Here is a 112,054-nt window from a genome sequence, read left to right on the forward strand (position 1 = left end):
GGAGCGCGCCAGATCGGCCGCGCCGCCCGCGAGCACACGGCCCTCCGCGATCACTTCGTCCAGCCCCTCGCGCGTGAGGATTACCAGATCGGCGGCCTCGCCGTCGCGCAAGCGCTTCAACAGCGCCAGCGTCGGCGCGAAGTCGGCGTCGACATGGATGCCTGTTTCGGCCTCGAAGGCGGAGGACAGGCTGCGCATCGCGCCCATCAGGCCGAGCGTCGAAAGCATACGAATTTCTTCCATGAGCGCTTCCCGTCGCGATCAGGCGCGATGCATCAGCTTGAGCGCGGCGGTCAGGCGCAGGCTGCGCTTGCCGGCAAGCGCAGTCGCCTCCAGCACCGCCTGTTCCGCGTCGTAGCGGCCGGAGAAGCCGATGCCGACTTCGTGGCCGCCGAAAATCGGATCGTCTTTGGCCGGCGTATGCTCCTGGTTGAGAATCTGGCCCTTCCAGCGGCCGTTGGCGGCAGTGTAGCTGCCGAGATAGTAGAACGATGCATCGCCGCCGAGGATGCGGCCCTGGTTGAGCAGCATCACGCCGGTGAGACCGCCGTCGAGGCCGTCGAGCATCCGCAGATGGATGGAGTAGAGACCATCGGTGATGCCGGCTTCGCCGATGCCGCCGGCGATCGGCACCTCGTCCTCCGTAATCGGCGTCATCACCGACTGAAAGGGCACGCCAGGCACCTCCTTGAGCTCGCCCTTGAAGCGATAGAGATCCCCATCGGCCCAGCCCTTCGCAATCAAGGTCGCATCGTCGGTGCCGGCCATGGCCCGGTAATTCAGATCCGGGTTGTGACGGACGGTCTTGATCACGACGTCGACGCCTGCTTCGGTCTTGTCGTAGCTGCCGATATGGGCAAAGGCCGAATTGCCGCCGAGCATCTTGCCATTGCCGGCATGCATCACGCTCCGGCCGACGGCGTCGCCGAGCTGAAATCTCACCTTGTAGAAGCCTTCAAACACCAGCCGCGTCCCCGGCCCAGCGCGCATCCCAAGACACTCTATCCCGCTTTCGGCAGCAATGAACAAGTTTCGAGGGCAGCCGAGCTCGGCAGCCCCGGGAACGGCTGTCATCCAAATGCAAAAATCCGCCGGAGCCTTGCAGCTCCGGCGGATTGTGAGCCAACCCGGGCCAGCCCCCAGCCCGGGCCGGGATGATCTTAGGCCGCGGCCTTCTTGTCGGTCGGCACGGACGCGATCGTCTTCAGGATCTGCGAAGCGATCTGGTATGGGTCGCCCTGCGAGTTCGGACGGCGGTCTTCCAGATAGCCCTTGTAGCCGTTGTTGACGAAGGAGTGCGGAACGCGGATCGAGGCGCCGCGGTCGGCAACGCCGTAGCTGAACTTGTTCCACGGCGCGGTCTCGTGCTTGCCGGTCAGACGCTTGTCGTTGTCCGGGCCGTAGACGGCGATGTGGTCCATCAGGTTCTTGTCGAAGGCAGCCATCAGCGCCTCGAAATACTCCTTGCCGCCGACCGAGCGCATGTACTCGGTCGAGAAGTTGGCGTGCATGCCGGAGCCGTTCCAGTCGGTGTCGCCGAGCGGCTTGCAGTGGAATTCGATGTCGATGCCGTACTTCTCGGTGAGGCGCAGCATCAGGTAGCGAGCCATCCACATCTGGTCGGCAGCGGTCTTGGAGCCCTTGCCGAAGATCTGGAATTCCCACTGGCCCTTGGCGACTTCCGCGTTGATGCCTTCATGGTTGATGCCGGCAGCCAGGCAGAGGTCGAGATGCTCTTCGACGATCTTGCGGGCGACGTCGCCGACGTTCGAATAGCCGACGCCGGTGTAGTACGGACCCTGCGGCGCCGGATAACCCGAGGCCGGGAAGCCGAGCGGACGGCCGTCCTTGTAAAAGAAGTATTCCTGCTCGAAGCCGAACCAGGCGCCGGCGTCGTCGAGAATGGTGGCGCGCTTGTTGGAAGCGTGCGGGGTCTTGCCGTCGGGCATCATGACTTCGCACATCACGAGCACGCCGTTGGTGCGCGTGGCGTCCGGGAAGACGGCAACCGGCTTCAGCACGCAATCGGAGCTGTGGCCTTCGGCCTGCTGGGTGGAGGAGCCATCGAAGCCCCAGAGCGGAAGCTGCTCGAGCGTCGGGAACGACGCGAATTCCTTGATCTGAGTTTTGCCGCGCAAATTCGGAGTCGGCGTATATCCGTCGAGCCAGATGTACTCGAGCTTATACTTGGTCATTGAGCCTCTCTGTAGATGATGCGAAAGGTTGGGGGCCCGGGGGCCCCCGAACGTTTTGTACCCGGCCACCATCGGCCGGCCCTTTACAAGCATTTGTCGTGCCAAAAGGCCGCACTCCTGGAGGTTTTCCACCGCGGCCAGGGTCTCCTTGCCGCGCGCAAACCGCCTCCTGCGATATGCGTCATAGCCGCGCACCTTCGCGTGTAGCTGCAGCGCAAAAACCCCGGAAAATCGCCCGATTCTGAAGCAGCCGACGTGGCGCCGGAAGTTGCCGATGAAACGCGCATCAACGTCCGGCAATTTTCGCAAAGTCGCTCGCCCCTGCCCAGCAACCTTTGCAATGGCCCAGGCATTGGTCACCAACAGCGTGCCTTAGGGGATGCAGACCTCGGCCTGCCTACAAATTGGGCGGCAACTGATTTCCTTTTCAGCACTTCCCAATCCGGGGGACGCGGCCGATATGGGGATTCCGGTAACCACAATCGAACGAGTCGGGCGCACCATGGAGGCCAAGGCGCTTCGACCAAGGAGAATCGCAATGATGAACAATGGTCTGAGTCATGGATCGGCAACGATCTATCAATTCCCAGTCGGGGGCCGCGCAGCTCTCGCCGGACGCCGCTATGGCGAGACCCGCCTTCCTGCCGATCACGCGTCGCTTCCCGCGAACGCCTCCATCTGCAGCGACAGCTGGTACCACCAGGACGCGGTCGACGAGGCCAAGCCGAAATGGGATCGCTGATGCCCGTGCCTGGTTTGAAACCGCCGCGCTCGCGCAAGTGCCCGGCGGCAGCTCAAAAAGGGTCGAAACAACGATGTTTCGGCCCTTTTTGATTCTCGCTCGGACGGCGCCGTTCAGATCACCGCGCAGGCCGTCGCCGGCCGCTTCAGATGCTTGACCGTGGTGGTCCCGGCCTTGCCAATGGTCAACGTGATACCAGCCCCCGAATAGCGCATGCCGGAGACCGTCAGCCGCTTGGCGAGCGCAACCGGCTCGCCGTCGATCTGAACAAAAGCGCGCTTGTCGTAATCATAGAACCCAACGATGAACTGCGTCCCGTCGGTGCAACGATAGGTCTGGAACGTCTGCGCTCCAGCCTGCCGCGCGCCGGAAATCCCAGCTGCCAGCATGGTGATCCCCAAAAGAATGGCCTTGTGCCGGACCATGATCGCCCCGTGTAATGGACCTCAAGGACGCCGCCTCGTGCGTCCAATGGAACCATAGCCGAAGCCGATCCCATGCAAGATTCTTCTCTGAGAGACTCCCCTGCCCGTCACCTCGCCCTGCAAGGCGCCAGCAATTTTCGCGATCTCGGCGGCTATCCGACGTCCGATGGCCGCACCACGCGCTGGCGACACATCTTCCGCTCCAACCATCTCGGCCAGCTCACCGCCGCCGATGTCGAGATCGTCCGCGCGCTGGGCGTGCGAAGCGCGTTCGATTTCCGCGGGATTGAGGAGCGCGCGACCGGCGTCTGCGTCGTCAGCGAAATCACCGTGCACTCGCTGCCGATCGAGCCGAGCGTCGTTGCTGCGCTACGCGCCGAACTCGCGAGGGGCACGCTGACCGCGCCGGTCGCCCTCGAGCTCATGCGCGAATCCTATCGCAACTATGTCCGCCACCACACGCACAGCTTTCGCAAACTGTTTGGCCATCTCCTGGAGGATCGTGCGCCGCTGGTGATTCACTGCACCGCCGGCAAGGACCGCACCGGCTTTGCCAGCGCGCTGATCCTGCATGCGCTCGGCGTGCCTGATGACGTCATCGCCGAGGACTACCTGCTCACCAACCAGCACTACAAGCGCGATGCGACGGCGGCCACCGACCTGCCGGAAGACGTGCGCAATGCCATCGGCAGCGTCGAAGCCTCTTACCTCGCCGCGGCTTTCGAGGCCGTTGGCAGTGAATATGGCGATCTCGAAAGCTATTTGCGCGACGGGCTCAAGCTTGGCCCCGCCGAGCGGACGGCGCTGAGGGAGCACTATCTGCAGGCTTGATCCGCGGGGGCTGTCTCAAGCCATGGGCCCGACGGACTTGATGATGGTGCTCTTGAGCGCCAAGGCGATTTGCTGGGTGCTCCAATCATTCTGATGCAGCTTGTCAGGATCACCCGTGTCGATCAATTGTTCGAGCGAGACGTTGTTTTGCACGTGCCAATGCCGCATCAGCGCCCAGCGCTGGAACAGATTCACCTCGGCCTCATTGGCAGCATCGCGGATCAGCCGGACAATCTTGTCCGAGAGTTCAGCCCGGTCGTCCCAAAGCATCTTCGTCACTGGGGATCAATCACCAGAACCTCGAAGCCGCGGGCGCGTAATTGTGCCAGACCCTTCCTGATGTCCCCGGCCACGACGTCCACGTCGTACTTGTCGTTGTGAAAGACCGCGTTCGTTCCAACCTGCCAGATGACCAGTGCCGGATCATCATGAAAAATATCGGCCTCGAAGCGTCCGAGCTCTTCGGTTGCTTCTTCTCCGCCCTTGCCCCGGTTCAGCACGTCGATTCGGATGTCCGGCCGCTGGACAACGTCCTTGAGGTGTTGCCGCAGGTACATCTCCAGCCGATAGGGATATGGAACGACATCGCCTCGTCCGGCGGTTGACGACGAGCCCATGGCGACGATGCGCACCGGCCCCTTTCCGTCCAATGCCTGCCGAAGCCGCACCAGCGGGTATTTCAGGTCGACGATCGCAGCGGGAAACTCGATGGTTGGCAAATTGTCAGACATGAAACCTCCTCAACGACCTAAAGTTGCATCTATAGCCCAGCCTTGAAGCTGCCGCCATTGCAAGTCCAATTCGCTCGACGCAAAAGTCGCGGTGAAGCGAAACGGCGGAGAGCATGGTGCAGGGAAAAATCATTGTCGTGACCGGCGCACTCGGTGCGCTCGGCAAGGTCGTTGCCGAGACCGCGCAGTCACGCGGCGCACGCGTGGCCGGCATCGACCACGCGCCTTCGCAAGCGCCCGCGACGCCTGAAAGCATCGAGATCGGCGGCGTCGATCTGTCCGACGCAGCAAAGGCGAAGACGGCGGTCGGCGCGGCGGCAAGGCATTTCGGCCGGATCGATGCGCTGATCAACATCGCCGGCGGCTTCGCCTTCGAGACCGTCGGCGACGGCGACATCAAGACCTGGCACCGCATGTACGCACTGAATGTCCTGACCGCGCTCAACGCCTCGCGCGCGGCGCTGCCGCACCTCGCGGCGTCCAAGGCCGGCCGCATCGTCAATATCGGCGCCATGAGCGCGCTCCAGGCCGGCAGCGGCATGGGGTCCTATGCGGCCTCGAAGGCAGGCGTGCACCGCCTCACCGAAGCACTTGCCAGCGAGTGGAAGGGTAAGGTCACGGTGAACGCGGTGCTGCCGTCGATCATCGACACCAGGGCCAACCGCGCCGACATGCCGAAGGCGGACTTCTCCAGATGGGTGACGCCGCAGGAACTCACCGAAGTCATCCTGTTCCTTGCCAGCGACGCCGCAAGCGGCGTCACCGGTGCGCTGATCCCGGTCGGCGGGCGGGTGTGATCAATCGGGCACCAACAGCCGAAGATTGCCTTTGAATCGGATGCTCTGTTTGCCGGCGAGCGCGATGCCTTCGCCATAGGCGGTCTCGTCGGTGTAGGTGCCGCTGAAGCCGATGGTCACGATTTTGCGGCCCCACACAGGGCGCTCGTCGAACGAGGGCGAGTGCTCCTCGTTGGTCAGCTCGCCCTTCCACTTGCCGTCAGCCGAGGTGTAGCTGCCATAGGCGAAGAAGAATGAATCGCCGCCCCGCATGGTGCCGTCGCGCAGCACCATGACGCCCTGATTGCCGCCCTGCACAGCATCCAGCATCTGGATGCGGATGTGATAGAGCCCGTTCCTGATCGTCATCTTGGTCAAGCACCCGGCGGTCCCGCCGATAGGATAACCGCACCACAGGTTCCCGATCAAATGGCGCAGAGTCCCAAATCCGATCCGGGCTAGACTGCTCGCGACTGATTCTCCGATCGGACGCTCCCTTGGAAACCGCACTCTACCTGCCCGTCAAACGCTTCCTCGAGGAGCTCGGCTTCACCGTGAAGGGCGAGATCGGCGGCTGCGATCTCGTGGGCCTCAGCGCCGGCGATCCGCCGGTGGTGGTGATCGGCGAGCTCAAGCTCGCCTTCAATCTCGAGCTGATCCTGCAGGCGGTCGATCGCGCGCCGGCCGGTGACGAGGTCTGGATCGCGGCGAAGATGTCGATCCGGGGCAAGGGACGTGAGAGCGACGCGCGCTATCGCAATCTGTGCCGGCGCCTCGGCTTCGGCATGCTCGGCGTCACCGATCGCGGCCAGGTCGAGGTGCTGGTGAAGCCGCCGACGGCGGCGCCGCGCCGCGAGCCGAAGGTCCGTTCGCGCCTCGTCGCCGAGCATCAGCGCCGCCAGGGCGATCCCGTGCTTGGCGGCGGCACCCGCGCGCCGATCATGACGGCCTACCGGCAGCAGGCGCTGGCCTGCGCCTTCGCGCTCGCTGACGGGCCGCGGCGGGTGCGCGAATTGCGCGAACGCTGTCCTGATGCTGGCAAAATCTTGCTTAACAACGTGTATGGGTGGTTCGAACGGGCCGACCGGGGAATCTACGGGCTCACCGAGGCCGGACACGCCGCCCTGAAACGCTGGCCACAGCAGCGGGTTGAGGTCGATGCCGGTGTGGCGCCACTGCCATGACACCCGACCGGTGCATAGCTGAGATGCCACACCAATTTCATATTGCAATGCAACATTGGTGGCACTAGGTATCCCGGCATCAAAACGAGGCCGTTATGAGCGCAGACTGGAATACCAAATATGGCACGCGGCGCGTCCGCCATGATCCGCCCACCCTGGACGAGGCGATCTTCGCCGCCATCGGCATCACCGACGATCAGGAGCAGCAGGCCGAGATCGCCGCGGCCTTGATGGGAATGCCGCTCGATGTCGTGCAGGCCGAGGTGAAGAAGCAGGCGCGCACCAACAGCCGCATCACTGCGACGCGCGTGATCGCCGGCGAACAGGGTGCCCAGCGCTCCGTCGTGGTCGAGCGCCGCGTCGTTCGCCGTTTCGGCAACGACAAGCGCACCGGCACCTAGGCGTTCATTTCACGCCCCGCTGAATACGAAAGCGGACCGGCGATGCCGGTCCGCTTTTTGATTCAGTCCGCCATTCGAGGTCAGGCGGCGCGATTGCCGTACATGCTGGAGATGATCTTCCAGCAGGTCGCATTGAAGCTGAGAAGAGCGCGCCCTGCGGTGAAGGGCGAAGCTGCGAGATCGGCGAGCTCGGCTTCCGGCGTCTTGGCGAGATCAATGGTGCCGGTCGATTCGCCATGGCGGAACGCCAGATGGGCACCGAACTTCCTGGCGAGCGCCCGCATCGCGTGATTTTCGGCACCGGTTGTGATGCGCAGACGCTTGTAGCCCTTCCAGCGCGCCTCCGCGATCAGGCGGCGGAACAGCACGGTGCCGACGCCCTGGCGCCGCGCGGAGGCTTCCACGCTGAAGGCCACTTCAGGCAAGGTCTCATCTTCCGGCGGATGCAGCTCGGCCGCACCGCGGACAACGCCGTCGACGATATAGGCAACGATCACGGTGCCGTCCTCGGCGCAGCGGGCGGCGTAGCGCTCGATGAAGCTGTCGTCGAGAAAGCCGTTGAAACGGTCGTGCCGGCTTGCGGCATCGAGCCTCAGCAGATGATCGCGCAGGAGCGGCAATTCTTCCTGCTGGCTCAAGGTCCGCACATAGCCCGGAGCGGTGCGGACGGTCTCTTCAAGTACCACGTCAAAACTCCTCTTGGTGTCCCTCGAGGAGGCGTTCGAATCCCTAGGCCACATATATTGTGCAACGCACCATGATTTTCAAGACGAGGACCTGCCCAAGTTGGAGGCAGTGGGAACGACCAATTCGTTAATAAAATCAAAGCCCCGTAATCTTACAGGATCAGCTGCGTCTGGGTCACCATGGCGACCAGCTTGCCGTCGTCGGTCTCCAGCCGGGTCGTCCAGACCTGGGTCCGCCGGCCCCGGTGAACCGGGGTGGCGGTCGCGATGACCGTGGTTCCCTCCTTGGCCCCACCGATGAAGTTGGTCTTGCTCTCCAGCGTGGTTGTGCCCTTGGCGTCGTCAGGCAGGTTGATCACGGTCGCGGCTGCACCAACGGAATCGGCCAACGCCATCAAGGCCCCGCCATGGATGGTGTGGTGAAGCGTGCAGAGATCGGGCCGGACCGTCATCCGCGCGACCACGTGGTCCTTCTCAGCCTCGATGAACTCGACGCCCTTGAGCTCGGCGAACGGCATCTTCATCGCTTTAAGTTTCTCGAGCGGCGTCATTAGATCTCCTCCCAATTCCTTGTTACCTCAGCGTGAATTGCTTCGCGCGGCAAAGCAATGACGCCCGAGGTAATGGCTTGTGCATGGGCTCCTCTAAGTTCCGTCATTCTGGTGATGGATTTTTTCACGTCACCGCATGCACGACTTGGTACTCCGGCCGTCGCCACACCTCGCCTGAAATCACCTCCTCGATGATCTCGGCAGCCCGCAGGATCTCGCTCTCACCAATGTATAGCGGCGTGATCCCGAACCTCATGATGTCAGGCGCGCGAAAATCGCCGATGACGCCGCGGGCGATCAGCGCCTGCATCGCGGCGTAACCGCCGTCGAAGGCGAAGGAGATTTGCGAGCCGCGGCGCTCATGGGCGCGTGGGGTGACGAGCTTCAAAGACGGGCAGCGCCGTTCGACTTCGGCGATCAGTAAGTCGCCGAGCGCCAGCGATCGCGCGCGCACCTCCGCGATTTCGACACGGTCCCAGATGTCGAGCGAGGCCTCCAGGGCCGCCATCGCCAGCACCGGTGGCGTGCCGACGCGCATGCGCTCGACGCCGCCGGCGGCCGCATAGGCAAGCTCGAATGCGAAGGGTTTGGCATGGCCCATCCATCCCGACAGCGCGGCGCGCGCACTGTCGGCGCGACGCGGTGCGACGTAGAGGAAGGCCGGCGCGCCGGGGCCGGCGTTGAGATATTTGTAGGTGCACCCCGCCGCGAAATCCGCGCCGCTTCCAGCGAGATCGACCGGCAGTGCGCCAGCGGAATGCGCGAGATCCCAGACCGTGACGATACCGAGCGCATGCGCTTTCGCAGTCAGATGCACCATGTCATGGCGGCGGCCGGTGCGGTAGTCGACCTCGGTGATGTAGAGCACCGCGATCTCCTCCGACAGCGCGGATTCGATCTCCTCCGGCGCGACCAGACGCAATTGATGGCCGCGCCCGAGCGTGGCGATCAGGCCTTCGGCCATGTAGAGGTCGGTCGGGAAGTTGCCGGTGTCCGACAGGACGACCCTGCGGGACGCATTCATGTCGAGCGCGGCGGCGAGCGCCTGATAGACCTTGAGCGACAGCGTGTCTCCGACCATCACCGAGCCGGCTTCCGCACCGATCAGCCGCGCGATGCGATCGCCGAGTTGGCGCGGCTGGACGTACCAGCCCGCGGTGTTCCAGGCGCGGATCAGCTCAACGCCCCACTCGGTGGTGATGACGCGGTTGACGCGCTCGGCAACCCCCAGCGGCAGCGCACCGAGCGAATTGCCGTCGAGATAGATCACGCCGTCAGGCAGATGGAACAGAGCTTTGGTGTCGTCATAGACGCGATATCTGGTCATGGGCATCTCTACAGAATCGTTCGGACGCGCCAGAGTTCGGGGAACAGCTCCACCTCCAGCATGCGCTTGAGATAGCTGACGCCGCCGGTGCCGCCGGTACCGCGCTTGAAGCCGATGACACGCTCGACCGTGGTCACGTGGTTGAAGCGCCAGCGGCGGAAATAATCCTCGAAGTCGACCAGTTTTTCGGCGAGCTCATAGAGCATCCAATGGGTCTCCGGCGCCTCGTAGACGATGCGCCAGGCCTGCAGCACGCCTTCATTGAAGCTGTGCGTCTCGCTGACATCGCGCGTCAGCACCGCGGCCGGCATCGTGAGCCCGTTGCGGTCGGCGAGCCGCAGTACCTCATCATAGAGGCTGGGCGTCGCGAGCTCGGCTTCCAGCAGCTTCGTCGTCTCCACATCGTGCGCGTGCGGCTTCAGCATGGCGTGATTGCGGTTGCCGAGCAGGAATTCGATCAGCCGGTATTGCCGCGACTGGAAGCCCGAGGACTGTCCGAGCTGCGAGCGGAAGCGCGTATACTCGCTCGGCGTCATGGTGCGCAGCACGTCCCAGGCGTTGTTGAGCTGCTCGAAGATGCGCGACATCCGCGCCAGCATCTTCATGGCAGGCTGCACCTCGTCCCCGGCGATGGCGCGGCGCGCAGCGCTGAGCTCGTGGATGGCGAGGCGCATCCACAGCTCGGTAGTCTGATGCTGGATGATGAACAGCATCTCGTCATGCGCTTCCGAGAGCGGATGCTGCGCGCCGAGGATTGCATCCAGCGCCAAATAGTCGCCATAGGACATGCGCCGGGCAAAATCGGTCTCGGCGCCTTCGCTGGTGGGATCGTAATCGCTGGACGTCATGGGCAGGCCCTTTCGATCGATCGTCCCCGGCTTTGCTCAGTCGAGGCCGATCAGGCGCGCGGTGATCGGGGACGACGGATCCTTCAGTCCGTCGATCACGGTAAAATGGTTCAGCCCGGGATCGACGACGAGACGGGTCGGCACGTCGAAACCGGTCCAGATGTTGGCCATCAGATCGGACTGGCGGATGAATTCGGGGCGCTCGCCGCCGCCGACCCAGGCCGTGACCGGTGACTGCCCGCGCGGCAGATGCAGCGCCGGGCTCTCCAGCGCCGCTTCCTCCATGGTCATGCGCAGCGTTTCGTTCATCTTCGTCTTCAGCAGCGGACGAAGGTCGTGCAGGCCGCTGATCGAGAGCGTGCCCGCGATACGGTTGAAGACGGCGGGCTCGAGCCGGCTGTCGTCGCACAGCATGCGCGAGACGAGGTGGCCGCCGGCGGAATGGCCGGCAAGCCGGATCGGCCCTACGACGAGCGAAGCGGCCTTGGCAATCGCGGCGGTGATTTCGGCAGTGATGTCGGAGATGCGCGCGGCCGGTGTCAACGTGTAGCTCGGTAGCGCCACGGCCCAGCCGTGATGGCGCGCGCCTTCGGCGAGATCGGTCCATGTCGACTTGTCGAACCGCATCCAGTAACCGCCATGCACGAAGACGACGAGGCCCTTGCTGTCGCCGTCGGGCAAGATCAGGTCGAGCTTCTGGCGCTCGCCGGCGCCATAGGCGATGTCGGCGCGAAACTCTTTCAATCCGGCGCGGTACGCCGCCGCCCGCTCCGCCCATTGCGCAGGCATCTTGTCCGAACCCGGGATATGGGCCGAATTGGCGTACGCATCATCCCAATCGCGCATTCTGACTCCCGAAGACTTGTCCAGCGAACCGGCCGCCAGTCTGCCACCGTCGCGGCCGGCATCCTAGTCTTTATTTTAAGCTTAAAGGATCTTGAGAACGCCGATGGGTTTGCGCAGCGGGCGCTTCGGCCGAGGTTCCGTAGGGTGGGCAAAGCGGCTTGTCCGCCGTAGCTCGAAGCGCGAGCGCGGAAGCGTGCCCACGATCTTGGTCATGTCGGAGAAGATAGGTGGGCACGTCGCTTCGCGCCTTTGCCCACCCTACGAGATCTCGCTCGCTACGCCCTCTCCACCCCGCACCATTCCGCGATGAACAGCGCCATTGCCTTGGTGGTCTTCTTCAGCGACTCCAGTTCGACATATTCGTTGAAGCCGTGCATCTCGCCGCCGCTGGCACCGAAGCACAGGCTCGGGATGCCCTCGTTGAGGCCGTAGAAGCGGGTGTCGGTGAGCGCGGTGAAGACGAGATCCTCCGGCATGCCGCCATAGACCTTGCCGAACGCCTTGGCGAACGCGGCTTCGGGCTCGGCGGCGTCGGTGAGTTCATAGCCTTCCGACAAGAAGCCCGACCATTCGATCTCCGGCGGATTGTTGGCGAGGAAGCGGTGGTTGCGCGCCGCGGCCGCGACGCAGGCCATGATCTCCTTCTGGTGATCGGCGATCGACCAGCCCGGCAGCACCGCGATCCGGCAATCGACGTCGCACCAGGCGGGAACGCTGGAGGCCCAGTCGCCACCTTTGATGATGCCGGGGTTGAAGTTGATCGGGTGGTTCAGCGTCTTGAAGTGCCTGTCAGCCTTGGCGCGCTCGTTCCACTCGATCTCCAGTTTTTGCAGCGCCTGGATCAAATGATAGGCCGCCATGATGGCGTTGGCGCCGGAGCCGGCGAACGCCACGTGCGTCGGGTGCCCCTTCACGCGCAGGCGGAACCAGATCACGCCGACCTGTGAGCGCACCATCTTGCCGCCGGTCGGCTCCGGAATGAAGCAGGCGTCCGCACGATAGCCGCGCTGCAGCGTCGAGAGCGCGCCGACACCGGTGCTCTCCTCCTCGATCACGGATTGAAAATGGATCCGCGCCGTCGGCTTGAGGCCCGCGGCCTTGATCGCATCCAGTGCATAGAGCGCGCCGATGGTGCCGGACTTCATGTCGCAGGCACCGCGGCCGAACATCTTGCCGTCCTTGATGACGGGCGAGAACGGCGGCGTGTCCCACAATTCCAGGGGACCGGCGGGCACCACATCGCAGTGGCCCTGAAGGATCAGCGATTTGCCGCCGTTCGTCTGCGGACGGTAGGTCCCCACCACCGAACGCGCCTTGGAGAAATCATGCGCGATCGGGCCGAAACCGCGCAGATCCCTGAGGTCGTCGACATTGATGTGCCAGTCGTCGACCTCGTAGCCACGTTCGCGCAGGAGGTCGCCGATCATGTCCTGGCACGGCCCCTCCGCCCCGCGGGTCGAAGGGATCGCGACGAAATCGCGTGTGGTGGCAAGCTGGGTCTCGAAGCCAGCATCGACGGCGTCGAGAATCCTCTGCTGCGTTTCGGCATTCATCAGGCAACTCCAGGCATTCCAATGGTCCCAAGGAGTGTGCAAGCTAGCCGATTTCAGCCGTCCGGGTACTCCACAAAATAAGCATCCCGCAATGCATCTTCGAGCAGCCGCCCTTCCGAATAGCCATTCAACGTCGCAGGGCGCGTAACCCCGTCGAGCAGGCGCGGGCACGGTTCCGGCGCGCCGATCACGGTGCGTACCGGGATGCGCTCGGCATAGATCGGCAAGGCATAGTCCTCGTCATCGTCAGCGACGCCCTTGGCGCGGATCTTGGCCGAGGCTTCCTCGATCTCCATGGCGATGAAGGAGGTCGCCTTGATTTCCTGCGCGTTGCTGGCCCGAAGGCTCGCGGTACGATCCGGGAAGAAGCGGTCGACCATCGCGATCACCGCGCGCTCCTTTTCCTCGGGATCGGTGACGAGATAGGCGGTGCCGAACGCCATCACCGCGCGATAGTCCGCGGAGTGGTTGAAGCCGCAGCGCGCCAGCACGAGGCTGTCGAGATGGGCGACCGTGAGACACACGCGCTCGCCCTTGGTCTGATTGCGCAGCATCCGGCTTGCGCTCGAGCCGTGCCAGTAGAGCCTGGTGCCCTCGCGCCAGAAGAAGGTCGGCGTGCAATAGGGCTGGCCGTCGATCACGTAGGAGACGTGGCAGAGCATCGAGGAATCCAGGATGCGATGCACCGTGTCGTGATCATAGAAGCCGCGGTCGTGCCGGCGCTTCACCTGGTTGCGCGCCGAAGTCGGATAGGAATTTGAGGTCTCGGTCTGGCTCACGGCCGCTCCTGATCGGATTGGAAGACTATGCGAGCAGTTGTAGCGGCGCATTTGGTCTGCGATAGTTCCAATTCCATGCAAAAAATTCCGACCAATTCGCTCCCCCCACCGGCCAAGACCGAGCTGCCGCTCGACCTCGCCGGTCCGCACGTCACGCCAGGCGCCTCCGCCGCGCACCGACTCTATCAGGCGCTGTGCGAGATGATCGTCTCCGGCCTCGTCAAGCCCGGCGAGGCGCTGCCGCCGTCGCGCACGCTGGCCAAGCAGACCGGCTTTCGGCGCAACGCCGTCGTCACCGCCTATGAGCGCCTGATCGCCGACGGCTTTGCCGAAGCCACAATCGGCTCCGGAACGTTCGTCGCCGCGCGTATCCCCGCGCGCGCGGCCGAAACGAACAAGCCGAAGGTCATCGTCGAAACGCCCGGGCAAGGCGCGTTCGCGCTCGGTTGCACGCATGTCGACGAACGCGCGGTGCAGCGCTTCCGTGCCTTCGTCGGCCGCCGCATGCGTTCCTTCGGCGCCGAGCACCTTCACTATGGCGATCCGCGCGGCAGCCGCGAGCTGCGCGCGGCAATCGCCGATCATCTGTTGTCGGCGCGCGGGCTGCGCTGCGATCCCGATCAGATCATGCTGACGTCAGGCACCCTGCACGCCCTGCGCATCGTGCTCAGCGCGATCCTCAAAGCAGGCGACCAGGTCTGGTGCGAGGACCCCGGCTATCCCGCCGCGCGCAAGACCATTGCGCATTGCGGCTATCGCGCCGTGCCCGTTCCCGTCGACGCGCACGGCATGCGGATCGCCAAGGGCCGCGCCGCGGCGCCGTCCGCGCGCGCGGCCTATGTCACGCCGTCGCACCAGTTTCCGCTGGGCGTGCAGATGTCGATGCCGCGGCGGCTCGAGCTTCTGGACTGGGCCAAGCACGCCGGCGCTTTCGTGCTGGAGGACGACTACGACAGCGAGTTTCGCTATGACGGCGCACCGCTGATGTCGCTCGCCGGCATTGATCGTCTCCAGCGCGTGATCTACCTCGGCACCTTTGCCAAGACGCTGTTTCCAGGCCTGCGCATCGGCTATTGCGCCCTGCCCGAACGCCTGATCGCGGACGTGACGGCTGCGCGCGCCGCCCTCGACCGCTTCCCCGGCACGCTGATGGAAGGCGCGGTGGCCGACATGCTCAACTCGGGCGCATTCGCTGCAAACCTCAAGCGGGTGCGAAAGCTCTATCGCGAGGCGCGCGATGTGCTGGCCGAGACGCTCGAAGCCGCATCCGATGGCGCACTGTCGGTGCCGGTGCCGTCACAAGGCCTGCATCTGGTCGCCCGGTTCGATCCCTCGGTCGACCTGTCGGTGGCCGCACAAGCCAAGCAGGCGGCCGGCGCGGAAGGTTGGCTATTGGCCGACACCTATTCGCGCGCGCGCCCTCTGCCCGGCTTCGTGTTGGGATTTTCAGGGCATGCGGTTCCACAACTCGTGGCATCCGCCGAACGGCTCGCGCGGGAATCACGGTCAGCCTTGCGCGCGACAAGCAGGTCGGTTCGGCGGGCATAACCAGGCTTCACTATCAGAATCGCTGACCGCTCCCTACATTGCGTCATCGATTCCGGGAGCCTTCATGATGTCACTGCGCCACGCGACCTGCCTCTCGCTCCTGATCTCCCTCTCGCTTGCCTCGACGGCACGCGCTGCCACCATCGGGCGCGAGCAGGACATCGTGGATCTGAAGCTCGGTCAGCGCGTGCTGGTGGATGACGGAACCTGCCCTGCCGGACAGGTCAAGGAAGTGCGCGGCGCAAAGATGACTAACAAGGGCGTCTCACGCACGAGCTCTTGCGTGCCGCGGCACGGCCCGAAAACAAAATGATGGCCCCAGAAGCTATTTCGCCGGATCGAACATGCACTGCAAGGTCGGCTTGGCGATCTTGGTGAAGGTCGGGCCGATCTCGGCCTGCTTGGAGGCCGGAACCCAGTCAGTCTCGATGGTGGGCACGCCGGTCTCGCTGATGCCGCGCAACAGCGCTTCGCGCAAATCGCGGTCCTCGACGGCGGCCGCGGCGTGATCGTGCAGGCAGCCGCAGACTTCCTCCGGATGCTCCCAGCGCCCGATCATGCGCGGTGCGCACTGGCGCACGAACTCGCTGCGGGGATCCGGTAGTCTCGTGGGCGCGCGCACCTGCGCCTGAGCGGCATTGATCGTCAGAGCAAACACGAACGCAGCGGCGCAAAATCGGACGAGCATGATGGCCTTTACCGGCTGATTTTCTTGTTTATCGATCAGAAGCGCGCGGCAACCACGATCGGCTGCGAGGTCGCGGTGATGACCGGCGAGCCGCTGTACTGGAAGGTGCCGATACCGGGCAGACTGCCGTCCGGCGAGCCCGCGAACGAGGAGCCGGCAACCACGAAAGCGAAAGCAAGGATGAAGCTGAGCGCGCGCATGGTCTTGTCTCCGAATTTCCGTGGCCGGCGGTGCGCCGTTCGTCGTTGTGAAGTTGATAACCATGGGCGGTTTCGCCCGTGATGCGCCAAAAGCGGAAAATGGTTTCATTTTCCGTGAGAATTGTTTCGTCCGGTCCGGGACGACGACACAATTCGCCGAAAACGCCAATCATTTCAGATGGGTCTCGCCGGAGCTCAACGCGGCCTGCCAAGTTCCGGCTCCAGTGCGCGGACGTACCCAACGCAGCCGTCGTCACGCTCCCGCCTCACCCGCTTCACATGCATTTTACGTTTTTCTGCTGAAGAGAACGGCAAACGAAGGCTGGGTCCTGTCGAACCGGGGGCGCGTCGGCTGCGACCCAAGCCATCGAAACCTGGACGCTCGGGATCACCGGGCGCGTTCACTCGAGGGATGGCCATTATGGTGGCGCAAGATCGCGCAACGCCGCGCGAGGCGGACCAACGGACGGACGGCGGAGATCGGCGACCCAGTCGCGTCGCCTCAGCCGGCGCGATGTCGCTGCAGTCTGGCCGCGGCTTTGAGGCCGCGCCACAAGCATTCGCGCGGCTGACCGGCTCGCATCTCGTCAAACCGCAGGCCAGCCACGCTTTGTCACCGAGTGAGCGCGTCACTCAGTGAAACGCGAGCGCGTCAGTGAGTGAAGAACTCGCCGCACTTCTGGATGTTTGCGTCTGCCGGTCCCCACGGCATGATCGGCACGGTCGAGGTTGAATTCTTCGGCGAGCCCTCGATCAGCCTGTCCGAATAGACCATGTAGACCAGCACGTTGCGCTTGGCGTCACAACCGCGCACGATCTGCATCTTCTTGAAGAACAGCGAGCGGCGTTGGCGGAACATGTCGTCGCCCTGCTCCATCTTGTTCTTGAACTTGATCGGACCGACCTGGCGACAGGCCAGCGAGATGTCCGAGACCTCCTCGGCAAGGCCGAGCCAGCCCTTGAAGCCGCCCTTCTCCGGCACCGTGAAATGACAGGCGACGCCCTCGACTTCAGGATCGTCGAGGCCATAGGTCGCGAGCTTGTCGTTCGGGCTCATCCATTTGAACACGGTGGAGCGGCGGAAGATCAGATCCGGCTCGTCGGCGGCTTGGACGGACGCCGCCGGCACAGCCAGGGCCAGGAGGAATAAGGCGAGGCCTTTCAAGCGGATGCCGGCAAGACCAGGGAAACGGGATGACATGAAGTTCTCCGGTAACAAGTCCCCGCAATGTAGGAACGCGTCAGCCCGACAGGAAGACGACAGGCGGCCAGAGGTGGCCGCCGTTTACCGCTCTGTGAGGCTTTTTTGCTACGTCTTGGACAAAAGTCGCTGATGGCAGAACCGCCCTGCTAGTGAACGCGTATTCCCTTTGCGAGACTAACGTCTGATTTGGATTATGGATTCGAGGATGAACAGCGTGAACGGGTCGGGTTTTTCTGCCAAGCCGGCGCGGCTGTGGCAGGTCGCCATTTTGACGGCGGCGGGTGCGATCGGCGCGACCAGCCAGGCAGACGCAGCATTTTATTATTGGACGGATTATTCCGACGGATCCTATTACGCCCGACAGAACCGGCATCCCGAGATACCGCGCCAGAAGCCGCAGAAGCGCAGCGCGACCGGCAAGAAAGAGGGTGTCGCCGAGAAGGAAGCCGGCACCAAGCCACAGGGGCCGCTCGTCATCGTCGTCTCGATCGACCGGCAGAAGGTCACGGTCTACGACACCAATGGCGTGTTCGCGGAATCTCCGGTGTCGACAGGCATGAAGGGCCACTCGACGCCGATGGGTGTGTTCAGCGTCATCCAGAAGCACAAATTCCACCATTCCAACATCTATAGCGGCGCGCCGATGCCATACATGCAGCGGATCACCTGGTCCGGCGTCGCCATGCATGCCGGCGTGCTGCCGGGCTATCCGGCCTCGCATGGCTGCATCCGCATGCCGATGTCGTTCGCGATGAAGATGTGGAATTGGACCAGGATGGGCGCGCGCGTCATCGTCTCGCCCGGCGAAATGACGCCGCACAGCTTCTCCCATCCCCTGCTCGCCTCGATGCGCGTGCCGCCGCAGCCCGCCGCCAGCCTCGAGCCGCAGACCAATGTCGGCGACAAGGCAGACAAGGGCGCAGCGCCGGCCAAAGCCGCCGAGACCAAGCCTGTCGAAACCAAGACCGCCAGCGCCGATGGCGTGCTCGAGCTGCGCACCTCCGTCGGCCATGCCGTGATGTCCGATGTGACCACGGGCAAGGCGCCGGCCCACGAGGAAACCGCCGCACCGGCCGATAAGGCCAGCACGGCCGAGGCAACCGACGCGGCCAAGCCGCAGTCAGACGATGCCGCCACACCGGCCAACGAGGATAAGCCCGCCGACAAGGTCGAGGCCGTCAAAGCCGAGCCGGTCAAGACGGAAGCAGCGCCCCCCGCAAAGACGGCCGATGCACCAACACCTGCGCCCGCCCCCTCGCCCGACGCGAAGAAGGACGAGAGCCGCGTTGCCGAACCGGCGCCGGCCGCAAAGCCGGAAGCCCCCAAGCGGGCCGGCCAGATCGCTGTCTTCATCAGCCGCAAGGATTCCAGGCTCTACGTGCGGCAGAATTTTGCGCCGCTGTTCGAGGTGCCGGTCACGATCGCCACGAGCGACCGGCCGCTCGGCACGCATATCTTCACCGCCGAGTTCGACAAGACCGATACCAATGCGCTGCGTTGGTCGGTGGTGTCGCTGCCGGTCACGGCGCGCTCTGCCGCACGCGAGGACGATGGCCGCCTCACGCGCCGCCAGCGCGACGCTGCCGTGATCCCCGTCGCCGCCAAGCCCGTGACTGCCAAGCCCGTGGTCACGCCGGACAGCCCGGCCGCGGCCCTCGGCCGCATCTCGATCCCCGCCGACACCATGGCGAAGATCAACGAAATGCTGACCACTGGCGGCTCGATCATCATCTCCGACCAGGGCATCAACCAGGGCGAGACCGGCGAAGGCACCGACTTCATCGTCCGCCTGTACTAGTCTGTCACCGCGCCCGATAACGCGGTGTTGACGAGGCGGATCGCAGCGGCGGAGTAACATGCGCCCGGATCATTTCGGGATGCCGTCATGATGGATCGCAGGACCATGCTCACCATGGCGCTGGCTGGCACGCTGATGCCGGTCACGCGTGCTTTCGCCGATGGCGGCATGAGCCGGATCTCGGCCTATGCGTTCTCCTTCCCCGCTTTGTCCGGCGACGACATCCGGCTGGCCGCTTTCACCGGCAAGCCGCTGCTGGTGGTCAACACCGCCTCGCTCTGTGGCTACACGCCGCAATATGCCGGCCTGCAGGAGCTCTGGACCGAGTTTCGCGCCCGTGGGCTCACCGTGATCGGCGTGCCCTCGAATGATTTTGGCGGTCAGGAGCCTGGCGGCAGCAGCGAGATCACGGAGACCGCGCATCACCAATATGGTGTTACCTTCCCGGTCACGGCCAAGGCCGTCGTAGCAGGCGCAAAGGCGCATCCATTCTACAAATGGGCCGCCGAGGCGCGACCTCGCGAGGTTCCGCGCTGGAACTTCCACAAATATCTGATCGGCCGCGACGGCTATATCGCCGACGTCTTTCCATCCACGGTCGAGCCGGCCGACACGCGGATCAAGACAGCCATTGCAAGGGTGCTGGCCGACAGTTGACGCGAGTTGCGCCCGATCCGGTTGGGCACAATTACGGCGGGATGCCAAACAGCCGTTGCAATGGCGATGGCCCACCATCTAGGCTAGGATTGTTTGGGCAGGATGGTTTTGCCGGAGGCGAAAAGCCGCGGCGGAACAACGGGATCAATCTTGAGGACAACACCATGCGCGTGGCGGCAGGACTGATTTTGGCAAGCGCGATATCTCTGGCCATGACCGGCGCTGCATGGTCGCAGACCCCGGCCGCAAAGCCCGCAGCTGCGACGCAAGCTGCGCCGGCGGCAACGCCGGCTGCGGCAGCACCCGCTGCGGCTCCGGCCGCCGCCCCCGCAGCAGCCACCGCGCCCGCGGGCTTCGTCAATCCGCCCCCGCCCAAGCAGGCGGCGCAGCCGGCGCGCGCCGCTTGCAACACGCCGGGCGCGCTCGGTGTCGCCCGCACCGTCGAGATCGACACCACGGGCGGCCCCGGCTTCGGCTTCGAGCATTTCAAGGACCTCGACTTCCTGCGCGACAAGGAGGTGGTGCTGACCTTCGACGACGGCCCCTGGCCCAAGAACACGCCCGCGGTGCTGAAGGCGCTCGCCGACGAATGCACCACCGGCATCTTCTTCTCCATCGGCAAGCACGCGACCTATGAGCCGGAGATCCTGAAGCAGGTCTATGCGGCCGGCCACACTGTGGGCAGCCACACCTGGTCGCACGCCAATCTCAACAACAAGAAGCTCACCGAAGCGCAGCGCAAGGAAGAGATCGAGAAGGGCCTGTCCGCGGTGAAGTGGGCGCTCGGCGGCATCTCGCCCTCGCCGTTCTTCCGCTTCCCGGCGCTCCAGCATCCGCCGGAGATGGTCACCTATCTCGGCAACCGCAACATGGCGATCTTCTCCTGCGACATCGACTCCTTCGACTTCAAGGCCTCGAAACCCGAGAAGGTGGTCGAGACCGTGATGAAGAAGCTCGACACCAAGGGCAAGGGCATCGTCCTGATGCACGACTTCCAGAATCACACCGCGGAAGCCCTGCCCGAGCTGCTCAAGCGCCTGAAGGCGGGCGGTTACAAGGTGGTGGCGATGCGCGCCAAATTCCCGGCATCGTCGCTGCCCGAATTCGACCAGGAGCTGCTCAAGGACGCCAAGCTGCCGACCGTGAGCCAGCGCCCGGTCAACTCGGTGGTGACGACAGTTTCCGAATAGACGGCCATTGTCTTTCCGGATCGAAGGCTACGTCATCGTCTCAGCGGACGGCATGCTTGCCGACGCCGGACATGTCATGCCCGACAGCCTGAAGTTCGAGGGCGACAAGCTGTTCTTCGAGCAGGCACTCGATCGCGCCACGCTGATCGTGCACGGCCGCAACTCGCATGAGCAGCAGCCGAACTCGCCGAAGCGCAAGCGGCTGATCCTGACTCGCAAGATCAAGGCGCTCACCGTCGATCCGGAGATGCCGAACGCGACTCTGTGGAATCCGGAACACGCGAGCTTCGAGGAGGCCTGCGCCTTTGCGAATGTCGCCTCAGGCATGGTCGCCATCATCGGCGGCCCCGCCGTGTTCGACCTGTTCATGGACCGTTACGACACGTTCTGGCTGTCGGAAGCCCCGCAGGTGCGCCTGCCCGGCGGCGAAGGCTGTTTCGTCGGCGTGCCCCAGCGGACGCCGCACGAGGTGCTGACGTCCCACGGGATGCAGCCGGGCGCGCCCTATCTGCTCGATGCGGCGCATGACGTCACCGTCACGCCGTGGCGTAGGGCGTAGGCGCTATACGTCCCCGTAAGCCGCTTCGGCCGGGCGCGTGGTGCGGCCGTAGCCCATGATCATGAACAATGCGCCTATGATCGACAGGTTCTTGAGCGCGTCGACCACCATCTTCGCATTGTCGGGCGGCGCCTGGTTCCAGAAGTCATCGAACAGCACCGTAGCAACGGCAACGTAGATGATCAGCAACATCGCGAAGAACCGCGCGCCGAAATTCAGCGCGATCATCAGGCCTGCGATGATCTCGAGCCCTCCGACCGCAATCGCCAGCAGTTGCGGCGTGGTCATGGCGGTCGCCGTCTCGACCTGCTTGGCGTAGGGCGCGACGATTTCCGGCACCACGACCTTGGTGGCGATGAAGTCGGCCGTCGCCTGGATGGCAAAAAGCTTGGTCGCGCCCGTGTAGATGAACAGCACGGCGAACAGGATCCGCCCGAAAGTCACGAACGCTGGCATGATCGGCCTCTTGGCAAGCTCAAAGCGCGGGGATGCTCGGCAGGATTATGAAGAGTCGTGCGCCGGTTTACAAACGGGGAAATGGAGAACTGTTTTGAAAAGATTGAGACCGTGCGGATCGGGAAGTGCGCCCCCTCGCCCCGTTCTTACGGGGCCGCGACGAGCTTCGCTCGCGCTGAGAGGGTTGGGGTGAGGGGCTGCTTCCCCAATCAAGGTGAGAGTTGGACTCGCGGAGAGTCCCCCTCACCCGGAATTTGCTTTCGCAAATTCCGGCCTCTCCCCGCACGCGGCATGGCTATCGCACATGACTTGTGGCGACAGCCTGCGCGCACGCCTCGTCCTTCGAGACGGCGCTTACGCGCCTCCTCAGGATGAGGCTAATCGGCAACAGTGCCCGTTGAAACTGACGCCGCACACTCCGTCCTCATCCTGAGGAGCCCGCCTAAGCGGGCGTCTCGAAGGATGGGCCGCAGGGAAGAGCTCTCAAATGCGATAGCCCTGCCGCACGCGGGGAGAGGCGAAGACGCGCAGCAGCTCGCCCCTACGTAAACATCGTCGGCTGCTGCCGCGCCGCACGCTCCTGCGCTTCCACCACGGCAACCGCCGTCATGTTGAGAATGCCGCGCGCGGTGACCGACGGGGTGAGGATATGCGCCGGGCGCGCCGGGCCGACCAGGATCGGGCCGACGGGAAGCGCGTCTGCCAGCGACTTGATCATCTGATAGGCGACGTTGGCGGTGTCCAGCGTCGGCATGATCAGGATGTTGGCCTCGCCCTCCAGCTGGGAGTGCGGCAGCACCAATTTTCGCGCAGCAGCGGAGAGCGCGGTGTCGCCCTGCATCTCGCCGTCGGCCTCGATCTCCGGATGCTTGTCCTTCAACAACTGCGTCGCCCGCCGCATCTTGCGCGAGGAGTCGGTGTCGTAGCTGCCGAAATCCGAGTGCGAGACGAAGGCGATCTTCGGCTTGATGTTGAAGCGCTGGACGTGGACCGCGGCGAGCGATGCGATCTCGGCCAGCTCTTCCGCGCTGGGATTGGGCCGCACCTGCGTATCGGCGATGAAGAAGGCGCCCTTGCTGGTGATCAGCAGCGCCAGCGCCGCGTAGTCGCTGATTCCAGCCGAGAAGCCGACGATCTCGCGCACATGGCGCAGATGGCTCATGTAGCGGCCCTCGACGCCGCAAAGCATCGCGTCCGCCTCGCCGCGCGTGACCGCGAGCGCGGCGATCACCGTGTTGTTGGTGCGCACCACAGTGCGCGCCGCATCCGGTGTCACGCCGCGGCGGCCGGCGACCTCGACATAGGACTGCACGTAGGAGCGGTAGCGCGGATCGTCCTCGGGATTGATGAGGTCGAAATCCTTGCCCGCCTTGATCGACAGGCCGAAGCGCTGGATGCGCGCCTCGACCACCGAGGGACGGCCGACGAGAATGGGGCGCGCCAGCTTTTCCTCCAGCACCACCTGCGTGGCGCGCAGCACGCGCTCGTCCTCGCCTTCGGCGTAGATCACGCGCACCGGCTGGGTCTTGGCCTTGGCGAACATCGGCTTCATGACGAGGCCGGAGCGGAAGGCGAAGCGCATGAGCAGCGCCGTGTATTCGTCGAAATTGGTGATGGGACGCGTCGCGACGCCCGACTCCATCGCAGCCTTCGCAACCGCCGGCGCCACGCGCAGGATCAGCCGCGGATCGAACGGGCTCGGAATGAGCGAGCCCGGACCGAAGCCACCCGCCTCGTTGGTTTCGACTCCCAGCGCCACCGCATCCGACGGCGCCTCGCGCGCGAGCTGGGCGATGGCCTCGACGGCGGCGTGCTTCATCTCCTCGTTGATGGCGCTGGCGCCGACGTCGAGCGCACCGCGGAAGATGAAGGGAAAGCACAGGACGTTGTTGACCTGGTTCGGATAGTCGGAGCGCCCGGTGCAGATCATGGCATCGGGGCGCACCTTGCGCGCCTCCTCCGGCATGATCTCCGGCACCGGATTGGCGAGCGCCATGATCAAGGGCTTGTCGCCCATCGCCTTGGCCATCTCCGGCTTGAGCACGCCAGGTGCCGAGAGGCCGATGAAGATGTCGGCGCCGCCGATGACGTCGCCGAGCGTGCGCTTGTCGGTCTTCTGCGCGTAGACCGCCTTCCAGCGGTCCATCGTGGTGTTGCGCCCCTCGTGCACGAGACCATCGATGTCGCAGACCCAGATGTTCTTGCGCTGCGCGCCCATCGACACCAGGAGATTAAGCGTCGCGATCGCGGCGGCCCCTGCCCCCGAGGCCACGATCTTGACGTCGGACAGCTTCTTGCCGTTCAGCCTGAGACCATTGGTGATGGCGGCGGCAACGATGATGGCGGTGCCGTGCTGATCGTCATGAAAGACCGGGATCTTCATGCGCTCCTTCAGCTGCGTCTCGATCTCGAAGCACTCCGGTCCGCGGATGTCCTCGAGATTGATGCCGCCGAAGGTCGGCTCGAGCGCGGCCACGGTCTCGACCACGCGGTCGATGGTGTCGGCGGCGATCTCGATGTCGAACACGTCGATGCCGGCGAATTTCTTGAACAGGACGGCCTTGCCCTCCATCACCGGCTTGGAGGCCAGCGGGCCGATATTGCCGAGGCCGAGCACGGCGGTCCCGTTGGAGACCACGGCAACCAGATTGGCGCGGGTGGTGAGCGTGGCGGCCTCGGCCGGGTTCTTGGCGATCTCGGTGCAGGCCGCGGCGACGCCCGGCGAATAGGCCAGCGCGAGGTCGCGCTGGTTGGCAAGCGGCTTGCTTGCCTGGATCTCGAGCTTACCGGGGCGCGGCAGACGGTGATAGGCGAGCGCCGCCTGGTGGAGATCATCAGAATAAGACGACATGCGGTGTCTCGCCTCGCGTTACCGGCCTCAAAATGCACGATCCGAAAGCGGCTGTCCAAGCCGACCGAATTTCCGGGTCATGGAAACGGGATGAAGCACGCCGGGCGCCCCGGTGGCAACATCCGATTGCGCGCCCATCAACAGGGCGCGCGGTCAAATATTTGAAAACCATAGCTTTCTCTGGACCGCATGACGTTTCCCGAATATGGCAGGTTGCGCGGCGCAAAACGAGCAACTGGAGCAAACGAAATGAAGCGAATCCTGATCGGCCTGGTCGCACTCGTCGTGCTCGGCGCGGGCGGATGGTTCGGCTTCAACCTCTACCTTCAGCATCGCGCCACCGCCGAGGTCGAGGCCGCGTTCGAACGGATCCGTTCGAATGGGGGCAAGGCGAGCCATGGCAAGATCGGGTTCGAGCTCGCGACCCGGACGCTGACGATCGAGGATATCGCGGTCGAGCCCGCCCAGCCGCAGCTCACCAAAGTCAAGGTCGCAAAGGTCACGGCCGTCGGCGTTAGCCAGCCAGACGAGGCCCACTTTTCGGCCGACAGCATTGAAGCGTCAGGGGTCGAGGTCGCCTTCACATCCACCGAGCGGGCGAAGCTGAAGGCGAACTACAAGATCCCACAGATCAGCGCGCGCGACTTTTCCGGCCCGACCCGTGCAGACGGTCCGCCGCTGTCCGGCTCGATCATCGACATGTATCGTTTCATGCTGGCGCAATACGCGACCGTCTCGGCGTCCTCGATCGCGGTGCCGACCCTCGCGGTCAGCGTCGATGCGGGCGCCGGCAATGCCGGCAGCGGTGATTATGTCTATTCGGGTCTGTCGGTCCAGAACCTCAAGGGCGGCCAGATCGAGACGGCGAAGACGGACCGCGTCAGCTTTACGCTCGACCTGGCCCAGCCGGGCAAGTCCGCGAAGATGACCGGCGAGATGTCAGGTCTGGCCATCTACGATTTCGACGCGACTGCTGTGAAGGCTGCGCTCGATCAGCAAGGATCGAGCGACGACAATTTCCGCAGGATCTATCGACGCATCTCGGCCAATTCATACGTGGTCACGATGGCACCTGGCGCGCGCGTGCAGATCGACGGCATCAGCTTCGACGACATTGCGATCCGGCCTTCGAAATTCCGCCCGGCCGAGATCATCGCGCTGGTGCCGGCTGACGGCTCGATCCCGACGCCGGCGCAGTCGCGCGACATGATCGCGAAGGTGGCCGATTTCTTCGAAGGCTTTCAGATCGGCAAGGCGGAAATCGGCAAGCAAACGGTCGAGACGCCGCAAGGGACGGGGCGGCTCAACGCGGTCAAATATGATCAGGACAAGATCGCGCTGGAAGGCCTCGACATGCCGCTGCCGCAGGGCCAGCTCAAGATGGAGCGCTTCACGCTGAAGGCCTTCCGCGTGGCAAATCTGATGCGCTGGGCGGCGAGCCTCCAAACGTCCGGGCAGCCGCCCTCGCCCGATCAGATGCTGGGCCTGTTCCGCGTGCTCGAAGGCGCCGAGGTCAAGGGCGTGGTGGCACCCCACAAGAACTCGCGCCAGCTCATCACCATCGACACGCTCAGCCTGGACTGGGGTCAGTTGGTCGGATCGATCCCGAGCAAGGCCAATCTGGTGGTGAAGATGGTCACGCCCACCGATCCCGCCAACCCGGCGCTGCGGCCGCTGATCATGGCGGGCGTCGACAAGCTCGCGATCAACCTCGATCTCGGCGCCGCCTGGACCGAGTCATCAGGCGCGTTCGCGCTCGCGCCCGCCACGATCGACCTCGGCAATCTCGCCAGGGCGCAGGCCCGCCTCGCACTCGCCAACGTTCCGCGCGGGGTATTCACGACCGATCCGGTGCAGGCTATTAGCGATGCCGAAAAGATCGAGACCGGCGCAATCGAGCTCTCGTTGCGGGACAGCGGCGCCGTCGATCTCGTCGTGGCACAGTTCTCGCGCATCCAGAACGTCAGCCGCGATGCCGCCCGCCGTGCCATCGTCGAGATGATCCGCGCGCAGGGCGAGAAGCTCGCGGCGTCCAATCTCGATGTTCGGGCTGCGGCGGACGCGCTCGCCGACTTCGTCTCGACGTCAGGACAGACGCTGGCCATCAAGCTGACCCCGCTCGGCAGGCTGCCGGTGCTTCAGCTCATGGATGTCCTCAACAACGAGCCGATCATCGCGCTGGCGCAGTTCCGGATCGAGGCGTCGACGGGGCTGTAGGGGCATCGAGCGAAAGTGGTGGCAGCTGGCCTGCCGAAATCCCTCCCCGTCATTGCGAGGAGCCCTTGCGACGAAGCAATCCAGGCTGCCTATGCGGAGGCGGTCTGGATTGCTTCGCTACGCTCGCAATGACGGTATGGAAAGAGCGGAAGCCACATCGGATGTAGTGTGGGCAAAGCGAAGCGTGCCCACCATCTCTCGCGATCATACGGAGATCGTGGGCACGGCGCTATGCGCCTTTGCCCACCCTACGGGACCGAGTCCGAGGCACGCGTACGAAACCGCCGCCCCTCACTTCTGCGGCAGGTTGACCCGCACATGCAGCTCGCGAAGCTGCTTCGTGGTGGCGTCCGAGGGCGCGCCCATCAAGAGGTCCATGGCCTGCTGGTTCATCGGGAATAGCGAAATCTCGCGCAGATTGTTGGTGCCGCACAACAGCATCACGATGCGGTCGACGCCGGCGGCCATGCCGCCATGCGGCGGCGCGCCGTACTGGAAGGCACGGTACATGCCGCCGAAGCGGTCGACCACTTCCTGCTCGCCGTAGCCCGCGATCTCGAACGCCTTCACCATCGCTTCCGGCACGTGGTTGCGAATGCCGCCCGAGGCGATCTCGTAGCCGTTGCAGGTGATGTCGTACTGGAACGCCTTGATGGTCAGCGGATCCTGGCCCTTCAGCGCCTCGAGGCCGCCCTGCGGCATCGAGAAAGGGTTGTGCGAGAAATCGACTTTCTTGTCTTCCTCGTTGTACTCGTACATCGGGAAGTCGACGATCCAGGCGAGCTCGAACCGCTCCTTGTCGGTGAGGTTCAGCTCCTCGCCGACCTTGTTGCGGGCCAGCCCCGAGAACTTCCAGAACTTGTCGGGATCGCCGGCGACAAAGAAGGCGGCATCGCCCTCCTTCACACCGATCTGCGCACGGATCGCGGCAGTGCGCTCCGGCCCGATGTTATTCGCAAGGGGACCTGCGCCCTCGCCGCCCTCGCGCCACATGATGTAGCCAAGACCGGGCTGGCCCTCGCCTTGCGCCCACGAATTCATGCGGTCGCAGAACGCACGGCTGCCGCCGCCCGGCGCCGGAATCGCCCAGACCTGGTTCTTAGGATCTTCGAGCATGCGCGCGAACACCTTGAACCCGGAGCCGCGGAAGTGCTCGGAGACGTCCTGCATCTCGATGGGGTTGCGCAGGTCCGGCTTGTCGCTGCCGTATTTGCGCAAGGCTTCGGCGAACGGAATCCGGCGCCAGCCCTTCGTCACCGGCTTTCCTCTCGCGAACTCCTCGAACACGCCGGTGATGACCGGCTCCATCGCCGCGAACACGTCGTCCTGCGTGACAAAGCTCATCTCGACGTCGAGCTGGTAGAACTCGCCGGGCAGACGGTCGGCGCGCGGGTCCTCGTCGCGGAAGCAGGGCGCGATCTGGAAGTAGCGGTCGAAGCCCGACATCATCAGGAGCTGCTTGTACTGCTGCGGTGCCTGCGGCAGCGCGTAGAACTTGCCGGGATGGATGCGCGAAGGCACCAGGAAGTCGCGCGCGCCTTCCGGCGAGGACGCGGTCAGGATCGGGGTGTTGAACTCGAAGAAGCCCTGCCCCTCCATCCGCCTGCGCATCGACTTGATGATCTCGACGCGCGTCATGATGTTCTGGTGCAGTTTTTCGCGACGCAGATCCAGGAAGCGATATTTGAGCCTGATGTCTTCAGGGTATTCCTGGTCTCCGAACACCGGCAGCGGCAGGTCGCCGGCCGGGCCCAGCACCTCGATCTCGGTGACGTAGATCTCGATCTTGCCGGTCGGCAGGTCGTCATTGTCGGTGCCCTCGGGGCGGCGGCGGGCCTTGCCGTCCATGCGCACCACGAATTCCGAGCGCAGCTTTTCAGCCAGCGAGAACGCCGGCGAGTCCGGATCGACCACGCACTGGGTCAGGCCGTAATGGTCGCGCAGGTCGATGAACAGCACGCCGCCATGGTCGCGAACGCGATGGACCCAGCCTGACAGGCGGACCGTCTCGCCGATGTTGCTCTCGCGGAGCGCGCCGCATGTATGTGACCGGTAGCGATGCATGGTCGTCCCAAAATCAATGTCTGAGGAAGCGAATCGAACGGCCTGTCATGGCCGATCCGAGATTGCGGCAGGGTTTACCCGACGAGGCCCAAGGCGGCAACCAAGGGAACGGCCTGTTTTGGGCCGGAAGCGCCCATTTTTGGCATATCAGAGCCCGAGCCTTTGCCATCAGCCGTTCCAGCCCTATCTTGAGGCCATGACGGTTCATTTCCCCTTCCAGAACTCCTATTCGGCGCTGCCGGACAGCTTCTTTGCCCGCGTCGCACCGACCCCGGTCGCCGCTCCCCGGCTGATCAAGCTGAACCGGCCGCTGGCGGCCCAGCTCGGGCTCGATCCGGACGTGCTGGAGACTGCGGAAGGCGCGGCGATCCTGGCCGGCAAGACGGTTCCCGAGGGCGCCGATCCCATCGCCATGGCCTATGCCGGCCACCAGTTCGGACAGTTCGTGCCCCAGCTCGGCGACGGCCGCGCCATCCTGCTCGGCGAGGTCATCGACAAGGACGGCATCCGCCGCGACATCCAGCTCAAGGGATCCGGCCCCACCCCGTTCTCCCGCCGCGGCGACGGCCGGGCTGCGCTCGGTCCGGTCTTGCGCGAGTACATCGTCAGCGAAGCCATGTACGCGCTGGGCATCCCGACCACGCGCTCGCTTGCCGCCGTCGTCACCGGCGAGCACGTCATCCGCGAGACTGCGCTGCCCGGAGCCGTGCTGACGCGGATCGCCTCCAGCCATATCCGCGTCGGCACCTTCCAGTTCTTTGCTGTCCGCCGCGACACCGAGGCGATCCGCCGGCTCGCCGACCACGTCATTGCCCGTCATTACCCGGAGCTGATGCAGGCCGAGCGGCCCTATCACGCGCTGCTCGCCGGCGTCGTCGCGCGCCAGGCCGAGCTCGTCGCACGCTGGCTGCTGGTCGGCTTCATCCATGGCGTGATGAACACCGACAACAGCTCCATCTCCGGCGAGACCATCGACTACGGCCCCTGCGCCTTCATGGATGCCTACAACCCCGCGCAGGTGTTTTCCTCGATCGACGAGATGGGCCGCTACGCCTATGCCAACCAGCCGCGCATCGCTTTGTGGAATCTGACACGCCTCGCCGAATGCCTGCTGCCGCTGTTCTCCGACGAGCAGGAGAAGGCGGTCACTGAGGCCCAGGACATTCTTGGCGCGTTCTCGGACCAGTTCAGCGAGGCCTATCAGGCGGGCCTGCGCCAGAAGGTCGGCCTGTTCACGATGCGCGACGGCGACGATGCGCTGATCCAGGACCTCCTGGATGCCATGGCCAAGAACCAGGCCGATTTCACCCTCACCTTCCGCAAGCTTGGCGACGCCGCGGCTGATGAAGGCGCCGACGTGCGCGCCCAGTTCATGGAGCCCGCAGCCTTCGACGAATGGGCCGGCCGCTGGCGCGCGCGCATCGCGCTGGAGCAGCAGAGCGTCGCCGAACGGCAAGCCGCCATGCACGCCGTCAATCCCATGTTCATCCCGCGCAATCACCGCGTCGAGGCCGTGATCCAGGCCGCCGTCAACGACGACAATTACGCGCCGTTCGAGGAACTGGTGAAAGTGCTGGCGAAGCCGTACGAAGACCAGCCGGACTACGCCGCCTACGCCGATCCGCCACTGCCGGACCAGCGTGTGCTGCAGACGTTCTGCGGGACGTGAGGCAAGCTTCGAAGGGGCCGCTCAAATGAACCGGAACGGTCCAATGACCAGCGACGAGATCGAGGTAATCAAGGCGCGCTGCGAGCAGGCCACCGCGGGTCCCTGGAAATCGTTCATCGAGAAACGCGATAAATTCAGCGGCTCAGACTTCATCCAGACCGGAGGCGAAGACTTCTACCTCACCGGCGCGACGCTCGCCGATCAGGAATTCATCGCCCACGCGCGACAGGATATTCCAAAACTGATCGCCGAGATCGAACGCCTGCGCGCGCTTGTTCGCTAGAGCGCCCTCTCCCGCACGCTTCTTCCCTGTGGAAGCTACCTGCCACGGGAACCGCTGTCATCAAACTGAAACACACGCGCTCTAACCGCCTGTCAGGGTCGTCTTGCCGGAGGCGCCCGTCCTCCAACCGTCCCGACACAGCGCGCCATGCCCTTCAAATTCATCCACCTCACCGACACGCATCTGGCGAATCCCGGATTGACGCTCTATGGGCTCGACCCGCGCGCCCGGCTGGACGCGGCGATTGCCGACATCAACCGGCATCAGTCCGATGCCGCCTTCGCGGTGGTGACCGGCGATCTCACCCATTGGGGCGAGGCAGAGTCCTACGCCAATTTCGGCGAGGCGATGTCGGCGCTGAAGATCCCGTACATCGCCATGGTCGGCAATCACGACAAGCGCGTGGCTTGCCTCGACGGCCTGAAGGCTGCCCCGCGCGATTCCAACGGCTTCGTGCAGGGCACGCGCACCACCGAGCACGGCCTGTTCGTCTTCCTCGACACGCTGGACGAAACCAGCCACGCTGGCGAGATGTGCGCCAAGCGCTTCGAATGGCTTGCCAAGACGCTCGCCGCGGCGCCCGCTGACCAGCAATTCGTCGTCTTCATGCATCATCCGCCCTTCCCGGTCGGCGTGCACGCGATGGACCAGATCGGGCTGAAGCAGAGCGCGGAATTTTCGGAAGTCATCGCGCCCTATCGCGCGCGCATCCGCCACCTCTTCTTCGGCCATGTGCACCGGCCGATCTTCGGCAGCTACGGCAAGATCCCGTTCTCGACGCTGCGCGGCACCAACCACCAGGTCTGGTTCGAGCTTGACGCTGCGGCCACCGAGCATCTCGCCAGCCACGAGCCGCCGGCCTATGGCATCGTGCTGATCGACGACGAGAATCTCGTCGTGCACAGCCACGACTTCCTCGACACCAGTCTGCGCTTCCCCTTCGAGCCCCCGGCGGGAGTGGACGGCCGCGACTATGCGCTCAATTTCCCGGCGCGGTAAGATGAGCCTCGCTGAACCCGCGGCTCTCCCGGTCGCGACCTCGGCGGCGCCGCGCCTGGATGTTATGAAGCGCTTCACCACCCGCTTCAAAGCCTCGCTGCCGGCCTATCTGCTGCTGCTGCCTTCGCTGATCTTCCTCGCGCTGTTCACCTATGGCGCGATGGGACGCGTGTTCGTCGATGCGCTCTATCAGCGTACGACGCCCAAGGCGCCGGTCCGCTTCGTCGGTCTCGACAATATCAGCGCCGTGCTGGCCGACCCCGCCTTCACCGGCGCCGTCGTCAACAACCTGATCTACGCCGTCGGCACCGCGGTCCCGAGCATCGCCCTGGCGCTGTTGTTCGCACTGGCGCTGTCGCGCACCAACGTTGTCAGCAGCGCGCTGCGCGCCGCGCTGTTCCTGCCGGTGCTGATCCCGATGGTCGCGGCCTCCGCGCTGTTCATGTTCGTTTTCCTGCCCAATGTCGGCCTGCTCGACTACTACATCGGCCGCCTGCTTCCGGTGCTGCCGAACTGGCTCGGCGATGGCGACATCGCGCTTTATGCGATCATGGTCATCACCGTCTGGAAGAACGCCGGCTATTACATGCTGTTCTTCCTCGCCGGCCTGCAGGCCGTGCCCGAGGACGTGATGGAGGCCGCCCATCTCGACGGCGCCGGGCCTTACATGCGCCTGCGCCACATCATCCTGCCGGAGCTGAAGCCCACCTTCCTGTTCGTCACCGTCATCGCAATCCTCAACGCGGTGACGCAGGTCGACCACGTCTTCGTCATGACCCAGGGCGGCCCGTCGAATTCGACCAATCTCGTGCTGTTCTACATCTACCAGCAGGCGGTCGAGCATTACGACGTCGGCAAGGCCTCGGCGGCAACGCTGCTGACACTCGCCGCGCTGATGAGCCTCACCGCGCTCTCGTTCCGCACTATGGCCAACCGCGAGGGCGGGCCATGACGCTGTTCAGCCGTCTGTTCGGGGACGCCCCACTCGCCACAAGGGGCGAGATCACGCCGAAGCTCGGCTTCGCGCTGACCGTGCTGCTCGCGATCGTCTGGCTCATCCCCTTTCTATGGATGGTCGTGGCGACGCTGCGCCCGGCCTCCAACGGCATCAACGCCATGGCCGAGCTGATGCCGAGCCTGAAGCCGACGCTCGACAACGTCAGGGATGCCTGGGAGATCGGCGATTTCCCGCGCTACACGCTCAACACCACCATCATCTGCGCCGGCATTTTGCTGGTGCAATTCGTCACGGTCACGCTGGCGGGCTTTGCCTTTGCGCGCCTCGCCTTCGTCGGCAAGACGGTGATCTTCTATCTGTTCCTGATGCAGCTGATGCTGGTGCCGGTGCTGCTGATCGTGCCGAACCTGTCGCTGGTGGCCCAGCTCGGCCTCTACGACACGCTCACCGGCGTGATGATGCCGTTCTTCGCCTCGGCCTTCGGCACCTTCCTGATGCGCCAGGCTTTTGAGGCCATTCCGACCGAGCTGGAAGACGCCGCCCTGATCGACGGCGCCAGCCTGCTCCAGCGCATCCGCCACATCTACGTGCCGCTGTCGATGCCGAGCTTCTCGGCCTTCGCCATCATCTCCGTGACCAGCCACTGGAACGACTTCCTGTGGCCGCTGATGGTGATCAATTCTCCGGACAAGCGGCCGCTCACGGTCGGCCTCTCCGTCTTCACCAAGACCGCCGAAGGCACCCAGGCCTGGGGCACCATCGCCGCCGGCACGCTGATGGTGATCGCCCCGCTGCTCGTCACCTTCCTGATCTTCCAGAAGCGCTTCATCAGCTCTTTCGTCACCTCAGGCATCAAATAGGAGATTTTCCGATGCTGTTCTCCCGCAGGCTCATACTCGGCCTTGCTATGGCAGGCACACTGGCAGGCGCCCTCGCCTTTCCGGCTCTCGCCGGCGAAGGCCCGACCGAGATCGATTTGTTCTTTCCCGTCCCCGTCGACGGCAAGCTCGCCCGCGACATGGGCACAATGATCAAGGAGTTCAACGAGACCCATCCTGACGTCAAGGCAACGGCCGTCTACACCGGCTCCTACGACGACACGCTGATCAAGACGCGCGCCGCGATCAAGGCCGGCAAGCCGCCGTCCGCCGTGATCATGTCGGCCAACTTCCTGCTCGACATGCAGATCGAGAACGAGCTCACCAATCTCGATGCCCTGATCAAGGCCGACGGCACCACCAAGGAGCAGTTCCTCGGCCAGTTCTTCCCGGCCCTGCAAGGCAACGCGGTGATCAACCGCTCGGTCTACGGCGTGCCGTTCCACAATTCGACGCCGCTGCTCTACGTCAATGCCGACAAGGCCAAGGAGGCGGGCCTCGATCCGGACAAGCCGCCGCAGACCTGGGCCGAGCTCACCGACTGGGCCAAGAAGCTCACCAGGCGCGAGGGCGACAAGGTGACCCAATGGGGCCTCGCGATCCCCTGCGCTTACGACTATTGCGGCTGGATGATGGAAACGCTCACCATGAGCAATGGCGGGCGCTACTACAACGAGGAGTTCGGCGGCGAGGTCTATTACGACACCCCCTCGATGTTAGGGGCGCTCTCCTGGTGGAACGACCTCATCGCCAAGCACAAGGTGCATCCGCCCGGCGCGACGCCTGGACCTGCCGTGAGCACGTCCTTCATCTCCGGCAACGCCGCGATGATCATGCTGTCGACGGGCTCGCTCACTTACGTGCGCGACAATGCCAAGTTCGCCTACAAGGTCGCCTTCATCCCGCGCAACGTCCGCAACGCCGTGCCGATCGGCGGCGCCTCGCTGATCATTCCGGCCGGTCTCGAAGCCGACAGGCAGAAGGCTGCCTGGACGCTGATCAAGTGGATGACCTCGCCGGAGAAGAGCGGGTGGTGGAGCCGTGCCACCGGCTATTTCGCGCCCAACATGGCGGCGTACAAGACGCCTGACATGGTCGAATTCCTGAACAAGAACCCGGACGCCAAGACCGCCGTCGAGCAGCTCGACGTCGCAAAGCCCTGGTTCGCGACCTACAAGACCGTCCCTGTCCGCAAGAACCTCGAGGACGAGGTGATGCTGGTCCTCAACGGCAAGAAGCAGCCGAAGGAAGCCCTCGCCGCCGCCCAGAAGGCTGCTGACGAGACGCTCAAGCCGTACAATGCGGAGACCTCGCTGAAGCTGCCGTGAGGCCGCTTGTAGGGTGGATTAGCCTGCGGCTGCGCAAAGCGCAGTCGCGGGCGTAATCCACCTTCTTCGCCCCCGCGGATACGAACAGTGGTGGGTTACGCCTTCGGCTAACTAACCCACCCTACAGATCCTCAGACCGTCACCACGATCTTGCCGAACTGCGTGTTCGACTCCAGGAAGCGATGGGCCGCAACGATCTCCTCGAACCGGAACGTCCTGGCGATGATCGGCTTCAACGCGCCGTCCGCCAACCCCTCGAGGATAAATGATTTGGCCCGCGCCAAGCGCACGGGATCGCGGATGATCTCGTGGACGAGGTAGCCGCGCATGATCAGGCTCTTGGTCAGCACGTTGAAGAGCGGAAACGGCGTCGGCTCGGGGCTTAGCCCGCCATATTCGATCAGGATGCCGCCCGTGGACATCGCCGCGGTCAGCGGCTCGAAAGCCGGCCCGCCGACCGCATCGAACACCACGCGGACGCCGTTTGAACCGGCGATCGCCGCCAGCCGCGCTCCGATGTCCTCTTCGTCCGAGGCGATGACATGGGCGGCACCGGCATCGCGCAAGGCGCGCCGCTTGGCGGAGGTCCGCGTCAACGCGATCGGGGTTGCACCGATCCGGTTGGCGATCTGAATGGCCGCTAGTCCAACACTGCTCGATGCCGCCGTGATCGCGACGACGTCCCCTCGCCCAAGCCCGGCGATGTCGACCAGCGCGCCGTAAGCCGTCAGATATTGCATCCACACCGCGGCCGCCGTCTCGAACCCAAGCTCTGGCGGATGCTTCACGACGATCTCGGCAGGAAAATTCGCAAGCTCGGCATAGGCCGGCCATCGCACCATCGACAGAGGCGGCACGATGCTGACGGCATCGCCCGGCGCAAAGCCGGCGACATCCTCGCCAACAGAAGTGACGATGCCCGCCGCCTCCAGCCCAAGACCGGACGGAAACGTCGCGGTCTCGATATAAGTCCCCCTCCGCAACAGGGCTTCCGCACGGTTGAGGCCCAGCGCCTTGACTCTGATCTGCACCTCGGCCCGTGCCGGCGGTGCGACCTCGACGGTCTCGATCTGCAGCACTTCGGGGCCGCCATGCCGATGAAAGCGAACGACGCGGGCCATTGGATCCACTCCAAAACAATTGAACTGAATGGAGCTATGCCGCGCTGGCGGAAGCGGATAAATCACCTCACAGAACGAACAGTCGAAACCAAGAGTTTCTAATCATGGACCGCCTTACCAGCATGGCCGTGTTCGTCAGGGCCGTCGATCTCGGCTCGTTCGCAGCTGCGGCCGACGCCCTCGAAATGTCCGGGCCGATGGTCGGCAAGCATGTGCGCTTCCTCGAAGAGCGTCTTGGCGTCCGCCTCCTCAACCGCACCACGCGGCGCCAGAGCCTGACCGAGGCTGGCCAGGCCTATTACGAGCGCTGCCGCGCAGTGCTGAGCGAGGCCGAAGCCGCCGACGCCGTCGTGGCCGACGAACTCTCCGAGCCGCGCGGCAGGCTGCGCGTCACCATGCCCGCCTTGCTGGGACGGCACTGCATCGCTCCCTTGCTGATGAAGCTCGCGCGAAAATATCCGCATCTCGAGCTCGACCTCTCGTTCGGCGACCCGATCGCCGACATCATCGAGGCCGGCTACGATCTTGCGATCCGGACCGGCGAACTCGACGACCAGTCAGGCCTGATCACGCGGCGCATCGCAAGCCAGCGCATGGTGGTGTGCGGCGCCCGTTCGTATCTGCGCGCCAACGGCAGGCCGAAGACACTCGACGATCTCGCCGCACACCAGGCGATCATCTATCGCCGCTCCGGGCGCGTTCGGCCGTGGCTGTTTCCGCTGGGCAGCCAGCCTCCACGCGAGATCATGCCGTCAGGCAGGCTGAGGCTCGATGATCTCGAGGCGATTGCCGATGCCGCTACGCAGGGCATGGGGCTCGCCTGGTTGCCCTATTGGCTGGTCCGCGAACGCCTCGGCACCGGCGCGCTGGTCGATCTGTTCAAAGGCCAGCCGGAATTCCTGTACGACTGCCACGCGCTATGGCCACGGTCGCCCCGGATGCCGCCAAAGCTTCGCGCCGCGGTCGACGTGCTCGCAGCCGCCCTGCCGAAGCTCATGACCTGATGGCGGCCTCGATCCGCGTTAACCCCCCATCCACCATCCGGCGGCCCGCACCGCCGGTAACCATTGGAATTAACAGACCCTCAACGCACCCCCGACAAATCTATCAATGTTTCTGGAGATTTCGCCGTGGATCTGTTGGTTTTCGAGTTCCTGGGATTGGCATTGGTCGCCATGTGCGTGGTCGTGGTGGCGCTGCCCTGCGCCCGCAAATCCTCGCACCGGGTCCGCTACGAATAGGAATTTCGTCGGAAAAGGGCGATTCCGGCCCAAATACAAGGCCCGAATTCGCATCGAGCCCCTTGACATCACAGCACTTTCGGCAGAACGGCTGATGGCAAGTGTCATGGGCCGTTCATGGATTTGATTACCACCACCGCTGACCTCGCGGCTGCCTGCAGCCGGCTAGCCAAGCACCCCGTCATAACAGTCGATACCGAGTTCCTGCGCGAGACCACCTACTACCCGCTGCTGTGCGTGGTGCAGATGGCCAGCGCCGAGGAAGCCATCGTCATCGACACCCTGGCCGCAGGCATCGACCTCAAGCCGTTCTTCGAGCTGATGGCCAATGAGAGCGTGCTGAAGGTCTTCCACGCCGCCCGCCAGGACATCGAGATCATCTGGCACCAGGCCAATATCATCCCGCATCCGGTGTTCGACACCCAGGTTGCCGCGATGGTGCTCGGCTACGGCGACAGCATCGCCTACGACGCGCTGGTCGAGAAGGTCGCCGGCCACCGTCCGGACAAGACCCACCGCTTCACCGACTGGTCGCGCCGGCCGCTGACCAAGGAGCAGATGCACTACGCGGTGTCCGACGTCACGCATTTGCGCGACGTGTTCGCCGCGCTCGACGCCGACCTCAAGAAGCGCCGCCGCAGCGAATGGGTGTCCATCGAGATGGAGGTCCTCACCTCCCCCAGGACCTACGACTTCCACCCCGAGCGCGCCTGGGAGCGGCTGAAGACGCGGGTGCGCAAGCCGAAGGATCTCGCGGTGCTGATGGAGGTCGCGGCCTGGCGCGAGCAGGAAGCCCAGAGCCGTGACGTGCCGCGCGGCCGGGTGCTGCGCGACGAGGCAATCAGCGACATCGCGACCCACGCACCGACCACGCTGGAAAAGCTCGCCCATCTGCGCTCGGTGCCGAAGGGGTTCGAGAAGTCCAAATGGGGCGCGGACATCGTCGCCGCGGTCGAGCGCGGGCTGGCGCGGGATTTCTCGACACTGCCGAAGCTGGAGAAGCCGCGCAACAACAACAACGGCGCCGCCATCGTCGAGCTGTTGAAGGTGCTGCTGCGCATGACCGCCGAGCGCCACGCGGTCGCCAGCAAGGTGATCGCGACGGTCGACGATCTCGAAGAGATCGCAGCCGACGACGAGGCCGACGTCCCCGCGCTGCGCGGCTGGCGCCGCGAGCTGTTCGGCGATGCCGCCTTGAAGCTGAAGCGCGGCGAGCTGGCGCTGGCGATCGAGAAAGGCCGCGTGATCGGGGTTCAGCGGGCGTAGGCCACGCTGCTTCCACAGCGTCATTGCGAGGAGCCCGCGACAAAATTGCGAAGCAATTTTGCGCTGGTGCGACGAAGCAATCCAGCGTCTTTCCGCGGAGACGGTCTGGATTGCTTCGCTACGCTCGCAATGACGGAATTTGACGCGCCAGCCCCCTATGCCGGCGTCAGCTTCGCGACTTCGCCCTTCATATCCTCCAGCACGCCCGAGATCGCGGCGACCAGATCGTCGATCTGGGCCTTGGTTGTAATCAGCGGCGGGCAGATGGCGATGGCGTCGAGCATGTTGCGCGAGATCACGCCGCGCTCCTGGAGCATGCGGCTGGCAATGCCGCCGACCGCGCCGGGCGTCGCGGCCGCGCTCTTGCGGCCCTTGTCGAGCACGAGTTCGATCGCCGCGATCATGCCGACGCCGCGGACCTCGCCGACCAGCGGATGGCTGGTGAGCTCGCGCAAGCGGGCCTGCATGTAGCCGCCGAGCTCGGCGGCATGCGCGACCAGGCCGCGCTCTTCGATGATCTTGAGGTTTTCCAGCGCAATCGCCGAGCCGACCGGATGGCCGCCCGCGGTGAAGCCGTGACCAAGCACGCCGATCTTGTTGCTCTCGTCCGCGATCGGCTCGAACATGCGCTCGTTCAGCAGGATCGCCGACAGCGGGAAATAGCTCGAGGTGATCTGCTTGGAGACCACGATCGCATCGGGCTTGATGCCGTAGGTCTCGCAGCCGAACATCTTGCCGGTGCGGCCGAAGCCGCAGATCACTTCGTCGGCGACCAGCAGGATGTCGTACTTGTTCAAGACCTTCTGGATCTTGTCCCAATAGGTCGCCGGCGGCACGATGACGCCGCCCGCCCCCATCACCGGCTCGCCGAAGAACGCCGCGATCGTGTCGGGCCCTTCCTTCTGGATCAGGGCGTCGAGCTCCTCCGCCCGGCGTGTCGCAAACGCCTCCTCGCTCTCGCCGGGGGCGCCGTCCTTGTAGAAATGCGGCGAGCCCGTGTGCAGGATGTTCGGCAGCGGCAGGTCGAACGAGCGATGGTTGTTCGGCAGGCCCGTGAGGCTGGCCGAGGCAATGGTGACGCCGTGATAGGCGCGCATGCGGCTGATCACCTTCTTGCGCTGCGGCTGGCCGAGCGCGTTGGAGCGATAAGCGATCAGCTTCAACACGGTGTCGTTGGCTTCCGAGCCGGAATTGGTGAAGAACACCTTGCTCATCGGCACAGGCGCGAGCGCGACCAGCTTCTCGGCAAGGTCGATCGAAGGCCCGTGCGATTTGGCGGAGAACGTGTGATAGAACGGCAGCGCCTGCATCTGCCTGTGCGCGGCCTCGACCAGCCGCTTCTCGTTGAAGCCGAGCCCGACGCTCCATAAGCCCGCCATCGCCTCGAAATAGCGCTTGCCCGACGCATCGAAGACGTAAGGACCTTCACCGCGCTCGATCACCAGGGGACCCGCCTGCTGATGCGCGCGCGCGTTGGTGTAGGGATGGAGCTGATAGGCCACATCCCGGGCCTCTTGCGAATTGGGCAGCATGGACATTTGCGAAGATCCTTGAAAGCGTCACGTCGCAGGCAGAGCCGGCGTCATCACTCGATGATCAAGCACCTTGGCTATTGCGACAGCGCGAAGCTTGCAACGGCAATTCGTCGGCAGCAAGCGCCGAGCAGCGTTGCGCAAAGCCGCATGTCGGGATTGCGCAGCTCTCACGCCGCGTCGTCGTCATGCCCATCGTCGGCACCGGCAGCGGCTTCCCTCACCTCCACCAGCGCCATCGAGAGCAGATAGACCGTCGTCGGCAGACCCAGCCTGCGCGCCGTCTCGGCGGCATGCGATAGGTCGCTCGCCAGCTCCTTGAGTTCGTCTCCCCGTGACAATCTCTCACCCCATCCGCCGGTCGCGGCCGCCTACACCGCAACGGCGCCGCTGGTTCTGATCAGTTCGGCGCTGGACTGGATTGTAGCAAAGTTCCCGATCACATTCACTACCGCATGCTTGTAGGCGGCGGCATCGCCTGCGCCTGGCTGCCGGCAAGCCACGGCGTCAGTAACCAGTTGATAGCGATGGCTGCGGTGAAACCCCTCCACGGCGGTGGCCAGAATGGTCTCGTCCAGGGAAAACCCGATCAGAATGCAGCGCATGGTGCGGATATTGGACATGTAGTCCACAAACCGCGCCGAGCTGTAGGCGGACGGCAGCGGGTGCTCGAACGTCATCTCTCCCGGCTGCGGCTTGGTCTCTTCGATCCAATCGGTCAGCCTGGATGCCGGATTGAACCAGGCGGCCTGCGCGATGCGCTTCAGATGCATCACCGGCCACAGATGGCCGCGCCACAGCGTCAGCAGGTCCAGGCAGCGCGCCGTGGCGGCATCGCCATCGAGAATGACGTGGCAGCGCCCGGGGGTCAGGTATTCGACCTGGAGATCCGCGCAGACCAGGATCGGCGGATCATCGTGGATGGAAGCCGGCATCGTGTTGCGCAGGGCTGCACCAATTTCAGCGGTCGGCGAGCGCGAGGTGCCGCAGCGGTGAGGTCACCGCCCGCCCCGCCGAGGCGTCGAGCACGCCTGGCCGATCCCAATCGCCCTCGGGGCGGATGATCACATAGGGATCGCTGTCGAGCGTGATCGCGTCCGGGCCCGGCTCGATCTCCAGCAGCATCTCCGTGTAGGAAAAATCCGAGAAGGTGATCTTGCGATTGTGACCGAGCGGCTTGGCGCCGAAATGGGCCCAGAAATCGACCAGCCTGTCCTGCGCCTGACCGTAGATCTTGCGAAAGCCCTTGCGCTTCACGTAGTCGACGCTGGCCTGCACCAGCTTGAACGAGACGCGCGAGCGCCGGTATTGGTGACGCACCGCGAGCCGCTCCACCTTGGCGAAATCGCCGAAGAAGCGCACCCGCAGGCAGCCCGCGGGCTCGTTGCCGACGAAGCCGATGAAGTGCGCAGCGACCATGTCGTTGCCGTCGAACTCCTCCTCGAACGGACAATCCTGCTCGGCGAGATAGACCGCCGAGCGGATGGCGGTGACCAGCATGAGATCGTTTGGATCGCGCGCAAGGCGGATGGTGATGGTGCGGGAACAGGGCTTGGCGAGGGGAATCCTAGTACCGTGCATCTGCAAAACTCCTTGCTTGGATGATCGCGCCCTGCATGCGCATCGGCTGCCGATGCCAGGGCCGCTCGTAGCACCAGAGGTCGGGCTGGAAGCTCGGAACCGGCGCAAAGCCCGTGGCCTTCATGATGTCGCGTCCGGCCACGGTTGACGGCTGCGCATAGCAATCCGCAGCGCGAAACCTTAGCTGTCGCAGATGCGCCGCGGCCTTGCCGAGACCGGCGATGCCGCGTCCCGTCGCCGCGATCGCCCAAATGTAGATGGCAGCAACGTCTTCCCCAGCGGAAGCGAGATAGTGTGTCTCGGGCGCCGTGAGGCAGATCTCGTCGAGCAGCAGTGCATCATGCCCGCGGTCATTGAGAAACAGGAAGGCCATGCCGCCGACGAGATGGCCGTTCCGGCTGAACGTCAGGATGCTCTCGGGATCGAACGTGAAGTATCGCGCAAGCTCGGCTGCCCCGATCCGCACGCCCGGCACCAATCGGTGCGCCATCTGCGCAAGCGCGGCAATTTCGGAAAATTGCGCGCAGCGGACATCGACATCCGGGCTCAGCGGCAAGGCATCGAAATCATGCCTTGCGGCAAACGAGCCCCTTTCCATACCCATATCGCGCCTCTATCGTTCAAGGCTTTCGTGCCCCGCTATGCCGACGAGCTTAGCGGCTGGAGATCAGGAGTATGCAGCAGTTATTGCACCGGGGTGCTGCGATGATGCAGCACCGTGAAGAAGCCCTGGGCGCGTCCTGGGACGATTTGAAACTGTTTTTAGCGTGCGCAAAATATAAAAGTTTTCGCAATGCCGCCGAGGAGCTCGGGCTCACCTCCACCACGCTGATGCGCCGGATCGACCGACTCGAAGAGAGCATCGGCTGCAAGCTGTTCCTGCGCGACCAGAGCGGGCTCACGCTCAGCGACGAAGGCACCGCGATGATCGCCGACGTCGCGCATATGGAGCGTCACGCCTTCAACGTCTTCCGCCGCGCCTCGCGATCGTCGAACGACACCTCGGGGACCGTGCGCGTCGCGGTGACGGAAGGCCCGGGCAATTTCTGGATCCTGCCGCGACTGATCGACTTCCAGAAGACCTACCGCAGGATCACCGTCGATTTGCGCTGTGCGATGGAGCAGGCCGACGTCGCGCGGCTTGAATCGGACATCGCGATCCAGCTGGAGCCGCCGACCAATCCCGACCTGATCGTCGCCAAGCTTGGGCGCCTCCACATCTATCCCTTCGTCTCCAAGGAGTACGAGAACCTCTACGGTGTGCCGGCGACCCTGGCCGAGCTGAAAGACCACCGCATCGTCAAGCAGAGCGCGCCGCAGGTGGACGACGGCGCCTACGCCCGCGTGCTCGGACTGAAGTCGCTCGAAGGCATCGTCGGGATCAAGACCAACTCCTCCGTCGGCGTGCTCTATGCCGTCGAGCGCGGTGCCGGCATCGGCTTCCTGCCGACGGTATCGATCGCGCTCGGCGCGCCGCTGATCGCGGTCGATCTCGGCGTCAGCCACCATGCCGATCTCTGGCTCACGTATCACAAGGAATTCCGCACCTCCGAGCGCCATAAGATCGTGGTCGACTGGCTGAAGAAGGTCTTCGATCCCAAGACCTATCCTTGCTTCCGCGACGAGTTCATCCATCCGAACGCACTGGTGCCGATGATGACCGCCGCGCGCGAGGGGTTTGGGCTGACGGGATATGTCGCGGCGACGCCGACCTAGAGCGTTTTCGAGCGAAGTGGATACCGGTTCGCGTAAAGAAAACGGGTCAAAACAAAAATCTAGAGTCCGGTTCGGATTCCATCGAAACGGGCAAGGCTCTAGACACAGGCGAGCTTCACTCACCATCTGTATTCGAAGCCGACCGTACCCTGGTGCGACGTCAGCTCGTTGCGGAACTTGCCGTCGTAATTGACGTAGAGCCGCGCCACGCTGGTCAGGCTGAGCGAAGCCGAGGCGCCGGCATCCGCGCCGTAGCGACTCTCGCCGATGCCGGGAACGACGATGCTCTGGGTTCCCAGGCTGACCTGGATCGACCCAAGATCCTGGTGGAAATTGTCGACGAACTTGCCGTAAGCGGACAGGTCGAGGATTTTCTGATCGATGACGAAGTAGCGGCCGATCTCGGCCCCGATCATCACGCGCGCGCGTGAGAGCGCGGTCGAGCCGACGTTGAGCGGGTCGAGGCCGCCGGCCTCCTGGAACGCCGCACTGGTGGCGCGCACATATTCCAGCGCGCCCTTGGGCACGATGCGCATCTGGTCCTTGGTCCAGTAATAGCTGATCTCGGTCAGCGCGCCGTCGATCGCGGCGCGATAGCCTGCGCTCGCAAGGCCAAGGCCCGTGTCGCGGCTGGAACGGACCTTGCCGAAGCCGTGCACCACCGCGAACGCCCACGTCCACGGGCCTTTGTCGACCGAGCCGCTGAAGCCGATTTGTGTCAGGTCGAGCGTTGCCGACTGCAGCGCCAGCGGCACGTCGATGTCGGTGTGGCTCTGGTCGACGGAGAAGCCGAGATTGACGCCCGGCGCGACGCGCGCGCCGAAACCGGCGACGCCGCCAACCGTCTTGCGCTTGTCGCCGACGAAGTCGCCTTGCGCGTCGGTGCGGACCGAGATGCCGTAGCCCTCGAACCAGGTGCGGTAGCGCGGATCTTCCGCAGCCGCCGACGCCCCGCCGCCGCCGGGATTGGTGCGGAACGCCCGGTTGACGCCGCCGGATGCCTGGTTGCCGAGCCGCTCCAGGAAGTTGGAGCCGAGATTGAGCGCGCTGTTGCCGACCGACTGGTCGTAATTGGTCGATGTCGGCGACGGGATCGGGGTCGGTGATGGCGTGGGCGTCGGGGTCGGGGTCGGCGCCGGGCTTTGCGCGAAGACTGACGACGTGGCCGACGTCATCACCACGATCGCAAACGCCATCGCTGCCGCGGCCCGACGAACGCGGTCCAGCCCGATCGTCTGCCGTGTCCTTGAGAGCTGCGAGGCGCAGCACATGACGACTATTCCCGAAGCAAAGGGCGATCCGCAAAAATGCAACAGGAGCGGCTCGCACATGCGGCGATTTGTGCCGAACTGCCACGGAGGGTCAACCGGTTGGCGCGTTCTCACTGAGCCTATTGCCCTCGATTGTGGTTCCGCGGCCACAGGTTGCAAATAGCAGACGATGGTCCCCGCCCCCATCTTGAAAATGACGCGCAGCTTGCTAACGGGCGATTTTCATGTTGCAATGTTGGACACAATCGGAATTGGCCGTGCGGCTGTGCGTTTTGCGACATTGAGCCTCAAGACTCGAACAGACTTCCGGAAGCCCGTTTGTGGCGTGGCACGCGAAAAGCGGCCGCGTCTTTTTTATATCTAGTGGAGGAGACTACGATGCCGCAAAAGGGCACCGTCAAATGGTTCAACCCGACCAAGGGCTATGGGTTCATCAAGCCGAACGGCAGCGACAAGGATGTGTTCGTCCACATCTCCGCCGTCGAGCGTGCCGGACTCTCCACCCTCAACGAGAACCAGGTGGTTGAATACGACCTCGTGGAGAACCGCGGCAAAGCATCCGCGGAGAACCTCAAGGTCTCCTGAATTTCTCTCAAAGCTGAAACGCGAGAGATCGTGACGTTGCCCCCCGGCTTTGCCGGGGGATTTTGTTTTGGGATGAGCGTGCGATCTAGCTCAAGACTTTCGAAGTTGTTCGAGGCTTTCTTCCCAAGGCATCGAGGTTGGAAGGTGGCGAATGCGCCCGCCTCGATCGACAAAGATGGGGCCGTTTCCTGCCATCCGGCAACTCGGATTGCCGGTCTCGACGAATTCGCGGGTGTTGTAGAAAAAGACCCACCCTTCATCGATCTCGATCGCCTGCCCCGACAGCATCAGGTCTTCCCCGCAAGCCTTGCCGGCCGTCACTACCTCGGCCTCAGCGAGTGCCAAAGCCTCCACGGGCGACATCAGCCGCTCACCACCGGCGAAACCAGGAAATTCTCGGACGGCCCGCTGCCCGCCGTCTTGCAGACATCGCCCTCGATCCGGACCTTGCCGGTCGCAAGCAAGCGCAGCGCTTCGGGATAGATGCGGTGCTCGACTTCGAGGATACGCTCCGACAGCGTCTCCCCCGTGTCGTGATCGCTGACGGGTACCGCCCCCTGCATCACGATCGGGCCGGCATCGGTCTCGGGGATCACGAAGTGCACCGTCGCACCGGACAGTTTGACGCCGGCGCGCAAAGCCTGGCCGTGCGGGTCGAGGCCGGGGAAGGACGGCAGCAGCGAGGGATGGATGTTGAGCATCCGCCCGTGCCAGGCTTTTGTGAACTCGGCCGTGAACAGGCGCATGAAGCCGCCGAGACAAATCAGCTCGATGCCGTGCTGATCGAGCGCCGCCTGCAGCACCTTCTCGAAGCCGGCGCGGTCCTTGCCGAACGGCTTGCTCTCGATCACCAGCGTGTTGACGCCGCTCGCCTTGGCCCGCTCGAGGCCGACCGCATCGGCCTTGTTCGAAATGACGAGCGAGATCTCGGCCGGGAAATCGGCTGCGCTTGCGGCCTTGATCAGCGCGGCCATGTTGGAGCCGCGGCCGGAGATCAGGATGGCGACGCGGCGCTTCATCACAGCGCCAGTCATTACAGTGCCATGTCGAGGTGGCCGTTGTAGACGACGCGGTGCTCGCCCTCGGCCGGGATCACGGTTCCGAGCTGCGCCACCGTCTCGCCGGCATCGGTGAAGACCTCGATCACCTTGTCGACCTTATCAGGTTCGACGATCGCGATCATGCCGATGCCGCAATTGAACGTGCGCAGCATTTCAAGCTCGGCGATGCCGGCTTGCGCCGCCAGCCATTTGAACACCGGCAGCACCGGCAGGCGTGCCAGATCGATGCCGACGCCGAGGTTCTTCGGCAGCACGCGCGGAATGTTGTCGGTGAAGCCGCCGCCGGTGATGTGGGCGAGGCCCTTCACCGCGCCGGTCTCGCGGATCGCGCGCAGGCAGGATTTGACATAGAGCTTCGTCGGCGTCAGCAGCGCACCGCCGAGCGTCATCACCGGCGCGAACGGCGCCTGCGCCTCGAAGCCGAGGCCGGATTGTTCCACGATCTTGCGCACGAGGGAGAAGCCGTTGGAATGCACGCCCGACGAGGCAAGGCCGATCACGGCATCGCCTGCGGCGATATCCTTGCGCGGCAGCAGCGTACCGCGTTCGGCGGCGCCGACGGCAAAGCCACCGAGATCGTAATCGCCGTCCTTGTACAGGCCGGGCATCTCGGCGGTCTCGCCGCCGATCAGAGCACAGCCGGATTCGCGGCAGCCCTCCGCGACGCCCGCGACGATCGCGGCCGTGGCCTCGGGGTCGAGCTTGCCGCAGGCGAAATAGTCCAGGAAGAACAGCGGCTCGGCGCCCTGCACCACGAGGTCGTTGACGCTCATGGCGACGAGGTCGGTGCCGATCCCGCCGTGCAGCCCGGTCTCGATCGCGATCTTGACCTTGGTGCCGACGCCGTCGGTCGCGGCCACGAGGACGGGATCCTTGAAACCGGCCGCCTTGAGGTCGAACAGGCCGCCGAAACCGCCGATCTCGGCGTCGGCGCCGGGGCGTGCGGTGGCGCGCACCATCGGCTTGATCAGGTCGACCAGGCGGTTGCCCGCATCGATATCGACGCCTGAATCGGCGTAAGTGAGGCCGTTTTTGCGGTCGGTCATGCCCGATTTCCAGTGGGTTTGCGGCTGGTTACGTCGAATTCCGGGGACACGCAATGGCTCGCATGGCGCACCGCCGTATACTATGTAGAGATATCAACCGGTTCAGCCTCCCGGGGAGCCGGATTTGAGGTCAGACCGGGTGCCGGGAAGCGCTTTCGTGAGTATTCCGAACATCATTACCCTGGGCCGCATCATGCTGGTCCCAATCATCGTCTGGGCCATCGTGTCGAGCCAAATGGAGGTGGCGTTCGCCGTCTTCCTCATTGCCGGTGTCAGTGATGCCGTGGACGGCTTCCTGGCCAAGCGCTTCAACATGACCAGCGAACTCGGCGCCCTGCTCGATCCGCTCGCGGACAAGGCGCTGCTGGTCTCGATCTACATGGCCTTGGGAATCTGGGGCGCGATTCCGCGCTGGATCGTAATCCTGGTGGTCTCGCGCGACATCATGATCGTCGCCGCCGTGATCGTATCGTGGCTGTTCGACCGGCCCGTCGAGATGAAGCCGTCGAAGGTGTCCAAGCTCAACACGGTGGCACAAGTGGCGTTCGCCGCCCTGGTGCTGGCGGCGCTTGCCTTCGGCTTCAAGCCGGCCCCTTATGATATCATCCTGATGGGTCTCGTCACGGTCTTCACGCTCTCCTCGGTGTCGCTCTATCTGGTCGAGTGGCTGCGGCACATGAGCACGATCGAGGCCAAATGAGAGGGGATGCGGCCCCGCAAAGGGCCAACTCCCGCTCGATGAAGGCGAATCTCTTCCAACAAGCCGGCGCGCCGGCATGGAGCAAGACAAGCGTGGCAGGCCGCGTCCATCCCCGACAATTGGCATTTTCGCTTCCGCACGCGGAGAGCCTCAGCCGGGACAACTTCCTTGAAGGCCCCGCCAACGTGGCCGGTCTGGCCCTGATCGAGCGCTGGCCGGAATGGCCGAACCGGATCATGTGGCTCGCCGGTCCGGAAGGAAGCGGCAAGAGCCATCTTGCCGCGATCTGGGCCGAGATCTCAGGCGCCCGCGCGACCGCGGCCAACGCACTGACCGCCACAGGCGTTCCGGGCACGCTCGCCACCGGGGCGCTGGTGGTCGAGGATCTCAAGGTTGGGGAATTCGACGAACGCGCCCTCTTCCACCTGATGAATCTTGCGCGCGAGGACGGCGCCTACGTGCTCTTCACCGGACGCGAGGTGCCAGCCTCGCTGGAGATCGAGCTTCGCGACCTGCGCTCGCGTCTGCGCGCCGTGCCGGTGGTCACGCTGCTGCCGCCCGACGATCAGCTCTTTCGCGGCCTGATCGTCAAGTTCTGCGCCGATCGCCAGCTCGCCGTGGACGAGAGCGTGGTGGGCTACCTCGCCACCCGTCTGGAGCGGTCCTCGGCCGCAGCCCGACACGCCGTGGAACTGCTCGACAGCGAAGCCCTGCGGCTCGGCCGCCCTGTCACAAGGGCGCTGGCCGCCGAGCTATTGCGGGACGCCTGACCTCGCGGCCGTCCAGAGCCGCTTGACGCGGCAGAGCGGCGGAACATCAATGTCATCGAAACGTCATCGCTCTAACACATGCTCCGGCCGGTTTTGCGCGTAAGTCGCAAGGTAAGGCGAGACAGGATGGACCGACTTCTGATGGACTCTGCGCAAGCCGTTGAAATTAAAGAAAAAGCCCCGGAGACCGAGGGTCTGCCGGCGATCGCGTCCAGCCCCGAGCGATTCATCAATCGCGAACTTTCCTGGCTGCATTTCAATCGCCGCGTCCTGGAGGAATCGGTCAATCCCAGCCATCCCATGCTGGAGCGGGTGCGATTCCTGTCGATTTCCGCGAATAACCTCGACGAATTCTTCATGGTCCGCGTCGCCGGCATCAAGGCCCAGGTGCGTGAGGGCATTGCCGAACGCAGCCCCGACGGCCTGACGCCATCCGAACAGCTCGCGCTGATCAACCGCACCGTCTCCGAACTTGCCTCCGACCAGCAGGCGATCTGGCGCGATCTGCGCGGCACGCTCGCCGATGTCGGCATCGTGCTGGTTGAGGGCAAAGAAGTCACGAAGGCGGAACGGACCTGGATCGAGGACTATTTCCTCAGCAACGTGTTCCCGCTGCTGACGCCGCTGGCGATCGACCCGGCCCACCCCTTCCCGTTCATTCCGAGCCTCGGCTTCACCATCGCGCTCCAGCTCACGCGCGCCGCCGACGGCAAGCAGATGAACGCGCTGATCCGCATGCCCGGCAAGATCGACCGCTTCATCCGCCTGCCGGCCGAAGGCAAGGCCGTCCGGTTGATCTCGCTGGAACAGGCGACCGCCCTGTTCATCAACCGCCTGTTCCCCGGCTACAATCTGCACGGCCAGGGCGCGTTCCGGATCATCCGCGACTCCGAGCTCGAAATCGAGGAAGAGGCGGAAGACCTCGTCCGCCTGTTCGAGACCGCGCTGAAGCGCCGTCGCCGCGGATCGGTGATCCGGCTCGAAATCGACGCCAAGATGCCGGAGGAGCTGCGCAGCTTCGTTCAGCACGCGCTGTCGGCCGCCGACGACGAGGTGTTCCTGGTCGACGGCGTGCAGGCGATGAACGAGCTCTCGCAGCTCACACGCCTCGACCGGCCCGACCTCGAATTCACCCCTTATGTGCCGCGCCATCCCGAACGCGTGCGTGAACATGGCGGCGACATCTTCGCCGCGATCCGGCAGAAGGACCTCGTCGTCCACCATCCTTACGAATCCTTCGACGTGGTGGTGCAGTTCCTGCAGCAAGCGACGCGCGATCCTGATGTCGTCGCAATCAAGCAGACGCTCTACCGCACCTCCAACAACTCACCGATCGTGCGTGCGCTCGCGGAAGCCGCCGAGGCCGGCAAATCCGTCACGGCGTTGATCGAGCTGAAGGCGCGCTTCGACGAGGAAGCCAACATCCGCTGGGCGCGCGACCTCGAACGCGCCGGCGTGCAGGTCGTCTACGGCTTCCTCGAACTCAAAACGCACGCAAAGCTCTCGATGGTGGTACGCCGCGAAGGCGGCAGCCTCACCACCTATGTTCATACCGGCACCGGCAATTATCACCCGGTCACCGCGCGCATCTACACCGACCTCTCCTATTTCACCTCCGATCCGACCATCGGCCGCGACGCCGCTCGCGTGTTCAATTTCATCACCGGTTATGCCGCACCGAGCGATCTGGAAAAGATGGCGGTGTCGCCGTTGACCTTGCGCAAGCGCATCATCGAGCACATCCAGGGCGAGACCGCGCATGCGCGGCACGGCCGGCACGGCGCGGTCTGGATGAAGATGAATGCGCTGGTCGACCCCGACATCATCGACGCGCTCTACGAGGCCTCCCAGGCCGGCGTGCAGGTCGAGCTCGTGGTGCGCGGTATCTGTTGCCTGCGCCCCGGCATTCCCGGCCTGTCGGAGAACATCCGCGTCAAGTCGATCATCGGACGCTTCCTGGAACACGGCCGAATCTACTGCTTCGGCATGGGCCAGGGCCTGCCGAGCGCCAAAGCGGCTGTGTATATCTCCTCCGCCGACATGATGCCGCGCAACCTCGACCGCCGCGTCGAGGTGCTGTGTCCGCTGCAAAATCCGACGGTGCATCAGCAGGTTCTCGAACAGATCATGGTCGCGAATCTCAAGGACAATGAGCAAAGCTGGCAATTGTTGCCGGATGGGTCGTCAACGCGTATGAAGACCGCGAAGGGCGAGGAGCCTTTCAACGTCCACAACTACTTCATGACAAATCCGAGTCTGTCTGGCCGTGGAAAGTCGCTCAAGGAATCCTCGCCGCGTCGTCTCACGCGCCGGAACGAACGCCATCAACCCTGATCGGGGATTTCCGACGTGAAGCGGCCGCGCAAGCGCGGCTCGAGCGTCGCCGTCATCGACATCGGTTCCAACTCGGTCCGTCTCGTCGTCTACGAGGCGCTGGCGCGCAGCCTCATTCCGATCTTCAACGAGAAGACGCTGTGCGGCCTCGGGCGCGAGGTGCAGAGCACGGGCCTGCTCGCCCCCGACGCGGTCGACAAGGCGCTGACCTCGCTGAAGCGATTCCGCGCCCTGTGCCGTGTGATGCAGGTCGGGCGCGTGTTCGCGATCGCCACAGCGGCCTGCCGCGACGCCTCCAACGGCGCCGATTTCATCGCCAAGGCCGAACGCATCTGCGCCGTGAAGATCGAGATCCTGTCGGGCCCGCGCGAGGCGCGGCTGTCGGCGCTAGGTGTGATCTCCGGCATCCATCATCCCGACGGCATCGTCGGCGACCTCGGTGGCGGCTCGCTCGAATTGATCGACGTGCGCCGGAACAGCGTGCGCAGCGGCGTGACGCTGCCGCTCGGCGGGCTCGCGCTCCAGGATCTCGCGCACAAATCGCTCAAGCGCGCCGACCGCATCGTGCGCGAGGCGCTCGACGAGGTGCCGCAGCTCACCGCGGGCCGCGGCCGCACCTTCTACGCGGTCGGCGGCACCTGGCGCGCGCTCGCGCGCATTCACATCATCCAGAGCGGCTATCCGCTCCAGGTGATGCATGGCTATTCGTTGTCCGCGGCCGAAGCGCTCGACTTCGCGCGCCGCCTGCGCCGGCTTGCGGCCGCCGATATGCTCGCCGACATCGAGATCGTTGCCGATGCGCGCCGCCCGCTCCTCACCTATGCGGCGTTGGTGCTCGAGCACATCATCCGCATTGCGAAGCCGAAGACCATCGTGTTCTCCACCTTCGGCGTGCGCGAGGGCCTGCTGCACGAGAAGCTGTCGGAGGTAGAACGCAACAAGGACGGCCTAATCTGCGCCGCCGAAGAGCTGAACCAGCTGCTGTCACGCTCGGCCAAGCACGCCCACGAGCTGATCGCCTGGACCGACCGCCTCGCGCGCGTGGTGAAGCTGCGCGAGACCGAGGAGGACCGCCGGCTGCGCCACACCGCGTGCCTGCTATCCGACATCGGCTGGCGCGTGCATCCCGATCACCGCGGCGAGCAGACGCTGAGCCTCGTCGTCAACGGCAATTTCGGCGCGATCACCCACACCGAGCGCGCCTTCGTCGGCCTGTCGGTGTTCTATCGCTATGCGGGCCTGAGCGAGGAAAACCAGCCGCCGGTCACCATGCAGGAGCTGCTGACCCCTGCGCAGCTCGAACGTGCGCGCCTCCTGGGCGCCGCGTTCCGCGTCGCGCATCTGATCTCGGCGGCGCGGCCGGGCGTGTTGCCGGCCACGCATTTCCGCAGCCAGGGACGCAAGCTGATGCTGGTGTTCGAGCACCGCCTCGGCGACCTCGTCGCTGACCGCGTCGGCAGCCGCTTCCGTCAGCTCGCCCGCCTGATTGGCCGCGCCGGCTCGATCGTCAGGCGTTAAAAATTACTTCGCCGACGCCCTGGCGTGCCGCTCGGATGATTCCAGTGCGGCGACGCTCAGGCTGCGACGGCGCCAGATGGTGCCGGCAACAAGCACGACGACGACGCCGAGAGCTGCGCAGAAATATTCGCCACCGGCGCCGCCATGGCCGAACTGCGGCGGGATACGCAAGGCCCCCAGCATCGTGTCGAGCGAGGCACCGAACGGGCCCTCGAACAGTGTATGCAGCTTGGGCGCGACGCCAGGATCGGTCGCGATCACCTCGCCCGCGATCCAGCCGAGCAGTGCAGCACCAGCCCAGACCAGCACTGGCAGTTTCTCGAGCAGCGCCATGATCAGCGCCGCACCGGCGACGATCAGCGGCACGCTGATGGCAAGGCCGAGGATCAGGAGCGGTACGCTGCCATTGGCCGCGGCGGCCACCGCAATGACGTTGTCGAGAGACATGACGATATCGGCAACCACGACGATCTGGATGGCCTGCCACAGATGCGAAGCGGACTCGACGTCGTCCTCGTCCTCGTTTTCCGGCACCAGCAGCTTGGCCGCGATCACGATCAGTGCGAGACCGCCGACGAGCTTGAGATACGGCAGCTCCATCAGGGTCGCAACGATGCCGGTGAAGATGATCCGCAGCATCACCGCAGCGCCGGCACCGAAGATCATGCCCCACAGCCGGTGCCGCGGCGAGAGACCGCGGCAGGCGAGCGCGATCACCAGCGCGTTGTCGCCGGAGAGCAGGATGTTGATCCAGATGATCTTGCCGACCGCGATCCAGAAGGTCGGTTCGGCCATCTCGTTGCGAAACTGGGTGAAGAACGCCCCGATCGTCGCGGGATCGAAGATCTGCCAGAGCCAGTTCACAATGAGTCCTTTCGCCCGTGTCGGCCTAACTTATCGGCTGATGGATCAGCCGACGATCTCGTTGCCCGAGAAGAACTGCGCGATCTCGATCGCGGCGGTCTCCGGCGCATCCGAGCCGTGCGCGGAATTCTCGCCGATCGACTTGGCGTAGAGCTTGCGGATGGTGCCGTCGGCGGCCTTGGACGGATCGGTCGCGCCCATCGCGTCGCGGTACTTGGCGATGGCGTTCTCGCCTTCCAGAACCTGGACCACGACCGGGCCCGAGGTCATGAACTCGACGAGCTCGCCGAAGAACGGCCGCGCCTTGTGAACGGCATAGAAGGTCTCGGCCTGTTCCTTGGTCATGCGGATGCGCTTCTGCGCGACGATGCGCAGGCCGGCCTTTTCGATCACGGCGTTGACGGCGCCGGTCAGGTTACGCGCGGTCGCGTCGGGCTTGATGATCGAGAAAGTGCGTTCGATGGCCATAATCTTGTCCTTGGGAAGAAAGCGGTGGTTGCCGGGTTGCGGGGCTTATATCGGCGCCTTTGCGATCCGGCAAGCGATCGCCGGCATGACGTCACAGGCGCATCGCCGCAGGACCGGGCCCGGCGATTTCCTCTTGGATTACGACAATTTCACCCAGATGAACCCAATCTGAAGCCTCCATTCAGGCTTTGGTTCAGTCGGCCGGCTTAAGCTCCTTCCATCGAAACCAAAGCCTGACCTTCAGGCGAACTGTTTCGGCGGCCTTTCCATCGACGCGGATTGCCCCCGCGCCGGCAGTTTTGAGGAGATCACCATGTTGAGGAAACTTTCGCTTGCCGCTGTCGCCGCGGTTGCGCTGGGTGCCGCGTTGGCGCCGACCTCGGCTTCCGCCCATTGGCACGGTGGCTGGCACGGCGGCGGTTGGCACGGGCACGGCGGCGGCTGGCACCGCGGCTATGGCTGGGGTGGCCCGCGCTTCTATGCCCCCGTCTCCTACGGTTATGGCGGCTGCTACGTGCGCCGGCTGGTCCCGACCCCCTGGGGACCCCGCTGGCGGATGATCAACCGCTGCTACTGAGCCCGGCAGCACCTTCCCAAAGACCCGACAGGTATCTGCGCCCCACAGGTACCTTCCAAGAGGAGCCCCGGCGATCCCCCCGCCGGGGCTCCGCATTTTGGGCGGATATGGCGAGATTCATGCAATTTTGACGTGAATGCCGGCGATCCCAAAGAGTGGCGAAACCATTTTGGGGGTCAATGACTTGGTACCGTGACTTTACTTTAAACACACGGAACCGCGCGATGGCTGGGCCTATTGCCAATGAGAGCGAACAGATCGACCGGCGCACCAGCCGCTCGATTTGCGATGCCGTGGGCGAGCGACTCCAGCAGAGCCTGCGGCCCGAGCCCCGGCTCCCCACGCATCTCGAGCAGCTCCTGCATGAGCTGGAACGGCGCGACCGGGACCCGCATTAAGTTGCGGCTTGCCTTTAATCTCGCCTGCGGTGACAAGGCCGCATGCTGTCCATTACCGACCTCTCCATCCGCCTCGCCGGACGCCTTTTGATTGACCAGAGTTCCGTGCAGATCACGCCCGGATCGCGCGTCGGCATGGTCGGACGCAACGGCACCGGCAAGTCGACGCTGTTCAAGGTGATCCGCGGCGAGCTCGCGGCCGAGCACGGTTCGGTGACCTTGCCGCCGCGTTGGCGAATCGGCAGCCTGGCCCAGGAAGCCCCGAACGGCCCGGAGAGCCTGATCTCCGTCGTGCTCAAGGCCGATCTCGAGCGCGATGCGCTGCTCACTGAAGCCGAGAGCGCGACCGATCCGCACCGGATCGCCGAGATCCAGACCCGCCTTGTCGACATCGACGCGCATTCGGCGCCGAGCCGCGCCGCCGCGATCCTCTCCGGCCTCGGCTTTTCCGCCGCCGAGCAGCTCCGCCCCTGCGCCGAATTCTCCGGCGGCTGGCGCATGCGCGTCGCGCTCGCCGCGACGCTGTTCGCGGCCCCCGACCTCTTGCTGCTCGACGAGCCCACCAACTATCTCGACCTCGAGGGCACGCTGTGGCTGGAGGATCACCTCGCGCATTATCCGCGCACCGTGATCGTGATCAGCCACGACCGCGACCTCCTGGAGAGCTCGGTCGACCAGATTCTGCATCTGGAGCGCGGCAAGCTCACGCTCTACAAGGGCACCTATTCCTCGTTCGAGGAGCAACGCGCCGCGCGCGAGCTGCTCGATGCGAAGGCGGTCAAGCGCCAGGAAGCCGAACGCGCCCGGCTGCAGGCCTTCGTCGATCGCTTCAAGGCCAAGGCCTCGAAAGCGCGGCAGGCACAGTCGCGCGTCAAGATGCTGGAGCGGCTGAAGCCGATCACGGCGCTGGTCACCGAGGACGTGCGCGAGATCAGCTTCCCGGCGCCGGAGAAGATCCTGTCGCCGCCGATCATCGCGGCGGACAACGCCGTGGTCGGCTACGATCCGGCGAGCCCGGTGCTCAATCGCGTCACCTTGCGCATCGACAATGACGACCGCATCGCGCTGTTAGGGGCCAACGGCAACGGCAAGTCGACCCTCGTCAAGCTGCTCGCCGGACGGCTGGCGCCTTTCTCGGGAAAGGTGACGCGCGCGGACAAGCTGTCGATCGCCTATTTCGCGCAGCACCAGCTCGACGAGCTCAACGAGGACGCGTCCGCCTACGACCACGTCCGCAAGCTGATGGGCGATGCACCCGAGGCAAAAGTGCGGGCGCGCGCCGGCGCGATCGGCTTCTCCGGCAAGGCCGCCGATACCAAGGCCGGCAAATTGTCGGGCGGCGAGAAGGCGCGGCTCTTGCTGGGGCTAGCGACCTTCTTCGGCCCCAACATGATCATCCTGGACGAGCCGACCAACCATCTCGACATCGACAGCCGCGCTGCGCTTGCCGAGGCGATCAATGAATTTCCCGGCGCCGTCATCATGGTCTCGCACGATCGCTATCTGATCGAGGCCTGCGCCGACCGACTCTGGATCGTCGCCGACCGCACCGTCACCAATTACGACGGCGACCTCGACGAGTACCGGCGCCTGGTGCTGTCCGCGCGCAACGGCGAGCCCGCCCCGCGCGAGCGCAGCGCCGCCAGCGAGAAGCCGCAGCGCGCGAGGTCGGACAATCGCGGCTCGCTGAAGAAGCGTATCGCCGATGCCGAAGCCGAGATCGCCCGCGTCAGCGAGATCATCACCAAGATCGACACCGCCCTCTCCCTACCCGACATCTTTACCCGCGATCCCAAGCAGGCCGCACAGCTGTCAAAGGCGCGCGCGAATGCAGCGGACGCACTGGCGCGCGCGGAGGAGCAATGGCTCGAGGCCAGCACGCAGTTTGACGAAGCGGCGGGCTGACCTCCCGATCAAATTCGGAAAAACAACCCCATGCACAGTACCGGTGCTTTAGCACCGGCACCTAAGCACTTGAATTGGCTGTCCTCTCCCTCCTCGCCGCGATCGCCCGCCGCGGGGCAATTGCGCGCCGGAACGACTCAGTCCGCGTACTGCCCGGCCGCCTTGATGATCGGCGCCCAACGGTCGATTTCACTGGTCAGCATCGCGCCCAGCGCCTCGGGCGTCGCCTTGTCCTGTGGGACCGGCTCGGTGTTGATGTCGTTGAAGCGAGCGATCAGCGTCGGATCCTTCAGCGCCGTCTGCAGCGCCGCCGTCAGCTTCTGGACGACCGCCGGCGGTGTGCCCTTGGGCGCATAGATGCCGTGCCAGACGCCGAGCTCGAAACCCTTGAGGCCGGCCTCGTCGGCCGTCGGCAGATCGGGCAGGCTCTTCAGCCGCTCCTTGGTGGTGATTGCGTAAGCCTTGACCTGCTTGGCCGTGATCGGCCCCGTGGTGTTCGTCGCCTGGTCGCAGGTGAGATCGATCTGCTTGCCGAGCAGATCATTCATGATCGGGCCGTTGCCCTTGTAGGGCACCGTGGTGAGCTGCTTCTGGATCGCCGTCATGAACAGCATGCCGCAGAGATGCGATGCCGCCCCTAACCCGGCATTGGCGTAGGTCAGCTTGTCGCCCTGCTGCTGGGCGTAGGCGACCAGGTCCTTCAGCGTGTCGGCCGGAAAATCCGGACGCGCGATGATGGTCATCGGCGCGTTGGTCACGAGCCCGATCGGCGCAAACGCCGTCTTCGTGTCATAGCTCAAATTGCGGTACAGCGTCGCGGCGGTCGAGATGCCGACATGATGGATCAGCAGCGTGTAGCCGTCGGCTTGCGCGCGCGCGGCGCGGGTCGTGCCGATGGTGCCGCCGGCGCCGGTTGCGTTCTCGACGATGACCTGCTGTCCCAGGGATTTCGCCATGCCCGCGGCGGTCAGGCGCGCGATGGTGTCGGTCGGCCCGCCTGCCGCGAACGGCACCAGCATGGTGATGGTCCTCGTTGGGTAATCCTGGGCAATGGCCGCACCGAGCGGCAGAAGCAGAGCCGATACGAGGGCAATGAACCGCATAGTTTCCTCCAGTTTTCTTGTGGCTCCATATGAGCGCATTCTGAGCCGCGCGGCCATCACGAAAGTGACGCCATCGGGAGTGTTGCGCGAGCTCTCACTGGCGCGATCCGTACAATTCGGACGGACGTCAGCCTCGTCCCCGAGCTACGCCCGATCTTCAATTTCGTCACTGCTCTCGAGCTTCTTGCGGAGCGCCGTGACGACGCGGTGAACGGTTTGCAGGTCCTTGACCGGAAGCCCCTCCGCAAGGCCGTTGACCCACGGCGCCTGCAAAGCCATGGCGGCATCGAAAGCGCGCCGCCCCTTGTCAGTCAGGACGACAAGCTGGGCCCGCCGGTGATGGGGATTGACCGCCAATGTCACAAGCCCTTCGGAATGAAGATCGTTGACGATCCGCTGCACGTTTTGGCGATTGGCACCGAGATCGCGGGCAAGCCAGGCCACTGGCTGCGGGCGCTCCGCGTTCACGATGGCGCCGAGGATTTGCCAGCGCGCGCTCGTGAGCCCGAGCCGCGTCACCAGGCGGTCCCCTGCAGTCAAGAGCAGGCTGTTCAGCCGGAACAAGTCGAGCATGAGGTTGGTCAGGGCATCACCGGGCGGTGTTCGCAGGGATTTCGGCATCCGTCACCATAAACTGTTATTGACATCATGATGTCAAATCGCTAGATCCGTATGGTACCATATTGACATCATAAGACCAAATTGAACGGAACCTGCCATGGCGCAGCTACGCCCACTGGACCCTAACTTTCCCATCGAACGTCAGCTTGGCATCGACACCAGCCCTGTGGTGCTGGTGAACGTGTTCACCCTCGAGGAGGCCGACGAACAAAGCTTCCTCCAGGTCTGGCAGGAGGATGCCGCCTTCATGAAGCGGCAGCCGGGCTTCATTGCCACTCAGCTTCACCGTGCGATCGGCGATAGCCCGACATATCTCAACTATGCCGTCTGGGAATCGACTGCCCACTTCCGGGCCGCATTCACGCACCCTGAGTTCAGATCGAAGATCTCAGCCTATCCCGCGTCCGCCGTCGCCTCTCCGCACCTGTTCGAGAAGGTCGCGGTGCCCGGCATCTGCGTCGCGTAGCTCGCTTCGAAAACGGCAGGTACCGATGACCAGGATCATCCACCCATTGGCGGGCACGGCCGCATTGACGATGATTGCGGCCTTCTGGCTTTCCACTGTTGTCACCGAGCTGTTTGCGTCACACGCGAGCGTCACCCTGGTCAAGACCGCCATCCCTTGGGGCTTCCTGCTGCTGGTTCCGGCGCTGGCGGTGACGGGGGGTTCAGGATTCTTCCTGGCAAGGGGACGACGCACTGGCCTGATCGGCGCGAAGATCAAGCGTATGCCGTTCATCGCCGGCAACGGCATCCTGGTTCTCATCCCCGCAGCCTTGTTTCTTGCCACGAAGGCAAACGCCGCGGAGTTCGACACCACGTTCTATGCAGTGCAGACTCTCGAATTGCTAGCCGGCGCGACGAACATCGTTCTTCTTGGCCTCAATATGCGTGACGGCTTCAAGATGAACGGCCGCTTCCGCGTTCGCCAATCTGATCGCCTCAACACCGAGCCGATGTTCTGAGCATCGCTCGAGAACCCGGCTTTCGATCGGATCTTCCCTCACGTCCTCGATCGCAAAACTCGAGCGCGACGCCTCCCGAACCGCGTCGCGCTTTTCCGCATCCTGCTCTAGGTTGGTCAGTTGTGAGATTCAAGACAACCTGGGCAACGAATCGACATGCGAATTCAGCGGCATTTGCACCTATTGGGAGCGGCCCTGCTTGCGGCGTTCGCCGCGACCATTGCCTTCGTCATCCCATCTCTCATGCAGATCCAAGAGTCGATCAACATCGTCGTCGTCACGCAAGCCCTGAACCTGACGATGACGACGTTCCTGGTCGCAACTGCCCACGCCGTGCTCTTCGGTCTTCCCCTCTTTGCTCTCGTCCGCCGTAAGCGATCGCACGTCGGAATTGCAGCCTCTGCTCTCGGAGGCTTCGCGGTCGGGGCAACGCCATTCGGAGTTCTGTTATTGCTGTCCATGATCGGTGGCGGCAACCCAACCTTTATCAATGACGCACCGCCCCCGTTTGGGTGGATTGAATATATCCAAACCGTGGGGCTGGCAGGTTCGCTGGGCTTTGTTGGCGGCCTCACCTTTGGAACTGCCATGCGGTTGTCCGGATCCGGCCGGCAATCGTGGAGTGTCGTGTCTGCCGCCGCCGTACTGTCGTGCGGCGTTTTCATCCTGCCGGTCATCGTAAGAGACAGGAGCTGCCACAATCTCTTCAGATACGGAACCAAGTCCGTCGCACCGCAAATTTACGCAAATTTGAAGGTGCCGCCCGAAGACTGGAGAAAACTCGAGCAGACGTTCGCTGACTTTGGTCACGTGCAAGCGCTGTCGATCCGGCGCGACGAACATACCCGGGACGGACGCATCATGTGGCGCAGCATGGACCTGTGTAACGATGTCGGACTCAGCATCAGCGTGGGCGACGAGCCATGGCTCGCTCGTCTACATCCGCCTCGTGCGGATGAAGGCATGACCCTCAGCATCTATTCGCTAAAGCCGGGCTGGGACTGGAAGCCGCTCGCCCGCCATCTGCTCAGCGAGATTGAGAAGATTTGGCCCGAGAAAACCACATTCCGGGGACCGAGCGGTCAGATTCTATCGTTCGAAGATGCAATGAAGGGACGGCCGTAGCCGCCTCGCTTACGCGTGCTTCTTCTTCGGCTTGGTCGCCCTCGGCACCGGCTGCGGATCGGGATTGCCCTCGATCGAGGACAGGCGGCCGGAGGTGAAGGTGTAGATGCCCGCGCGCGGGCCGGTGGCCCAAGTCACCACGGCGACGCGCCTGCCTGCGGCATCGTTGGAGAGATTGACGTTCGAGGGTGCGCCGATGCCGCGCACCACGTCGCATTCGGTGTGACCGAGCGCGACCGTGCCGCCCATCGGCGCCGGTGCCGTGCTCGACGCATTGGCATCGGCCGGCCCGGGAGGCGGTGTCATGCCGGGACAGGCGCCGTCGGCGCTGACGAGATCTTCAGCTCCGACCGGCTTGTCGGGGGTCAGCGGCGGCGACTCGATCGAGATGTTCTTGATGAAGAGACGGCCGGGCTTCTGGAACCATTCGGCGTCCTTCGACAACAGGTCGGTCCCGCCCGAACAGCCCGCGACCAGCGGTGCTACGGCAGCCAACGCAACTATGAGCGACTTGGGAAGCTTTTGATGTCGCACGATAAACCAAATTCCCCGCGTGAAGGACCAGCCCTAAGCAATTGTCCCAACATCACTTTGCGGCACGAAGGTGACCAAAGCCAGCATGCCGCCGAAAGTGCAAATTATCATTAATGGCGATCGGCGCTAATTCCGACGCTGCCACCGGCCCCGCTCGTCGGCCTGCCAATAGGTGACATCAAATCCCCGCGCCTTGCAATCCGTCCAGGTGCTGCGGGCGAGCGCGAGCGCGTCCGGATCGTCGCCGTTGAACAGCAGCACCATGCGCGCATAGTCCTGCGCGTCCTGCGGGAGGGCGGCGTTGTCGACCAGGAAGCGGACATGGGCGCCGTTGGGATTGCCCTCCTCGATCGCCAACACGATCGGCTGATCGGCGGCATCGCTCACGCGCCATGTCGCGTGCGGCAGGAAGGAATCGTCGCGATAGGTCCATAAGTGCGCGTCGAGCGCATCGGCGCGCTCTTCCGCGGTCGACTGCACCACGACGCGCCAGCCGCGCTCGAGCGATTTCTCGAGAAGCGGCGGCAACACGTTCTCCACCGTCATGTTTTGCAGATGATAGAACAGGACTTCAGTCATCTCGGATCATTTGCGCTCGTAATGGTCGGCGACCAGACGGTCGAGCAGGCGGACACCATAGCCGCTGCCCCAACTCTGGTTGATGTCGGTCTTCGGCGCGCCCATGGCGGTGCCGGCGATGTCGAGATGAGCCCAGGGCGTACCGTCGACGAAACGCTGCAGGAACTGCGCCGCGGTGATCGAGCCGCCATGACGGCCGCCGGTGTTCTTCATGTCGGCGAACTGGGAATCGATCAGCTTGTCGTATTCGGGGCCGAGCGGCATGCGCCAGACCTTGTCCCCGGTCTCCACGCCGGCCGCCAGCAGGCGTTCGGCAAGCTCGTCATTGTTGGAGAACATGCCGGCATGCTCGGTGCCGAGCGCGACCACGATCGCGCCGGTCAGCGTCGCCAGATCCACCATGAATTTCGGCTTCACCTTCTTGGCGACGTACCAGAGCACGTCGGCCAGCACGAGGCGGCCTTCCGCATCGGTGTTGATGATCTCGATGGTCTGGCCCGACATCGAGGTGACGATGTCGCCCGGCCGCTGCGCATTGCCGTCGGGCATGTTCTCGACGAGGCCGATGGCGCCGACCACATTGGCCTTGGCCTTGCGTGCCGCCAGCGCATGCATCAGGCCGACGACGCAGGCAGCTCCCCCCATGTCGCCCTTCATGTCCTCCATGCTGCCGGCCGGCTTGATCGAGATGCCGCCGGTGTCGAAGCAGACGCCCTTGCCGATGAAGCTGACCGGCGCCTCGCCTTTCTTGCCGCCGTCCCAGCGCATGATCACGGTACGGCTCGGCCGTGCCGAGCCCTGGCCGACGCCGAGCAGCGCGCCCATGCCGAGCTTCTGCATCGCCTTGACGTCGAGCACCTCGACCTTGACGCCGAGCTTGCGGAGCTGACTGGCGCGGCGCGCGAATTCTTCCGGGAAGAGCACGTTCGGCGGCTCGTTGACGAGGTCGCGCGCAATGACCACGCCGTCGACGACGTGGCCGGCCGCGGTAAACGCCTTTTTCGCGGCACCGGCATCGCCGACCGCCAGCGAGATGTCGGCGCGCGAACCGCCCTCCTCGCCGTCCTTCTTCTTCGTCTTGTAGCGGTCGAACTTGTAGCCGCGTAAGCGCAGGCCCGAGGCGATCGCAACCGCCTGCTCGCTCGTCATGGCGCCATCGGGCAGCTCCGCCATGATGGTCATGGTGGCAGTCCCGGCGGGAAGCTTGCTCGCCGCCACACCGCCGAATTTGAGGAAATCGTTCGCCTTCAGGCCGGCTGCCTTGCCGGCGCCGATCACGAGCAGACGGGTGGCTTTCACCCCTTGCGGCGCCAGGATGTCCAGCGCGACCCCGCTTTTACCCCTGAAGGCGGCGGCGGAGGCCGCGCGCTTCACGAGTTCGACAGCGCCGCCCAGCGCCTTGGCGGTCGCCGGACCGACCTTCAGACTGTCGTCGCAGAACACGACCAGGATGCCACGGGCGGCTGACGACAATGGGACGAAGCCGACCTTGATGGCATCGGACATGGGTAACTCCTTCAAAAATCTTGGTCTTTCCGTCATTCACGGTCTGAGGCCGCGGCCGCACCTGAACGACGATTCACTGGGGCTTCCCGCACTATGGGCCAGCGGCCCGCCGGATGCCAAGCACCCCCGTGGCCGGCAGGCCACAACGAGCGAAATATTAACCATATATTGAGGGTGCCACGGGGCAGCCATTTTGTTGACAGATCAAAGGGATGGTAGTGAGAGAGTGAGCTGGCGGAACAGGCGCTGGCCAACCTTGGGGATCCCCCTGATCGGGGATTGGTTGGATAGCGGAATTCGGCCGACGTTTGGGGACTTGGTGGGATTCGTGCGGTAGCGCATGGGGTCGATCGATAGGTATATCTTCCGCACGACGCTGGCGTCGTTTGCGCTGGTCCTGGTCAGCCTCACCGGCGTGATCTGGATTACGCAGGCGTTGCGCGGCATCGACCTGATGACGAGCCAGGGTCAGACCATTCTCACCTTCCTCGGCATCACCAGCCTCGTCGTGCCGGCCCTGGTTCTGATCATCTCGCCGATCGCGCTGATGATCGCGATCTCGCACACGCTGAACAAGCTCGCGACCGATTCCGAGATCATCGTGATGAATGCCGCCGGCTTCTCGCCGTTCCGGCTGTTCTTTCCGTTCTTCTACGCCACCTGCGTTGTGGCGCTGCTGGTCGCCTTCATCGCGGCCTATCTCGCCCCCGACGGCATGCGGCGGATCAAGCAGTGGGATGCCGAGATCACCGCGGATGTGCTCACCAACATCCTGCAGCCCGGCCGCTTCGCCCGGCTCGACGAGAACCTCACGATCCGGATTCGCGAACGCCAGCCCGGCGGCATCCTTGCCGGCATCTTCATCGACGACCGCCGCGACCCGAACGAGCGCGTCTCGATCGTCGCCGAACGCGGCGAGGTCGTGAAGAACGACACCGGCTCGTTCCTGGTGCTGGAGACCGGCAATCTGCAGCGCTTCGAGGCGGGCAAGCGCGATCCGGCGCTGGTGGCTTTCGGCCGCTACGGCTTCGACATGTCGAAATTCTCCAAGGGCCGCGACGTCACCCTGGGCATTCGCGAGCGCTATCTCTGGGAGCTGTTGGCCCCGTCCGAGAACGATCCCGTCTACAAGCAGATTCCCGGACAGTTCCGCTCGGCCCTGCATGACAGCCTGCTCGCGCCGATCTATCCCTTCGCCTTCGCGGTGCTGACCTTCGCGTTCCTCGGGGCGCCGCGCACCACCCGCCAGAGCCGTAACTTCTCGATCGGCGCATCGATCATCGCCGTGTTCGGCCTGCGCATGGCGGGCTTTGCCTGCTCGGTAATGGCGGTGAAATCGCCGGGCCCGGTGCTGCTGCAATACGCCATGGTTTTCAGCGCCATCGGCGTCGGGCTATGGATGATCATCGGCGGCATCGTAGTCGAGGCGCCCCCTGGCCTGATGGACGCCATCAACAGGTCGAACGCGCGCATCGCGCGGCTGTTCGGACGTCTGGCCAGCGCATGAGCATGCTCACCAACACGCTCGGGCGCTATTTCGCCGGCCGCTTCGTGGTCGCCGCCCTCGGCGTGTTCGCGAGCATTTTCCTGCTGCTGGTGCTGGTCGACTACATCGAGATGGTGCGCAAGACCTCGGGGCTGGCATCCGCCTCGGCGCTCATGGTGGCCGAGACCTCGCTGTTCCGGGTGCCGCAGCTTCTGGAGAAGCTGACGCCGTTCTGCATGCTGATCGGCGCCATGACCTGCTATCTCGCCCTCTCCCGCCGGCTCGAGCTCGTGGTGGCGCGCGCCGCCGGCATCTCCGCATGGCAGTTCATCTCGCCGGCGCTCGGCAGCGCGCTCCTGATCGGGGTGATCGCCACCGTCGCTTACAATCCGATGTCGGCCAATTTGCGCGAAGCTTCCAAGCGCATGGAGGCCGAGCTGTTCGGCTCGGCGCCCGGCGGCGGCATTCAGGACGCCTCCGGCTTCTGGCTCAACCAGGTGACCAGCGACGGCCAGACCATCATCAATGCGGCGCGCAGCGAGCAGCAGGGTGTCCGGCTCACGGGGCTCACGCTGTTCCGGTTCGATCCCGATCAGCACTTCAAGGAGCGGGTCGAGGCGCGCGAGGCGACGCTCGAGACCGGCCGCTGGCTGTTCAAGGGGGTCCGCCGCTTCTCGTTGGACTCCCCGCCGGTCGACCAGGCTAGCCTGGAGATTCCGACCACCCTAACCGAGGCGCAGGTCCGCAACAGCTTTTCCACCCCCGAGACTGTGTCCTTTTGGCAACTACCGAGCTACATCCGCTCATCCGAGAGCTCAGGCTTCGCGACAGCCGGATACCGACTCCAGTATCAGAAGCTTCTGGCGCAGCCGTTTTTGCTGGCTGCAATGGTGATGCTCGCGGCCTCCGTGTCGTTGCGCTTCTTCCGGATGGGCGGCGTGCAAAAGATGGTTTTGAGTGGCGTGGGCGCAGGCTTTCTGCTCTACGTTCTGTCGAAAGTGACTGAAGACTTGAGCAAGGCTGAGTTGATGCATCCGATCGCTGCGGCGTGGTTGCCTGCGGTGGTGGGCGGCCTCACCGGCTTTTTGGCCTTGTTGTACCAGGAGGACGGTTAGTGACTGCCGTCCATCGCGGACTCGTGTCTGGTTTGACGCGGCGCACCGTAGTGCGCGCGAGCGGGCGCGGCTTGTCCGTCCGCAGGCTGTTGCTGGCCGTCGCCGCCGTGGCCTCGCTCGGCGGGCTGATCGAAGTCGCCGCCGTGGCCCCCGCCTCCGCCCAGAGCTTCACCTACAATCCGCTGCCGCCGCGTCCGAAGCCGCCCAAGGCGCCCAACGACAACCAGATGCTGGTGCAGGCGACCGAGGTCGACTACGACTACAACAATTCGCGCGTCTCGGCGGTCGGTAACGTCCAGCTGTTCTACAACGGCACCAGCGTCGAAGCCGACAGGGTCATCTACGACCAGAAGACCAAGCGGCTGCATGCCGAAGGCAACATCCGCATGACGGATGCCGACGGCAAGATCACCTATGCCGAGATCATGGATCTCTCCGACGATTACCGCGACGGTTTCGTCGATTCGCTGCGCGTGGACACCGCCGACCAGACCCGCATGGCCGCGAGCCGCGCCGACCGCTCCAGCGGCAATTACACGGTGTTCGAGAACGGCGTCTACACGGCCTGCGCGCCATGTAAGGACGATCCGAAGAAGCCGCCGCTATGGCAGGTCAAGGGTGCGCGCATCATCCACGACCAGCAGGAGAAGATGCTGTATTTCGAGACGGCACAGGTCGAGTTCTTCGGCGTGCCGCTCGCCTACATGCCCTATTTCTCGACGCCCGACCCGACCGTGAAGCGCAAGAGCGGCTTCCTGATGCCGAGCTATGTTTCCGGCACAACAAACACGGGCTATGGCGTCGAGGTTCCCTATTATTGGGCGATCGCGCCCGACATGGACGCAACCATCAACCCGCGCTTCTTGTCGCGACAAGGCGTGCTGCTGCAGGGTGAATTCCGTCAGCGCCTGATCGACGGCGCCTACCAGATCCGCGCCTATGGCATCGACCAGCTCGATCCCGGCGCCTTTGCCGGGCAGCCCGGCGACCGCCAGTTCCGCGGCGCCGTCGACACCAAGGGTCAGTTCGCGCTGAACGACAAATGGGTCTGGGGTTGGGACGGCGTCCTGATGTCCGACTATTATTTCTTCTCGGACTACCGCCTCTATCAGTACCGCGATCCGCTCGGCTCGTTCCTGCTGCTGCCGACGGAAGCGCTGTCGCAGCTCTATCTGACCGGCGTTGGCAACCGTAGCTTCTTCGACGCGCGCACGATGTACTGGCTGAGCTACTCGGGTAACCAGAGCCAGGTGCCGATCGTCTATCCGGTGATCGACTATTCCAACGTGCTCAACTATCCGGTCTTCGGCGGCGAGTTCAGCTACAAGACCAATTTCGTGAACATGTCGCGTGACGAGGCGGTGTTCGATCCGATCACCACGATCGCCAACACCAACGGCCTGTGCACAACGGCGTCGGCCGATCCGCTGGCCCGCATGCCCTCGCAGTGCCTGCTGCGCGGCTTCCCCGGCACCTATACCCGCCTCTCGGCCGAAGCGCAGTGGCGCAAGTCGTTCACCGATCCGTTCGGCCAGATCTGGACGCCGTTCGCCAGCCTGCGCGCCGACGCCATCAACTCCTCGGTCTCCAACCAGCCGGGCGTGTCGAACTATCTTCCCGTCGGCGACACCCAGGCGCTCCGCCTGATGCCAACCGTGGGCCTGGAATACCGTTATCCCTTCATCAACGTTCAGCCCTGGGGCTCGACCACCGTCGAGCCGATCGCGCAGATCATCATCCGGCCGAACGAGACCTATGCCGGCAGGCTCCCGAACGAGGACGCCCAGAGCATGGTGTTCGACGCCTCGAACCTGTTCAACGTCGACAAATTCTCCGGCTACGACCGCGTCGAGGGCGGCGGCCGCGCCAATGTCGGCGTGCAGTCCACCACGCAGTTCGACAAGGGCGGCGCTGTCAAGGTGCTGTTCGGCCAGTCCTACCAGCTGTTCGGCATGAATTCCTTCGCGGTCCACGACGCTATCAATACCGGCCTCGATTCCGGCCTGGACAAGCCGCGCTCCGATTATGTCGCGAGCGCCAGCTACTCGCCCAACAGCACCTACACGTTCAGTGTCCGCTCCCGCATGGATGAGGAGACCTGGAACGTCCAGCGCTTCGAGGCGGAAGGCCGCGCCAATTTCAATCGCTGGTCGGTCGCCGTGCTGTACGGCAATTACGCGCCGCAGCCGGAACTCGGCTATCTGACCCGCCGCGAGGGCATCCTGACCTCGGGCTCGATCAAGATCGCAACCAACTGGGTGGTGTCGGGTTCGGCGCGGTGGGACCTCGAGGCCAACAAGATCAACCAATATGTGCTCGGCGCCGGCTACGTCGACGATTGCTTCGTGCTGGCGGCGAACTATGTAACTTCGTATAGCTATTCTGCGGGCACCGCGCCGCCCGTGCTGAGCCATGCGTTCATGTTCCAGATCGGCCTGCGCACGCTGGCGACCTCGTCGACGAGCAGCAGTTCCGCCGGCCTCCAGTGAACGGTTTGAAGTGCCGGCCGCGCTTGCCCCCATCACAGGCTCGACGCGGCTGACATGCGAGCGACAATCATGACGATCCCATTGCCCGTCTTCCGCCTCCTGCTCGCCATCAGTGCCGGGCTGATCCTGACCGGACTGCCCTCGCCGTCGCGCGCGCAGAACATCGTCGTCATGGTCAACGGCGATCCGATCACCGATTTCGACATCGACCAGCGCTCCAAGCTCGACCAGCTGACGACGCAGAAGACCCCGAGCCGGCAGGATGTCATCAACGAGCTGATCGACGACAAGGTGAAGCTCAAGGAAGGCAAGAAATACGGGGTCGATCCCGGCGTCTCCGACATCAACCAGTCCTACGAGGGCACGGCGCAGCGCATGCGCATCACGCCGGATCAGCTCACCAAGTCGCTCGAATCCAAAGGTATCCGCCCCGAAACGCTGAAGAGCCGCATGAAGTCCGAGATGGTCTGGGGCAGCCTGGTGCGCGGCCGCTTCAAGGAGAAGCTGCTCGTCGGCGAGCGCGACGTCGCGCAAGCCGTGCAGGCCCAGACCGGCGACAAACTTCAGGTCGAAGGCACCGAGTACAAGATGCAGCCGATCGTGCTGATCGTGCCGCGCGGCTCGTCGGCGGCGTTCCTCGATACCCGCAAGAAGGAAGCCGAGAGCTACCGCTCCCGCGTCGGAAGCTGCGAGGAAGCCAATTCGCTGTTCCGCTCGACGCCGAACGCCACCATCCGCGACAGCGTCACCAAGACCACCGCGGAACTGCCTGAGGCGCTGCGCAAGGTGCTCGATGATACGCCGATCGGCCATTTGACCGCCCCCGAGCTGACCAAGAACGGCATCGAGATGGTGGTGCTGTGCTCGCGCAAGCCGACCATGATCGACACGCCGAAGAAGCGCGAGGTGCGCGAGAAGATGTATCAGGAGAAGTACGAGAAGACCCAGAAGGCCTATCTCGACGAGCTCCGCAAGGCGGCGATGATCGAATATCGCAACCGCTGATGGCCGTTTCCGCAGCAAAGCCCCTTCCCCTTGCCCTGACCCTGGGAGAGCCAGCCGGCATCGGCCCCGACATCACGATCGCAGCCTGGCTGCGGCGCCGTGAGCTGAACCTGCCCGCCTTCTACCTGCTCGGCGACGAGGCGCTGATCGCCCGACGCGCCAAAGCGCTGGGCGCCGATATCAGGGTCGCGGCCGTGAGCCCCGGCGAAGCCGATTCCGCTTTCGCTGACGCCCTCCCTGTGGTTGCCACCGGCGAGCGCGCGACCGCCGAACCCGGCAAGCCCGACGCATCGAGCGCACCGGCCGCGCTCGCCTCGATCCGGCAGGCGGTCACGGACGTCCGCGAGGGCCGCGCCAGGGCCGTCGTCACCAACCCGATCGCCAAGAGCGTGCTCTACCGCGCAGGCTTCCGCCATCCCGGCCACACCGAATTCCTCGCCGAGCTTGCAGCAAAGGACGGCCGCGTGCCGCAGCCGGTGATGATGCTGTGGTCGCCGCAGCTCGCCGTGGTGCCCGTCACCATCCACGTCTCGATGCGCGATGCGCTGGCAGAGCTCAACAGCGAGCTGATCGTCTCGACCGTTCGCATCGTCGCGGCCGAGCTGGCATCCCGCTTCGGCATCGACAGGCCGCGCATCGCGGTCTCCGGCCTCAATCCGCATGCCGGCGAGGACGGCTCGCTCGGCCACGAGGAGCAGACGGTGATCGCGCCGGCGTTGAAAACGCTGCGGAGCGAAGGGATCGAGGCCAGAGGCCCGCTGCCCGCCGACACCATGTTCCACGAGGCCGCGCGTGCTACCTACGATTGCGCCGTCTGCATGTATCACGACCAGGCGCTGATCCCGATCAAGACCGTCGCCTTCGACGACGCGGTCAACGTCACGCTCGGCCTGCCCTTCATCCGCACCTCGCCCGATCATGGCACCGCCTTCGACATCGCCGGCACCGGCAAGGCCAATCCCGCCAGCCTGATCGCAGCGCTTCAGCTTGCGAGCCGCATGGCGGCTACGATCACCTGATGGGCGCGATCGACGACCTCCCGCCGCTGCGCGAGGTCATTCGCCAGCACGCGCTGTCGGCGCGCAAATCGCTCGGCCAGAACTTTCTGCTCGACCTCAATCTCACCGCGCGCATCGCGCGCGCGGCCGCGCCGCTGGACGACTCCACCATCGTCGAGATCGGCCCGGGCCCGGGCGGGCTGACGCGCGCGCTGCTCGCGCTCGGCGCCAAGCGCGTCATCGCCATCGAGCATGACGAGCGCGCGATCCCGGCGCTACAAGATATCTCCGCGCGCTATCCTGACAGGCTCGAGATCGTGCATGGCGATGCCATGACCTTCGATCCGCGTCCGCTGCTCGATGGCGAACGCGCGAAAATCGTAGCCAACCTGCCCTACAACATCGCGACCCAGCTCTTGATCAACTGGCTCACCAGCGAGCCCTGGCCGCCCTGGTACGAGATGATGGTGTTGATGTTCCAGCGCGAGGTCGGCGAGCGCATCGTCGCGCGCGAGGACGAGGAGGCCTATGGCCGGCTCGGCGTGCTCGCCAACTGGCGCTGCGAGACCAAGATCCTGTTCGACATTGCGCCGTCCGCCTTCGTGCCGCCGCCGAAGGTCACCTCCTCCGTCGTGCGCCTCAAACCGCGCCCAGAGCCTTTGCCTTGCGATCGCAAGCTGCTCGAGCAGGTCGCAGCTAGCGCTTTCGGTCAGCGTCGAAAAATGCTGCGGCAAAGTTTGAAGTCGCTCGGCGTCGATCCGGCGCGGCTTGCACAAGCCGCCGGTGTCGAAGCGACGCGGCGCGCCGAGACCATTCCCATTTCCGGCTTTGTTGCCATGGCCTGTGAATTGGCCAATATACGGGGCGAAGCAGAGCGATAATTTCGGAGGAAGAAATATGGCGCTGATGCGCAGGCAGTCCCTGGTCAAGTTCGACGCGCCCTTGTGCGAGACCATCGTCGACACGCCGAAGCCGCAAGGACGTGAGGTGCTGGTGCGCATCGAGCGCTGCGGCCTCTGCCACTCCGACCTCCACATCCAGGACGGCTATGCCGATCTCGGCGGCGGCAAGAAGCTCGACACCACGCGCGGCATGACGCTGCCCTTCACGCTCGGCCATGAGATCGCCGGCGTGGTCGACGAGGTCGGCCCGGACGTCGCCGCCGGTCTGGTCGGCACCAAGAAAGCCGTCTTCCCCTGGATCGGCTGCGGCCAGTGCCGCGACTGCGCCAATGGCGACGAGAACCTCTGCGTCAAGCAGCGCTTCCTCGGCGTCTCCATCGACGGCGGCTTCGCCACCCACGTGCTGGTGCCCGACGCCAAATATCTGCTCGACTACGATCCCCTGCCCGTCAACCAGGCCGCGACCTTGATGTGCTCGGGCGTGACCGCCTATGGCGCGCTCAAGCGCCTGGTCGACCGTCCGCGCCAGCGCAACCTGCTGCTGATCGGCCTCGGCGGCGTCGGCATGATGGGCCTGTCGTTCGCGCAGGCGATGTTCAAGCAGCCGATCACGGTCGCCGACCTCTCACCGGCCGCGCGCGACACCGCGCTGAAGAACGGCGCCGCGCTCGCCTATGACCCGTCCGAGCCCGACGTGATCAAGCGCATCCTGAAGGAGACCGAAGGCGGCTTCGACGAGATCGTCGATTTCGCCGGCAACGAGAAGTCGATGGCCTTTGCGGTCGCCGTCGCCGCGCGCGGCGGCAAGATCGTGGTCTCCGGCCTGATGGGCGGGCAGTTCACGCTGCCGATGGTACAGTGGGTCTACAAGCGCATGACCATCGAGGGTTTCATGGTCGGAACGCTGGCTGAGGCCCACGAGCTGATGGCGCTGGCGCGCGCCGGCAAGATCAAGCCGACGCCGATGCGCGAGGAGCCGATGGGCGACGTCCAGAAATGGATCGACGAGCTTCGTGCCGGCAAGGTCGTCGGCCGCATCGTGCTGAAGAACTGACCGATCGCGCGCGGCGGGCCCGGCGCAAGTCGCGCCCGCCGCACGGAACGCCTTCCGCCCCGCTGCGTTGGCAGCGCATGACCATTCGTTGCACCGTCGAAAGCGCATTCTTCATCGCCTGGAGCTGCCTGGAGCAGAGCGGCGAGCTCGGCCCGCCCGACGAGAGCGCCAACATCATTCTCGACGCGATCGAAGCCCAGCTCAGGACCGGCGAACGCCGGCAGCTGATGCTCGCCAACAAGGCGATCGACGCCTACCGCGCGCATGCCGCGCAACGCCGATTCTCGGAGGACCGCGAAGCCCGCTTCGGGTGATGATCATCGCCGCCCCTCGGGCGACGACTGCCGTTTCTGGTGCAGATAGGCCGGGCTGAAATCGCCGAGCCGCTGCAGATCGCGCCATCTCAGCACGATCAGCTCGCCCTCGCGCAGATCCATGGCTCCGCTGCGCCTGAGCTCGGCCAGTGTCCGGTTCACCGTCGCGATCGCCATGCCCAGCGTCTCGCCGAGCTGCGCCAGGCTGATCGGCATGCGGCAGCGATTGCCGCGGACGAGCTGCGCGGCGCGGGCGCGGTAGAACAGCTCGCAGAACAAATGTGCCATGCGCGCCTGCATCGGCCGGGCGCTGTTGTTGGTGATGGCCTCGCGAAAGATCGCGGCATCGAGCAGCGTCTCGCGCCAGACCGCCAGCCCGAAGCTTGGCCGCCGCCGGAACGCGATGAACAATTCGCGATGCGGGATGAAGGCGACCGAGGCCGGCCCCAGCGCGCTCAATCCGTGGTCCATCTGGTCGATGAACAGGCCCTGCGCATCCGGCAGGTCGCCGGTGAGATGGAACGCGAGATATTGCCGTCCGCCGCCGCCGAGCAGATGGTAGCGCGCCACCATACCCGAGACGACCAGCACCGAATGTTTGGGTTCGTCGCCCTGACGGATGAAATCCTGATTGGGCTCCAAATCGCGCAGCGTGAAGGTGAGCGCCCGGATCTCCGCAAGATCCTCCTCGGCGAGCGCGGTGTGCTCGCTCAGGTTCCGGATCAGCACCTCGTGGGCTTTGTCCATGGGGCTGCCAAAAGTGGCGCCGGTACGATCAAATGATACGTCCGGCTTGGGTTCAGCGAACTAGAACGCGGGCCGGAAGCACAGGTTGCTAACCGGTTTTGCGACCGTACCGTCCACGTCAATCGCACCATCCAGGAATCGAGGCATCGTCGATTGGTCGCTTGGGAGAGGCAGCGAGATCGAGCTGCCGCCATCCGACGAGCTGTGCATGCGTGCGGATTTCACGCCGGACGATCTGACGTGAGTGCGGTGGACAGAAAGGTCGCGGCGCGCCGGATCAGCTACTTCTTCTTGTCGCCTGTCCTGCGTTGTCCGGACACGCCTTTTGTTTCAGGCTGGTTTGCCCGATTGGCATTCATGCCCGTGGTGTCCATCGTCCCTCGCTCCGTGGCACCGTTGGTATTTTCGGGCCTTTCCATGCCGGTCTGCGGAGCCGGCCCCGTATTCTGGGCAATGACCGGACCGGACAGGGCTGCAAATGCGACCGCGGCAATGAGCGCTTTCATGGGCATCTCCCTTGTCTGATGACAAGACGTGGCCGCAGGCGGGTTGTTCCCGGTGTTCCGCCCTCGCGCGCGGCTGCAGCGAAGCATTGCTTCACGATCGCGACCGCACCGTCCGCCATGATTTGAGCAGCGGGCCGCCGGGTCCGACCACCGGATCCGTCTTCGGCTTGCGGGCCTTGGCGATACGCTTGACGGCGTCGGGACGCTCTCGCGTATCGGTGCACTGGTCATAAGTCCCGTTCTGCGGGTACGCGCCGACCACGAGAAAGTCCCGGCTGGACTCGATGAGGCGGTGTCCCGTGCCTGCGGGAAGGACCAGAACATCGCCGGCCTTCACGCTCAGGATCCGCCCCTTGATCCCGCCGCACTCGATTCTGGCTGTGCCGCGTGCCACGCCCATCACTTCATGAACCTGCGAATGATAATGAACGAAGTCGTACACGGTGTCGCGCCACGACCGCCCCCAGCCATTCGTATCGAACAGCGTGTCGATGATGACATCAGGAGGAAAACGCCGGTTCTTCAGGTTCACCGCGCCGCGATAGAGCAGCACTGGAAATTTCGGATTGTTCGGAACGATGCCATCGTCGCGAAAATGCAGGGCTGCCGGTCTACGGGCCCGCACCAGCGCACGCAAAGTTGCCGCATCGGGATGGCGCTCCACCAGCTTCTTGGCGAAATTCTTGACCTGATCCTTGATCGGCATGGCGTCTCCTCAGCCAAGATTCAACGACCGCAGAGGCGAGAAGTTTCCAGGGATGGACGCAGGGCCATCGCATATGGCAGCGATCTCGCCCGTGGCCATCCTTCGAGACGCCCGCCTTTGGCGGGCCCTCAGGATGAGGACCGAGTGCGCGGCACTCGTTTCAACGAGCACTCATGCTGCTCAGCCTCATCCTGAGGAGACCGCGAAGCGGTCGTCTCGAAGGACGAGGCGCGCGCTCAGCTCGTGAAAAATGCCATATGCGATACCCCACCCCCGAACGGACCTTGGCGACGCTCTGCGCCCCGTGGCAAAACCGCAAGATCGGTCGAGCACGTGATGTCCGCGTGCGCTTTAGCTGGTGCTGCCACGGGGAATGAAAACGATGACGGCGGCGCTTCAAAACTACCATGCCCGGATGCAGCGGGTGCTGGATCACATCGACCGGCATCTGGACGACGATCTGGACCTGGATAGGCTGAGCAGTGTTGCCGCCTTCTCGAAATTTCATTTCCACCGGCAGTTTGCGGCGGCCTTCGGGCTGTCGGTGCATCGCTATATCCAGCTGGCCCGTATGAAGCGCGCTTCCTATCGGCTGGCTTACGTCGACGCTCAAAGCATCACGGAGATCGCGATGGATGCCGGCTACGATGCACCGGACGCCTTCGCCCGCGCCTTTCGGCAACGGTTCGGGCAATCGCCGTCGTCATTCCGGAAATCTCCCGACTGGGAGCCGTGGCTTGCGGCCTTCGGGCCTCTCGACAACGCGAGGAGCAAGCTCATGAAGATTTTTACCGCTGACGACGTGACGATACGCGATGTGCCCACCACAAAGGTGGCAATCATGGAGCATCGGGGCGACCCGGCGACGCTCGGCGCCACCATCCAGCGGTTCATCGCGTGGCGCAAGGGCGCCGGCCTGCACCCCAGGACAAATCCGACGTTCAATGTCTGGCGTCCCGGGCGGAATCCTGCGTCTACTGCCGATTACAGCACAGATCTATGTGTCGGGACCGACCAGCCGATCGAGGCGAACGGCGAAGAAATCAAGGCCGGCGAGATCCCCGGCGGACGCTGCGCCGTGCTGCGAATCGTCGGCTACACCGACAATCTCGAGCCCGCTGCGCTCTACCTTTATCGCGACTGGCTTCCCACCAGCGGCGAGGAAGCACGCGACTTCCCGATCTACTGCCAGCGGCTGAGCTTCTTCCCGGAAGTGCCGGAGCATGAGACAGTCGCGGAGCTGTTCTTGCCGCTGAAATGAACTCCCTGCGTCATTCCGCAGGGATCGCATATGGCTTCTTCACGAGCTGAGCGCGCGCCTCGTCCTTCGAGACGACCGCGTCGCGGTCTCCTCAGGATGAGGCTAAGCATCCAGGAGTCCATCCGGCCGCATACGCACAATGGATTCCGAGTTCGCGCTGACGCGCGCCCGGAATGACGAGCGGGATTATGGCTGCCCGCGCGAGGCGTCGGGCAAAACAGGCGGACACCCCGTCAAGCCCTCCTCGCAAAAATATTCCGCTTTCCCGAATTTCGGATTTGTGGCATATAGCCACCATCCCGGCCCTTGCCAAAGGGGCGCTTCGCGATCGTCACGAGATGCGGGCCGGGGTGCGGTGGACGCGGTAGCGCCGGCGCGATTTGCGTGAGGACAGGGCGGGCAACCGTGAGTCCCGGCGCGACGCGCATACGACACGGCGCGGTCACAGCGGTCTCGTTGATGCCTTGGGGGCGAGCACACGCAAGCCTCCAGGCAGTTCGGCGGGATCGTCCGCGGACGGAGAAGTCGTGTGGTCCTGACGCCCGGGGTTCTGGCGTCAAGTCTCAGCGGTGATGCAGCGGCCAACCGGCACGCGCATCGATCATCCGCAAGGCGACGGGGGCAATAGTGCATCGCTCCCCGGGGAGAGCACGAAGGACACCGTTAAAACCATCCGCGCAGGGAAGGCCGGGCGACCGGCATCACCTGTGATCCAACCCGTGTGCGTTTTTCGATGCACGCGGACCGCGGGTGCCGCCGGCGCCCGGCCTTCCCTGCGCCCTTTGGTCTTCATCGGGTGCAAACGACAGCAAGCCTCGGGCGAAACGCGCCGCGAGATTGCGAAGGCGCGTCTGCGAGTCGAGCTGAAAGTTGGCGGATTCCGACGATCCACCTTGCTCCGTCATTGCGAGGAGCCCTTGCGACGAAGCAATCCAGGCTGCTTCCGCGGAGAGATTCCTGGATTGCTTCGCTACGCTCGCAATGACGTGGAGGGAGAATGACTCGATCTCCTCTCGTGCCCCGAATGCAGCGCAGCGCCCTCTTGGCGGTGCGCTGCAGAGCCGGGGCCCATGCCTCAACGGAGTCCGGAGCGCTGGGTCCCGACTGCGCAGCAGCGTAAAAACGCTGCTGCGCGTCCGGGACACGCGCATGAGCTACGCCGCTCCCTCCTCTCACACCGCTTTTCGCCCGGCTGCCGAACTGTTAGACTGGCGTCATTGTTTTGGGGAATTTTGATGCGCGCGAGGATTTTCAATCGCGTTTTGGGGCTGGCGGCGCTGGCCCTGCTCGTCGTCGTTGCGGAGCCGGCGGCGGCCGAGAAGCGCATCGCGCTCGTGGTCGGCAACTCCGCCTACAAGAACATCACGCCGCTCGACAATCCGTCGAAGGATGCGAGCCTGATGGCGGAGACGCTCAGTGCGCTCGGCTTCACACTGGTCGGCGGACGCGCCCAGCTCGACCTCGACAAGGGCGCAATGGACGTCGCGGTGCAGAGCTTTGGCCGGCAGGTCCAGGGCGCCGACGTCGCGCTGTTCTATTATGCCGGCCACGGCGTGCAGGTCGCTGGCTCCAACTATCTCGTGCCTGTGAGCGCCAATCCGACGCGCGAGGCCGACGTCGACTTCCAGATGACCGACGTCAATCTCGTGCTGCGCCAGATGCAGGGCTCCGGCACCCGCCTCAACCTCGTCATCCTCGATGCCTGCCGCAACAACCCGTTCGGCTCACGCGGCCTTCGTTCCTCCGACGGCGGCCTTGCGCAGATGCGCGCGCCCGAGGGCACGCTAATCTCCTATGCGACCCAGCCCGGCAATGTCGCGCAAGACGGCAGCGACGGTCACAGCCCTTATACCAAGGCGCTGGCGACGACGATCCGAACTGCGGGCCTCGACGTGTTCCAGACCTTCAACCAGGTCGGTCTCGCCGTGAAGCGCGCCACCGCGGGCGCGCAGCAGCCCTGGGTGTCGTCTTCGCCGATCGACGGCACATTCTATTTCGTGCCGCCGACGCAAACCGCCCCGCCTCAGATCGCGGCGATGCAGCCCGATCCCCTGCCGGCGGAGCGTCTGCGCGCCGATCCCGACCGCGTCCCCTTGCGCGATGCGGCGCTGCTCAGCGAGCTCAGCGAACGGCTCTACGAGCTCAATTTCGACCCTGACACTCCCGACGGCCTGACGCGCGCCATCACGAAGCTGCAGCAGCGGATCGCGATGGCGCCGAATGGGGAAGCGACCGAAGGCCTGCTGCTGCGGATGCGCAAGATGGAAGATCTCAAGCCCTGGGGCTCGATCGTCTACGGGCCTGACAGCAGCAAATGGGGCATCTCGTGGAACCACGCCTCGCGGCGCGCCGCGGTGGCGGATGCGCGCGGCAATTGCGCCGGCGCCAAATGCTCGATCGAGCTCTCGTTCTACGGCCGAAGCTGCGGCGCTTTCGCGATCTCGGACAAGTCCTGGTCGCTGGTCCAGCGCGAGGGCGTGCAGCGCGCCAGGGACGCCGCGCTTGACGAATGCGGCAAGGCTGGCAAAGCTTGCCGCATTATTGGATCCGTCTGTGCGGACGGCTCCGGCCGCTGATGCCTTTTTGATTTTGGGTGCTTGCTCATGCCCATTGCCGTCGTCCGTCCGACAGCCCTCGCTTTCCTTCTCACGGCCGCTCTGGCCTCGCCTGCCGCCTTCGCGCAATCCGGCAGCGCCGGGGGCTCGATCGGCAATGACGAGAAGTCGCTGTCCGGCTCGCGCCAGGATCGTTCCTCCGACCGCTCGACCGAACCCGCACCCTCGGCGCGCCGAAGCAAGCCGGCGGCTGAAGAATCGCGCTCGTCGTCGCGGCGAAGCGGCGGCGGAGGTGGCGGCGGTGGCTTTGACGGCGCCTGGGCGGTCACCAGCATCGGCTGCGGCGGCTCTACGAGCGGCGCGGTCGTGGTCTCCTCGGGCAAGGTCATCGGCCAGGGCGTCACTGGCACCGTCAGCTCGAGCGGCGCCGTCAGCACTTTCGGTCACGGCGACGGCGGCGTGACCTTCACCAGTTCGGGACGTCTCGGCGCTCGCAGCGGTTCCGGAACCTGGCGCCGCTCCGACGGCTGCGGCGGAACCTGGAGTTCCGCGAAACAGTAACGCCGGAAGATCCCCGATTTCGCCGCGGAACGAACGCCCCGCAGGCCCGATTCAAGCCACATCCTCTCCGGATTTGCGGCTCATTGCCACCCAAGTCTTTGATGACAAAGGGGTGGTTAAGAGTTGCGTCATGCGTAACCGGGAGACCAGGATGGGCAACCGCACCGCAAAATTCGTATCCGCGCTGGTCGGCAGCATCATCGCTGGCCTGCCACTGGCCGCCGTGTCGCAGAACGCGCCGGACACATCGAGCACGGCCAATGCGGCCGCCGACTGTCTCGCCTCGCCGAAAGGCGCCGCTCCGCAGGGGCAGCATTGGTACTATCGCGTCGAACGCACGACCAAGCGACAGTGCTGGTATCTGCGCGCCGCCGGCGCCAAAGCCTCCCAAACCGCGCAGGCGACGACCGATGCACAAGATACTGATTCAACGGCGCCGCAATCCCTGCAGAATGCGCGAGCCCAATACGTTGCCCCGCAAGGTGTCGCGCCGGGTGCGCCGAACATGACCGCGCCTGCGCCGGCCGCAGCGAGTACGCCACCAGTCGCGCAACAGCCGGCGGCCACCAACAACGACACCGCGCAGCCTGCCGTCGCGACGCGCTGGCCCGATGCTGCCATGCCGACCGCCTCCCCCGCACCACAGCCGCAGCCTGCTCCCGTCGCAGCCGCCGCGCCACCGAGCGCCAAGCCGGCAAAGCCTGCGCCGGCGACCCCCGCCGCGGCCGACAGCGCCGACAAACCGACTGGCTCGGTCCAAATGCTGCTGCTCGTGATCGGTGGCGCGCTGGCGCTCGCCGGCATCCTCGCCAGCCTGATCTACCGCTTCGCCGGCGGACGCGGACGCGTCCAGGCCGCCGACCGCCGCGGGCATTGGAACGATTGGACGCCGCAGGACCACGACGGAAGCCGCGCGCCCTGGCTCGGTGCGACGGCGGCCGACTCGCCGCGCGCACAGCTGCGTCCGGTCGACTTCGATGAAGCTCCTCGACAAGCGACCAAGCGAGTGACGAAGCTTGCCGCGATCGGCCGCGAGATCGAGCAGATCGACGCGCGGAAGACGCGCGCCGCAGCGCCCAACGAGACCAGACGCGACGAGGTCGAGATCAAGATGTTCGACCGGGAATTCCAAATCGAGGCTGCTGCTCCCAAGCTCGCCGCCAGCGAGAGCGGCGAGGATCGCGATCACGCGCCTGCAGACCGCGACCGGGAGGATGCGGTCGACGTCGATGTCATCACGACGATGCTAGAACAGCTCGCGAAGCAAGGCCCACGCCTCTCGCGGCCTAACCTTGAAGCTGAGCTTGCAAACTTCGAACGAAGCCTGCGAGGCCGATCCGCCGTTCGCGCTTGAGGCGTTCGGCCTTCAGGATCGACTGCACCTCGGCGAAGGCCTCGTCGACCTCGTGGTTGATCACGATGTAATCGTACTCCGCCCAGTGGCTCATCTCGTGGCTGGCGCGGCTCATCCGCTTGCGGATCACCTCGTCTGAATCCTGCGCGCGTGAGTGCAGGCGCGTTTCGAGATCGGCCGCCGAGGGCGGCAGGATGAAGACACGAACCACATCAACGCTTGCTTTCTCATGCAGTTGCTGTGTGCCCTGCCAGTCGATGTCGAACAGCACATCCTGTCCGACTGAGAGTGCCGCCTCCACCGGAGCACGTGGGGTCCCGTAGAGATTGTCGAACACGGTCGCCCATTCGAGCAATTCGGCGTGCTCCACCATGGTCTCGAACCTGGGCTTGCTGACAAAGAAATAATCGCGCCCCTCGACCTCACCCGGTCGCATCGGACGCGTGGTCGCCGACACCGACATTTTGAGGCCGGGCTCCCGTTCGAGCAACATCCGCGACAGCGTCGTCTTGCCCGCGCCCGAGGGCGAGGACAACACGAACATCAATCCGCGCCGCTCGACACCGTCAGTTCCGTGGCCGCCCGTCGTCATCGATCACTCCAGATTCTGGACTTGCTCGCGGAACTGCTCGACCACGTTTTTCATGGCCAGCCCCGTATTGGTCAGCTCGATGTCGTTCGATTTCGAGCAGCAGGTGTTGACCTCGCGGTGAAATTCCTGCGCCAGGAAGTCGAGCTTGCGGCCGATCGGACCGCCCTTGCCGATCAGCTCGCGCGCCTGCGCGATATGGGAGGCGATGCGGTCGAGCTCCTCGCGGATGTCGGCCTTGGTGGCGATCAGGATCGCCTCCTGCATCAGGCGGTCGGAATCGAAGCGGTCGGAGGTGTCCAGCAGCGCGGCGATCTGCTCAGTGAGCCTGGCCTTGATCGCCTCCGGCTTGCGGCCGGGCGCGGCTTCCGCTTTCTTCGCCAGCTGCTCGACCTCGTCCACCCGCTGGGTCAGGATCTGCCCCAGCGACGTGCCCTCGCGCTTGCGCATCGCGACGAGCTCGTCGAGGGCCTTGTCGAAGGCCTCGGCGGCCGCGGCACGCGCCGCCTTGTCCTCGTCCTCATCGCCCTCAGGCTCGGCGACCTCGACGACGCCCTTGATGGCGAGCAGGCCGTCGATGCTCGGGGCCACCGCGTCGACCTTGCCGGCGATCACGGCGGCAGCTTTCAGGACGGCGTTGAGCACGTCCTCGTTGACGCGAACCGTGGCGGCGGCGTTGGCGCGCTTGACAGTGAGATTGGCGTAGACGGTGCCGCGCGAGAGCAGCTCGCCGGCGCGTTTCTTGGCGTGGGCCTCGAGCTCGTCGAACCCCTGCGGCAGCCGCACCCTGAGGTCAAAGCCCTTGGCGTTGACCGACTTCAATTCCCATTCGAACGTGTACGGCCCGCTTGCGCCGTGGCTTCGAGCAAAGCCGGTCATGGACGACAGCGCCATCAGGTCAATTTCTCCGGAAACATGGGATTCGCGAGGCATCAAGCCACGCGAATCTTAAGACTATTTTGCAGGAAAGTGGAATCCGCAAAGTCCCGCAGGCAGGTCTGCAACGCGCCTAGCGCTGTACCACCGGCGGCGAGGGTTGCACCGCGCCCTGCCGCGCCGGCGCTGGATTGGTTGGATTGGCAGGCCGTGTCGGTTGCTTTTTCTGCTGGTTGGGCCGTGCCGGCGGCGTGGTCGCCGTCGGCGTGTCGGCGGCGCCGGGCGCGGTGGCGGCGGGCGGCGGCGCATCCTCGGCCGGCTCCACCGTGTCGTTCTGGATCTGCTTTTCCATCGCACGCAGCTTGGCCACGTTCTTCTGATGCGCGTCGTAGGTCTCGGTAAAAGCATGCCCGCCGCTGCCGTCGGCAACGAAATAGAGGTCGCGGGTGCGGGCCGGGTTGGCGGTGGCCTCCAGCGAGGCGCGGCCGGGATTGGAGATCGGGCCCGGCGGCAGGCCCTCGATCACATAGGTATTGTACGGCGACGGCTGCGTGATCTCGCTGCGCTTGATCGGCCGGCCCAACGTGCCCTTACCGCCGACGAGGCCGTAGATGATGGTCGGATCGGACTGCAGCTTGATGCGCTGCTTGAGGCGGTTGACGAACACCGCGGCGACACGGCTGCGCTCGTCCGGCTTGCCGGTCTCCTTTTCCACGATGGACGCGAGCGTCACCAGCTGCTCCGGCGTCTTGACCGGGATGTCCTGATTGCGGCGCTCCCAGATCTCGGCGAGCACGCGCTTGTGCGCCTGCTGCATGCGCTGGACCACCTGCTCGCGCGGGGTGCCGCGCGGGAATTTGTAGGTCTCCGGCAGCAGCGTGCCCTCGCGCGGCAGCTCGCGCACACTGCCGGTGAAGATGTCGTTGTCGGACAGACGCGCCACGATCTGCTCGGAGGTCAGGCCCTCCGGAATCGTGACCGCATGCTGCACCACCTTGCCCTCGACGATGGTGGCGATGACGTCGCGCAAGGACGCGTTCTTCTGGAACGAATATTCACCGGGCTTGAGGTCCGAGCTCGCCTTCAGCGCGGCGACGCTGGCGATGAACACCCACGGATTGATGTCGGTGACGCCTTCCCGGTTCAGCGTCTCGGCGATGTCGCGTTTGCCGGCGCGCTGCGGGATGTTGACGATCTTGTCGTCCCTCAGTGGTCCGGGCGCCTCCAGCACCTGCCGGCCGTAATAATACACACCGCCGGCGCCGAGCATGGCGATCAGCAGAAGGGTGATGATGGCGTTGCCGACGACCACGAACGGATTGCGCGCACGCTCCGATCGCTTCGGCGGCGGCGGGAGTTGCTCGGGCTCGAGCGCTGCCCGCGGACTCCGGGGCGAAATGGGCGGCCTTTCACTCATCGAAACAACCTGAATCCTGCCGGTTCAATCGCGACCTGACAATCGCTTGCCCTGCCAAATGCACGCGCCCACTTCTATGACTATCGCCGAATACGGCAAAACGGTGGATTTGTCTCAAACGCAAACTAACTGGCCAAACGCCGGACGATCACCGACGCATTGGTGCCGCCAAAACCAAACGAGTTTGACAAGGCGACATTGACCTCACGCTGCTTCGCCTTGTGCGGCACGAGATCGATCGCCGTCTCCACCGACGGGTTGTCGAGGTTGATCGTCGGCGGCACGACATTATCGCGAATCGCGAGAATGGCGAAGATCGCTTCGATCGCACCGGCGGCGCCGAGGAGATGTCCTGTCGACGACTTGGTCGACGACATCGCAACCTTGGAGGCGGCATTGCCGAGCAGACGCTCGACGGCCCCGAGCTCGATCTCGTCGCCGAGCGGCGTCGAGGTGCCGTGTGCGTTGATGTAGTCGAGATCGGACGCCGTGAGGCCCGCGCGCTTGAGCGCGGCCGACATGCTGCGGAAGCCGCCATCGCCATCGGGCGACGGCGAGGTGATGTGGTAGGCATCGCCCGAAAGGCCGTAGCCGATCACCTCGGCATAGATCTTCGCGCCGCGGCGCCTGGCGTGCTCGAGCTCTTCCAGCACGAGGACGCCGGCGCCCTCGCCCATGACGAAACCGTCGCGGTCCTTGTCGTAGGGACGCGAGGCCTTCTCGGGCGTTTCGTTGAAACCGGTCGAAAGTGCACGCGCGGCGTTGAAGCCGGCAATGCCGATGCGGCTGATCGGCGACTCGGCGCCGCCGGCGACCATCACGTCGGCATCGCCGAGCGCAATCAGACGGGCGGCATCGCCGACGGCGTGTGCGCCGGTCGAGCAGGCTGTGACCACCGAATGGTTCGGTCCCTTCAGCCCGTGTGCGATCGAGACGTAGCCGGAGGCGAGATTGATCAGGCGGCCCGGAATGAAGAACGGCGACACCCGGCGCGGTCCACGCTCCTTCAGCAGGATCGCGGTGTCGGCGATGCCGCTGAGGCCGCCGATGCCGGATCCGATCATGGTTCCGGTTGCACACTTGTCCTCTTCGGACTCGGGGTGCCAGTTGGCGTCGTCGAGCGCCTGGCCGGCGGCGGCCATGCCGAAGATGATGAAGTCGTCGACCTTGCGCTGGTCCTTCGGCTCCATCCACGTGTCGGGATTGAAGGTGTCGTTGGTGCCGTCGCCGCGTACGACGGTGCAGGCGTATTTGGTCTGAAGATCGGAGACATCGAAGCTCTCGATCCGGCGCGCGCCGCTTTCGCCGTTGAGGATGCGTTTCCAGGTCGGTTCGACGCCGCAGCCGAGCGGCGACACCATGCCGAGACCAGTGACGACAACCCGCCTCATATCCGAAAACTCCGCATCGAAAGACTCACGGCCAATAACAAGAAACCGGCTGACCGCTGGTCAGCGGCCCGTCCGGTTTCAATGTTGTCCCCGCGAAAATGAAGAGCCTTAGCTCTTCGCGTTCTTCTCGAGAAACTTCGTGGCATCGCCGACGGTGAGAATCGTTTCCGCGGCGTCGTCCGGAATCTCGCAACCGAATTCCTCTTCGAACGCCATCACCAGTTCGACGGTGTCCAGACTGTCGGCGCCGAGGTCGTCGATGAAGCTCGCAGCGTCGACAACCTTCTCGGGTTCAACACCAAGGTGTTCGACCACGATCTTCTTAACCCGCTCGCCAATGTCACTCATTGCATAACCTCGTGTTGTTCCCTGTAGACCCGACCCCCCGGGACGATACGAGCCGTCGTGGTCGTGTTACTTGCCTTCGCTTACGAACTTTAGATTTGGCCCCATCCTAACCGATACAGGGCCCGGCGAACGACGGCCAAGGCTCCGCATCGCCAATATACAGGGTTTCAAAAACCTGCAATGGCGTTCTTTGCCCATCCGTTGAGCGTCCGGTTATCATACTTCAATTGCCTTGACTACAAGCCTCATTTCGCTCCGGAAACGGCCGTTTGCCGCATCCCGCACTGCCCATGTGGGCAGTGCGAAACGAAGCATCAGATCATGGCCATGCCGCCATTGACATGGATAGTTTGCCCGGTGACGTACGCCGCTTCGTTCGAACTCAGGTAGACGGCGGCCGCTGCGATGTCCTCGGGCGTTCCGAGGCGGTTGGCCGGAACCTTGGTCAGAATCGTTTCGCGCTGCTTGTCGTTCAGCGCATCGGTCATCGGCGTCTTGATGAAGCCGGGCGCGATGCAATTGGCGGTGACGCCGCGCTTGGCGTATTCGGCGCCCAGCGTCTTGATCATGCCGATCAGGCCCGCCTTCGAGGCCGTGTAGTTGCCCTGCCCCGGATTGCCGGTGACGCCGACCACCGAGGTGATGGCGATGATGCGGCCGAAGCGCTTGCGCATCATCAATTTGGTGGCCGCGCGCGCCAGGCGGAAGGTCGCGGTCAGATTGATGTTGATGACCTCCTCCCAATCCTCGTCGCGGAGCTGCACAAAGAGATTGTCGCGGGTGATGCCGGCATTGGCGACGAGAATGTCGACCTGGCCCATCGCGGCTTCCGCAGCCGGCACCAGCGCCTCGACCTCGTCGGACTTGGAGAGATTGCAGGGCAGCACGAAGGTGCGTTCGCCGAGCTTGCCGGCAAGCTCATCCAACACCTCCTTGCGCGTCCCTGATATCGCGACGGTCGCGCCCTGGGCGTGCAGCGCCTGCGCGATCGCCCCGCCGATGCCGCCGGTAGCGCCGGTGACGAGCGCCTTTTTACCTGTCAGATCGAACATCGAAAAACTCCCCTAGGCCTGCTTTGCAGCGGCCAAGGCATCCTTGGCGGCGGCAATGTCGTTGGGACCGCCGACCGCGACGCCGACGGCACCGTCCGCAATGCGCTTGACGAGACCGGTCAGCACCTTGCCGGCGCCGATCTCGAAGAACCGGGTGACGCCCTGCCCCGCCATATAGGCAACCGACTCGCGCCAGCGCACCGTGCCGGTGACCTGCTCGACCAGGCGGCGGCGGATCTCGTCGGGATCGGTGATGGCGCTCGCCAGCACGTTCGAGACCAGCGGCGCGGCCGGCGCCTTGATCGTGACCTTCGCGAGCGCCTCCGCCATGGCATCCGCAGCCGGCTGCATCAGCTTGCAATGGAACGGGGCGGACACCGGCAGCAGCATCGCGCGCTTGGCGCCCTTGGTCTTGGCGATCTCGACGGCGCGATCAACCGCGGCCTTGTCGCCCGAGACGACAACCTGTCCGCCGCCATTGTCGTTGGCGGCCTGGCAGACCTGCCCCTGCGCCGCCTCACCCGCGACCTCCAGGGCGGCCTCGTAGTCGAGACCAAGCAGCGCGGCCATTGCGCCGGCGCCGACCGGGACTGCCTTTTGCATTGCGAGACCGCGGGTGCGAAGCAGACGGGCAGTATCTGAAACCGTCAGGCTGCCGGCCGCAGCCAGCGCCGAATATTCACCGAGCGAGTGGCCGGCGACGAAGGCCGCGTCTCGTCCCACGGAAAAACCGGCTTCAGCCTCGAGCACGCGCAGGGTGGCGACAGACACCGCCATCAGCGCCGGCTGGGCATTTTCGGTGAGCTGGAGGGTTTCAGCCGGACCGTCCCAGATGATGGCCGTGAGCTTCTCGGAGAGCGCGGCATCGACCTCGTCGAACACGGCGCGCGCCACCGGAAAAGCGTCGGCCAGGGCCTTGCCCATGCCAACCGCCTGGGATCCCTGCCCCGGAAATGTGAATGCTGCCGTCATCGGCGCTCCCTGCTTGTCGGCACGATCCCGGCGAGAACCGGCAGCCGATTACGCGCGGCCTTGGGTCATGGTTCCGTGTCACGCTCCAAAGGGGGCCGTAGACACTGTCCGGGGCCGAACTGTCAAGCCGAGATGGGAACTCGGGCTGGCATTCAACTGGGGATACGCCGCGTCAAAACCCGCCCGCGGTCTGATTGGCGTCGACCTCAGCCCCCGCCTGCGCGCGGCGCGCGCTGTTCACCAATTGACCTGGCCGGTCCTCCCGATCGGGCTTCGCCGTCGCCAGCCGCAGCACCGCGGCATAGCCCGGCTGCACCTCCATGCGGCCGCCATGCCGGCTCGCGCTCAGCAGCCGATGCACCTTCGGCAGATTGTAGCAGGGCACATAGAACAGCAGATGATGTTCGAGGTGATAGTTCACGTAGTACGGCGCGATGAACAGGCGCTCGAGAAAATTGGCATGCGTGGTGCGGGTGTTGCGTAAGGGGTCATTGCTATCAGGAACGACGGCGTGCTCGGCGATGTTGCGGATGCGGGTGATGACCATCATCCAGGTCAGCAGTGGCACCAGCCATAACAGCGGATAGGCCCACCACACGCCGGCCGCCGCGCACGCGGCAAACACCACGGCATTGACGACGCATTGCGGACCGAGCTTGTCCCAGACATGCGCCAGGCGCTGGCGCCAGGGCCAGTCCTTCGAGCCGAGCGCGTTGAGCAGCTGCGCCTTGCGTTGCTGGTAGCCGGTCTGTCCGGTGATATCGCGAATGAACTTGCGGCGATAGCTCAGCTTCGTAATCGGAAACGGCGCCGACAGCACGAGATCGGGATCATCCTCCTGCTGCGTGCGCGCATGGTGCTGCAGGTGGTAACGCCGGTAGCTGCGCGTCTCCGCAAACAGCGGAAAGGCACAGAACCACTGGCTCAGCGTCAGATTGGTTTTCTCGTCGGCGGACAGACAGCCATGCGCGCCGTCATGCATCAGGATCGCAAGGCCCAGCTGGCGCGAGCCGATGATCGCGACGGCGAGGACATAGGTGATCGGATTGGGCCACCATGCGACCAAAGCAATCGCGCCAATGATCAGCGTCCAGGCGTGCGCAATCAGCGCAACGCCCTTCCAGGTCACCCGCTGGCGCACGTCAGCCAGTTGATCGTCGGTCAGGAAATCGCGGGCACGCATGCGAAGCGCGGTCATGGCCTAACTCTCCTCATCCGGAGTGGTTGACGTGTCGCGCTCCTCGACGAGACGCAGGCGCGCGGCATCGCCCGCGGATGTCGCCTGCTCGCCGAGCACGCGCAGCATCTCGGCGCAGAGCGCCTCGGGCGAACGGCCCATCGCATAGCCTTCGAGAATGACGCCGATGGCGACGGCCCAGAACCGCCGCGAGCTTTCATCCGGCGCGCGCAGTGAGCGCCAGCCGTGCCGCGCCACCTGGTCGGCGTAAGCACGCGCGCCCTCGCCGTGCAGGCGCTCGATCGTGCGCTCGACGAGCGGTGCAAGATCCTGACGGCGCCGCGTCAATGTCAGCGCTTCGGCGAAGAAGGCGACGGAATCGCTCGCCGTCACGGTCTCTGCCAGCGCCTGCGTGTAGTCCCGCGGCGTGCGCGCCTTCAACGCCGCCTGCTCGGTGGCGCGCGCCAAATACAAGAGGTCGCGGCAGGCGCATTCGACGAACAGCGCCTCCTTGGTGCGGAAATAATAGGTGATCTGGCTCGGGAATGCGTCCGCGGCGGCGGCGATGTCGGTGATCGCCGTGCCCGACAGCCCCCGCTCCCGAAATAGCGGGCTTGCCGCATCCAGCAGCAGCGAGCGCATCTTGCGGCCGGCCGAGCGCGTGGCGCGCGCGGCGTGCTTGGGGTCGTCTGCCGACGCCTCAAACGGAGCCTGGACCGATTCACCCGTCATCAGCACCTCCCTGATCACTTATTTGTATGACATACAAACAAACAGGTCAAGCTGGTACAGGAGGATGGATTCGGCCGCCCATACCGGCACCATCTCGCCGAACGAACCGCTCCAACCTTGCCAAGTCAGCCAAAATCCGTATAAGGCGCGCATCCGCAGACCCCGGCCGGGAGCTGAACGGACGGTCTCAGCAAATCATTCGTGATTTTGGTGTGGCAGGGCCAGTCGGCCCGTCGTCCCGTGTTTCCGCCTTCTGAGCTTAATCCCAGAGTCCTTTCCGAAGGCCTCTTAAGGGCTTGACGCCGGGCGATGCGCCAACATTGAGGAAAGGACCACCATGGCTCTTTATGAGCATGTATTTCTCGCGCGTCAGGACGCGAGCGCGCAGCAAGTCGAAGAGCTGACTGCGCAGATGACCGGCATCGTCGAGGGTCTCGGCGGCAAGGTCACCAAGACCGAGAATTGGGGCGTGCGCTCCCTCACCTACCGCATGAACAAGAACCGCAAGGCGCACTTCGTGCTGCTCAACATCGACGCGCCCTCCGCGGCGATCGCCGAGATCGAGCGCCAGGAGCGTATCAGCGAAGACGTGATCCGCTATCTCAGCGTCCGCGTCGAGGAGCTCGAGGAAGGCCCGTCCGCGATGATGCGCAAGGCCGACCGTGATCGCGAGCGTGACGATCGTGGCGGCGGCTTCCGCGGCGAGCGTGAAGGCGGCTTCCGTGGCGACCGCGAGGGCGGTTTCCGTGGTGGCGATCGTGACGGTGGTGGCTTCCGCGGCGACCGCGGCCCGCGCCGCCCGCGCGAAGAAGCTGAAACCACCACGACGGATGGGGAGTAAGAACAATGGCTGAAGCTGGTGCACGCCGCCCGTTTTTCCGTCGTCGCAAGAGCTGCCCGTTCACGGGCGCCAATGCTCCCAAGATCGACTACAAGGACTCCAAGCTCTTGATGCGTTACGTCTCCGAGCGCGGCAAGATCGTGCCGAGCCGCATCACCGCGGTGTCCGCGAAGAAGCAGCGTGAGCTCGCCCGCGCCATCAAGCGTGCGCGGTTCCTGGGCCTCTTGCCCTACGTCATTCGCTAAGACGATCAATTCGGCCGGCGGCCTCGAGCCGCCGGTCGCAACTTTTTCGAACTCATAAGGCTTCCGGGTCGTCCGGTCGCCGATGGTTGGGGCGAGATGCCTCTAACCGCTCGAAGGGAGCGGGACAGCTGATGATGCCATTTGTGCTGATAGCCCTGATCGCCGGCGCCGCGTCGGCCCTGATGTTCGCCTCGATCATTTCGGGCGCGCTGATCTCGCTCGTCCTGTTCTATCTCGCCCCGCTGCCGCTGATGGTCGCCGCGATCGGCTGGGGACCGCTCTGCGCGAGCCTCGGCGGCATCGCTGCTGCGATCGGCCTCGGTGCCCTGTTCGGCCTGCCCTACTGCATCGCGTTTGCCGTCACCGTCGCACTGCCGGCATGGTGGCTCGGCCATCTCGTCCTGCTCAGCCGGCCGGCGGATCATGTCGCGCCGGACGCCGCCACCGAGCCGCCTGCCGAGCAGGTGCTCGAGTGGTATCCGGTCGGCCGCATCCTGCTGTGGCTCGCGGGCTTTGCCACGCTCACCACGATCGCCGCCCTGCTCACGCTCGGGACCGACGCCGAGACCATCCTCGGCACGCTGCGGCGCGGCCTGATGCGCCTGCTCCGGGCCACCGACCCGCAAAGCTCCGGCGAAGCCGGTCAGCTCGTCGACGCGCTGGTGCGGATCGCACCGGCCGGGGCCACCATCATCGCGATGATGACGCTGACCCTCAACCTCTGGCTCAGCGCCAAGGTCACGGCAACGTCGGGCCGGCTGCGGCGCCCGTGGCCGGACATGAGGACGGCGGAGCTACCGCCGATGACGCTGGTGGCACTCTGCATCGCGCTCGCTTTCTGCTTCACCAGCGGGCTGCTTGCGATCGTCGCTCAGATCACCGCGGCGGCGCTGATGATGGGCTATGCGCTGACCGGCTTTGCCGTGCTGCATACGCTCACGCTGGCGCTGAAGAACCGCCCGCTCTGGCTCGGTTCGACCTACGCCGTCGTGGTCGTGTTCGGATGGCCCGTGATCGCAATGGTCATCCTTGGCCTTGCGGATGCCGTGTTCGGCTTCCGCGAGCGCTTCCTGCGCAGCCGGCAGCCGCCGCCACTGCCGACGCCTTAAGTGCAACCCCGAAAACTGAAACTCAGATCACTTCAAAGGAGAACGAATATGGAAGTCATTTTGCTGGAACGCGTCAACAAGCTCGGCCAGATGGGCGAAGTCGTGAAGGTTCGCGACGGTTACGCCCGCAATTTCCTGCTCAAGCGCGGCAAGGCGCTGCGGGCCACCGCCGACAACCGCGCCAAGTATGACGGCATGAAGGCCGAGCTCGAAGCTCGCAACCTCCAGGCCAAGGGCGAAGCGTCCAAGGTCGCCGAGAAGATCAAGGACAAGAACATCATCGTGATCCGCCAGGCCTCCGAAGCCGGCCAGCTGTTCGGCTCGGTCACCGTGCGCGACATCGTCATGGCGTTCGAGGCCGACGGCGTCCACCTCGACCGTCCGCAGGTGCAGCTCGACGCGCCGATCAAGACCATCGGCAAGCACACGGTCATCGTTGCCGTTCACCCCGAGGTCGAGGTCGAGATCACGGTCACGGTCGCGCGCAGCCAGGACGAGGCCGAGCGCATCAACCGCGGCGAGGACATCTCGACCCGCAACGAAGACCGCGATGCGGCCGCCGAGGCGATCGCCGCCGCCGGCGAGTTCTTCGATCCGGAAGCCCAGCACGACGAGGTCGAGCCGGCGCCGGCCGCGGAGGAGAAGTAAGTCTCGCATTCGCGCGAGACCGCGAAGCCCGGCTGCCTCAGGCGGCCGGGCTTTTCGCTTTGGAGGCGACGTCCTCGCTCAACATCGCGATCGAGGCCAGCGCCGTTGCCGTGTGCTTCTCGACACCGTCGCTGACGCAGAACACGTCGGCCGCAACCACCGAGACCTGGCGACCCGGCTTGATCACCCGGGCACGGCAGATCAGCTTCTCGCCGACCGCGGGCGACAACAGGTTGAGCTTGTATTCCGCCGTCAGCGCCGGCTGGCCGCGCGAGGTGGCGGCTGCGATCGTCGTGGCGTTGTCGACCAGGAAGGCGGTGACGCCGCCGTGGAAGAAGCCGTGCTGCTGCAGCAGCTCCGGCCGGCGATCCACGGCGATCGTGCAGGTGCCGCGCGACAAGTCGGACAGCTCGGCGCCGACCAGGTTCATGAAGCCCTGCCGGCCGACATTGGCATGGATGTGCTCGGCAAGGGCTGCGAATTCGGGATCCGGTTCAGCGCGCATGCACTCTCTCCTCATGGCTAGTTGATGCGATCGGGTGGCCGTAGCGCACGGGTGGCGCAGGCGATCAGCGTGTCGGCCTCGCTGCGCGGATCGGTGCGGTCGCGTCCCGACAGGAAGGCGCGGCAGAAGATCTGAGCCGGACCGATCAGCTGGCTGACGAACATCACCGGCTTCATCGGCAAGAGCTCGCCGCTTGCAACCAGTGGCGCACGCCAGCGCTCGATACCTTCGGCAAGGCGCGCATTCTGCGCGCGCTGCGCATCGCGCACATCCTCGCCCCACTCGCTCCGGGAAATCTCGAAGAGGTACCGCGCCTCGCGCCGGCTGGTCACGACCCAGTCGAGATGCGCCCGGATCAAGCGATCGATGCCCTGCTCCGCATCGGGCACGGGATCGAGCGCCGCCAGCACCGCGGCGTGATAGTGCCTGAGCACCTCCAGGAACAGAGCGCCCGCGAGCTCCTTCTTCGACCCGAACACGTGAAAGAAGCTGCCGTTGGAGGCACGCGCTTTGGTGCGGATCGCAGCCACCGTCGCGGCTTCGAAGCCGACGCGGTCGAACACGACGAGCCCGGCCGCCAATAAATCGTCACGCACGCTCGCCGCCATCGAGGCCTCCTAGAGTATTACTCTAGAGTGATACTCTAGCTGCGGTCAAGACGATACGGAAGCCGCGCTGGACGCGGCCTCCGTAGGTTGAGCGGACAATAGGGTGATCAGCGCGAGATCGGTGGCGCCGGAGGCCCGGACGACTGGGCTGGCGGCGCCTGTTCCTGCGGCTTGGGCGCCGGGCCCGGTTCCGAGCTGGCCGCAGGCTTGGGAGCCGCCTCTTCCACCGGCTTCGGCGCGGCCGGCTCGGCGGCAGCTGGAGCTGCCGGCGTCACCTGCGGGACCGGATCGGGCCGTAGTGCCGGTGTCTCGCTGCTGCGCGGCTCGACCTTGGCGCTGCTGTCCGGTTTGGGCTCGGCAGGCTTCTCGGAGGCCTTGCCGCTGTCAGGATCGGCCTTCGGGCTCTCGGGCCTGGCCGTCTCGGCCTTCGGTTCGCTCTTCTTGTCTTCGTTCGCCGGCGCTGCGGCATCGACCTTCGGGGCTTCCTCCGTCCCGGGCTTGGCGCGGCGCTTGCCCTTGCGTCCCTCGGGTGCAGCCTGCCCCTCAGGCCTCGCGCCCTCCTCGGCCGGCCGTGCGGCGCGCTTCTGACGCGCCCCTTCCGCAGCGGGAGCAGCAGCCTCGCCCTCGGGCTTGGCTTCACGCGGGCGGCGGCCCTGATGCTCAGGGTTGGTGTTCGCTTCCTTCTCCTTGGCGCCGTCCTTCTTGCCGTCCTTGGCCTGGTAGCGGGTGTCGGTGGCGCCGTTGGAGACGAGATAGGAGGCGAGGATGCCCGCCATGTCCGAGCTCGTGGTGTAGTGCTGGCGCAGGAAGCCCGGCAGCGAACCCGGCGCGACGGACTTCAGAAGTCCGCGCGGGCTCTTGTGACAGGCGTTGCAGGTCTGCGCGAAAAGCTGAGACGGGGTCTTGCCGGCCTCGAGGTTGGTCGCCTGCGCAAAAACGGTATCGGCCGCGCCGAAGCCGATCAGAAGCAATACCGTCGCGAGGCTGAGCGCTCGGCTCGACATTTCCCATCATCTCCATTGAATTCCGAGGGGTGCAGCCGGCCTCCGGCGCGGCGGCGGGTCACCTTTTATCCGATTGAGCCGCGAATGGAAGCAGCCTCCACGCGCAAGGATGTGATTAAGCGTTTTTCGAATATCGGCTGTGAACACAACGCAATGGCGGGATCGGATCCCGCTCCCTAGATTTACATGCAAACGCATAGGAACCGCTGCGGCGCCTGGGCGTCAGATGTGAAGGCCGGGTTAGTCGCATCTTTCGGGTTCGCTCGAGAGGACATGTCGATGGACCGTTTGTTGCGTAGATTCCTGTCTCAATTCATCCGGCGCGGGTCGATGACGGTGACCAGCGCGAGCGGGGCGAAATTTACCGTCGGCGACGGCTCCGGCGTCCCGGTCGCGGTGCGCTTCGTGACCGCGGACGCCGAGCGGAAGATCCTCGTCAATCCCGAGCTCGGGCTTGGCGAGGCCTATATGGACGGCGAGTTCGTGGTCGAACGCGGCACCATAGCCGATGCCCTCGCGATCCTGCTCGATCAATCCGACCTGTTGCCGCAGTGGGCAAAACCCTGGTGGCATCTGCGCTACCTGAAGCGGCACCTGCAGCAGTTCAATCCGCGCTCGCGCTCCCGCCACAACGTCGCACATCACTACGATCTCGACGCCCGGCTCTATTCGCTCTTCCTGGACGCCGACAAGCAGTACAGCTGCGCCTATTTCGAGACGCAGGACGCGACGCTCGACGATGCGCAGCTTGCCAAGAAGCGGCACATCGCCGCCAAGCTGCTCATTGGAAACGGCCAGCGCGTGCTCGACATCGGCTCGGGCTGGGGCGGGCTCGGGCTCTATCTCGCCGAGATCGCCGGCGCCGACGTCACCGGCATCACGCTCTCGACCGAGCAGTTGCAGATCGCCAATACGCGCGCCGCCGAAAAAGGCCTGACCGGCGCGGCCAGATTCCTGTTCCAGGACTATCGCGACATCGAAGGCCCGTTCGACCGTATCGTCTCGGTCGGCATGTTCGAGCATGTCGGCGCCCGCTTCTATGACACCTACTTCCAGCGCTGCGCCGAGCTGCTGAGCAAGGACGGCGTCATGCTACTGCATTCGATCGGCCGTTCGCAGGGCCCTGACTCGACCAATCCCTGGATCGCCAAATACATCTTCCCCGGCGGCTACATCCCCGCTCTGTCGGAGGTGCTGCCGGCGATCGAGCGCGCGGGCCTCTTGGTCTGCGACATCGAGATCCTGCGCCTGCACTATGCCGAGACGCTGAAGGCCTGGCGGGAGCGCTTCATGGCGCGGCGCGAGGAGGCCGTGCAGCTCTATGACGAGCGCTTCGCCTTGATGTGGGAATTTTATCTCGCGGCCTGCGAGATGACATTCCGCAAGCAGGACATGATGAACTTCCAGATCCAGCTCACCCGTCGCCAGGGCGTGGTGCCGTTGACCCGCGACTACATGCCGCGTGAAGAAGCCCGGCTGCGGGCTCGCGAGGGCACGACCCGGCCGAGGCTGAAATTGGCTGGTGAATAGACCCTAATTAAAGCGCGATCCGATCGGGATGAATCGCCATCGCGCTTTAGATTGTTGTTTGAGCATGATCTTTCCGGAAAACCGCAGTTTTCCGGATCATGCTTTAGTGACGCAGGGTCGACATCTGGGAGGACCGGACAAGCGCCGTTAACGCCAATTGCGCCCGCAGTTCGACCAGGATTTCGGGGGCGACAGGCTGGCGACGCACGTCGGGCCGCTCGGCGTGCTCCATGGCCGCAATCAACCCCGACAGCCAAAGCCGGCTACCTGCCTCGCTTCGCCAAATCTGGTGCTGCCGTTCTGGCCGCATCGCTTGCCTCGTTTCCCTGTTGGCGGACCGCGGGAGACAATTCCCTGCCCGTCCACCTGTTCCGGTCATACCCCCGAAAGAATCCGGGAAGATGTGATCCACTTCACATAAGTCTGGTCGGCCCTGGCCTAGACCGTCGCCATGAGCAAAGAGACCCAAACCTCATTCGACGTGCAGGACGACCTCCGCACCGATTACGCCCTGATCGTCACCGGCGTCGGGGCAGCTCTGGTCGCGCTGGTCTACCTCCTGCTGGTCTGAATCCGAGCCGAAAGCTCCCAGGGTTGCGTCAATTCGCGCGCCCTCTCCGGTACGTCTGCGCGCCAATCCCATTAGGTTCATGGCTTCAGGATTTTTCCATGGCGCGGTCGGGGCCGCTTCCAGGCCGGCCCGGTTCCGCGAAAATCCGTCAAGCGCGCTGCGTGGTGCGACTGCCAATCATCCACCATTTTAACTGAGCGGTTGATAGCGGTCAGCTTTCGCTTCCGCTTTGCACCGAGGCGGCGCTTTATCCCGGCCCCGCATCCGCCCAAGAAAATTGCTAAGCACGTCCGACCATGGCCCTGACTGATTCGAACGTTCTCAAACTTGCGCCCGACGCCGGAACCCCCGCCTATCGGAGCGCGCCGCACAATATCGAGGCGGAACAGAGCCTGCTGGGCGCGATCCTGGTCAATAACGACGCCTTCTACCGCGTCTCCGACTTCCTGGAGGCGAAGCATTTCTTCGAGCCGCTGCACCAGACCATCTTCGAGACCGCCGGCAGCCTGATCCGGATGGGCAAGATCGCGACGCCCGTCACGCTGAAGACGTTCCTGCCCGCCGATACCGATATCGGCGGCATGACCATCGGGCAGTATCTTGCGCGGCTCGCCGCCGAAGCGACCACCATCATCAACGCCCAGGACTACGGCCGCACCGTCTACGACCTGTCGCTGCGGCGCGATCTGATCGGCATCGGCGAGGACATGGTCAATGTCGCCTATGACGCGCCGGTTGACTTCCAGCCGCGGGCACAGATCGAGGACGCCGAGCGCAAGCTTTACGAGCTCGCCGAATCCGGCCGCTATGACGGCGGCTTCCAGAAATTCTCGCAGGCACTGGCGGTCGCGGTCGATCTCGCTGCCAAGGCGTTCCAGCGCGACGGCAAGCTGTCGGGCATCTCGACGGGCATGCGCGACCTCGACACCAAGATGGGCGGCCTGCAGCACTCCGACCTCATCATCGTCGCGGGCCGTCCCGGCATGGGCAAGACCTCGCTTGCGACCAACATCGCCTACAACGTTGCGCAAGCCTATGTGCCGGAACTCCAGGCCGACGGTACCACGAAGGCCGCCAATGGCGGCGTGATCGGCTTCTTCTCCTGCGAAATGTCGGCCGACCAGCTCGCCACGCGTATCGTGGCCGAGCGCACCGGTGTTCCCTCCTCCCACATCCGCCGCGGCGGCATCTCGGAAGCCGATTTCGAGAAGATCCGGGAGGTCTCGATCGAGCTGCAGTCGCTGCCGTTCTATGTCGACGCCACCGGCGGCCTGTCGATCGCGCAGTTGATGGCGCGGGCGCGCCGGCTGAAGCGCCAGAAGGGCCTCGACCTGCTCGTGATCGACTACATCCAGCTGCTCTCGGGCTCGGGCAAGCGGAGCGATAATCGCGTGCAGGAAATCACTGAGATCACGACCAGCCTGAAGGCGCTGGCCAAGGAGCTCAACGTTCCCGTCATCGCGCTGTCGCAGCTCTCGCGTCAGGTCGAATCGCGTGACGACAAACGGCCGCAGCTATCGGACCTGCGTGAATCCGGATCAATCGAGCAGGACGCCGACGTCGTGCTGTTCGTTTACCGCGAGGAATATTACCTCGCGATGAAGGAGCCCCGCCCAGGCACGCCTGAACACGAGAAGTGGCAGCTTGACATGAGTCTTGCGCACGGAAAAGCCGAGGTCATCATCGGCAAGCAGCGCCACGGCCCGACCGGCACGGTCGATTTGGCGTTCGAAGCCTCGGTCACGCGGTTCGGCGACCTTGCGCCTGATAGTCAGCTGCCGGCTCGCAGCGGCAACGACTACTGAGTTCCTTGAACAGTATCTGTCTCTTGCGTAAAACGGCGCCATGACAATGGCGTCCGACCCGAAAATGAACCCGCAATCCGGCCTACTCTCCGCGGAGGCCAATCAGGCTGCCGCGCTCGCAGCCTATGGCGGCGTCTTGACCGTCGATCTCGACGCCATCATTGCCAATTGGCGCAAGCTCGAGAAGACGGCGGTGCCGGCCGAATGCGCGGCAGTGATCAAGGCCGACGCCTATGGCTGCGGCGCCGCCGAGGTCGCGCGTGCGCTGAGCAAGGCCGGCTGCAAGACTTTTTTCGTCGCCACCATCGAGGAGGCGCGCAAGGTGCGCGCAGCCGTCCCGGAGCCCACGATCTACGTGCTCGGCGGCTATTTCCAGAACACCGGCGAGCACTACGCCAAGATCAATTGCCGGCCGGTGATCGGCGATCTCAACGAGCTCGCCGAGTGGGACGTGTTCTGCCGCCGCACCGGCTGGACCGGGGGCGCGGCGGTTCACATCGACACCGGCATGAACCGGCTCGGCCTCACGCTCTCCGAAGCGCAGGCCATCATCCCCCGCATCAACGCCGGCGATCACGGCATCACACTGGTGATGAGCCATCTGGTCGCGGCCGAGCAGCTCAACAGCCCGGTGAACGCCAAGCAGCTGGCTTCCTTCCGCGCTATCGCCAGCGAATTCTCCGGCGTGCCGGCGGCGCTCGCCAATTCCTCCGGCATCTTCCTCGGCGCGCCGTTCCAGTTCGACCTGGTGCGGCCGGGGGCTGCGCTCTACGGCGTCAACCCGACGCCGGAGGCCGACAATCCGATGCAGCCGGTGGTCGACCTCAAGGCACGCATCGTGCAGACCCGCACCATCGAGCGCGGCGAGAGCGTCGGCTATGGCGGCACCTGGACCGCGCGGCGGCCGACGAAACTCGCGATCATCGCAGTCGGTTATGCCGACGGCTATTTCCGCGCCGCCAGCTCCAATGACGGCACCCGCGGCGCCGAGGTCATCGTCGCCGGCAAGCGCTGCCCCGTCGCAGGCCGCATCTCGATGGATCTCATCGCGATCGACATCACCGACCTGCCGCCGAATGCGGCGCGGCGCGGCCATATGGTGACGCTGCTCGGCGAGGGCATCACCGTCGACGAGCTCGCGCATCATTTCGGCACCATCGGCTATGAGGTGCTGACCAGCCTCGGCCACCGCTATGCGCGCGTCTACAAGGGCGGCAATGTGGAGGAGCCGCTGGCAAAGCCGGAGCCCGCGCAAGCGGCCGGGCAGCCGCCCTCACCGCCGCCGATCGAACAGCCAGCGGCCCCGCCGCCGCTGCCGGGCTAGCCGCCAGGGGGGATGCGTGTGCCCCGGACGCTGCGCAATGCGCCGCGCTTCGCGGCGTAGTGCGCTGCAGAGCCGGGGCCCATCTTTCCAGATTGAACCGCTGGGTCCCGGCTCTGCGCCGCATCGCTTCGCGTTGCGGCTTGTCCGGGACACAAGGCTGGCTAGCTTACTTCTTCTTCCTGCTATCCAGCGCCGTCTTGCAGGTCGCGCTGAGCTGGTCGCGCTTGGCGTTGAGGCAGGCGACGATGCCGCCACCCGGCGCGATGCCGGCGCAGAATTTGTCATAGTCCGCCTTGCACGCGCCGCGCGTTTCGGCTGACTGTGCCGAAGTGGCCCCGGAGAACGCGACAGCGACGACGATCACGGCAAAGTTCAACTTGGACATTGTGTCTCCGGTATGGGGCGGCAGGAGCCGGCAGCTCTACATGAAGATCGCGACATTCAACATCAACAACATCAACCGCCGCCTGCCCAATCTGTTGGCATGGCTGCGCGCGGCAAAGCCCGATGTCGTCGCACTTCAGGAATTGAAGGCAAGTGATGGCGAATTTCCGGCGGCCGCGATCGGAAAGGCCGGTTATGGCGCGGTGTGGTGTGGACAAAAGACCTGGAACGGCGTCGCCATCCTCGCCCGCAAGGCCGAGCCCATTCTCACCCGCGACCGCTTGCCTGGAAAACCCGACGATCACGAAGTCCGCTACATCGAGGCCGCCGTGCGCGGCATCATCGTCACCAGCATCTATCTGCCCAACGGCAACCCGCAGCCGGGACCGAAATTCGACTACAAGCTCGACTGGTTCGCACGCCTCAGGCGCCACGCCAAAACTTTCATCAAGCAGGACCTGCCGGTCGTGCTCGCCGGCGACTACAACGTCGCGCCCACGGAGATCGACATCTATCCGACGCGCTCATGGGACAAGGATGCCCTGATCCAGCCGAAGAGCCGCGCGGCCTTTGCCTCACTCGTTGAACAAGGCTGGTGCGATGCGATCCGCGAGTTGCATCCGGGCAAGCGCATCTACACCTTCTGGGACTACAAGCGAAACCGCTGGCCGCGCGATGCGGGCCTGCGGCTCGATCATCTCCTGCTCAGCCCTGCCCTCGCCCCGCGTCTGGTCAAAGCCGGCGTCGACAAAACTATCCGCGGCGAGGACGGCGCCAGCGATCACGCGCCGGCATGGGTGGTGTTACGGTGACCCTCACCACAAATTCCTGCCGTCGATGACGGTCACAGGCACCGCATCCAGATCGAAATCGTCGAGCAGGCGCGCATTCGCCTGCTGTCAGCATCTTGCCAGCAGCGAGGAACCAGCCTTGCCCAATGTGGGCCCTGCGGCACCGCTATTCCCCTGCATACCTCGCGGTCAGTGAGTGCCCGTGCAGGCTTCCCGAGAAGACGACGATCGCTTTTGACGAAGGTTCCGCTTGAAGCTTCCCGGTCATCAAGTTCGGACTGGCGGGGACAAGCGGAACTGTCACCGTCTTGCCGCCGTCTTGAATTGTCGCGCGTCCGCGCATGTCCTTTGTCGAAAGCGGCGAGCCGTCGTCGTCTCCCACATAGAAAACGACATCCAGGCCCTTCCGCACAAACTCGATCGGATGCCCTTGCGACTTGACGACCGGACCGCCATTGCTGCCCTTCGTCTGTGCAGCAGCAAGTTGGGGCATGGCGGCGATCAAGGTGACAACGGCCGGGAAGATGTATTTTCGCATCGTTGGTTTCCTTTGGCGGTTGGTGCGGAATCAGTAGGCTTCCGCGGGGGTGAGCATTGCAGCGCGTTCTGCCAGCAAGCGGTCCAGCGGTTTCTTGCCGAGCATCAGAAACAGGATGGGGGTCACGAGGGCATCGAGTGCCGTGGTGCTCAGCAGACCGCCGAAGATCGTAACGGCGACCGGGTGCAGGATTTCGCGGCCCGGTTCGTCCGCGCCGATCAGGAGCGGGGTCAGCGCAAGTCCGGCGCAAAGTGCAGTCATCAAGACGGGGCTGAGGCGTTCCATGCTGCCCCGGACGATCAGGCCAGTCCCGAAACGCTCGCCTTCGTGGATGGCCAGATTGATGTAGTGGGAGATCTTCAGAATGCCGTTGCGCGCGGAGATGCCCGCAAGGGTGATGAAGCCGATCATCGACGCAACCGACAATGGCTGACCAGCGATCTTTAGACCAGCCACGCTGCCGATCAGGGCCAAGGGAATGCCGCCCATGATGATGAACGCCAAGGCTAATGATCGGTACCGGCTGTAGAGAACGATGAAGATCATTGTCAACGATGCGAGCGACAGGATGCCGATGCGCCAGGAGGCCTCCTGCTGCGCCTTGAATGCACCCTCGAGACTGGTGGTGTAGCCCTGCGGGAAATCCAGCTGCGAAACGGCTCTTTGGATATCGGCGGCAATGGCGGCGATGTCGCGGCGACCGTCACCATTGCCATAGATCACGATTCTGCGTTGAGTCCCCTCGCGCTGGATCTGGTTCGGACCATCGGTCTCGACGACCTCGGCCAGCACGCTCAGCGGCACGAATTCAAGGCCGGTCGGGATGAGAAGGTGCTGCAGTCCAGTCGTCGATCGGTCCTGCTCCGAAAGGCGCATCACGACGTCGAAGCGGCGATTGCCGTCCACGATCTGGGAGACCTTTCGGCCGTTCGACAGCGTATCGAGCGCCTGTGTGATCGCGGCCGGCGTCAAGCCATGAAGAGCGGCGCGGGCATGATCGACCTGGACCCGCACCTGGGGAATGAGGACCTGCTTCTCGACCTGAAGATCGACCAGCCCCGGAATCGTCGAGAGGCGCTGGCGCGACGTTTCGGCCAGCCGTCGTAGCATCTCAATGTCCTGCCCGTAGATCTTGAGCACGATCTGGGCGCGGATACCCGATTGAAGATGATCGAGCCGGTGACTGATGGGCTGCCCGATAGCAACCGACGCCGGCAACCCCGATAGAGCTTCGCGCATGTCCGCGTAGATGTCCGCCTTCTCACGCTTCGACCGAACGAGATCGACATCCATTTCGCTGTAATGGACGCCCTCGGCGTGTTCATCGAGCTCCGCGCGGCCGGTGCGGCGGCCGACGGATTTCACTTCCGGCACCTTTGCAATCAATTGCTCGGCCAGCAATCCGAGCCGGTGCGATTCAGCGAGCGAAATGCCAGGATTGTATTGCAGCGACAGAACAAGCGTCCCTTCGTTGAAGGGCGGTAGAAAACTGCGTGGCATGAGGCTTGCCGCGTAGAAGGCCATCACGACCGCTGCCGCGACCGAGCCGAGCACAAGTCCGCGCCGCGCGAATGCCCAGCCAAGCAGGCGTTGGTACGCCTGCTTCAACCCACGCACGACGGCACTTTCGCTCTCGCCTGAATGAGCTCGCCCGGAAAGCAGATAGTAGGACAAGACAGGCGTTACCGTTACCGAGGTTAGCAGCGATGCGAGTATCGACACCACATAGGCAATGCCGAGTGGCGTGAACAGCCGGCCTTCGATTCCTGGAAGTGCGAACAATGGCACGAAGACGAGGACGATGATCATCGTCGCATAGATGATACCGGAGCGGACTTCCTGGCTCGCTTGAGCGATCACTTCGAGAACAGGCCGCGGCGCGGCTGAAGCGGCATTCTCCCGCAGGCGCCGCAGGATGTTCTCGACATCCACCACGGCATCGTCGACCAGCTCGCCAATGGCGATGGCAAGGCCGCCGAGGGTCATCGTGTTGATCGTGAGGCCGAAGGCGCGGAATACCAGGGCGGTGACGAGGATCGATAGCGGAATGGCTGTGAGCGAGACGAACGCGGCCCGTCCATTCATCAAAAAAATGAAGAGAACCACCGCGACAACAACGGCCGCCTCGACCAGAACCCGCTGGACATTATGGATCGACGTCTCGATGAAGGTGGCCTGACGGAATTGAACGTTGGTGACGCTGATCCCTGCTCGCATGGTACGTTGCAGATCGGCGAGCGTCGTCTCGATATTCCGGGTCAAGGCGACCGTGTCCGCCGCCGGTTGCTTCATCACGCTGACGATGACTGCCGGCTTCCCATTGTAGCCGGCGTCACCCCGCTTGGTGCGCGCGGCAAAATCCACCTTTGCGACCTGCTTCAACAGGATCGGCTGCCTATCCTGTGTCGCAACGACGGTGTTGCCGAGGTCCTCGATTTGCTTGGTGAGGCCGACGTTGCGGATCAGATATTCGCGGCCGTGCTGGTCCACGAACCCGCCACCGCTGTTGGTGCCGAATCTGGCCACCGCCTGCTCGATCTGGTCATGGGTGATGCCGAGGGCCTGCATGGTCGCGATGTTCGGGCTGACCCGGTACTGTCGAACTTCTCCACCGATCGGAATGACCTGAGCCACTCCCGGAATGGCAAGCAATTGCGGGCGGACGACGAAGTCTGCGATCTCGCGAACTTCCATGGGGGAAGCTCTGCCGTCGCTGGTCAGCGCGATCAGCATGATTTCACCCATGATCGACGTCACCGGCCCCATCTGCGGATTGACGGAGGACGGCAGTTGCTCGCGGATCAGCGCCAGCCGTTCTGAAACGAACTGTCGGGCGCGGTAGACGTCCACCCCCCAGTCGAACTCGACATAGACGATTGAGAGTCCGACGCCCGAGACCGACCGGACACGAATGACACCAGGCATGCCGTTCATCGACGTTTCGATCGGAAACGTCACAAGCTGTTCGACCTCCTGAGGCGCCAGTCCTTCGGCCTCGGTCAGAATATTGACGGTCGGACGGTTGATGTCGGGCAGAACGTCGACGGAAATGCTCGGCAGGACAAGCAGGCCATAGCCGACAAGCACGGCAGCAGCCGCCAGCACGAACAGGCGATTTCGCAGGCTCGCCGTGACGATGAGCTTGAACATGCGCGGCTCCTACCGGATCTGGTTGATGAGGTCGGTGCCGCGGACGACAATACGCTCACCTCCGCTGAGGCCGGATACAATCATCACGCGTGCGGCGTCCACCGGAAGAACCCGTATCGGGTGTGGCTCGAAACGCTCGGCGGCCGTGTGCAGCCAGACAATGTTCTCCCCGTTGCTGCTTCGCGCGACAGCGTCGCGTGGAAAGATCAGGCCGGAGACGGACGCGCCGCTCTGAAGCATCACGTTCAGCGGTTGGCCGATGTTGAGACCTGCCGGCGGCTCCGGAATGGCGAACTGAACGACGGACGCATGCTGCCGCAATGCGCGGCTCGTTCCGACATAAGACAGCGCAATCGTCTGTCCGTTGGGCGTGATCACCGTCGCCGCGTCGGGAGCCTTCAGCCCGATGTCCTCATAGGCCAGCGCTTCAACCCACAGGCTCCCGGGGTCGGCGATCTGGAAGAGAATGTCCTGCGGCTGAATCACCTGCCCCGGCACGACCTTGGCCGCGGTGATGATGCCATCGGTGGATGCGCGCAACTCCTCAAAGCCGGTGCGGGAGTTGCGAACGGTTTCGCGGCGCGCCCGCAGCCCTTCCAGCTCGCTTTCGAGGTCGTTGACTTGCCCCTGCGGCACCGCACCGCGCTCTGCCAATGGCCGCAGGCGGCGGAGCTTGTTCTCGGTGATTGCCATCAACTGTTCGATCTCGCCGACCTTTTCGAGAATCGTCGTGCGGTCCGCGACCGGTAAATGCGGCTCGATCTGGATGAGAACGTCGCCTTTCGCGACCGTTTGCCCGATGCGCGGTATCGCGCCGCCATTTGGAACGACGCGGCCGCCATAGATGCTTTGCACGATGCTGCTGCGGTTTGGATCGGCGATGACGCGGCCGATCAGGTTGACGGCGGGGCGGATCGTCTGCAGTTCGGCCACCGCAGTGCGGACATCAAGCAACCGCTGAGTGGATTTGGCGGCGAAGGCGGAGCCGTCTTGCAGGCGCCTCGGCGCATCGCTCAGCGCCGGTGGTTCGGGTGGACCAGCAGAGTTCGCACCGGTCTGACCTTCGTCAAACGACGCCGCGGCGAGAACAACTGCTATGGCCGACACCACCGCCGAGACTGTCGCCGCAATTCTGCGGCCCGACCGTAGTGAATAGCCCAAAAGCAGACCAAAGCCGGCAGCAGCAACGGCAAACGCTGTCACGAGACGACTGGAGGAAAGCCAGCCATGCTCATACGCTCGAGGCGGACTGGCCGGCTGCGGCGCGGCCAGTGAGTCCACCAGGAGATCGTCGCCCTTTTGGGCGGACACCGAGAAGATGATTTCCACCGATCCGGCTGGCCGCCCAGGCATGGCAAATGTGTAGAAACCGCGTCCTGCTTTCGAGGCTTCGACGGCGGCGGAATCGCCGATTGTCACCTGCAAGGTGGCATCCGAGACCGGCTCGTTGGTGACGGCATCGTCAAGGTAGATCGAAAGCTGGTTGTCCCTGAGGATCCCGACGATCTCGTAAAGCTCGGATCGCGCAGCGACCCTCGGATAAGCGGATGACACCACGGGAGCCTTGTCGGCCTCTCCGTGGTCGTGCCCCTCATGTGCGCTGGAGCGGGCGCAGCCAAGCATCAAGCTCGCCAGGCATGCGAGGACCGCCAGGCCAAGCCGCGCGAGCCGCCCTTTCGGGCAGCACTGTATCGTCAACATGGAAAATCCCTTCAGACATGCGAAACGGCGGCGGCCGGAAGGCCGCCCGAATTACGCGATGCTGAGGGTACTCGGTGGCCGGATCAGACCTTCGGGCCTGATGCCGTCGATGGCCCGCACGGCCGGCAATTCGACAGGACCAAGCAAGGCGAACAGGCTTGCCAGAACGGCCCATTCGGGCGACGCGATCGAGGTGCCAAATATGCTCCAGGTCAGGTTTGGACCACCATCATCATCGTGGTCCGGCGCGTCGTGAACATGGCCTTCGGCATTGTCGCCGCCATGCGAGTGAACGTGACCCGCGAGCAGATCATGAAAATGCACGGAACCGCTCAACGCGACGGCCGGCTCCGGCATGGCACCCAGGGCAGCTTCCGCCTGAGACACCGAAATCAGGGTGCCTTGAAGTACAAAGGCCGAAATCGCCAGGAACATGGTTGTTCTGGCGATATGGCGAAGGCGTTGAAAAAGGCCGTGCAGCACAGCGAACAATTAGGAGATTTTCACTGACGTTTCAAGGCGACGCCCAGCGCGTCTATCTTCTCCCGGCGCGGCAAGCACCACGCAGCGCGGATCGCCCGCATCGCTGGCCACGGCTAAACTCTCCCGATTCGTGGAGACTGCCTTGGCCTTGCTCTTCGTCCTCGCCGTCGGCCTCATCGCCGGCACCATCTCAGGCATCGTCGGCACAGGCTCGTCGATCATGCTGATGCCGGTGCTGGTCTATGCCTATGGACCGAAGGAAGCGGTGCCGATCATGGCGGTGGCTTCCGTGATGGCGAATTTTTCGCGCATCCTGGCCTGGTGGCGCGAGGTCGACTGGTGGGCCTGCGCGGCCTATTCGGTGACGGGCATTCCGGCGGCTGCGCTGGGCGCGCGGACGCTGCTGGCGCTGCCTGCGCATGCCGTCGATATCTCCATCGGCGTCTTCCTGATCGCGATGGTGCCGGTGCGGCACTGGCTGGCGCGGCACGACCTCAAGGCCAATCTCTGGCACCTCGCGGTCGGCGGCGCCGTCATCGGCTATCTCACCGGCATCGTGGTCTCGACCGGCCCGCTCAGCGTGCCGCTGTTCCTGTTCTACGGGCTCAGCAAGGGCGCCTTCCTCGCAACCGAAGCGGCCTCGTCGCTCGGTCTCTACTTCGCGAAGTCCGTGACCTTCGAACGTTTCGGCGCCCTGACCGGCGACGTTTTCATCAAGGGCCTGGTCGCGGGTTCCTCGCTGATGTCGGGCGCCTTCATCGCGAAGCGCTTCGTACTGCACCTCAAGCCGGAAACCTTCCGCCTGGTGATGGACGCGATCATGGTCGCGGCCGGGCTCTCCATGCTATGGAACGCGACGCACTCCCCCTGAGCATGATTGACGCCCCATGGCCAAGAACACCCTTTCCTTCGTCTGCCAGAACTGCGGCGCGGCCTATAACCGCTGGCAGGGCAAGTGCGAGTCCTGCGGCGAGTGGAATACGCTCGCTGAAGAAGACACCAGCGGCAGCGTGCCGGTGTCGATCCGCTCCAGGCGCAAGGGCCGGACGTTTGCTTTGGAGAGCCTCGCCGGAAAGAGCCCGGATGCGCCGCGCCTGTCGTCAGGGTTGAGCGAGCTCGACCGCGTCACCGGCGGCGGCTTCGTGCGCGGTTCGGTGCTGCTGGTGGGCGGCGATCCCGGCATCGGCAAATCGACGCTGCTGACGCAGGCGACCAGCCTCTTGGCACGCGCCGGCCACCGCGTCGTCTACATCTCCGGCGAAGAGGCGGTCGCGCAGGTGCGCCTGCGCGCCGAACGGCTCGGCCTGTCGGACGCACCGGTGCAGCTCGCGGCTGAAACGTCGGTCGAGGACATCGTCTCGACGCTGTCGGAGGGCGCGGTGCCCCGGCTGATCGTGATCGATTCGATCCAGACCATGTGGACCGACACGGTGGAATCGGCGCCCGGCACGGTGACGCAGGTGCGCGCCTCGGCGCAGGCACTGATCCGTTTTGCCAAGAAGACGGGCGCGGCCATCATCCTGGTCGGCCACGTCACCAAGGACGGCCAGATCGCAGGCCCCCGCGTGGTCGAGCACATGGTCGACGCCGTGATGTCGTTCGAGGGCGAAGGCTCGCAGCAATTCCGCATCCTGCGCGCCGTGAAGAACCGGTTCGGCCCGACCGACGAGATCGGCGTGTTCGAGATGACCGGCCTCGGCCTGCGCGAAGTCACCAACCCCTCGGAGCTGTTCCTGTCCGAGCGCGATCTCGGCACGCCCGGCACCGCAGTCTTCGCGGGTATCGAAGGCACGCGGCCCGTTCTGGTCGAATTGCAGGCGCTGGTGGCGCCGACCTCGCTCGGTACGCCCAGGCGCGCGGTGGTCGGCTGGGATCCGAGCCGGCTGTCGATGGTCCTGGCGGTGCTGGAGGCCCATTGCGGGGTCAAGCTGTCCGGCCACGACGTCTATCTGAACGTCGCCGGCGGCCTGCGCATCAACGAGCCGGCGGCGGACCTTGCCGCCGCGGCGGCGCTGGTGTCGTCCTTGGTTAATGCGCAATTGCCGACCGATGCGGTCTATTTCGGCGAGATCTCGCTGTCCGGCGTGGTGCGTCCGGTGGCACAGACCCCGGCCCGGCTGAAGGAAGCGGCAAAACTCGGCTTTCAGCGCGCCGTGCTGCCCGAATCGGCCCGCGGTGAGACCGGCGGCGATGCCGGATTGTCGCTGAATGCGGTCAACAGCCTGACGACATTGGTGGCCGAGATCGCGGCCCGCGGCTCCCGCCGGGGCGAATCGAACGCGCCGGCAGAGAAAAATGCCACACCGGCAAGATTCCGCCGTGGAGAGGGTTAGGTGGAGGTGACGCCGGAGGCCCCCGCCGCTATACAGCCGTCACAAAAGCAGCATGGGATTGCGTGGTTGCGGCCTTGCCGGGAACGCCGTCTGCCCCTCTTTTAAGGCAGCGGCCCAACACCGATTCGCCAAGCACCTTTGAAGTACGAGCGGACCAGACCAGCCGATGCCAGTTACCATCCTCGACCTGATCCTGCTCGGTGTGATGCTGATTTCGGGCCTGCTTGCCTTGGTCCGCGGCTTCATGCGCGAAATCCTGTCGATCGCGGCCTGGGGTGCCGCGGCGATCGTGACATTGTACTCATTCTCGAAACTGCTGCCGACCGCAAAGACCTACTTCAATAACGACACAGTCGCGACCGTGGTCGTGATCGCCGGCGTATTCGTCGGCACCCTTATCGTGGTCTCCGTGATCACGGTCCGGATCTCCGACATGATCCTGGATTCGCGCATCGGCGCGCTGGATCGCACCCTGGGTTTCCTGTTCGGCCTCGCTCGCGGCCTTTTGATCGTGGTTGTCGCCTACCAGTTCTTCATCTGGCTGGTTCCCGACAAGCAGCAGCCGGATTGGGTCCGCGGGGCAAAGTCCCGAACCGTGCTCGATTCGACCGGTGATTGGCTGAAGTCGCTCTTGCCGGATGACCCCGAGAACACCATCTTGAAGAGATTCAAGAAAAACAAACCAGATGATGATCAAGCTGATTCCGAGCAGCAGCCTTCGGGCAGTGGCGACGGATACAGTAAACCTGCTCGTGACAGTTTGAAGAAACTGATCGAGAAACCTGCGGCGCGTTGATTGCCCCTAAAAGGAGGCGTGGACGAGATGCGACACCCTGACCAGGACGCCCAACTTGATCTCGATCCGAACGCAGGTCCGGGCCCGGCCGCGCTGGAGGTTCAGGACGATCTGGAGGGGGATACGCTTCGCGAGGAATGCGGCGTCTTCGGCATCCACGGTCACCCCGACGCCGCCGCCATCACCGCGCTCGGCCTGCATGCCCTTCAGCACCGCGGCCAGGAAGCCGCCGGCATCGTCTCCTACGACGGCAGCCGTTTTCACAGTGAACGCCGGCTCGGCCTCGTCGGCGACACCTTCTCCCGCCGCGAGGTGATCGACCGCCTGCCCGGCAACATGGCCGTCGGCCATGTCCGCTATTCCACCACCGGCGCCACCATCCTGCGCAACGTGCAGCCGCTGTTCGCCGAGCTCAATGCCGGCGGCCTTGCCGTCGCCCATAACGGCAACCTCACCAACGGCCTGACGCTGCGCCGCGAGCTCGTGAAGAGCGGCGCGATGATGCAGTCGACCACCGACACCGAGGTGATCCTGCATCTGGTCGCGCGCTCCAGGCGCAGCCGCTTCATCGAGCGCTATGTCGATGCGCTGCGCGAGATCGAAGGCGCCTACGCGCTGGTCTCGCTGACCAACAAGAAGCTGGTCGGCGCGCGCGATCCGCGCGGCATCCGCCCCTTGGTGCTCGGCGAGCTCGACGGCTGCCCAATCCTGACCTCGGAGACCTGCGCGCTCGACATCATCGGCGCGCGCTTCATCCGCGACATCGAGCCGGGTGAAGTCATCGTGTTCGACGAGAACGGCCAGGACATCCACAAGCCGTTCCCGCCGATGGCGCCGCGTCCCTGCATCTTCGAATACATCTATTTCGCCCGTCCGGATTCCGTCGTGCACGGCCGCTCGGTCTACGAGGTGCGCAAGGCCTTCGGTGCCCAGCTCGCGCGCGAGAGCCACGTGCCGATCGACGTCGTCGTGCCGGTGCCGGATTCCGGCGTGCCTGCCGCGGTCGGCTACAGCCAGCATTCCGGCGTGCCGTTCGAGCTCGGCATCATCCGCAACCATTATGTCGGCCGCACCTTCATCCAGCCGACGCAGGCGATCCGCGAATCCGGCGTGCGCATGAAGCACTCGGCCAACCGCGCCGCGATCGAAGGCAAGCGCATCATCCTGATCGACGACTCGCTGGTGCGCGGCACCACCTCGAAGAAGATCGTGCGCATGATGCGCGATGCCGGCGCCAAGGAAGTGCACTTCCGCCTCGCCTCGCCGCCGATCCTCTACCCGGATTATTACGGCATCGACCTGCCCGACCGCGGCGGTCTTCTTGCGGCGACGCATTCGCTGGAGGAGATGCGCGAGATCATCGGCGCCGACTCGCTCGCCTTCCTGTCGATCGACGGCATGTACCGCGCCATGGGCGAGCCCGGCCGCGACCCCGCCAATCCGAAATTCTCGGATCATTGTTTTACCGGGGCGTATCCGACCCACCTCACCGACCAGACCCAGACCGAGCAGCAGCCGCGGCAATTGTCGCTGCTGGCGGAAGCGAGCTGACGGCTCGACTGTCATTCCGGGGCGCGCAAAGCGCGAACGAAGGTGCGCACTTGCGCACCTGAGAATCTCGACGTCGTTTTGCAAGCCCTGGATTCCGGGTTCGATGCTTCGCATCGCCCCGGAATGACAGTCGCGGGGGCTTGTCCCAACCATCCACGGCTGTAAAACCCCGCCATGACAAAACTTCTTGCCGACCGCATCGCTCTCGTCACCGGCGCCTCGCGCGGCATCGGCCATGCCACCGCCCTCGCGCTGGCGAAGGCCGGGGCGCATATCGTGGCGGTGGCGCGCACGCAGGGCGGGCTCGAGGAACTCGACGACGAGATCCGCAAACTCGGTGGCAGCGCCACCCTGGTGCCGCTCAACCTCACCGATTCCGACGGCATCGCACGGTTAGGGGCCGGCCTGCACGAGCGCTACGGCAAGCTCGACATCCTCGTCGGCAATGCCGGCGTGCTCGGCCCCTCCTCGCCGGTCGGCCATATCGAGCTCAAGACCTTCAACGACGTGATGGCCGTCAATGTCTCCGCGAACTTCCAGCTGATCCGCTGCATGGAGCCCCTGCTCAAGCAATCCGACGCGGGGCGCGCCCTGTTCATCACCTCGGGCGCCGCCAACAAGGCGACCGCCTATGTCAGCCCCTACGCGGCGTCCAAGGCCGCGCTGGAGACGCTGGCCCGTGCCTGGGCACAGGAGACCGCGAACACGAAGCTGCGCGTCA

Annotated in this window: 113 protein-coding genes (2 of these 113 only partly in view); 56 read left to right on the forward strand and 57 right to left on the reverse strand. The window is 64.6% G+C overall.

Features of this window, described 5'->3' with window-relative positions; genetic code table 11:
• From IVA79_RS13595 to IVA79_RS13605, 3 genes are all read right to left on the reverse strand, one after another.
• On the reverse strand, positions 1–243 hold the beginning of the coding sequence (locus IVA79_RS13595; protein ID WP_247553560.1) for a substrate-binding domain-containing protein. It extends 441 nt beyond the left edge of the window; only the first 243 of its 684 coding nucleotides appear in the window; the start codon lies at positions 241–243; its stop codon lies beyond the left edge, outside the window.
• A gap of 18 nt (positions 244–261) precedes the next feature.
• Entirely contained in the window at positions 262–963 is a 702-nt protein-coding gene (locus IVA79_RS13600; protein ID WP_247553760.1) for a GrlR family regulatory protein, read from the reverse strand.
• 197 nt (positions 964–1,160) lie between these two features.
• Positions 1,161–2,195: a glutamine synthetase beta-grasp domain-containing protein gene (locus IVA79_RS13605; RefSeq protein ID WP_247553562.1), complete on the reverse strand. Its 1,035-nt coding sequence runs from the start codon at positions 2,193–2,195 to the stop codon at positions 1,161–1,163.
• 538 nt (positions 2,196–2,733) lie between these two features.
• Here IVA79_RS13605 and IVA79_RS13610 point away from each other — a divergent pair.
• Positions 2,734–2,937 carry a DUF2735 domain-containing protein gene (locus IVA79_RS13610; protein WP_247317203.1) on the forward strand — a complete coding sequence of 68 codons (204 nt, stop codon included), beginning with the start codon at positions 2,734–2,736 and terminating at the stop codon, positions 2,935–2,937.
• Positions 2,938–3,050: 113 nt separating this feature from the next.
• Here the strand turns inward: IVA79_RS13610 and IVA79_RS13615 are convergent, their stop codons facing one another.
• Positions 3,051–3,362, reverse strand: coding sequence for an MliC family protein (locus IVA79_RS13615; RefSeq protein ID WP_247553564.1), 312 nt, complete (start codon positions 3,360–3,362; stop codon positions 3,051–3,053).
• 87 nt (positions 3,363–3,449) lie between these two features.
• Here IVA79_RS13615 and IVA79_RS13620 point away from each other — a divergent pair, with 87 nt between their 5' ends.
• Positions 3,450–4,193, forward strand: a complete 744-nt coding sequence (locus tag IVA79_RS13620) for a tyrosine-protein phosphatase (protein ID WP_247553762.1) — start codon at positions 3,450–3,452, stop codon at positions 4,191–4,193.
• A 15-nt stretch (positions 4,194–4,208) separates the two neighbouring features.
• Here IVA79_RS13620 and IVA79_RS13625 read toward each other — a convergent pair whose 3' ends face one another.
• A complete protein-coding gene (locus tag IVA79_RS13625; protein ID WP_247553566.1) occupies positions 4,209–4,463 on the reverse strand; it encodes a hypothetical protein in 255 nt (84 codons plus the stop codon).
• 5 nt (positions 4,464–4,468) lie between these two features.
• Entirely contained in the window at positions 4,469–4,924 is a 456-nt protein-coding gene (locus IVA79_RS13630; protein ID WP_247553567.1) for an SGNH/GDSL hydrolase family protein, read from the reverse strand.
• A 116-nt stretch (positions 4,925–5,040) separates the two neighbouring features.
• Here IVA79_RS13630 and IVA79_RS13635 point away from each other — a divergent pair, with 116 nt between their 5' ends.
• On the forward strand, positions 5,041–5,721 hold the full coding sequence (locus IVA79_RS13635; RefSeq protein ID WP_247553764.1) for an SDR family oxidoreductase: 681 nt from the start codon (positions 5,041–5,043) through the stop codon (positions 5,719–5,721).
• Here the strand turns inward: IVA79_RS13635 and IVA79_RS13640 are convergent, their stop codons facing one another.
• Positions 5,722–6,069, reverse strand: coding sequence for a GrlR family regulatory protein (locus IVA79_RS13640; RefSeq protein WP_247553765.1), 348 nt, complete (start codon positions 6,067–6,069; stop codon positions 5,722–5,724).
• 128 nt (positions 6,070–6,197) lie between these two features.
• On the opposite strand from IVA79_RS13640, the gene IVA79_RS13645 reads away from it, so the two are divergent.
• Entirely contained in the window at positions 6,198–6,884 is a 687-nt protein-coding gene (locus IVA79_RS13645) for a DUF2161 family putative PD-(D/E)XK-type phosphodiesterase (RefSeq protein WP_247553569.1), read from the forward strand.
• A 95-nt stretch (positions 6,885–6,979) separates the two neighbouring features.
• Positions 6,980–7,285, forward strand: coding sequence for a hypothetical protein (locus IVA79_RS13650; RefSeq protein ID WP_166816623.1), 306 nt, complete (start codon positions 6,980–6,982; stop codon positions 7,283–7,285).
• Between the two features lie 80 nt (positions 7,286–7,365).
• On the opposite strand, the gene IVA79_RS13655 is transcribed toward IVA79_RS13650, so the two are convergent.
• The 7 genes from IVA79_RS13655 to IVA79_RS13685 form a co-directional block, all read right to left on the reverse strand.
• Entirely contained in the window at positions 7,366–7,971 is a 606-nt protein-coding gene (locus IVA79_RS13655) for a GNAT family N-acetyltransferase (RefSeq protein ID WP_247553570.1), read from the reverse strand.
• A gap of 152 nt (positions 7,972–8,123) precedes the next feature.
• A complete protein-coding gene (locus IVA79_RS13660) occupies positions 8,124–8,522 on the reverse strand; it encodes a PaaI family thioesterase (RefSeq protein WP_247553571.1) in 399 nt (132 codons plus the stop codon).
• A 124-nt stretch (positions 8,523–8,646) separates the two neighbouring features.
• Entirely contained in the window at positions 8,647–9,849 is a 1,203-nt protein-coding gene (gene kynU / locus IVA79_RS13665; RefSeq protein ID WP_247553572.1) for a kynureninase, read from the reverse strand.
• Between the two features lie 8 nt (positions 9,850–9,857).
• Positions 9,858–10,697: a tryptophan 2,3-dioxygenase gene (gene kynA / locus IVA79_RS13670; protein ID WP_247553573.1), complete on the reverse strand. Its 840-nt coding sequence runs from the start codon at positions 10,695–10,697 to the stop codon at positions 9,858–9,860.
• Between the two features lie 36 nt (positions 10,698–10,733).
• Positions 10,734–11,543 (reverse strand): alpha/beta hydrolase, encoded by an 810-nt coding sequence (locus tag IVA79_RS13675; RefSeq protein ID WP_247553574.1) that lies wholly within the window; start codon positions 11,541–11,543, stop codon positions 10,734–10,736.
• Between the two features lie 275 nt (positions 11,544–11,818).
• Positions 11,819–13,096, reverse strand: a complete 1,278-nt coding sequence (locus tag IVA79_RS13680; protein WP_247553575.1) for an ArgE/DapE family deacylase — start codon at positions 13,094–13,096, stop codon at positions 11,819–11,821.
• A gap of 53 nt (positions 13,097–13,149) precedes the next feature.
• Positions 13,150–13,875: a pyridoxamine 5'-phosphate oxidase family protein gene (locus tag IVA79_RS13685; protein ID WP_247553576.1), complete on the reverse strand. Its 726-nt coding sequence runs from the start codon at positions 13,873–13,875 to the stop codon at positions 13,150–13,152.
• A gap of 75 nt (positions 13,876–13,950) precedes the next feature.
• On the opposite strand from IVA79_RS13685, the gene IVA79_RS13690 reads away from it, so the two are divergent.
• Entirely contained in the window at positions 13,951–15,423 is a 1,473-nt protein-coding gene (locus tag IVA79_RS13690) for a PLP-dependent aminotransferase family protein (RefSeq protein WP_247553577.1), read from the forward strand.
• A 67-nt stretch (positions 15,424–15,490) separates the two neighbouring features.
• Complete coding sequence (locus IVA79_RS13695; RefSeq protein WP_247553766.1) at positions 15,491–15,736, forward strand: DUF6719 family protein; 246 nt, start codon at positions 15,491–15,493, stop codon at positions 15,734–15,736.
• Between the two features lie 12 nt (positions 15,737–15,748).
• Here the strand turns inward: IVA79_RS13695 and IVA79_RS13700 are convergent, their stop codons facing one another.
• The 3 genes from IVA79_RS13700 to IVA79_RS13710 form a co-directional block, all read right to left on the reverse strand.
• Complete coding sequence (locus IVA79_RS13700) at positions 15,749–16,111, reverse strand: hypothetical protein (protein WP_247553579.1); 363 nt, start codon at positions 16,109–16,111, stop codon at positions 15,749–15,751.
• Between the two features lie 35 nt (positions 16,112–16,146).
• Complete coding sequence (locus tag IVA79_RS13705) at positions 16,147–16,311, reverse strand: hypothetical protein (protein ID WP_247553580.1); 165 nt, start codon at positions 16,309–16,311, stop codon at positions 16,147–16,149.
• 652 nt (positions 16,312–16,963) lie between these two features.
• Positions 16,964–17,512, reverse strand: coding sequence for a CreA family protein (locus tag IVA79_RS13710; protein ID WP_247553581.1), 549 nt, complete (start codon positions 17,510–17,512; stop codon positions 16,964–16,966).
• A 208-nt stretch (positions 17,513–17,720) separates the two neighbouring features.
• Here IVA79_RS13710 and IVA79_RS13715 point away from each other — a divergent pair, with 208 nt between their 5' ends.
• From IVA79_RS13715 to IVA79_RS13730, 4 genes are all read left to right on the forward strand, one after another.
• A complete protein-coding gene (locus tag IVA79_RS13715) occupies positions 17,721–19,313 on the forward strand; it encodes a L,D-transpeptidase (protein ID WP_247553582.1) in 1,593 nt (530 codons plus the stop codon).
• Between the two features lie 87 nt (positions 19,314–19,400).
• Positions 19,401–19,970, forward strand: coding sequence for a glutathione peroxidase (locus tag IVA79_RS13720; RefSeq protein WP_247553583.1), 570 nt, complete (start codon positions 19,401–19,403; stop codon positions 19,968–19,970).
• Positions 19,971–20,134: 164 nt separating this feature from the next.
• Positions 20,135–21,160, forward strand: coding sequence for a polysaccharide deacetylase family protein (locus IVA79_RS13725; RefSeq protein ID WP_247553584.1), 1,026 nt, complete (start codon positions 20,135–20,137; stop codon positions 21,158–21,160).
• 7 nt (positions 21,161–21,167) lie between these two features.
• Positions 21,168–21,719, forward strand: coding sequence for a dihydrofolate reductase (locus IVA79_RS13730; RefSeq protein ID WP_247553585.1), 552 nt, complete (start codon positions 21,168–21,170; stop codon positions 21,717–21,719).
• 3 nt (positions 21,720–21,722) lie between these two features.
• On the opposite strand, the gene IVA79_RS13735 is transcribed toward IVA79_RS13730, so the two are convergent.
• Positions 21,723–22,175 carry a DoxX family membrane protein gene (locus IVA79_RS13735; protein WP_247553586.1) on the reverse strand — a complete coding sequence of 151 codons (453 nt, stop codon included), beginning with the start codon at positions 22,173–22,175 and terminating at the stop codon, positions 21,723–21,725.
• 541 nt (positions 22,176–22,716) lie between these two features.
• On the reverse strand, positions 22,717–25,026 hold the full coding sequence (locus tag IVA79_RS13740; protein WP_247553587.1) for an NADP-dependent malic enzyme: 2,310 nt from the start codon (positions 25,024–25,026) through the stop codon (positions 22,717–22,719).
• Between the two features lie 249 nt (positions 25,027–25,275).
• Between IVA79_RS13740 and IVA79_RS13745 the strand changes: the two genes are divergently transcribed.
• Positions 25,276–27,243 carry a hypothetical protein gene (locus IVA79_RS13745; protein ID WP_247553589.1) on the forward strand — a complete coding sequence of 656 codons (1,968 nt, stop codon included), beginning with the start codon at positions 25,276–25,278 and terminating at the stop codon, positions 27,241–27,243.
• A gap of 291 nt (positions 27,244–27,534) precedes the next feature.
• Here the strand turns inward: IVA79_RS13745 and aspS are convergent, their stop codons facing one another.
• The gene (aspS, locus tag IVA79_RS13750; protein WP_247553592.1) at positions 27,535–29,307 is read right to left on the reverse strand and encodes an aspartate--tRNA ligase; all 1,773 of its coding nucleotides are present in this window, start codon (positions 29,305–29,307) and stop codon (positions 27,535–27,537) included.
• A gap of 196 nt (positions 29,308–29,503) precedes the next feature.
• Here aspS and IVA79_RS13755 point away from each other — a divergent pair, with 196 nt between their 5' ends.
• From IVA79_RS13755 to IVA79_RS13780, 6 genes are all read left to right on the forward strand, one after another.
• Positions 29,504–30,976, forward strand: coding sequence for a protein adenylyltransferase SelO (locus IVA79_RS13755; RefSeq protein WP_247553594.1), 1,473 nt, complete (start codon positions 29,504–29,506; stop codon positions 30,974–30,976).
• A gap of 43 nt (positions 30,977–31,019) precedes the next feature.
• Positions 31,020–31,259 (forward strand): hypothetical protein, encoded by a 240-nt coding sequence (locus IVA79_RS13760; protein ID WP_247553596.1) that lies wholly within the window; start codon positions 31,020–31,022, stop codon positions 31,257–31,259.
• Positions 31,260–31,406: 147 nt separating this feature from the next.
• Positions 31,407–32,258 (forward strand): phosphodiesterase, encoded by an 852-nt coding sequence (locus tag IVA79_RS13765; protein WP_247553598.1) that lies wholly within the window; start codon positions 31,407–31,409, stop codon positions 32,256–32,258.
• 1 nt (position 32,259) lies between these two features.
• Positions 32,260–33,210 carry a sugar ABC transporter permease gene (locus IVA79_RS13770; protein WP_247553600.1) on the forward strand — a complete coding sequence of 317 codons (951 nt, stop codon included), beginning with the start codon at positions 32,260–32,262 and terminating at the stop codon, positions 33,208–33,210.
• Entirely contained in the window at positions 33,207–34,076 is an 870-nt protein-coding gene (locus tag IVA79_RS13775; protein ID WP_247553602.1) for a carbohydrate ABC transporter permease, read from the forward strand. The genes IVA79_RS13770 and IVA79_RS13775 overlap by 4 nt, the downstream gene beginning before the upstream one ends.
• An 11-nt stretch (positions 34,077–34,087) precedes the next feature.
• Positions 34,088–35,422, forward strand: coding sequence for an ABC transporter substrate-binding protein (locus IVA79_RS13780; protein ID WP_247553604.1), 1,335 nt, complete (start codon positions 34,088–34,090; stop codon positions 35,420–35,422).
• A 131-nt stretch (positions 35,423–35,553) separates the two neighbouring features.
• On the opposite strand, the gene IVA79_RS13785 is transcribed toward IVA79_RS13780, so the two are convergent.
• Positions 35,554–36,543 (reverse strand): zinc-dependent alcohol dehydrogenase family protein, encoded by a 990-nt coding sequence (locus IVA79_RS13785; protein ID WP_247553606.1) that lies wholly within the window; start codon positions 36,541–36,543, stop codon positions 35,554–35,556.
• A 104-nt stretch (positions 36,544–36,647) separates the two neighbouring features.
• Between IVA79_RS13785 and IVA79_RS13790 the strand changes: the two genes are divergently transcribed.
• The gene (locus IVA79_RS13790; RefSeq protein WP_247553608.1) at positions 36,648–37,547 is read left to right on the forward strand and encodes a LysR family transcriptional regulator; all 900 of its coding nucleotides are present in this window, start codon (positions 36,648–36,650) and stop codon (positions 37,545–37,547) included.
• Positions 37,548–37,901: 354 nt separating this feature from the next.
• Positions 37,902–39,050 carry a ribonuclease D gene (gene rnd, locus IVA79_RS13795; protein ID WP_247553610.1) on the forward strand — a complete coding sequence of 383 codons (1,149 nt, stop codon included), beginning with the start codon at positions 37,902–37,904 and terminating at the stop codon, positions 39,048–39,050.
• A gap of 155 nt (positions 39,051–39,205) precedes the next feature.
• Here the strand turns inward: rnd and IVA79_RS13800 are convergent, their stop codons facing one another.
• From IVA79_RS13800 to IVA79_RS13820, 5 genes are all read right to left on the reverse strand, one after another.
• Positions 39,206–40,588: an aspartate aminotransferase family protein gene (locus IVA79_RS13800; protein WP_247553612.1), complete on the reverse strand. Its 1,383-nt coding sequence runs from the start codon at positions 40,586–40,588 to the stop codon at positions 39,206–39,208.
• Positions 40,589–40,752: 164 nt separating this feature from the next.
• Positions 40,753–40,923 (reverse strand): hypothetical protein, encoded by a 171-nt coding sequence (locus IVA79_RS13805; RefSeq protein ID WP_198172520.1) that lies wholly within the window; start codon positions 40,921–40,923, stop codon positions 40,753–40,755.
• 30 nt (positions 40,924–40,953) lie between these two features.
• Positions 40,954–41,517 (reverse strand): isochorismatase family protein, encoded by a 564-nt coding sequence (locus IVA79_RS13810; protein ID WP_247553614.1) that lies wholly within the window; start codon positions 41,515–41,517, stop codon positions 40,954–40,956.
• A 25-nt stretch (positions 41,518–41,542) separates the two neighbouring features.
• Complete coding sequence (locus tag IVA79_RS13815) at positions 41,543–42,163, reverse strand: GNAT family N-acetyltransferase (RefSeq protein ID WP_247553615.1); 621 nt, start codon at positions 42,161–42,163, stop codon at positions 41,543–41,545.
• Positions 42,150–42,767 carry a hypothetical protein gene (locus IVA79_RS13820; RefSeq protein WP_247553616.1) on the reverse strand — a complete coding sequence of 206 codons (618 nt, stop codon included), beginning with the start codon at positions 42,765–42,767 and terminating at the stop codon, positions 42,150–42,152. Before IVA79_RS13820 ends, IVA79_RS13815 begins: the two co-directional genes overlap by 14 nt.
• A gap of 71 nt (positions 42,768–42,838) precedes the next feature.
• On the opposite strand from IVA79_RS13820, the gene IVA79_RS13825 reads away from it, so the two are divergent.
• Positions 42,839–43,879, forward strand: a complete 1,041-nt coding sequence (locus IVA79_RS13825) for a LysR family transcriptional regulator (protein WP_247553617.1) — start codon at positions 42,839–42,841, stop codon at positions 43,877–43,879.
• Between the two features lie 119 nt (positions 43,880–43,998).
• Here the strand turns inward: IVA79_RS13825 and IVA79_RS13830 are convergent, their stop codons facing one another.
• Positions 43,999–45,150 carry an autotransporter outer membrane beta-barrel domain-containing protein gene (locus tag IVA79_RS13830; protein WP_247553618.1) on the reverse strand — a complete coding sequence of 384 codons (1,152 nt, stop codon included), beginning with the start codon at positions 45,148–45,150 and terminating at the stop codon, positions 43,999–44,001.
• Between the two features lie 378 nt (positions 45,151–45,528).
• Between IVA79_RS13830 and IVA79_RS13835 the strand changes: the two genes are divergently transcribed.
• Complete coding sequence (locus IVA79_RS13835) at positions 45,529–45,735, forward strand: cold-shock protein (RefSeq protein ID WP_007591938.1); 207 nt, start codon at positions 45,529–45,531, stop codon at positions 45,733–45,735.
• Positions 45,736–45,825: 90 nt separating this feature from the next.
• Here the strand turns inward: IVA79_RS13835 and IVA79_RS13840 are convergent, their stop codons facing one another.
• The 3 genes from IVA79_RS13840 to purM are packed head-to-tail and all read right to left on the reverse strand — an operon-like array spanning position 45,826 to position 47,842.
• Positions 45,826–46,098 (reverse strand): YrhB domain-containing protein, encoded by a 273-nt coding sequence (locus tag IVA79_RS13840; protein WP_247553619.1) that lies wholly within the window; start codon positions 46,096–46,098, stop codon positions 45,826–45,828.
• Positions 46,098–46,754, reverse strand: coding sequence for a phosphoribosylglycinamide formyltransferase (gene purN / locus IVA79_RS13845; protein ID WP_247553620.1), 657 nt, complete (start codon positions 46,752–46,754; stop codon positions 46,098–46,100). The genes IVA79_RS13840 and purN overlap by 1 nt, the downstream gene beginning before the upstream one ends.
• A gap of 14 nt (positions 46,755–46,768) precedes the next feature.
• Positions 46,769–47,842 (reverse strand): phosphoribosylformylglycinamidine cyclo-ligase, encoded by a 1,074-nt coding sequence (gene purM, locus IVA79_RS13850; protein ID WP_247553621.1) that lies wholly within the window; start codon positions 47,840–47,842, stop codon positions 46,769–46,771.
• Between the two features lie 157 nt (positions 47,843–47,999).
• On the opposite strand from purM, the gene IVA79_RS13855 reads away from it, so the two are divergent.
• From IVA79_RS13855 to ppx, 4 genes are all read left to right on the forward strand, one after another.
• Positions 48,000–48,542: a CDP-alcohol phosphatidyltransferase family protein gene (locus IVA79_RS13855; protein ID WP_247553622.1), complete on the forward strand. Its 543-nt coding sequence runs from the start codon at positions 48,000–48,002 to the stop codon at positions 48,540–48,542.
• Positions 48,543–48,634: 92 nt separating this feature from the next.
• Positions 48,635–49,312 (forward strand): DnaA/Hda family protein, encoded by a 678-nt coding sequence (locus IVA79_RS13860; protein ID WP_247553767.1) that lies wholly within the window; start codon positions 48,635–48,637, stop codon positions 49,310–49,312.
• A 141-nt stretch (positions 49,313–49,453) separates the two neighbouring features.
• Positions 49,454–51,646: an RNA degradosome polyphosphate kinase gene (locus tag IVA79_RS13865; protein WP_247553768.1), complete on the forward strand. Its 2,193-nt coding sequence runs from the start codon at positions 49,454–49,456 to the stop codon at positions 51,644–51,646.
• Between the two features lie 15 nt (positions 51,647–51,661).
• On the forward strand, positions 51,662–53,164 hold the full coding sequence (gene ppx, locus IVA79_RS13870) for an exopolyphosphatase (protein ID WP_247553623.1): 1,503 nt from the start codon (positions 51,662–51,664) through the stop codon (positions 53,162–53,164).
• Between the two features lie 3 nt (positions 53,165–53,167).
• Here ppx and IVA79_RS13875 read toward each other — a convergent pair whose 3' ends face one another.
• On the reverse strand, positions 53,168–54,028 hold the full coding sequence (locus IVA79_RS13875) for a TerC family protein (protein WP_247553625.1): 861 nt from the start codon (positions 54,026–54,028) through the stop codon (positions 53,168–53,170).
• A gap of 45 nt (positions 54,029–54,073) precedes the next feature.
• Complete coding sequence (gene ndk / locus IVA79_RS13880) at positions 54,074–54,496, reverse strand: nucleoside-diphosphate kinase (RefSeq protein ID WP_140979454.1); 423 nt, start codon at positions 54,494–54,496, stop codon at positions 54,074–54,076.
• Between the two features lie 313 nt (positions 54,497–54,809).
• Here ndk and IVA79_RS13885 point away from each other — a divergent pair, with 313 nt between their 5' ends.
• Both IVA79_RS13885 and IVA79_RS13890 read left to right on the forward strand, forming a co-directional pair.
• Positions 54,810–55,073: a sulfur globule protein precursor gene (locus tag IVA79_RS13885; RefSeq protein ID WP_247553627.1), complete on the forward strand. Its 264-nt coding sequence runs from the start codon at positions 54,810–54,812 to the stop codon at positions 55,071–55,073.
• A gap of 440 nt (positions 55,074–55,513) precedes the next feature.
• On the forward strand, positions 55,514–57,376 hold the full coding sequence (locus IVA79_RS13890; protein WP_247553630.1) for an ABC-F family ATP-binding cassette domain-containing protein: 1,863 nt from the start codon (positions 55,514–55,516) through the stop codon (positions 57,374–57,376).
• A 137-nt stretch (positions 57,377–57,513) separates the two neighbouring features.
• Here the strand turns inward: IVA79_RS13890 and IVA79_RS13895 are convergent, their stop codons facing one another.
• Together IVA79_RS13895 and IVA79_RS13900 are read right to left on the reverse strand one after the other, a co-directional pair.
• Positions 57,514–58,479, reverse strand: coding sequence for a tripartite tricarboxylate transporter substrate-binding protein (locus IVA79_RS13895; protein ID WP_247553632.1), 966 nt, complete (start codon positions 58,477–58,479; stop codon positions 57,514–57,516).
• Positions 58,480–58,623: 144 nt separating this feature from the next.
• A complete protein-coding gene (locus IVA79_RS13900) occupies positions 58,624–59,100 on the reverse strand; it encodes a MarR family winged helix-turn-helix transcriptional regulator (protein WP_247553634.1) in 477 nt (158 codons plus the stop codon).
• 97 nt (positions 59,101–59,197) lie between these two features.
• Here IVA79_RS13900 and IVA79_RS13905 point away from each other — a divergent pair, with 97 nt between their 5' ends.
• The 3 genes from IVA79_RS13905 to IVA79_RS13915 all read left to right on the forward strand — a co-directional run bounded on the left by IVA79_RS13905 (position 59,198) and on the right by IVA79_RS13915 (position 61,190).
• A complete protein-coding gene (locus IVA79_RS13905) occupies positions 59,198–59,566 on the forward strand; it encodes an antibiotic biosynthesis monooxygenase family protein (protein WP_247553635.1) in 369 nt (122 codons plus the stop codon).
• 25 nt (positions 59,567–59,591) lie between these two features.
• Positions 59,592–60,065: a hypothetical protein gene (locus IVA79_RS13910; protein WP_247553636.1), complete on the forward strand. Its 474-nt coding sequence runs from the start codon at positions 59,592–59,594 to the stop codon at positions 60,063–60,065.
• A gap of 156 nt (positions 60,066–60,221) precedes the next feature.
• Complete coding sequence (locus tag IVA79_RS13915; RefSeq protein ID WP_247553637.1) at positions 60,222–61,190, forward strand: hypothetical protein; 969 nt, start codon at positions 60,222–60,224, stop codon at positions 61,188–61,190.
• Positions 61,191–61,199: 9 nt separating this feature from the next.
• On the opposite strand, the gene IVA79_RS13920 is transcribed toward IVA79_RS13915, so the two are convergent.
• The 3 genes from IVA79_RS13920 to IVA79_RS13930 all read right to left on the reverse strand — a co-directional run bounded on the left by IVA79_RS13920 (position 61,200) and on the right by IVA79_RS13930 (position 63,809).
• Positions 61,200–61,685: a hypothetical protein gene (locus IVA79_RS13920; protein ID WP_247553638.1), complete on the reverse strand. Its 486-nt coding sequence runs from the start codon at positions 61,683–61,685 to the stop codon at positions 61,200–61,202.
• Between the two features lie 165 nt (positions 61,686–61,850).
• A complete protein-coding gene (locus IVA79_RS13925; protein WP_247553639.1) occupies positions 61,851–62,303 on the reverse strand; it encodes a DNA polymerase III subunit chi in 453 nt (150 codons plus the stop codon).
• A gap of 6 nt (positions 62,304–62,309) precedes the next feature.
• Entirely contained in the window at positions 62,310–63,809 is a 1,500-nt protein-coding gene (locus IVA79_RS13930; RefSeq protein ID WP_247553640.1) for a leucyl aminopeptidase, read from the reverse strand.
• Between the two features lie 340 nt (positions 63,810–64,149).
• Here IVA79_RS13930 and lptF point away from each other — a divergent pair, with 340 nt between their 5' ends.
• The 8 genes from lptF (at position 64,150) to IVA79_RS13970 (ending at position 73,172) form a co-directional block, all read left to right on the forward strand.
• The gene (gene lptF, locus IVA79_RS13935) at positions 64,150–65,316 is read left to right on the forward strand and encodes an LPS export ABC transporter permease LptF (protein WP_247553641.1); all 1,167 of its coding nucleotides are present in this window, start codon (positions 64,150–64,152) and stop codon (positions 65,314–65,316) included.
• Complete coding sequence (gene lptG / locus IVA79_RS13940; protein ID WP_247553642.1) at positions 65,313–66,410, forward strand: LPS export ABC transporter permease LptG; 1,098 nt, start codon at positions 65,313–65,315, stop codon at positions 66,408–66,410. The genes lptF and lptG overlap by 4 nt, the downstream gene beginning before the upstream one ends.
• Complete coding sequence (locus IVA79_RS13945) at positions 66,410–68,899, forward strand: LPS-assembly protein LptD (RefSeq protein ID WP_247553643.1); 2,490 nt, start codon at positions 66,410–66,412, stop codon at positions 68,897–68,899. Before lptG ends, IVA79_RS13945 begins: the two co-directional genes overlap by 1 nt.
• A gap of 69 nt (positions 68,900–68,968) precedes the next feature.
• A complete protein-coding gene (locus IVA79_RS13950; RefSeq protein ID WP_247553644.1) occupies positions 68,969–69,904 on the forward strand; it encodes a SurA N-terminal domain-containing protein in 936 nt (311 codons plus the stop codon).
• Positions 69,904–70,923 (forward strand): 4-hydroxythreonine-4-phosphate dehydrogenase PdxA, encoded by a 1,020-nt coding sequence (gene pdxA / locus IVA79_RS13955; RefSeq protein WP_247553645.1) that lies wholly within the window; start codon positions 69,904–69,906, stop codon positions 70,921–70,923. The genes IVA79_RS13950 and pdxA overlap by 1 nt, the downstream gene beginning before the upstream one ends.
• Positions 70,923–71,783 (forward strand): 16S rRNA (adenine(1518)-N(6)/adenine(1519)-N(6))-dimethyltransferase RsmA, encoded by an 861-nt coding sequence (gene rsmA / locus IVA79_RS13960; RefSeq protein WP_247553646.1) that lies wholly within the window; start codon positions 70,923–70,925, stop codon positions 71,781–71,783. The genes pdxA and rsmA overlap by 1 nt, the downstream gene beginning before the upstream one ends.
• Before the next feature lie 16 nt (positions 71,784–71,799).
• Entirely contained in the window at positions 71,800–72,858 is a 1,059-nt protein-coding gene (locus IVA79_RS13965) for an alcohol dehydrogenase (RefSeq protein ID WP_247553647.1), read from the forward strand.
• Between the two features lie 77 nt (positions 72,859–72,935).
• Entirely contained in the window at positions 72,936–73,172 is a 237-nt protein-coding gene (locus IVA79_RS13970; protein ID WP_247553648.1) for a hypothetical protein, read from the forward strand.
• Between the two features lie 3 nt (positions 73,173–73,175).
• Here the strand turns inward: IVA79_RS13970 and IVA79_RS13975 are convergent, their stop codons facing one another.
• From IVA79_RS13975 to IVA79_RS13985, 3 genes are all read right to left on the reverse strand, one after another.
• Positions 73,176–73,919, reverse strand: a complete 744-nt coding sequence (locus IVA79_RS13975) for a Crp/Fnr family transcriptional regulator (protein ID WP_247553650.1) — start codon at positions 73,917–73,919, stop codon at positions 73,176–73,178.
• 281 nt (positions 73,920–74,200) lie between these two features.
• Positions 74,201–74,425, reverse strand: a complete 225-nt coding sequence (locus tag IVA79_RS13980; protein WP_247553651.1) for a hypothetical protein — start codon at positions 74,423–74,425, stop codon at positions 74,201–74,203.
• 91 nt (positions 74,426–74,516) lie between these two features.
• Positions 74,517–75,131, reverse strand: coding sequence for a cupin (locus IVA79_RS13985; protein ID WP_247553652.1), 615 nt, complete (start codon positions 75,129–75,131; stop codon positions 74,517–74,519).
• 382 nt (positions 75,132–75,513) lie between these two features.
• On the opposite strand from IVA79_RS13985, the gene IVA79_RS13990 reads away from it, so the two are divergent.
• The 4 genes from IVA79_RS13990 (at position 75,514) to IVA79_RS14005 (ending at position 80,862) form a co-directional block, all read left to right on the forward strand.
• Positions 75,514–76,392 (forward strand): AraC family transcriptional regulator, encoded by an 879-nt coding sequence (locus IVA79_RS13990; RefSeq protein WP_247553653.1) that lies wholly within the window; start codon positions 75,514–75,516, stop codon positions 76,390–76,392.
• Positions 76,393–77,627: 1,235 nt separating this feature from the next.
• Entirely contained in the window at positions 77,628–78,968 is a 1,341-nt protein-coding gene (locus tag IVA79_RS13995) for a caspase family protein (protein WP_247553654.1), read from the forward strand.
• Between the two features lie 27 nt (positions 78,969–78,995).
• Positions 78,996–79,508 (forward strand): hypothetical protein, encoded by a 513-nt coding sequence (locus IVA79_RS14000; protein WP_247553655.1) that lies wholly within the window; start codon positions 78,996–78,998, stop codon positions 79,506–79,508.
• Between the two features lie 151 nt (positions 79,509–79,659).
• Positions 79,660–80,862 (forward strand): hypothetical protein, encoded by a 1,203-nt coding sequence (locus IVA79_RS14005; RefSeq protein WP_247553656.1) that lies wholly within the window; start codon positions 79,660–79,662, stop codon positions 80,860–80,862.
• On the opposite strand, the gene gmk is transcribed toward IVA79_RS14005, so the two are convergent.
• From gmk to IVA79_RS14050, 9 genes are all read right to left on the reverse strand, one after another.
• Positions 80,795–81,454 (reverse strand): guanylate kinase, encoded by a 660-nt coding sequence (gene gmk / locus IVA79_RS14010; protein WP_247553657.1) that lies wholly within the window; start codon positions 81,452–81,454, stop codon positions 80,795–80,797. The two genes, IVA79_RS14005 and gmk, sit on opposite strands and share 68 nt — an antisense overlap.
• Positions 81,455–81,457: 3 nt before the next feature.
• Positions 81,458–82,345, reverse strand: coding sequence for a YicC/YloC family endoribonuclease (locus tag IVA79_RS14015; protein WP_247553658.1), 888 nt, complete (start codon positions 82,343–82,345; stop codon positions 81,458–81,460).
• Between the two features lie 115 nt (positions 82,346–82,460).
• On the reverse strand, positions 82,461–83,744 hold the full coding sequence (gene mltG / locus IVA79_RS14020; protein WP_247553659.1) for an endolytic transglycosylase MltG: 1,284 nt from the start codon (positions 83,742–83,744) through the stop codon (positions 82,461–82,463).
• A gap of 125 nt (positions 83,745–83,869) precedes the next feature.
• Positions 83,870–85,135, reverse strand: a complete 1,266-nt coding sequence (fabF, locus tag IVA79_RS14025; RefSeq protein WP_247553661.1) for a beta-ketoacyl-ACP synthase II — start codon at positions 85,133–85,135, stop codon at positions 83,870–83,872.
• 108 nt (positions 85,136–85,243) lie between these two features.
• Entirely contained in the window at positions 85,244–85,483 is a 240-nt protein-coding gene (locus tag IVA79_RS14030) for an acyl carrier protein (RefSeq protein WP_008130699.1), read from the reverse strand.
• Positions 85,484–85,797: 314 nt separating this feature from the next.
• A complete protein-coding gene (gene fabG / locus IVA79_RS14035; protein ID WP_247553663.1) occupies positions 85,798–86,535 on the reverse strand; it encodes a 3-oxoacyl-[acyl-carrier-protein] reductase in 738 nt (245 codons plus the stop codon).
• Positions 86,536–86,547: 12 nt separating this feature from the next.
• Entirely contained in the window at positions 86,548–87,507 is a 960-nt protein-coding gene (gene fabD / locus IVA79_RS14040; protein WP_247553665.1) for an ACP S-malonyltransferase, read from the reverse strand.
• 172 nt (positions 87,508–87,679) lie between these two features.
• The gene (locus IVA79_RS14045) at positions 87,680–88,705 is read right to left on the reverse strand and encodes a fatty acid desaturase family protein (protein WP_247553667.1); all 1,026 of its coding nucleotides are present in this window, start codon (positions 88,703–88,705) and stop codon (positions 87,680–87,682) included.
• A gap of 3 nt (positions 88,706–88,708) precedes the next feature.
• Entirely contained in the window at positions 88,709–89,416 is a 708-nt protein-coding gene (locus IVA79_RS14050; RefSeq protein ID WP_247553669.1) for a TetR/AcrR family transcriptional regulator C-terminal domain-containing protein, read from the reverse strand.
• Positions 89,417–89,753: 337 nt separating this feature from the next.
• Between IVA79_RS14050 and rpsF the strand changes: the two genes are divergently transcribed.
• The 4 genes from rpsF (at position 89,754) to rplI (ending at position 92,259) form a co-directional block, all read left to right on the forward strand.
• The gene (rpsF, locus tag IVA79_RS14055; RefSeq protein WP_247553672.1) at positions 89,754–90,257 is read left to right on the forward strand and encodes a 30S ribosomal protein S6; all 504 of its coding nucleotides are present in this window, start codon (positions 89,754–89,756) and stop codon (positions 90,255–90,257) included.
• A 5-nt stretch (positions 90,258–90,262) separates the two neighbouring features.
• Positions 90,263–90,502 carry a 30S ribosomal protein S18 gene (rpsR, locus tag IVA79_RS14060; protein ID WP_007592020.1) on the forward strand — a complete coding sequence of 80 codons (240 nt, stop codon included), beginning with the start codon at positions 90,263–90,265 and terminating at the stop codon, positions 90,500–90,502.
• Positions 90,503–90,633: 131 nt separating this feature from the next.
• Positions 90,634–91,611 (forward strand): hypothetical protein, encoded by a 978-nt coding sequence (locus tag IVA79_RS14065; protein ID WP_247553674.1) that lies wholly within the window; start codon positions 90,634–90,636, stop codon positions 91,609–91,611.
• A 48-nt stretch (positions 91,612–91,659) separates the two neighbouring features.
• On the forward strand, positions 91,660–92,259 hold the full coding sequence (gene rplI, locus IVA79_RS14070; RefSeq protein WP_247553676.1) for a 50S ribosomal protein L9: 600 nt from the start codon (positions 91,660–91,662) through the stop codon (positions 92,257–92,259).
• 37 nt (positions 92,260–92,296) lie between these two features.
• On the opposite strand, the gene IVA79_RS14075 is transcribed toward rplI, so the two are convergent.
• The 3 genes from IVA79_RS14075 to IVA79_RS14085 form a co-directional block, all read right to left on the reverse strand.
• Positions 92,297–92,764, reverse strand: coding sequence for a PaaI family thioesterase (locus tag IVA79_RS14075; RefSeq protein ID WP_247553678.1), 468 nt, complete (start codon positions 92,762–92,764; stop codon positions 92,297–92,299).
• 17 nt (positions 92,765–92,781) lie between these two features.
• On the reverse strand, positions 92,782–93,372 hold the full coding sequence (locus tag IVA79_RS14080; RefSeq protein ID WP_247553680.1) for a TetR/AcrR family transcriptional regulator: 591 nt from the start codon (positions 93,370–93,372) through the stop codon (positions 92,782–92,784).
• Between the two features lie 107 nt (positions 93,373–93,479).
• The gene (locus IVA79_RS14085) at positions 93,480–94,376 is read right to left on the reverse strand and encodes a hypothetical protein (RefSeq protein ID WP_247553681.1); all 897 of its coding nucleotides are present in this window, start codon (positions 94,374–94,376) and stop codon (positions 93,480–93,482) included.
• A gap of 279 nt (positions 94,377–94,655) precedes the next feature.
• Between IVA79_RS14085 and IVA79_RS14090 the strand changes: the two genes are divergently transcribed.
• The 3 genes from IVA79_RS14090 (at position 94,656) to alr (ending at position 99,606) form a co-directional block, all read left to right on the forward strand.
• Positions 94,656–95,906: a cyclopropane-fatty-acyl-phospholipid synthase family protein gene (locus IVA79_RS14090; protein WP_247553682.1), complete on the forward strand. Its 1,251-nt coding sequence runs from the start codon at positions 94,656–94,658 to the stop codon at positions 95,904–95,906.
• Positions 95,907–96,773: 867 nt separating this feature from the next.
• On the forward strand, positions 96,774–98,282 hold the full coding sequence (locus IVA79_RS14095) for a replicative DNA helicase (protein WP_247553683.1): 1,509 nt from the start codon (positions 96,774–96,776) through the stop codon (positions 98,280–98,282).
• A 46-nt stretch (positions 98,283–98,328) separates the two neighbouring features.
• Positions 98,329–99,606: an alanine racemase gene (alr, locus tag IVA79_RS14100; RefSeq protein WP_247553769.1), complete on the forward strand. Its 1,278-nt coding sequence runs from the start codon at positions 98,329–98,331 to the stop codon at positions 99,604–99,606.
• Positions 99,607–99,772: 166 nt separating this feature from the next.
• On the opposite strand, the gene IVA79_RS14105 is transcribed toward alr, so the two are convergent.
• Complete coding sequence (locus tag IVA79_RS14105) at positions 99,773–99,991, reverse strand: cysteine rich repeat-containing protein (protein WP_247553684.1); 219 nt, start codon at positions 99,989–99,991, stop codon at positions 99,773–99,775.
• A 40-nt stretch (positions 99,992–100,031) separates the two neighbouring features.
• On the opposite strand from IVA79_RS14105, the gene IVA79_RS14110 reads away from it, so the two are divergent.
• Entirely contained in the window at positions 100,032–100,802 is a 771-nt protein-coding gene (locus IVA79_RS14110) for an exodeoxyribonuclease III (protein WP_247553685.1), read from the forward strand.
• A 145-nt stretch (positions 100,803–100,947) separates the two neighbouring features.
• Here IVA79_RS14110 and IVA79_RS14115 read toward each other — a convergent pair whose 3' ends face one another.
• From IVA79_RS14115 to IVA79_RS14130, 4 genes are read right to left on the reverse strand one after another with little or no spacing between them, the layout of a single operon-like run.
• A complete protein-coding gene (locus tag IVA79_RS14115) occupies positions 100,948–101,319 on the reverse strand; it encodes a hypothetical protein (protein WP_247553686.1) in 372 nt (123 codons plus the stop codon).
• Between the two features lie 30 nt (positions 101,320–101,349).
• Positions 101,350–104,469 carry an efflux RND transporter permease subunit gene (locus IVA79_RS14120; RefSeq protein ID WP_247553687.1) on the reverse strand — a complete coding sequence of 1,040 codons (3,120 nt, stop codon included), beginning with the start codon at positions 104,467–104,469 and terminating at the stop codon, positions 101,350–101,352.
• 9 nt (positions 104,470–104,478) lie between these two features.
• Positions 104,479–106,170: an HlyD family efflux transporter periplasmic adaptor subunit gene (locus tag IVA79_RS14125; RefSeq protein WP_247553688.1), complete on the reverse strand. Its 1,692-nt coding sequence runs from the start codon at positions 106,168–106,170 to the stop codon at positions 104,479–104,481.
• Positions 106,171–106,221: 51 nt separating this feature from the next.
• Positions 106,222–106,653 (reverse strand): hypothetical protein, encoded by a 432-nt coding sequence (locus IVA79_RS14130; RefSeq protein WP_247553770.1) that lies wholly within the window; start codon positions 106,651–106,653, stop codon positions 106,222–106,224.
• 142 nt (positions 106,654–106,795) lie between these two features.
• On the opposite strand from IVA79_RS14130, the gene IVA79_RS14135 reads away from it, so the two are divergent.
• The 5 genes from IVA79_RS14135 to IVA79_RS14155 form a co-directional block, all read left to right on the forward strand.
• Positions 106,796–107,524 (forward strand): sulfite exporter TauE/SafE family protein, encoded by a 729-nt coding sequence (locus tag IVA79_RS14135; protein ID WP_247553690.1) that lies wholly within the window; start codon positions 106,796–106,798, stop codon positions 107,522–107,524.
• A 16-nt stretch (positions 107,525–107,540) separates the two neighbouring features.
• The gene (gene radA, locus IVA79_RS14140) at positions 107,541–108,986 is read left to right on the forward strand and encodes a DNA repair protein RadA (protein ID WP_247553692.1); all 1,446 of its coding nucleotides are present in this window, start codon (positions 107,541–107,543) and stop codon (positions 108,984–108,986) included.
• A 166-nt stretch (positions 108,987–109,152) separates the two neighbouring features.
• Positions 109,153–109,782, forward strand: a complete 630-nt coding sequence (locus IVA79_RS14145) for a CvpA family protein (protein ID WP_247553694.1) — start codon at positions 109,153–109,155, stop codon at positions 109,780–109,782.
• 27 nt (positions 109,783–109,809) lie between these two features.
• Entirely contained in the window at positions 109,810–111,333 is a 1,524-nt protein-coding gene (gene purF / locus IVA79_RS14150; protein WP_247553696.1) for an amidophosphoribosyltransferase, read from the forward strand.
• A 174-nt stretch (positions 111,334–111,507) separates the two neighbouring features.
• A protein-coding gene (locus tag IVA79_RS14155; RefSeq protein WP_247553698.1) for an SDR family NAD(P)-dependent oxidoreductase crosses the window boundary here: on the forward strand, positions 111,508–112,054 show its 5' portion. The gene runs 194 nt beyond the window's last position; only the first 547 of its 741 coding nucleotides appear in the window; it begins with the start codon at positions 111,508–111,510; its stop codon lies beyond the right edge, outside the window.

Origin of the sequence: Bradyrhizobium sp. 138 (assembly GCF_023074075.1) — a bacterium.
In the GTDB taxonomy this organism is placed as follows: Bacteria; Pseudomonadota; Alphaproteobacteria; order Rhizobiales; family Xanthobacteraceae; genus Bradyrhizobium.

Bases quoted from the DNA above. Each gene is read 5' to 3' on its own strand.
- IVA79_RS13930 (WP_247553640.1), bottom strand. From the start codon at position 63,809: ATGTCCGATGCCATCAAGGTCGGCTTCGTCCCATTGTCGTCAGCCGCC.
- lptF (WP_247553641.1), top strand. From the start codon at position 64,150: ATGGGGTCGATCGATAGGTATATCTTCCGCACGACGCTGGCGTCGTTT.
- IVA79_RS13765 (WP_247553598.1), top strand. From the start codon at position 31,407: ATGCCCTTCAAATTCATCCACCTCACCGACACGCATCTGGCGAATCCC.
- purN (WP_247553620.1), bottom strand. From the start codon at position 46,754: ATGAAGCGCCGCGTCGCCATCCTGATCTCCGGCCGCGGCTCCAACATG.
- IVA79_RS13900 (WP_247553634.1), bottom strand. From the start codon at position 59,100: ATGCCGAAATCCCTGCGAACACCGCCCGGTGATGCCCTGACCAACCTC.
- IVA79_RS13895 (WP_247553632.1), bottom strand. From the start codon at position 58,479: ATGCGGTTCATTGCCCTCGTATCGGCTCTGCTTCTGCCGCTCGGTGCG.
- IVA79_RS13890 (WP_247553630.1), top strand. From the start codon at position 55,514: ATGCTGTCCATTACCGACCTCTCCATCCGCCTCGCCGGACGCCTTTTG.
- IVA79_RS13625 (WP_247553566.1), bottom strand. From the start codon at position 4,463: ATGCTTTGGGACGACCGGGCTGAACTCTCGGACAAGATTGTCCGGCTG.
- IVA79_RS13780 (WP_247553604.1), top strand. From the start codon at position 34,088: ATGCTGTTCTCCCGCAGGCTCATACTCGGCCTTGCTATGGCAGGCACA.
- IVA79_RS13615 (WP_247553564.1), bottom strand. From the start codon at position 3,362: ATGGTCCGGCACAAGGCCATTCTTTTGGGGATCACCATGCTGGCAGCT.
- IVA79_RS14065 (WP_247553674.1), top strand. From the start codon at position 90,634: ATGATGCCATTTGTGCTGATAGCCCTGATCGCCGGCGCCGCGTCGGCC.
- IVA79_RS13735 (WP_247553586.1), bottom strand. From the start codon at position 22,175: ATGCCAGCGTTCGTGACTTTCGGGCGGATCCTGTTCGCCGTGCTGTTC.
- IVA79_RS14105 (WP_247553684.1), bottom strand. From the start codon at position 99,991: ATGTCCAAGTTGAACTTTGCCGTGATCGTCGTCGCTGTCGCGTTCTCC.
- IVA79_RS14045 (WP_247553667.1), bottom strand. From the start codon at position 88,705: ATGACCGCGCTTCGCATGCGTGCCCGCGATTTCCTGACCGACGATCAA.
- IVA79_RS14030 (WP_008130699.1), bottom strand. From the start codon at position 85,483: ATGAGTGACATTGGCGAGCGGGTTAAGAAGATCGTGGTCGAACACCTT.
- IVA79_RS14075 (WP_247553678.1), bottom strand. From the start codon at position 92,764: ATGCGCGCTGAACCGGATCCCGAATTCGCAGCCCTTGCCGAGCACATC.
- rnd (WP_247553610.1), top strand. From the start codon at position 37,902: ATGGATTTGATTACCACCACCGCTGACCTCGCGGCTGCCTGCAGCCGG.
- IVA79_RS13715 (WP_247553582.1), top strand. From the start codon at position 17,721: ATGAACAGCGTGAACGGGTCGGGTTTTTCTGCCAAGCCGGCGCGGCTG.
- IVA79_RS14080 (WP_247553680.1), bottom strand. From the start codon at position 93,372: ATGGCGGCGAGCGTGCGTGACGATTTATTGGCGGCCGGGCTCGTCGTG.
- IVA79_RS13650 (WP_166816623.1), top strand. From the start codon at position 6,980: ATGAGCGCAGACTGGAATACCAAATATGGCACGCGGCGCGTCCGCCAT.
- IVA79_RS13660 (WP_247553571.1), bottom strand. From the start codon at position 8,522: ATGACGCCGCTCGAGAAACTTAAAGCGATGAAGATGCCGTTCGCCGAG.
- IVA79_RS13980 (WP_247553651.1), bottom strand. From the start codon at position 74,425: ATGAAAGCGCTCATTGCCGCGGTCGCATTTGCAGCCCTGTCCGGTCCG.
- rsmA (WP_247553646.1), top strand. From the start codon at position 70,923: ATGGGCGCGATCGACGACCTCCCGCCGCTGCGCGAGGTCATTCGCCAG.
- rpsR (WP_007592020.1), top strand. From the start codon at position 90,263: ATGGCTGAAGCTGGTGCACGCCGCCCGTTTTTCCGTCGTCGCAAGAGC.
- gmk (WP_247553657.1), bottom strand. From the start codon at position 81,454: ATGACGACGGGCGGCCACGGAACTGACGGTGTCGAGCGGCGCGGATTG.
- fabG (WP_247553663.1), bottom strand. From the start codon at position 86,535: ATGTTCGATCTGACAGGTAAAAAGGCGCTCGTCACCGGCGCTACCGGC.
- kynU (WP_247553572.1), bottom strand. From the start codon at position 9,849: ATGACCAGATATCGCGTCTATGACGACACCAAAGCTCTGTTCCATCTG.
- IVA79_RS14085 (WP_247553681.1), bottom strand. From the start codon at position 94,376: ATGTCGAGCCGAGCGCTCAGCCTCGCGACGGTATTGCTTCTGATCGGC.
- IVA79_RS14005 (WP_247553656.1), top strand. From the start codon at position 79,660: ATGGGCAACCGCACCGCAAAATTCGTATCCGCGCTGGTCGGCAGCATC.
- IVA79_RS13995 (WP_247553654.1), top strand. From the start codon at position 77,628: ATGCGCGCGAGGATTTTCAATCGCGTTTTGGGGCTGGCGGCGCTGGCC.
- radA (WP_247553692.1), top strand. From the start codon at position 107,541: ATGGCCAAGAACACCCTTTCCTTCGTCTGCCAGAACTGCGGCGCGGCC.
- IVA79_RS14095 (WP_247553683.1), top strand. From the start codon at position 96,774: ATGGCCCTGACTGATTCGAACGTTCTCAAACTTGCGCCCGACGCCGGA.
- IVA79_RS13680 (WP_247553575.1), bottom strand. From the start codon at position 13,096: ATGAATGCCGAAACGCAGCAGAGGATTCTCGACGCCGTCGATGCTGGC.
- IVA79_RS13915 (WP_247553637.1), top strand. From the start codon at position 60,222: ATGCGAATTCAGCGGCATTTGCACCTATTGGGAGCGGCCCTGCTTGCG.
- IVA79_RS13720 (WP_247553583.1), top strand. From the start codon at position 19,401: ATGATGGATCGCAGGACCATGCTCACCATGGCGCTGGCTGGCACGCTG.
- purM (WP_247553621.1), bottom strand. From the start codon at position 47,842: ATGACCGACCGCAAAAACGGCCTCACTTACGCCGATTCAGGCGTCGAT.
- IVA79_RS14115 (WP_247553686.1), bottom strand. From the start codon at position 101,319: ATGCGAAAATACATCTTCCCGGCCGTTGTCACCTTGATCGCCGCCATG.
- IVA79_RS13630 (WP_247553567.1), bottom strand. From the start codon at position 4,924: ATGTCTGACAATTTGCCAACCATCGAGTTTCCCGCTGCGATCGTCGAC.
- IVA79_RS14110 (WP_247553685.1), top strand. From the start codon at position 100,032: ATGAAGATCGCGACATTCAACATCAACAACATCAACCGCCGCCTGCCC.
- IVA79_RS13835 (WP_007591938.1), top strand. From the start codon at position 45,529: ATGCCGCAAAAGGGCACCGTCAAATGGTTCAACCCGACCAAGGGCTAT.
- IVA79_RS13725 (WP_247553584.1), top strand. From the start codon at position 20,135: ATGCGCGTGGCGGCAGGACTGATTTTGGCAAGCGCGATATCTCTGGCC.
- IVA79_RS13865 (WP_247553768.1), top strand. From the start codon at position 49,454: ATGGACTCTGCGCAAGCCGTTGAAATTAAAGAAAAAGCCCCGGAGACC.
- IVA79_RS13830 (WP_247553618.1), bottom strand. From the start codon at position 45,150: ATGTGCTGCGCCTCGCAGCTCTCAAGGACACGGCAGACGATCGGGCTG.
- IVA79_RS13745 (WP_247553589.1), top strand. From the start codon at position 25,276: ATGAAGCGAATCCTGATCGGCCTGGTCGCACTCGTCGTGCTCGGCGCG.
- IVA79_RS13710 (WP_247553581.1), bottom strand. From the start codon at position 17,512: ATGTCATCCCGTTTCCCTGGTCTTGCCGGCATCCGCTTGAAAGGCCTC.
- IVA79_RS13755 (WP_247553594.1), top strand. From the start codon at position 29,504: ATGACGGTTCATTTCCCCTTCCAGAACTCCTATTCGGCGCTGCCGGAC.
- kynA (WP_247553573.1), bottom strand. From the start codon at position 10,697: ATGACGTCCAGCGATTACGATCCCACCAGCGAAGGCGCCGAGACCGAT.
- IVA79_RS13975 (WP_247553650.1), bottom strand. From the start codon at position 73,919: ATGGACAAAGCCCACGAGGTGCTGATCCGGAACCTGAGCGAGCACACC.
- IVA79_RS13820 (WP_247553616.1), bottom strand. From the start codon at position 42,767: ATGGGTATGGAAAGGGGCTCGTTTGCCGCAAGGCATGATTTCGATGCC.
- rplI (WP_247553676.1), top strand. From the start codon at position 91,660: ATGGAAGTCATTTTGCTGGAACGCGTCAACAAGCTCGGCCAGATGGGC.
- IVA79_RS13740 (WP_247553587.1), bottom strand. From the start codon at position 25,026: ATGTCGTCTTATTCTGATGATCTCCACCAGGCGGCGCTCGCCTATCAC.
- IVA79_RS13840 (WP_247553619.1), bottom strand. From the start codon at position 46,098: ATGTCGCCCGTGGAGGCTTTGGCACTCGCTGAGGCCGAGGTAGTGACG.
- IVA79_RS13690 (WP_247553577.1), top strand. From the start codon at position 13,951: ATGCAAAAAATTCCGACCAATTCGCTCCCCCCACCGGCCAAGACCGAG.
- IVA79_RS13905 (WP_247553635.1), top strand. From the start codon at position 59,198: ATGGCGCAGCTACGCCCACTGGACCCTAACTTTCCCATCGAACGTCAG.
- IVA79_RS13770 (WP_247553600.1), top strand. From the start codon at position 32,260: ATGAGCCTCGCTGAACCCGCGGCTCTCCCGGTCGCGACCTCGGCGGCG.
- IVA79_RS13760 (WP_247553596.1), top strand. From the start codon at position 31,020: ATGACCAGCGACGAGATCGAGGTAATCAAGGCGCGCTGCGAGCAGGCC.
- IVA79_RS13700 (WP_247553579.1), bottom strand. From the start codon at position 16,111: ATGCTCGTCCGATTTTGCGCCGCTGCGTTCGTGTTTGCTCTGACGATC.
- IVA79_RS13825 (WP_247553617.1), top strand. From the start codon at position 42,839: ATGCAGCAGTTATTGCACCGGGGTGCTGCGATGATGCAGCACCGTGAA.
- IVA79_RS13800 (WP_247553612.1), bottom strand. From the start codon at position 40,588: ATGTCCATGCTGCCCAATTCGCAAGAGGCCCGGGATGTGGCCTATCAG.
- mltG (WP_247553659.1), bottom strand. From the start codon at position 83,744: ATGAGTGAAAGGCCGCCCATTTCGCCCCGGAGTCCGCGGGCAGCGCTC.
- IVA79_RS13640 (WP_247553765.1), bottom strand. From the start codon at position 6,069: ATGACGATCAGGAACGGGCTCTATCACATCCGCATCCAGATGCTGGAT.
- purF (WP_247553696.1), top strand. From the start codon at position 109,810: ATGCGACACCCTGACCAGGACGCCCAACTTGATCTCGATCCGAACGCA.
- lptG (WP_247553642.1), top strand. From the start codon at position 65,313: ATGAGCATGCTCACCAACACGCTCGGGCGCTATTTCGCCGGCCGCTTC.
- fabF (WP_247553661.1), bottom strand. From the start codon at position 85,135: ATGAGGCGGGTTGTCGTCACTGGTCTCGGCATGGTGTCGCCGCTCGGC.
- IVA79_RS14145 (WP_247553694.1), top strand. From the start codon at position 109,153: ATGCCAGTTACCATCCTCGACCTGATCCTGCTCGGTGTGATGCTGATT.
- IVA79_RS13705 (WP_247553580.1), bottom strand. From the start codon at position 16,311: ATGCGCGCGCTCAGCTTCATCCTTGCTTTCGCTTTCGTGGTTGCCGGC.
- IVA79_RS13885 (WP_247553627.1), top strand. From the start codon at position 54,810: ATGTTGAGGAAACTTTCGCTTGCCGCTGTCGCCGCGGTTGCGCTGGGT.
- IVA79_RS13815 (WP_247553615.1), bottom strand. From the start codon at position 42,163: ATGCACGGTACTAGGATTCCCCTCGCCAAGCCCTGTTCCCGCACCATC.
- IVA79_RS13965 (WP_247553647.1), top strand. From the start codon at position 71,800: ATGGCGCTGATGCGCAGGCAGTCCCTGGTCAAGTTCGACGCGCCCTTG.
- rpsF (WP_247553672.1), top strand. From the start codon at position 89,754: ATGGCTCTTTATGAGCATGTATTTCTCGCGCGTCAGGACGCGAGCGCG.
- IVA79_RS13990 (WP_247553653.1), top strand. From the start codon at position 75,514: ATGACGGCGGCGCTTCAAAACTACCATGCCCGGATGCAGCGGGTGCTG.
- IVA79_RS14050 (WP_247553669.1), bottom strand. From the start codon at position 89,416: ATGACGGGTGAATCGGTCCAGGCTCCGTTTGAGGCGTCGGCAGACGAC.
- IVA79_RS13810 (WP_247553614.1), bottom strand. From the start codon at position 41,517: ATGCCGGCTTCCATCCACGATGATCCGCCGATCCTGGTCTGCGCGGAT.
- IVA79_RS13605 (WP_247553562.1), bottom strand. From the start codon at position 2,195: ATGACCAAGTATAAGCTCGAGTACATCTGGCTCGACGGATATACGCCG.
- IVA79_RS13910 (WP_247553636.1), top strand. From the start codon at position 59,592: ATGACCAGGATCATCCACCCATTGGCGGGCACGGCCGCATTGACGATG.
- IVA79_RS13985 (WP_247553652.1), bottom strand. From the start codon at position 75,131: ATGCCGATCAAGGATCAGGTCAAGAATTTCGCCAAGAAGCTGGTGGAG.
- ndk (WP_140979454.1), bottom strand. From the start codon at position 54,496: ATGGCCATCGAACGCACTTTCTCGATCATCAAGCCCGACGCGACCGCG.
- IVA79_RS14125 (WP_247553688.1), bottom strand. From the start codon at position 106,170: ATGTTGACGATACAGTGCTGCCCGAAAGGGCGGCTCGCGCGGCTTGGC.
- IVA79_RS13675 (WP_247553574.1), bottom strand. From the start codon at position 11,543: ATGCGCGATTGGGATGATGCGTACGCCAATTCGGCCCATATCCCGGGT.
- IVA79_RS14090 (WP_247553682.1), top strand. From the start codon at position 94,656: ATGGACCGTTTGTTGCGTAGATTCCTGTCTCAATTCATCCGGCGCGGG.
- IVA79_RS14015 (WP_247553658.1), bottom strand. From the start codon at position 82,345: ATGGCGCTGTCGTCCATGACCGGCTTTGCTCGAAGCCACGGCGCAAGC.
- fabD (WP_247553665.1), bottom strand. From the start codon at position 87,507: ATGACGGCAGCATTCACATTTCCGGGGCAGGGATCCCAGGCGGTTGGC.
- IVA79_RS13610 (WP_247317203.1), top strand. From the start codon at position 2,734: ATGATGAACAATGGTCTGAGTCATGGATCGGCAACGATCTATCAATTC.
- alr (WP_247553769.1), top strand. From the start codon at position 98,329: ATGGCGTCCGACCCGAAAATGAACCCGCAATCCGGCCTACTCTCCGCG.
- aspS (WP_247553592.1), bottom strand. From the start codon at position 29,307: ATGCATCGCTACCGGTCACATACATGCGGCGCGCTCCGCGAGAGCAAC.
- pdxA (WP_247553645.1), top strand. From the start codon at position 69,904: ATGGCCGTTTCCGCAGCAAAGCCCCTTCCCCTTGCCCTGACCCTGGGA.
- IVA79_RS13970 (WP_247553648.1), top strand. From the start codon at position 72,936: ATGACCATTCGTTGCACCGTCGAAAGCGCATTCTTCATCGCCTGGAGC.
- IVA79_RS13950 (WP_247553644.1), top strand. From the start codon at position 68,969: ATGACGATCCCATTGCCCGTCTTCCGCCTCCTGCTCGCCATCAGTGCC.
- IVA79_RS13695 (WP_247553766.1), top strand. From the start codon at position 15,491: ATGTCACTGCGCCACGCGACCTGCCTCTCGCTCCTGATCTCCCTCTCG.
- IVA79_RS13925 (WP_247553639.1), bottom strand. From the start codon at position 62,303: ATGACTGAAGTCCTGTTCTATCATCTGCAAAACATGACGGTGGAGAAC.
- IVA79_RS14000 (WP_247553655.1), top strand. From the start codon at position 78,996: ATGCCCATTGCCGTCGTCCGTCCGACAGCCCTCGCTTTCCTTCTCACG.
- IVA79_RS13785 (WP_247553606.1), bottom strand. From the start codon at position 36,543: ATGGCCCGCGTCGTTCGCTTTCATCGGCATGGCGGCCCCGAAGTGCTG.
- IVA79_RS14120 (WP_247553687.1), bottom strand. From the start codon at position 104,469: ATGTTCAAGCTCATCGTCACGGCGAGCCTGCGAAATCGCCTGTTCGTG.
- IVA79_RS13775 (WP_247553602.1), top strand. From the start codon at position 33,207: ATGACGCTGTTCAGCCGTCTGTTCGGGGACGCCCCACTCGCCACAAGG.
- IVA79_RS13790 (WP_247553608.1), top strand. From the start codon at position 36,648: ATGGACCGCCTTACCAGCATGGCCGTGTTCGTCAGGGCCGTCGATCTC.